Source organism: Pseudomonas jinjuensis (assembly GCF_900103845.1).
GTDB lineage: Bacteria > Pseudomonadota > Gammaproteobacteria > Pseudomonadales > Pseudomonadaceae > Pseudomonas > Pseudomonas jinjuensis.
The window spans coordinates 114588-210669 of record NZ_FNIJ01000011.1 but is presented as its reverse complement, the minus strand read 5'-3'; the positions used below and the strand labels follow the sequence as shown (position 1 = coordinate 210669).

At 64.0% G+C, this 96082-nt stretch carries 91 protein-coding genes, 3 tRNA genes and 2 pseudogenes (1 of these 96 running past the window's edge); 38 read left to right on the top strand and 58 right to left on the bottom strand.

The features are described from left to right. The 20 genes from BLR75_RS17170 to BLR75_RS17085 form a co-directional block, all read right to left on the bottom strand. A partial coding sequence (locus BLR75_RS17170; protein WP_175469375.1) for a transposase domain-containing protein occupies window positions 1–246 on the bottom strand: 246 nt, incomplete at its 3' end. Between the two features lie 747 nt (window positions 247–993). Continuing rightward, complete coding sequence (locus BLR75_RS17165; protein ID WP_084311264.1) at window positions 994–1323, bottom strand: hypothetical protein; 330 nt, start codon at window positions 1321–1323, stop codon at window positions 994–996. Continuing rightward, window positions 1323–3743: a hypothetical protein gene (locus BLR75_RS17160; RefSeq protein WP_084311263.1), complete on the bottom strand. Its 2421-nt coding sequence runs from the start codon at window positions 3741–3743 to the stop codon at window positions 1323–1325. Before BLR75_RS17160 ends, BLR75_RS17165 begins: the two co-directional genes overlap by 1 nt. Window positions 3744–3870: 127 nt before the next feature. Next, window positions 3871–4038, bottom strand: a complete 168-nt coding sequence (locus BLR75_RS26765; protein ID WP_169720234.1) for a hypothetical protein — start codon at window positions 4036–4038, stop codon at window positions 3871–3873. After that, on the bottom strand, window positions 4035–4253 hold the full coding sequence (locus tag BLR75_RS17155) for a hypothetical protein (RefSeq protein ID WP_084311262.1): 219 nt from the start codon (window positions 4251–4253) through the stop codon (window positions 4035–4037). The genes BLR75_RS26765 and BLR75_RS17155 overlap by 4 nt, the downstream gene beginning before the upstream one ends. After that, window positions 4253–5263, bottom strand: coding sequence for a phage major capsid protein (locus tag BLR75_RS17150; RefSeq protein ID WP_169720233.1), 1011 nt, complete (start codon window positions 5261–5263; stop codon window positions 4253–4255). The genes BLR75_RS17155 and BLR75_RS17150 overlap by 1 nt, the downstream gene beginning before the upstream one ends. A gap of 91 nt (window positions 5264–5354) precedes the next feature. After that, complete coding sequence (locus BLR75_RS17145; protein WP_084311260.1) at window positions 5355–5621, bottom strand: hypothetical protein; 267 nt, start codon at window positions 5619–5621, stop codon at window positions 5355–5357. Next, window positions 5614–5910: a hypothetical protein gene (locus BLR75_RS17140; RefSeq protein ID WP_084311259.1), complete on the bottom strand. Its 297-nt coding sequence runs from the start codon at window positions 5908–5910 to the stop codon at window positions 5614–5616. The genes BLR75_RS17145 and BLR75_RS17140 overlap by 8 nt, the downstream gene beginning before the upstream one ends. Then, on the bottom strand, window positions 5910–7220 hold the full coding sequence (locus BLR75_RS17135) for an AAA family ATPase (protein WP_084311258.1): 1311 nt from the start codon (window positions 7218–7220) through the stop codon (window positions 5910–5912). Before BLR75_RS17135 ends, BLR75_RS17140 begins: the two co-directional genes overlap by 1 nt. Then, window positions 7210–8151 (bottom strand): toprim domain-containing protein, encoded by a 942-nt coding sequence (locus BLR75_RS17130; protein ID WP_084311257.1) that lies wholly within the window; start codon window positions 8149–8151, stop codon window positions 7210–7212. Before BLR75_RS17130 ends, BLR75_RS17135 begins: the two co-directional genes overlap by 11 nt. A 3-nt stretch (window positions 8152–8154) precedes the next feature. Continuing rightward, window positions 8155–8541, bottom strand: coding sequence for a hypothetical protein (locus BLR75_RS17125; RefSeq protein ID WP_139207040.1), 387 nt, complete (start codon window positions 8539–8541; stop codon window positions 8155–8157). Beyond that, window positions 8538–8864 carry a hypothetical protein gene (locus BLR75_RS17120; RefSeq protein WP_084311255.1) on the bottom strand — a complete coding sequence of 109 codons (327 nt, stop codon included), beginning with the start codon at window positions 8862–8864 and terminating at the stop codon, window positions 8538–8540. Before BLR75_RS17120 ends, BLR75_RS17125 begins: the two co-directional genes overlap by 4 nt. Beyond that, window positions 8861–9154, bottom strand: coding sequence for a hypothetical protein (locus tag BLR75_RS17115; RefSeq protein WP_139207039.1), 294 nt, complete (start codon window positions 9152–9154; stop codon window positions 8861–8863). Before BLR75_RS17115 ends, BLR75_RS17120 begins: the two co-directional genes overlap by 4 nt. A gap of 82 nt (window positions 9155–9236) precedes the next feature. Next, the gene (locus tag BLR75_RS17110) at window positions 9237–9473 is read right to left on the bottom strand and encodes a hypothetical protein (RefSeq protein WP_084311253.1); all 237 of its coding nucleotides are present in this window, start codon (window positions 9471–9473) and stop codon (window positions 9237–9239) included. After that, window positions 9466–9624 (bottom strand): hypothetical protein, encoded by a 159-nt coding sequence (locus tag BLR75_RS26760; protein ID WP_169720232.1) that lies wholly within the window; start codon window positions 9622–9624, stop codon window positions 9466–9468. Before BLR75_RS26760 ends, BLR75_RS17110 begins: the two co-directional genes overlap by 8 nt. 278 nt (window positions 9625–9902) lie before the next feature. Continuing rightward, window positions 9903–10160, bottom strand: coding sequence for a hypothetical protein (locus tag BLR75_RS17105; protein ID WP_084311252.1), 258 nt, complete (start codon window positions 10158–10160; stop codon window positions 9903–9905). Further along, on the bottom strand, window positions 10157–10831 hold the full coding sequence (locus BLR75_RS17100) for a KilA-N domain-containing protein (protein ID WP_084311251.1): 675 nt from the start codon (window positions 10829–10831) through the stop codon (window positions 10157–10159). Before BLR75_RS17100 ends, BLR75_RS17105 begins: the two co-directional genes overlap by 4 nt. Continuing rightward, window positions 10828–11094 carry a helix-turn-helix transcriptional regulator gene (locus BLR75_RS17095; RefSeq protein ID WP_084311250.1) on the bottom strand — a complete coding sequence of 89 codons (267 nt, stop codon included), beginning with the start codon at window positions 11092–11094 and terminating at the stop codon, window positions 10828–10830. Before BLR75_RS17095 ends, BLR75_RS17100 begins: the two co-directional genes overlap by 4 nt. A gap of 163 nt (window positions 11095–11257) precedes the next feature. Continuing rightward, complete coding sequence (locus BLR75_RS17090; RefSeq protein ID WP_139207038.1) at window positions 11258–12217, bottom strand: hypothetical protein; 960 nt, start codon at window positions 12215–12217, stop codon at window positions 11258–11260. A 159-nt stretch (window positions 12218–12376) separates the two neighbouring features. Next, a complete protein-coding gene (locus BLR75_RS17085) occupies window positions 12377–13699 on the bottom strand; it encodes a tyrosine-type recombinase/integrase (protein ID WP_084311248.1) in 1323 nt (440 codons plus the stop codon). Window positions 13700–14092: 393 nt separating this feature from the next. Between BLR75_RS17085 and BLR75_RS17080 the strand changes: the two genes are divergently transcribed. The 4 genes from BLR75_RS17080 (at window position 14093) to BLR75_RS17065 (ending at window position 16410) form a co-directional block, all read left to right on the top strand. Then, window positions 14093–15295 (top strand): tyrosine-type recombinase/integrase, encoded by a 1203-nt coding sequence (locus tag BLR75_RS17080; RefSeq protein ID WP_084311247.1) that lies wholly within the window; start codon window positions 14093–14095, stop codon window positions 15293–15295. A gap of 132 nt (window positions 15296–15427) precedes the next feature. Then, entirely contained in the window at window positions 15428–15811 is a 384-nt protein-coding gene (locus BLR75_RS17075) for a type II toxin-antitoxin system RelE/ParE family toxin (protein ID WP_084311246.1), read from the top strand. Further along, window positions 15795–16097 (top strand): helix-turn-helix domain-containing protein, encoded by a 303-nt coding sequence (locus BLR75_RS17070; protein WP_084311245.1) that lies wholly within the window; start codon window positions 15795–15797, stop codon window positions 16095–16097. Before BLR75_RS17075 ends, BLR75_RS17070 begins: the two co-directional genes overlap by 17 nt. 22 nt (window positions 16098–16119) lie before the next feature. Continuing rightward, the gene (locus tag BLR75_RS17065) at window positions 16120–16410 is read left to right on the top strand and encodes a hypothetical protein (RefSeq protein WP_084311244.1); all 291 of its coding nucleotides are present in this window, start codon (window positions 16120–16122) and stop codon (window positions 16408–16410) included. A gap of 212 nt (window positions 16411–16622) precedes the next feature. On the opposite strand, the gene BLR75_RS17060 is transcribed toward BLR75_RS17065, so the two are convergent. The 11 genes from BLR75_RS17060 to BLR75_RS17010 all read right to left on the bottom strand — a co-directional run bounded on the left by BLR75_RS17060 (window position 16623) and on the right by BLR75_RS17010 (window position 30441). Beyond that, window positions 16623–18071 carry a DUF1254 domain-containing protein gene (locus tag BLR75_RS17060; protein WP_217633616.1) on the bottom strand — a complete coding sequence of 483 codons (1449 nt, stop codon included), beginning with the start codon at window positions 18069–18071 and terminating at the stop codon, window positions 16623–16625. Between the two features lie 46 nt (window positions 18072–18117). Next, window positions 18118–20457, bottom strand: coding sequence for an arylsulfatase (locus BLR75_RS17055; RefSeq protein ID WP_084311243.1), 2340 nt, complete (start codon window positions 20455–20457; stop codon window positions 18118–18120). A gap of 88 nt (window positions 20458–20545) precedes the next feature. Next, window positions 20546–22108, bottom strand: a complete 1563-nt coding sequence (locus BLR75_RS17050) for an arylsulfatase (protein ID WP_084311242.1) — start codon at window positions 22106–22108, stop codon at window positions 20546–20548. A gap of 301 nt (window positions 22109–22409) precedes the next feature. Next, window positions 22410–23978 (bottom strand): long-chain-fatty-acid--CoA ligase, encoded by a 1569-nt coding sequence (locus BLR75_RS17045; RefSeq protein ID WP_084311241.1) that lies wholly within the window; start codon window positions 23976–23978, stop codon window positions 22410–22412. Between the two features lie 86 nt (window positions 23979–24064). Beyond that, on the bottom strand, window positions 24065–24757 hold the full coding sequence (locus BLR75_RS17040) for a DUF2889 domain-containing protein (protein WP_245726162.1): 693 nt from the start codon (window positions 24755–24757) through the stop codon (window positions 24065–24067). 15 nt (window positions 24758–24772) lie between these two features. Then, window positions 24773–25924, bottom strand: a complete 1152-nt coding sequence (locus tag BLR75_RS17035) for an acyl-CoA dehydrogenase family protein (RefSeq protein ID WP_084311239.1) — start codon at window positions 25922–25924, stop codon at window positions 24773–24775. Window positions 25925–25941: 17 nt separating this feature from the next. Beyond that, a complete protein-coding gene (locus tag BLR75_RS17030; protein ID WP_084311238.1) occupies window positions 25942–26772 on the bottom strand; it encodes an SDR family NAD(P)-dependent oxidoreductase in 831 nt (276 codons plus the stop codon). 122 nt (window positions 26773–26894) lie between these two features. Further along, window positions 26895–27314, bottom strand: a complete 420-nt coding sequence (locus BLR75_RS17025; RefSeq protein ID WP_084311237.1) for a MaoC family dehydratase — start codon at window positions 27312–27314, stop codon at window positions 26895–26897. A 10-nt stretch (window positions 27315–27324) separates the two neighbouring features. Continuing rightward, window positions 27325–27765, bottom strand: a complete 441-nt coding sequence (locus tag BLR75_RS17020) for a MaoC family dehydratase N-terminal domain-containing protein (protein WP_084311236.1) — start codon at window positions 27763–27765, stop codon at window positions 27325–27327. 64 nt (window positions 27766–27829) lie between these two features. Further along, entirely contained in the window at window positions 27830–29017 is a 1188-nt protein-coding gene (locus BLR75_RS17015; RefSeq protein WP_084311235.1) for a lipid-transfer protein, read from the bottom strand. Window positions 29018–29298: 281 nt separating this feature from the next. Further along, entirely contained in the window at window positions 29299–30441 is a 1143-nt protein-coding gene (locus BLR75_RS17010; protein ID WP_084311234.1) for an acyl-CoA dehydrogenase family protein, read from the bottom strand. 247 nt (window positions 30442–30688) lie between these two features. Between BLR75_RS17010 and BLR75_RS17005 the strand changes: the two genes are divergently transcribed. From BLR75_RS17005 to BLR75_RS16995, 3 genes are all read left to right on the top strand, one after another. Next, window positions 30689–32800: a 3-hydroxyacyl-CoA dehydrogenase NAD-binding domain-containing protein gene (locus tag BLR75_RS17005; protein WP_084311233.1), complete on the top strand. Its 2112-nt coding sequence runs from the start codon at window positions 30689–30691 to the stop codon at window positions 32798–32800. A 65-nt stretch (window positions 32801–32865) separates the two neighbouring features. Then, window positions 32866–34050: an acetyl-CoA C-acyltransferase gene (locus BLR75_RS17000; RefSeq protein WP_084311232.1), complete on the top strand. Its 1185-nt coding sequence runs from the start codon at window positions 32866–32868 to the stop codon at window positions 34048–34050. Beyond that, window positions 34050–34823 (top strand): SDR family NAD(P)-dependent oxidoreductase, encoded by a 774-nt coding sequence (locus BLR75_RS16995; RefSeq protein WP_084311231.1) that lies wholly within the window; start codon window positions 34050–34052, stop codon window positions 34821–34823. Before BLR75_RS17000 ends, BLR75_RS16995 begins: the two co-directional genes overlap by 1 nt. Before the next feature lie 50 nt (window positions 34824–34873). On the opposite strand, the gene BLR75_RS16990 is transcribed toward BLR75_RS16995, so the two are convergent. Next, window positions 34874–37564, bottom strand: a complete 2691-nt coding sequence (locus BLR75_RS16990; protein ID WP_084311229.1) for a winged helix-turn-helix domain-containing protein — start codon at window positions 37562–37564, stop codon at window positions 34874–34876. A 225-nt stretch (window positions 37565–37789) separates the two neighbouring features. Continuing rightward, entirely contained in the window at window positions 37790–38917 is a 1128-nt protein-coding gene (locus BLR75_RS16985) for a CaiB/BaiF CoA transferase family protein (protein ID WP_084311272.1), read from the bottom strand. A gap of 148 nt (window positions 38918–39065) precedes the next feature. On the opposite strand from BLR75_RS16985, the gene BLR75_RS16980 reads away from it, so the two are divergent. Beyond that, on the top strand, window positions 39066–41822 hold the full coding sequence (locus BLR75_RS16980) for a winged helix-turn-helix domain-containing protein (RefSeq protein WP_084311227.1): 2757 nt from the start codon (window positions 39066–39068) through the stop codon (window positions 41820–41822). Here the strand turns inward: BLR75_RS16980 and BLR75_RS16975 are convergent. Further along, window positions 41819–44056 carry a LuxR C-terminal-related transcriptional regulator gene (locus tag BLR75_RS16975; protein ID WP_084311225.1) on the bottom strand — a complete coding sequence of 746 codons (2238 nt, stop codon included), beginning with the start codon at window positions 44054–44056 and terminating at the stop codon, window positions 41819–41821. The genes BLR75_RS16980 and BLR75_RS16975 overlap by 4 nt on opposite strands. A gap of 633 nt (window positions 44057–44689) precedes the next feature. On the opposite strand from BLR75_RS16975, the gene BLR75_RS16970 reads away from it, so the two are divergent. Next, window positions 44690–46501, top strand: coding sequence for a DUF1302 domain-containing protein (locus BLR75_RS16970; protein WP_245726161.1), 1812 nt, complete (start codon window positions 44690–44692; stop codon window positions 46499–46501). A 26-nt stretch (window positions 46502–46527) separates the two neighbouring features. Further along, window positions 46528–47898, top strand: a complete 1371-nt coding sequence (locus BLR75_RS16965; protein ID WP_084311221.1) for a DUF1329 domain-containing protein — start codon at window positions 46528–46530, stop codon at window positions 47896–47898. Window positions 47899–48043: 145 nt separating this feature from the next. Here the strand turns inward: BLR75_RS16965 and BLR75_RS16960 are convergent. The 5 genes and pseudogenes from BLR75_RS16960 to BLR75_RS16940 all read right to left on the bottom strand — a co-directional run. Continuing rightward, window positions 48044–48274, bottom strand: a pseudogene (locus BLR75_RS16960) (helix-turn-helix domain-containing protein); the annotation flags it as partial. 252 nt (window positions 48275–48526) lie between these two features. Next, a complete protein-coding gene (locus BLR75_RS16955; RefSeq protein WP_084311217.1) occupies window positions 48527–49612 on the bottom strand; it encodes an alpha/beta fold hydrolase in 1086 nt (361 codons plus the stop codon). Continuing rightward, complete coding sequence (locus BLR75_RS16950; protein ID WP_084311215.1) at window positions 49596–50033, bottom strand: hypothetical protein; 438 nt, start codon at window positions 50031–50033, stop codon at window positions 49596–49598. Before BLR75_RS16950 ends, BLR75_RS16955 begins: the two co-directional genes overlap by 17 nt. A 14-nt stretch (window positions 50034–50047) precedes the next feature. Next, window positions 50048–51367, bottom strand: coding sequence for an alpha/beta hydrolase (locus BLR75_RS16945; protein ID WP_084311213.1), 1320 nt, complete (start codon window positions 51365–51367; stop codon window positions 50048–50050). A 204-nt stretch (window positions 51368–51571) separates the two neighbouring features. Beyond that, window positions 51572–51949, bottom strand: a complete 378-nt coding sequence (locus tag BLR75_RS16940) for a winged helix-turn-helix transcriptional regulator (protein ID WP_084311211.1) — start codon at window positions 51947–51949, stop codon at window positions 51572–51574. Between the two features lie 149 nt (window positions 51950–52098). Between BLR75_RS16940 and BLR75_RS16935 the strand changes: the two genes are divergently transcribed. The 5 genes from BLR75_RS16935 to BLR75_RS16915 all read left to right on the top strand — a co-directional run bounded on the left by BLR75_RS16935 (window position 52099) and on the right by BLR75_RS16915 (window position 57147). Then, entirely contained in the window at window positions 52099–53133 is a 1035-nt protein-coding gene (locus BLR75_RS16935) for a quinone oxidoreductase family protein (protein WP_084311209.1), read from the top strand. 16 nt (window positions 53134–53149) lie between these two features. Then, entirely contained in the window at window positions 53150–53626 is a 477-nt protein-coding gene (locus BLR75_RS16930) for a RidA family protein (RefSeq protein WP_084311207.1), read from the top strand. Window positions 53627–53757: 131 nt separating this feature from the next. After that, a complete protein-coding gene (locus BLR75_RS16925) occupies window positions 53758–54750 on the top strand; it encodes an AraC-like ligand-binding domain-containing protein (RefSeq protein WP_084311205.1) in 993 nt (330 codons plus the stop codon). Window positions 54751–54902: 152 nt separating this feature from the next. Then, window positions 54903–56153, top strand: coding sequence for an acyl-CoA dehydrogenase family protein (locus BLR75_RS16920; protein ID WP_084311203.1), 1251 nt, complete (start codon window positions 54903–54905; stop codon window positions 56151–56153). Window positions 56154–56220: 67 nt separating this feature from the next. After that, entirely contained in the window at window positions 56221–57147 is a 927-nt protein-coding gene (locus BLR75_RS16915; RefSeq protein ID WP_084311201.1) for a transporter, read from the top strand. 17 nt (window positions 57148–57164) lie between these two features. Here BLR75_RS16915 and BLR75_RS16910 read toward each other — a convergent pair whose 3' ends face one another. Both BLR75_RS16910 and BLR75_RS16905 read right to left on the bottom strand, forming a co-directional pair. Continuing rightward, window positions 57165–57899 carry a FadR/GntR family transcriptional regulator gene (locus tag BLR75_RS16910; RefSeq protein ID WP_084311199.1) on the bottom strand — a complete coding sequence of 245 codons (735 nt, stop codon included), beginning with the start codon at window positions 57897–57899 and terminating at the stop codon, window positions 57165–57167. Between the two features lie 55 nt (window positions 57900–57954). Further along, the gene (locus tag BLR75_RS16905; RefSeq protein WP_084311197.1) at window positions 57955–58698 is read right to left on the bottom strand and encodes an SDR family NAD(P)-dependent oxidoreductase; all 744 of its coding nucleotides are present in this window, start codon (window positions 58696–58698) and stop codon (window positions 57955–57957) included. Between the two features lie 187 nt (window positions 58699–58885). Here BLR75_RS16905 and BLR75_RS16900 point away from each other — a divergent pair, with 187 nt between their 5' ends. From BLR75_RS16900 to BLR75_RS16830, 15 genes are all read left to right on the top strand, one after another. Next, window positions 58886–59677 carry a shikimate dehydrogenase family protein gene (locus tag BLR75_RS16900; RefSeq protein WP_084311195.1) on the top strand — a complete coding sequence of 264 codons (792 nt, stop codon included), beginning with the start codon at window positions 58886–58888 and terminating at the stop codon, window positions 59675–59677. Between the two features lie 78 nt (window positions 59678–59755). Next, entirely contained in the window at window positions 59756–60565 is an 810-nt protein-coding gene (locus tag BLR75_RS16895) for an SDR family NAD(P)-dependent oxidoreductase (protein ID WP_084311193.1), read from the top strand. A 17-nt stretch (window positions 60566–60582) separates the two neighbouring features. Next, window positions 60583–62772: an alpha-ketoacid dehydrogenase subunit alpha/beta gene (locus tag BLR75_RS16890; RefSeq protein ID WP_084311191.1), complete on the top strand. Its 2190-nt coding sequence runs from the start codon at window positions 60583–60585 to the stop codon at window positions 62770–62772. Window positions 62773–62801: 29 nt separating this feature from the next. Next, window positions 62802–63275 carry a VOC family protein gene (locus BLR75_RS16885; protein WP_245726160.1) on the top strand — a complete coding sequence of 158 codons (474 nt, stop codon included), beginning with the start codon at window positions 62802–62804 and terminating at the stop codon, window positions 63273–63275. Window position 63276: 1 nt separating this feature from the next. Next, window positions 63277–64497: a pyruvate dehydrogenase complex dihydrolipoamide acetyltransferase gene (locus tag BLR75_RS16880; protein ID WP_084311187.1), complete on the top strand. Its 1221-nt coding sequence runs from the start codon at window positions 63277–63279 to the stop codon at window positions 64495–64497. Window positions 64498–64504: 7 nt separating this feature from the next. Then, on the top strand, window positions 64505–65896 hold the full coding sequence (lpdA, locus tag BLR75_RS16875) for a dihydrolipoyl dehydrogenase (RefSeq protein WP_084311185.1): 1392 nt from the start codon (window positions 64505–64507) through the stop codon (window positions 65894–65896). A gap of 16 nt (window positions 65897–65912) precedes the next feature. Next, a complete protein-coding gene (locus BLR75_RS16870) occupies window positions 65913–66383 on the top strand; it encodes an acyl-CoA thioesterase (protein WP_084311183.1) in 471 nt (156 codons plus the stop codon). Between the two features lie 301 nt (window positions 66384–66684). Then, window positions 66685–67191, top strand: a complete 507-nt coding sequence (gene radC / locus BLR75_RS16865; RefSeq protein WP_084311181.1) for a RadC family protein — start codon at window positions 66685–66687, stop codon at window positions 67189–67191. Window positions 67192–67687: 496 nt separating this feature from the next. Next, entirely contained in the window at window positions 67688–67963 is a 276-nt protein-coding gene (locus tag BLR75_RS16860; RefSeq protein ID WP_084311179.1) for a hypothetical protein, read from the top strand. Further along, window positions 67956–68243 (top strand): LasR-specific antiactivator QslA, encoded by a 288-nt coding sequence (locus tag BLR75_RS16855; protein ID WP_084311177.1) that lies wholly within the window; start codon window positions 67956–67958, stop codon window positions 68241–68243. Before BLR75_RS16860 ends, BLR75_RS16855 begins: the two co-directional genes overlap by 8 nt. 510 nt (window positions 68244–68753) lie before the next feature. Beyond that, window positions 68754–69041 carry a helix-turn-helix transcriptional regulator gene (locus tag BLR75_RS16850; RefSeq protein ID WP_084311175.1) on the top strand — a complete coding sequence of 96 codons (288 nt, stop codon included), beginning with the start codon at window positions 68754–68756 and terminating at the stop codon, window positions 69039–69041. Between the two features lie 11 nt (window positions 69042–69052). Continuing rightward, window positions 69053–69892 carry a replication initiator protein A gene (locus tag BLR75_RS16845; RefSeq protein WP_084311173.1) on the top strand — a complete coding sequence of 280 codons (840 nt, stop codon included), beginning with the start codon at window positions 69053–69055 and terminating at the stop codon, window positions 69890–69892. Window positions 69893–70100: 208 nt separating this feature from the next. Beyond that, window positions 70101–70739 carry a ParA family partition ATPase gene (gene parA, locus BLR75_RS16840; RefSeq protein WP_084311171.1) on the top strand — a complete coding sequence of 213 codons (639 nt, stop codon included), beginning with the start codon at window positions 70101–70103 and terminating at the stop codon, window positions 70737–70739. After that, the gene (locus BLR75_RS16835) at window positions 70736–70978 is read left to right on the top strand and encodes a chromosome partitioning protein ParB (protein WP_084311169.1); all 243 of its coding nucleotides are present in this window, start codon (window positions 70736–70738) and stop codon (window positions 70976–70978) included. Before parA ends, BLR75_RS16835 begins: the two co-directional genes overlap by 4 nt. Then, window positions 70975–71562, top strand: coding sequence for a S26 family signal peptidase (locus BLR75_RS16830; protein WP_084311167.1), 588 nt, complete (start codon window positions 70975–70977; stop codon window positions 71560–71562). Before BLR75_RS16835 ends, BLR75_RS16830 begins: the two co-directional genes overlap by 4 nt. Before the next feature lie 215 nt (window positions 71563–71777). Here BLR75_RS16830 and BLR75_RS16825 read toward each other — a convergent pair whose 3' ends face one another. From BLR75_RS16825 to BLR75_RS16770, 11 genes and pseudogenes are all read right to left on the bottom strand, one after another. Continuing rightward, window positions 71778–72335, bottom strand: coding sequence for an AAA family ATPase (locus BLR75_RS16825; protein WP_084311165.1), 558 nt, complete (start codon window positions 72333–72335; stop codon window positions 71778–71780). 234 nt (window positions 72336–72569) lie between these two features. Next, on the bottom strand, window positions 72570–74057 hold the full coding sequence (locus BLR75_RS16815) for an efflux transporter outer membrane subunit (RefSeq protein WP_084311161.1): 1488 nt from the start codon (window positions 74055–74057) through the stop codon (window positions 72570–72572). Further along, a complete protein-coding gene (locus tag BLR75_RS16810; protein WP_084311159.1) occupies window positions 74054–77230 on the bottom strand; it encodes an efflux RND transporter permease subunit in 3177 nt (1058 codons plus the stop codon). Before BLR75_RS16810 ends, BLR75_RS16815 begins: the two co-directional genes overlap by 4 nt. Continuing rightward, complete coding sequence (locus BLR75_RS16805) at window positions 77227–78384, bottom strand: efflux RND transporter periplasmic adaptor subunit (protein WP_084311157.1); 1158 nt, start codon at window positions 78382–78384, stop codon at window positions 77227–77229. Before BLR75_RS16805 ends, BLR75_RS16810 begins: the two co-directional genes overlap by 4 nt. A gap of 316 nt (window positions 78385–78700) precedes the next feature. Then, a pseudogene (locus BLR75_RS16800) lies at window positions 78701–79246 on the bottom strand (transposase); the annotation flags it as partial. Window positions 79247–80068: 822 nt separating this feature from the next. After that, a tRNA-Cys gene (locus BLR75_RS16795) sits at window positions 80069–80142 on the bottom strand. A gap of 39 nt (window positions 80143–80181) precedes the next feature. Further along, window positions 80182–80257, bottom strand: a tRNA-Gly gene (locus tag BLR75_RS16790). Between the two features lie 65 nt (window positions 80258–80322). Continuing rightward, window positions 80323–80883: a CDP-diacylglycerol--glycerol-3-phosphate 3-phosphatidyltransferase gene (gene pgsA, locus BLR75_RS16785; protein ID WP_084311155.1), complete on the bottom strand. Its 561-nt coding sequence runs from the start codon at window positions 80881–80883 to the stop codon at window positions 80323–80325. A gap of 33 nt (window positions 80884–80916) precedes the next feature. After that, window positions 80917–82743, bottom strand: coding sequence for an excinuclease ABC subunit UvrC (gene uvrC, locus BLR75_RS16780; RefSeq protein ID WP_084311153.1), 1827 nt, complete (start codon window positions 82741–82743; stop codon window positions 80917–80919). 1 nt (window position 82744) lies between these two features. Continuing rightward, window positions 82745–83389 (bottom strand): response regulator transcription factor GacA, encoded by a 645-nt coding sequence (gene gacA, locus BLR75_RS16775; protein ID WP_084311151.1) that lies wholly within the window; start codon window positions 83387–83389, stop codon window positions 82745–82747. Between the two features lie 193 nt (window positions 83390–83582). Continuing rightward, a tRNA-Ser gene (locus BLR75_RS16770) sits at window positions 83583–83670 on the bottom strand. 121 nt (window positions 83671–83791) lie between these two features. Between BLR75_RS16770 and BLR75_RS16765 the strand changes: the two genes are divergently transcribed. The 7 genes from BLR75_RS16765 (at window position 83792) to BLR75_RS16735 (ending at window position 88023) form a co-directional block, all read left to right on the top strand. After that, window positions 83792–84457, top strand: a complete 666-nt coding sequence (locus BLR75_RS16765; RefSeq protein WP_084311149.1) for a Bax inhibitor-1/YccA family protein — start codon at window positions 83792–83794, stop codon at window positions 84455–84457. A 100-nt stretch (window positions 84458–84557) separates the two neighbouring features. Continuing rightward, a complete protein-coding gene (tusD, locus tag BLR75_RS16760) occupies window positions 84558–84950 on the top strand; it encodes a sulfurtransferase complex subunit TusD (protein ID WP_084311147.1) in 393 nt (130 codons plus the stop codon). After that, window positions 84950–85309, top strand: a complete 360-nt coding sequence (gene tusC, locus BLR75_RS16755; protein WP_084311145.1) for a sulfurtransferase complex subunit TusC — start codon at window positions 84950–84952, stop codon at window positions 85307–85309. The genes tusD and tusC overlap by 1 nt, the downstream gene beginning before the upstream one ends. Beyond that, window positions 85306–85611, top strand: coding sequence for a sulfurtransferase complex subunit TusB (tusB, locus tag BLR75_RS16750; protein WP_090416109.1), 306 nt, complete (start codon window positions 85306–85308; stop codon window positions 85609–85611). The genes tusC and tusB overlap by 4 nt, the downstream gene beginning before the upstream one ends. Continuing rightward, on the top strand, window positions 85608–85943 hold the full coding sequence (locus BLR75_RS16745; RefSeq protein ID WP_084311141.1) for a TusE/DsrC/DsvC family sulfur relay protein: 336 nt from the start codon (window positions 85608–85610) through the stop codon (window positions 85941–85943). Before tusB ends, BLR75_RS16745 begins: the two co-directional genes overlap by 4 nt. Beyond that, on the top strand, window positions 85940–86938 hold the full coding sequence (locus BLR75_RS16740; RefSeq protein ID WP_084311139.1) for a glycosyl transferase family protein: 999 nt from the start codon (window positions 85940–85942) through the stop codon (window positions 86936–86938). The genes BLR75_RS16745 and BLR75_RS16740 overlap by 4 nt, the downstream gene beginning before the upstream one ends. A gap of 86 nt (window positions 86939–87024) precedes the next feature. Continuing rightward, window positions 87025–88023 (top strand): glutathione S-transferase family protein, encoded by a 999-nt coding sequence (locus BLR75_RS16735; protein WP_084311137.1) that lies wholly within the window; start codon window positions 87025–87027, stop codon window positions 88021–88023. Window positions 88024–88149: 126 nt separating this feature from the next. Here the strand turns inward: BLR75_RS16735 and BLR75_RS16730 are convergent, their stop codons facing one another. From BLR75_RS16730 to ftsK, 6 genes are all read right to left on the bottom strand, one after another. Further along, window positions 88150–88497: a lysozyme inhibitor LprI family protein gene (locus tag BLR75_RS16730; RefSeq protein WP_090416108.1), complete on the bottom strand. Its 348-nt coding sequence runs from the start codon at window positions 88495–88497 to the stop codon at window positions 88150–88152. Further along, window positions 88494–89879, bottom strand: a complete 1386-nt coding sequence (gene cysG, locus BLR75_RS16725; protein WP_084311135.1) for a siroheme synthase CysG — start codon at window positions 89877–89879, stop codon at window positions 88494–88496. The genes BLR75_RS16730 and cysG overlap by 4 nt, the downstream gene beginning before the upstream one ends. A 1-nt stretch (window position 89880) precedes the next feature. After that, a complete protein-coding gene (gene serS / locus BLR75_RS16720; RefSeq protein WP_084311133.1) occupies window positions 89881–91161 on the bottom strand; it encodes a serine--tRNA ligase in 1281 nt (426 codons plus the stop codon). 183 nt (window positions 91162–91344) lie between these two features. Then, window positions 91345–92670 (bottom strand): replication-associated recombination protein A, encoded by a 1326-nt coding sequence (locus BLR75_RS16715; RefSeq protein WP_084311131.1) that lies wholly within the window; start codon window positions 92668–92670, stop codon window positions 91345–91347. Between the two features lie 23 nt (window positions 92671–92693). After that, the gene (gene lolA / locus BLR75_RS16710; RefSeq protein ID WP_084311129.1) at window positions 92694–93320 is read right to left on the bottom strand and encodes an outer membrane lipoprotein periplasmic chaperone LolA; all 627 of its coding nucleotides are present in this window, start codon (window positions 93318–93320) and stop codon (window positions 92694–92696) included. An 18-nt stretch (window positions 93321–93338) separates the two neighbouring features. Continuing rightward, window positions 93339–95771 (bottom strand): DNA translocase FtsK, encoded by a 2433-nt coding sequence (gene ftsK, locus BLR75_RS16705; RefSeq protein ID WP_090416107.1) that lies wholly within the window; start codon window positions 95769–95771, stop codon window positions 93339–93341. Between the two features lie 191 nt (window positions 95772–95962). Between ftsK and trxB the strand changes: the two genes are divergently transcribed. Further along, window positions 95963–96082, top strand: partial view of a thioredoxin-disulfide reductase gene (trxB, locus tag BLR75_RS16700; RefSeq protein WP_084311125.1) — the start only. 828 nt of this gene lie beyond the right edge of the window; only the first 120 of its 948 coding nucleotides appear in the window; it begins with the start codon at window positions 95963–95965; the stop codon falls past the right edge of the window.

Genomic DNA, 96082 nt, shown 5'->3' with positions numbered 1-96082 from the left:
CAGGCCCTGGGCGCAGATATTCAGGCGCCTGGCCACTTCATGGACGGGCTCATCGCGGAATAGCGCCATGCCCAGTACCAGCCAGAGCACCTGATCGGCAGGCAGGCGCCGCCGCCGGATGGTGGCCTGCGAGGAAAGGTGCAGCGCGGATTCCACCCACTCGACCGGAATGTTCTGGGTGAAGGTGCTCAGATCGGAGAAGTTGAACAGGTCGCCCAAGTCGAGCAGATGCTGTTGGAAAGACATAAAAAATCCGATGCCAGAAGTCTGGCATCGGATTTTCAGGGAAGGCCCCGCTGAGGCTCAAATGCTTAAGTGAACAGCATTACGCCTTGAGCGGGCTTTTTTCCGCCTCAGAACGGTGCCGGCAGCTCTGCCCGCTCCACCACCAAGTCGTCGATCGATTCGACCTCTATTTCTTTCTCCGATCTGGGGAGGAACCCAAGAAAACCCCGCCTGTTATGGCTAGGTTCCACCATGGTGAAAAGGTGATCAGCCTCACTTATTAAATCTCTCTGATCTGAGGCAAATACCTTGAATCAGGGCTATTTACCGGGCCAGGCGTTGCTGTCATAGCAACACCTGTCCAACGCGAGTAACGCAGGCACCGTTAGCTCACCGTTTGGCTTCGTTATTACATCCTGTTGATCGGCTGTCGCCAGCAGGGCGGTAAAGGTTTTACCGGTAAACAAGAAAGTTAACGACCCAGTCGAGGTCAAAACTGGCTGTATGCCTAGTGGTGCTTGGGCTACGGGTTGGTTGTTAATGCCATCTGGTTGTTAACAGGGGTGTTAACAGCGGCTCAAAAGGGGAATTTTTTCTGCGCGTGCGAGGGCGCGCGGTCTAGAAGCTCGGAGGTTTCCGAACTTTCACCTACCCCCCTTTCTTGGCAGTTTTCACCAAAATTCTACGGATTAATGAAAGGAGACTTCCGGGCGCGGTCATCTGGCGCAAGGATGAAGAGTATTGACCCCCGCCCCAGCAGCTTGGCCATCAGCGGTATTTCTCCACCAGCAAATCCAGGATGATGTCTTTGGCGATGCCGATGCGGGTATCGCAGTACTCATCGAAATCTTCTCGCAGCCGATAGACCGCTTCAGTTAGGGCTTGGTGCTGGACATCCGAGAACCCTTCTTCGCACCACAGGTTGAAGGTGATGATCGAGTCTGGCGCCAGCTCTCGGTGATAGCCGCGAAACTCCGCCATGACCTTTTCAGTGGCAGCCGGGCTCGCTCCTTTGGCTGCGATCTCTTTGCGTAAGCCACCCATCTGGCGGCGCCAGGCCAGCTCTTCGCTAGGCGGCAGCTGAAGCAGCTTCCCCATCAGGTGTACCTCTGCGAGCTGTCAACGATGCGTGCGATCTGGCGGCCAATCTGCGCTCCGCTGGACCTCTGTTCCCTGGTTGGGCTTCCATCAGGAAAGGCGACGGTGACGTTGATGTTGCTGCTGCTCCGGTTATCGTTGCTCGTCGAAGATATCCCGGACTGGACCCGATCAAGCGTTCTGTCGAGCTTCGCGCTGGTTTCTGCGGTAGTGACACGTTCACCCTTCTGCAAGAGCCAGGTGCCTGTCTGCGGGACGGAATCAATGCCGTCGTGCGCCATGCCAGCAAGCGAGATGGCTCCAATCGCCGCAGCCATCGGCTCAGCAACCGCCAGGGCGGCCGTCATCGCCGCTGGTGCGGCTGGCGGCCCGACGATAGGGATGGCAGCAGTGGACGCAAATGCTGCAAGGCCCGCTTGTAACGCTGTCGCCTGGGCATTTGCCGAGAGGGTAGCGGCGGCGCTCGCCTGGGTGGTCTTGCCCGTCATTAGTTGCACGGCCTGAAGAGCAATCCACTGCGCAACCATCTGCCCTACAGCATTCACGACAGACCGGGCCATGCCCTCCGCCATTCCGCCGACCGCATCTTCGAGGCTTTCCGCGTCGAATACCATTGACTCGAAAGCATCACCGAATTGACCGGTAAAGTCCTCTATTACGGTTCCTGCGAGCTCATTGAAAGACGTTAGGTTTTCCTGTGCGGCGGCAAGCCACTTTTCCCAATAGCCGGCATTAGCTTCGAGCAGCTCGTCATCCGTTTTCTGCTGAAGGCGGAGAAGGGCATCTGCCCGCTGCTCTTCCGTTACATTGGTGGCGTCCAGAATCAGCTTGCGCTGTCGATCATAGGAATCCTTTACGGCCTCTTCCCTGGTTCGCAAGCCTTCGATAACAGACGCGGCGCTTTCGTTGATTCGATCCTGTTTGGACTTCGCATCCTCAGCGGCCTTCGCGTTCTTCTCGTAGGCTGTAACTGTTTCCAGAAGCGCGGCGGCGTGTTCCAGTTGCGCCTGGGTCGCCCCCTCAGTGGAGAGCTTGTACAACTGCTCTTGATCAGCCGACATCCCCAAGGTCTTCACCTGGTATTCCAGGTTAGTGATCACTTCAGCGATGGCTTCTGCTCGACGCTTGGCAGCGGCTATGGCTTCGTCAGCCGCCTGCTTGGCTTTGCGCTCGGCTTCCTTCGCCAGCCTCTCCGCTTCTTTCTTCGCTTCGGCCGCCGCTTCATCGAGCTTGCGCTGTTTCTCTCGGCGGCGACGAGCTTCTTCCTCGTTAGCGGCCTCCTGCTCTGCGGCCTTTTTATCGGCTGCGGCCTGGGCTTCTGCCGCCTTCTGAGCAGCAGCAGCGGCGACCGCCTGCTGCTCCTGAAGCTCGATAGCCAGCTTGCGCTTTGCATTCAACTCGTCGATTTCCGCCAAGATCGACGGAGGCACCGCCTGTCCGCCCTTCTCGAAGAGAGCGGCGTGGCTCTTCAGCTTGTCGAGACGATCCTCGATGCGAATGATGTCGTCCAGCGCCGGGCCGGTGACGGAAGCGGCAATGCTATCCCCCATCCAGCCCATGAAATCGACGGTGCCTTTAACCGCCTCGATCGTTCCGGACGTGATGGTGACGATAGCTTTGGCAAGCTTGCTTGCTGCTTCGGCAGTGCTCGGATCTTTCAGCAGGGCAGTGAGCTGCGTCAGTTCGGGTAGCAGTTCCGCCGCCACCTTCTGCCCGACCCCACCAGCAATCTTGCCGAAGGTGTCGAGATCTCGGTTGAATTGCTGAGCGGCCTTGATGGTTTTGTCATCGAGAACGATGCCCAGCGTGTCGGCCTGGGCGGCCATATCAGCCATTCCCTTCCCACCATCGCGCAGCAGAGGGATCAGCGCCGTAGTGTCGCTGGCCATGGCTTCCATGTAGAAGGTCATTTCTTGCTGGGACAGCCCGGCCTTCTCAAGGCTCTGGACGTATAACCCAAGCGCTTGCGGGCCCGAGAGGTTGCGAAACTCGTCAGCGGCGACTCCCACATAGGGCGCGATGTTCTTGAAGAAATCGAGCATGGGGCCGCCGCCAGTCTCCAGGAACTCGCCAACACGATCGTTTACGTCCTTGTAGATGTCAGCCAGTTTGTCCTGCTCGATGCCGACCGTCTGGGCCGCGTAAGCCGCCTTCTGAAACTCCGTGGTGCTGGCATTCGATACCTGGGCCAGCTTGGCGATCTCATTCGCGGTTTCGACCGTCGACTTGATCCAGACGGCGCCGGCACCGAAGGCAAGGACGGATGCGGCACCAATAGCCTTGCCTGCCGCTGCGGCGCTCTTTTCAACCTGCTTCCGCCACTTCTCGGCGCTGCGATCGGCTTTATCCATGCCGGCCGTGAAACCGCCCACCTTCGCAATCAGATCCAGCGTAAGAGTGCCGAGCGATCGTGTTGCCATGTTTCACCTCTTTCATATCGAGTAGGTTGCCTGCCGCCGGGCCGGCGATATCGCGCTTGATTCGCTAGGAGGGCTGCCCGCGCAGGCTGTCGCAGTTGTTGTGGACACTCACGACTTGTCCTGTGAATCAGTGGTGCTGCTGATTGAGAGCATCCAGATTGATCACCATGAGGAAGGGGTCCGGATCTCCATCCAGCACCAGCACAACTAGACGGTCCGTCTCTTCCTTCACGACCTGGACCTCCCCACACATGGCCCGAACCTCTGCGAGGCGCTGAGCAAGTGCGGGGGTCATCGCTTTTCTTCCACGCTCGCCAAAAGGTCGGTCAGCAACTTGATGTCACCTTCGAGACCTTCGATGCGGTCGAGGGCCTTGATCAGTTGCGCGGCGAGAATTCCGCTGGCAGCCATCGCATATGCGTCTGACTTGACCCCTTGGTCTACAAACTCCTTCGCCTGGTCGATGATCCGCTTAACCAGCGCTTCGGCTTTATCGGCTGCGGCGCTCATCACGCACCCCACTGAACGCCGGACAGCCAGGCGATAGAGCCAGCGCGGGCCACTTCCCAGTTCAGGAAGCGCTCAGCCAAGGCGGCGGTCAGGTTGTTCTGCCAGAGGGAAAGGTACTGCTCTCCGGATATCCCGATGGTAGAAAGATTGGAATGTTTGATCTGCACACCCTCATCGGTGAGCAGGATTCCGGCTGGGTCGATCAGTGCGACGACAGCTCCGTTGGAGTCGACCGGTACCGAGTCGCTCGTGACCACCGGCACGCCGAAGAAATCACCACCGCGCACCGTCAAGCCGGTTTCGCCGAGCGCCGCCTGCATAAGGGACAGGGACAAGGCGGTCTCCGGGTGTATTGCCATCACAGCAGTTTCAAGCGATCCATCAAAGGCTGCGAAGAGAGCCTTGATATCTGCCCGCACCGCATCGGCATCAGTGCCAGAGGACGGCACAGGCGTCACGCCATTAGTCACAGATGCCGGGGACTGATTGGGAATGCCGCCGTTGCTGGGATCGAGGAAAGAAATCCCCTCTAGAGCGGCGATGGGGTTCACCAGGTCATTGGTCACTGCGGATTCGAAGGCAGCGCCCTGTCCGTCCAAGAGTTCCTTGGTCATCACCAGCAGGCCAGTAATTTTCTTGGAGTCGAGTTTCTTCTGCTCAAATGCGGCGTGCGAGGCAACCTTCTGCGCGCCCTCAGCAGTCCAGTAAGCGACCGGACTTTCGGTCTGAGCCAACACTCGCGTGTTTGCCGGCACGGAGCGGAAGGGCGAAATCGCATTGATCTTTCCGATTAGGGATCGAACCTGAACCTGTTCGATGAAGGCCCTGCCTGCAGAACGAAAGTCAGGATCCGCATTAAGGTCCCAGGTGCCAACGGCGCCCTTCTCCAGAAAGCGCAGCACGGGGTTGGAATGACCGTATTGTGATTTGGCATCTGAAAGGGCATTCGCAGGCCTGCCGTCGGCGGCAAGTATCGATTTCACGTAGTGGACAAGAGCAAGTTCGCGCATTGGGACTCTCCAGGAAAGGACGCTGGAGATATGGTCACAACTTGGCGACCGGTAAACCATGCCGCCAGGTGATGCCCCATGTTGCCTGGTACTACTCAGTGCCGATCTCTATCCAGACGGCAATGTCGCGCAACCGATAGCTGACCTGGCACCCAGCCATCGGAATACGGTAATGCCGTGGCGCACTGCCATCTTGCGTTCGCATATTTTTCAAATGGCCGGCCGAGATATTGAGCAGAGCTGCTGCACCAGCTTCGTTCACTCGAAGATCGCCAGTAAGGACGATGCCCTGCTCCCGACAAGCCGCCAGCAGCATCCTCGCAGTCGCCTCGACTCGCTGCTCGAATGACTCAGCCATGATCGACCTCCACATCAGGCCAGCGCCAGCGAGCGGATTCCAGGGCTTCGGTGCGGGTCATGGGTTCACCGATCATCGTGCAGAGCGGTTTCCCGCCGCGGGTGATCCGCCAGTGGCAGCGGCGTTCCTGACCGTCGTTTGCCGCGAGTTCGGCGAGGAGTTCCAGGCGATGCGTCTTGACGTACTTGCGCACGTCCTCGGTGAGCTTCGAGGCCGGAGACACGCGAACGCGCATACCCACCTTGCGGGCGGCAAAGCCTCGCTCGGTCAGATAGTCGAGGGCGGCCATCAGAGATCCTCCCCGTCGTCGTCGGGTTCGCGCTGGTCTCCGAAGGCCGCCGCTTTTTCCTGAAGGCCGTCACTGTTTTCTGTGGCGTTCTTCGTGCTTTCTTGGCGGTCTTCGATGTCTGCCTGATCGTCGTCACCAGGGAAGCCATTCGCCCATTCGTGCCCTTTTTCCTCATTCGTGCCCACGCTGGAGAGTGGGCACGAATGGGATTCCGAGGGCACGAATGGAGAATTGGGCACGAATGACGGGAGTGACCAGTAGGACTTGATGTCCTTGCCGAAGCCTTCGCGGGTGGTCACGACAGACAGCTTTTCACGGGCAGTGCGAATCTGCTTTTGCGTGAAGCCGTTGTCGGTCATGAGGCGCTTGGCGTCCTTCCCGGACAGTGGGCCGGAATTCAGAATGCGGCGCAGTGCGTCGGCGGGATCGTCGTCATCCGTCTGGTCGTCCCCCTCGATCCGTTCCACTTCTGCGAGAATTTCCCGGGCACTGCCCTCGATGGTGTCGCCCCACAGCACGCGGGTTGTTTCCAGCCCATCGCCAACGGTGCAGGTCTCGATGGTGTAGGAGCACCCGCCATGGTCGGTACCGATGTTCGACTTGGCGCGGGCCAGGACACGGACGTCGGAGTCCTCCTGCTTGGCGGCCACTAGCACGGCGCGGGCAAGGGCGCCGAAAGCCTGGCTGCCGATGACCCTATCCGCCGGCGAGGCGCCGCCGCTGCCCTTGCTGAAGTGGCTGATGCCCAGCACGGCGCACCATTGCTGTTCCGCGAAGTCCACCACGGCCTGGAGCGCCCGGCGGACATCGTTGGCCCTGTGCATGTCGCCCTTCACCACGTTGACCACCGGATCGAGGAGCAGCAGAGAGGCCCCGCCGATTGCCTCCACAGCGTCGCACAGCAGATCGAAGTCGGTTGCCGGGTCGAATGGCTCACGCTCGCCCAGGGCATTGATGCGCCCTTGGATGATATGGACGCGATTCAGGTTTGCACCGGCAGCCATCAGGCGCGGGATCAGCGTATCTGCCGGGTCATCTTCGGAGGACCAGATGAGGGCGTTGCCCGGCTCGTGGCAGTGCTCCCCGTCCGGCCAGCGTCCGCCATTGGTGATCGTGCCAATCAGGCCCATGGCGAGAGTGGTCTTGCCGCTTCCGCCTGCCCCAGCCAGGAGGGTCAATTTGCCCCGGGCAACCCAACCAGGCCACAACCAGCGGATCGGCATCGGAATGATGGAAGAGGCAGGGGCCAATTCAGCGCGCCAGCTTGGAGACACCGGCTGCTTCATGATTGCGACAGGCTCAGCGCTCATTGGCAGCCCTCCAGTTGGCCAGGTCGTTGAAGTCCGAGAGGTTGAGCGGCGCGCCGGGCGGCCAGTCGGGGAAGGCCACCAGGCCGTTGACCGCGATCGCTGCCCCCATCGCAGCGCTGCGCCCAGGATTGCCCTTGCCCTCGGCTAGGGTCTGGCGGTCGTCATCACCGGCAATCACCAGCTCGATCAGCTCGCCGTACTTGGCGCGCAGGGCCTTGGCCACAGGTTCGAGGTTGCCGGAGTTCATCGCCGCAGCGACCGGGCATCCACTGTGTTGGTGGATCGTGGCGGCAGTGGCCCAGCCTTCGCAGACGTACAGCCTGCAGCCGGGCTCGATGCGGCCCAGGGGCGAATAGGCGCCCTTGACCTGACCACCGGAGAGGAAGCGCTTGCTGCCATCCGGGCCGATGCGCTGCAGGTTCACCAACTGACCGCCGTGGTACAGCGGCACCAACAGCAGGTCGCCGTGCTGGCGCAGGGCGTAGGAGCGAACTTGCTTGGCCAGCAGGTAGGGATGCTCAGGATCGGCACGCCGAGCATCGCGCCAGCGGCGATTGGCGTACTCGGCAGCATTCGCCTGCAACCGCTCGCGCTCGGACTCCCGTTGCAGCCTGGCCTGCTCGATGCGCTGGCGCACCTGCTCGGCCTCGACCGGATTCGCCGGATCCCGGCTGCTCCAAGTGTGCGAGCTGCCAGCCTTCCAGCTGCCGAAGCAACCGGAAGCGATGCCATCGGCGAACAACACATACCAGCCGTTGTAGGTGCCGGTGCGGTCACCCGGGACGTGGAATCGGTGGATTGCTCCGTCCGCTACAGGCAGCCAATCGAGTTGTCCGAAGATGGCCTGAAGTTCTTCACGAAAGACGAGTTCGACTTTTTCCAGGCAAGCCGAACCCGTCCCCGCCAAACGGCGGGGAGGGAAGTTCGTCATGGATTAGTCCTCTACGGCGTCAGGGTCGAAGGGCAACTCGCCCGACCGCAAGGCCCGCATGCCAAGTACGGCCAATGCAGCAACGGCTGCAGCAAATCCACTCTCTGCCCCAGCACCGCAAACTCTCCAAGTGGGGGCGGTCATGGCGAAACGGATCGAGTGGTAAGCCGCACGTTCATCAACCGAGCAAAGTTCCCCTACCTCTTCGACCATTCCTTCGCCGAGGCGAAACTCGATGTTCCATTGATCACGCTGGGTGGGAACACGCACCGGCGCCCAATTGATCATGTGGCCACGATCATCTGCAGTCCTGCCGGTGAAACTCAGGTCATCGCGGCAAGCGATGGCATGTCGAGCACTGCTGGCGCCGACTTTTACATGGGCATTCATGCTTCACCCCCAGGTTCTGCAACCACCTTGCTCAAACCACCAATCTTGACCTCCTCTTCGTCCAGTGCGCTTTGCACCCGTTCAGCTTCGCAGTCGAGGTAGTTCGAGCAGTCATCAGCCAAGTACTGCCCTAAGCTCGCAAGATCGCGTGCCCGACTCACTCGCGCTTCCAGAATGGCAGGGCCACGCTGAAGCGTGTCGTCAATCGCAGCCATTAAGGCTGCCAGCCAGCGAGTGTGTTGCTGTCCATACCGCATGAAGTCGATGGAGTGATCGGCGATTGAGGCCAGTTCGTTACGGGTGAAGTTTGCCTTGGCGTTCATTTTTCACCTCCAACCTGCTCCATTTTCATAAGGCCGCTGGCCGCTGCGTCAACTAACGCCTTGGCCGACTCCAAATGGTGTTGGAGCAGATAGACCATCGATGTGCTCAGGCCTTGTTCAGAATGCTCGTTCAATACATCAAGCGCCTCGCAGAGCAAGCAGCTTGAGTACTCATGAGCGCTATCCATCGGGACTCCGCCAGGTACAGAGAAGGCGTGATTGCCATCAGAGTCAGATACCGCAAAGGTAGTGGCCGAGGTCGCAAACAGAGGTTTCACGCAAGCGTTCATTGTTCACCTCCTACATCCACATTTTCGAGCGCACGGGAGCGCTCCATATGAGCGTCGTTGCGAGTAAGGGGAGTCGCAAGGTTCATTGCTGACCCTCCTTCTCGGCGTGATCCACGACGGCACCCATGGCTTTGTGCAGGTGGGTGATCAGTTCGATCATGGCGGCCGCCGACAGGGTGACGCTGGCCGGGCCGAAGGTCATGGTTACTTCGCTGCGCCCGTCGGCCATAACGCTGGCGCGGCAGCCGTCCAGCTCTCCGCTGGCGGCATACAGCACGCCGGGCAGGTTGTTGTTGCTCTTGGCCAGTTGATTACGCATGGCGCACCTCCTGTGCTTCGAGAGCACGGGCGCGGGCCATGGCTTCGTTGTAACGGCGGAGGCGAACGGAGAGGGAGGAGTTGCTGCGAAGGGCAGAGAGGGCGCGGGCCTTCCAGGCGGAGGCGTGCGCAGACGGATTGCGGGTGTTCATGGGCGAGACTCCTTGATTGAGGAGCTGCCACCGCTCGCGGCCAAGCGAGTTAGGGAGGCAGCTGTACGCGGGTTGGCCGACCGGCATCAAGGAAACCGGCACACCCGAAGGTGTCCCACGCACAGCCGCCATAACACGAAACTGCAGGCACAAAAAAAGCGCCTGCTTTCGGATGGAGGGCGCTTGTGCGCCTTGATAGTTCGACCGGCCAAGGTCGGCCGCAGGATTTACTGCGACGCCCTGACGATACCCGTAGACAGATTGAGACGCAAGGGCCTTCATTGCAGCACCCTCCCGGCAGCACCTTCCGCCTGATCGGCGCACTGCCAGGCGAACGCCATCATCCGCTCCAGTTCGGTGAACGACTGTCCGCAGGCGTACGCAGACGTCACCATGGACATGAAAACGGCCGCCACTACCGCGCCAGGCGGATAGCCGTTTCGGGTCATGTAGTCGGTCAGCAGCGGAATCAGCTCGTCATTGATGAAGGGGTGGTGTACTTCCGGGAACCAGGGATCGATGGGGTGGTTGCTCATGCCGCATACCCCCCGATTTGCTTGGCGAGCAACTGCTGCACGTAGCGCAAGAGATTGCCCTTGCGGTCGGCGTAGGCCATGCCCTGGCCGATCAGCACCGAATCGCGCAGCTCGACCAGCGTGACGATCTCCAGTTCGTGGGCATTGAGCTGGTCACGGTCACGCCCGGAGAAGGTTCCGGTAATGACTTCGTTGATGAGTCGGGCTTCGTTGATAAAGTGGTGCCGTTGCGGCGCCTTGCCCTGGGCCTCGCAGTTCAGCGCCAGCGCATCGCACAGGCCGCGATAGCCGATGGATGCCTCGCGCCGGGCGTTCGCCCAGAGCTTGCCGTCGCCGCGCAGCAGGTCGTCGATATTCAGGTCGCACCAGACGGCAAAGCGAACGTCCAACCATTGGGCGAAGCGCACCGCCAGCTTCGGGTGAAGCCAAGTACCGGGAGATTTCCCGCCACGGCTCGCCCGCACCAGACCAAAGTGGTTTTGGCTCACTTTGCCCTCCAGGCCAAGGGCGCCAGCCATGACCTCGACATAGGCGGCAGTCTCATCGAGGCGCAACCAGTCCACCGGGCGCTTGCCAAAGCGCGCAGCCGCCTCGGTTGCGTTGATCCAGCCATCCGAGGTGAAAGTCACAGCCCGGCCCTGGAAGTCGAAAGGAATGATTCGAGCACTCATGCTGCGACACCCCGCAGGGCAATGCGCTTGCGTACCCACTCCTGTACCTCGGCCAGCACCCACCCAACCGGAGCACCACGCGACCTGCTATCGCTCAGCGGAACCGGTTTCGGGAAGGTGGGGTCGTCCTTCAGGCGCTTGTAGATGGTCGGACGCTTGTAGCCGGTCAGGGCCTCGAGCTCCGGCATGCGGATGATGACGGTGGTGGGGTCGAACTGCGGAATGGAGGCGCTGGCGGCCTGGAGGGGGCGGATATTGTCCATGACTGTTTCCCGTTACTGGTGGAGACGGGTACAGACTGGCGGAAGAAGTTATCCACCGAATAGGCGGCCTATTGCAATAAATACACGGCCTATTCCGGCTTCTGGGGTACGGCGATGTGGCTGAAAGGCCCGAAAACACAGGGTCCGAAAATAGGCTGCCTATTTATTTCGACCCAATGGCTCCAGAGCCCCTTTTTCTCCAGCTGAGAACGGCCCTGATCCGCTTCAGTTGATCTGGAAGGAGGTCCGGGCAGTGCTGATCCGCCCAGGTGTTAACCAGTTTGTGGACTCCTCGTTTACTTGAGCTGGTCGGGTCATGGCTTCCGTTGTTAGTGAGGTCGCACCAGCACTTGAAAGCAATCGCCAACTCCGATGGGTAAACGCTGCTGTGCGGGTCCAAGCAGGCGGCAAACACCGCCAGCCTCTCCCTGTAGCCATCTCTTTCGATTTCAGCGTCCTGACGACGACGGTCGCTTGTGCGCACTTCGAGATCAAGAGCGCGATTCTCGACCTCAAGAGCTCGAACCTTCGCAGTGGCCTCGGACAACTGTGCCTCCAGGAGGTGCAACCTTTCCTCGGCCCGAATTCGCGCTTCGACGTCCTTACTCGCCGCCAGTTGGGCCTTTCGCTGGTCATTTTGATGCGCGAGCATCAGATGGAGGTTCTGGATGCCATCGCTACTCATTGGCGCAGGCTGCTCAGCCCAATGACCACGTATTGCATTGGCAGACTGCGCCACGCTAGCAATCTGATTGGCTGCAGGTGACTGAGCCGTAATGGCTAGCCCGAGCTTCTCTTTGGCAGCAGTAGCCTGCCTGTCAAACCAGTCCCTATTGACCAGCACGCGGCAAGACTCGACCGTACGATCTGGCGTTTCAAACAGGACTGGGACATACCGTCCAGTGGCAGCATTCAGGTACTGAGCAAGATCCCCATAAGTGATCGGGTACTCTGGATTGAGCGGGTCCTGATCGGCGTAGCGAACCGTTACCGGGTTGAACTCAGACTCAGGGATCAGAATTGAAGACAGCTGATCAGCTACTGCCGCGAGGAGGCGAACGTCCTTCTGCTTCAGCGCAGTGCAGGCCATTTCTAAAGTCATGAGTTTGTCGTGAGAACGCATGCTGCCCCCAGCAATCCTTGTCCTTACCGGATCGGCCCGCCTGCGCTAGGGGAACGCTTCCCTGCGAGATTGACCATCTAGCCCCTGCCCGGACACTGGCTATCCGAACAGTGATAGCAGATAGTCTATATCTGTTTACGCAAGAGCTCCAAGTACAGCTCAGACCTGCCTGCCGAACTGGCCCGGCACGACGTTGCTAGCACCCTCCCAGCGGTGCGCGAAGTCGTAGGGGGTCACGTGCCGCTCGCGGTTGGCATCGAGGTAATCCGCCCACCACTGGACCATCAGCCGGCGCTCTTCCAGGTGCTCGGCCTTGTGGATGTAGGCGGCCCGCACCGTGTTGCGCTCCTGGTGGCTCATCTGCCGCTCCACCGCTTCCCGGCTCCACAGCCCGGACTCCACCAGGGCAGAGCACGCCATCGCCCGGAAGCCATGCCCGCAGACTTCGATCTTGGTGTCGTAGCCCATGCGCCGCAGAGCGGCGTTGACGGTGTTCTCGCTCATCGGCTTGTGGTGATAGTGATCGCCGGGGAATACCAGTTCGTAGCGGCCCGAGAGCATGTGCACCTGCCCCAGCAACCCAAGGGCCTGACGACTGAGAGGCACCAAGTGCGGAGTACGCATCTTGGCGCCTCGCTCGGAGTGCTTCACGCCCTCGATGGCATCGCGCTCGCCCGGGATCGTCCAGAGGCTGCGATCCATATCGATCTCGCCCCAACGGGCGAAGCGCAGCTCACTGGAACGAATGAACACCAACAGGGTGAGGGAGACTGCCAGGCGCGTCAGGGCACGCCCCTTGTACTCATCGAGGCGCTGCAGCAGATCCGGCAAGCGCTCCAAGACAAGCGCCGGCCGGTGCTGGGCCTTGCGGGTGGCGGTAGCGCCAACCAGGTCGCTGGCCGGATTGGTCTCGATCTGCCCATGCTGCACGGCATAGCGCATCACGCCGCTGATGTACTGGCGCAGCCGACTGGCCAACTCCAGGGTGTCACGTTGCTCGGCGGCCTTGAGCGGGGCCAGCAGATCACGAACCTTCAGATCAGTCACCGGACGATGGCCGAGGGGTGGGAACAGGTACAGCTCCATGCGGCGCAGTATCTTGGCGGCGTGATCCGGCGTCCACTTGCGGGCGCCGGCCGCATGCCAGTCCAGGGCGATGCTCTTGAAGCTGTTACCAGCTGCAGCCTCGGCGTCCGCCCTCTCCTGCCGTTCATGCTCAATGGGATCGATGCCTTCTGCCAGCAACTCCAGCGCGGCAGCGCGTCGTCCTCGGGCGGCCTTGAGGCCAAGGGCGGGATAGTTGCCGAAGGTGGCCAGACCGGCACGGCCATCAGGGCGGGTGAACTTGAAGCGCCAGGTCTTGGCGCCGCTGGTCTTCACCGCCAGGTACAGGCCCTGGCCGTCGAACAGCTTGTACTCCTTGTCCCGAGGCTTGGCGGCCTCGCACTTGGGGTCTGTCAGCGGGGTAACTGGACGCGCCATAGGAATACGATCTCCTTACCGAACCGGCGTATCCCTATTCTTATTCCTAAAATAGGAATATGTACAGAGATAAGGAGAGACAAGCAAAAACAACAAGGCCGGCTGAAAGTGCCGGCCTAGAGGGTTTCCGTAGACTTTTAGAGACATCCGGAAACAGTCAAATGGTGCCCGAAGCCGGACTCGAACCGGCACGCCCTTGCGAGCGAGAGATTTTAAGCCACAGCATCGGTTTTGCACCGATTGCCCCCTCGGCTTGGATACAGCTTGCTGCAGCAGGTTTTCCGTAAGTTCAACGCCTTGGATCATAGGCCGGTGCGCGATGCAAACCGCCCCGGTTCTCTTTCGCTTGGCTCCTAGCCGGCTCCTGGAATCGGGGAACTCCAGGAGCACCAAATGGCAAAGATCAAGCTGACCAAAAGCGTTGTTGACGCGGCTCAGGCACAGACCTGTGACGTCGAACTCCGGGATACCATAGTTCCGGGCTTCCTGTGCAAGGTTACCCCAACTGGCCGCAAGGTATTCATGCTTCAGTACCGCACGAACTCCGGTGTGCGTCGCAAGCCGGCGCTCGGCCAGTTCGGCGAACTGACCGTCGAACAGGCACGGTCGCTGGCGCAGGATTGGCTCGCCGAAGTCCGGCGCGGCGGCGATCCCGGGCACGACAAGGCCGAGGCTCGCAAGGCGCCGACAGTCAAGGAGCTGTGTGGCCGGTTCATGAAAGACTACTCCAAGCTGCACAACAAGCCGAGCACACAGGACGGCTATCAGTACCAGATCGACAGCTTCATTATCCCGGCCTTTGGCAGCAAAAAAGTCCACGAGGTCACCCGCCACGATATCACCGCGCTGATGAAGCGCATGGAGAAATCCCCCGTTCAGGCCAACCGTGTGCTATCGCTTGCTCGCAAGATGTTCAACTTGGCCGAACTCTGGGGCTACAGGCCTGATGGTTCCAATCCTTGCCGCCACGTCCCCAAATACCCGGAGAAAGGCTCGACCCGCCTCATCACCGACGAGCAGATGGTCAGTCTGTTCGCCTACCTGGACAAGGCTGAGGTCGAGGGGCTGGAGCACCCAATCTACTTACTGGCCGTCCGGTTGCAATTCGAGTTCGCGGCCCGTATGTCAGAGATCTTGCTGTTGCAGTGGGATTGGCTCGACTTGCCCAACGGCCGGGTCGTCTGGCCGGACAGCAAGACGGGCGATATGTCCAAGCCGCTGAGCAAGGAAGCCCGCCGGTTGCTGACGAACGCGCCTCGGTACGGCAAATCGCCCTACGTCTGTCCGGCCATCCTCGATCACGACAAGCCACTCAGCTCCCACTCCTACTACCAGGCATGGCGACGCATCCTCGATCGCGCCGGCGTGCCCAAAGTCGGCACCCACGGCATCCGCCACCGCTCGGCGACCGACATCGCCAACTCCGGCATCCCGGTCAAGGTCGGCATGGCACTGACGGCACACAAGACCGTGGCGATGTTCATGCGCTACGTCCACACCGAGGATGACCCGGTGCGCAAGGCGGCCGAGCTTGTAGCGACCCGACGCAAGTCTGTTGTCGGTGCGCACCGGCAGCAAGAACCAGTGGACTTATGACCAGCGGACAGAAGCCTGCCATGCGGGCCCTGATTGTCGTGCTGCCGTCACGGCAATCAACCCCCTTCCCGGAGGGGACAGCACTGAGTGTTAGTAAAGTATGCCCGTTTCGGGTATAGTTTGGAGGTAGAGATGATGTGCATTTTCAAGCGGAAGGATTTCGCGCGGTGGCAGGAGGTTGAGAAGCTGCCCGATGCTGCCTTGTGCAAGGCAGTCAAGGAGATGGAAAGCGGCCTGATCGACGCCGACTTGGGCGGCCACCTCTACAAGAAACGAGTGGCGCGCGCAGGCGGCGGCAAGAGTGGCGGCTACCGTACGCTACTGTCGGCCCGAATCGGTAGCCGCTATGTGTTCCTGCATGGGTTTCCAAAAAGCGACAAGGCGAACATTACGCAGGACGAGAAGAAAGCGCTGCAATTCGCCGGCAAGGTGTTCCTGGAGCTGTCCGCGGAAGCCTTGCTGAAAGCATTGCAGTCAGGCGTGTTATTGGAGGTGCATTGTGAGCAAGATCATTGAATCCCTGCGTGGCGACTTGGCTGCGCTCCACGAAGCAGGAGCGATCAGCAAGGTGACGATGCGCGAGTTCGACGCTATCTGCCCGCCGCCGGTGCGGGAGTTCAGTGCCGCCGACATCAAGCGTCTGCGCGAAGGGCTGAAGTTCAGTCAGCCAGTGTTCGCGCTCCACCTGCACACATCGGCTTCAACTGTACGTAAGTGGGAGCAAGGCGAAACCCACCCCACGGGGCCGGCGCTCAAACTGCTCAACGTCATCGCCGACAAGGGCTTGCAGGCCATCATCTGATACCTGCCGATGAAGACAGGCATTGGCAACGCGGATTGCCCCTTTCAGCTCACTGCACCTTGACGCTACCTCTACCTGCCGTGTTCTGGCCTACACCAAACGTGGCTTTAGCTTTAGCGGCACGCAAATCGAGCGGCTGCTACAAGAAATCGAGGTTGCCGACATGCCGCCGGGCATGACCAAGTGGAAGCGGCTGTTCAATGCTCCGGCTGGTGGGCAAAACCAACATCAGGTTGGCAACCATCTCATCATGTTCATCAACCACGCGATGAACCCAGTGAACTATGCCCGCGCCCCTGCGACGTTCGCTTGACGGCACGACGAACTCAACGCTGTCCTCAAACCGGAGCCATTTGCTGGCCCCGGTTTCATACGAGATATCCGCGCAGGTCCATCGTCACCCGATCCAGCCTGCCGTCGAAGGTAAGCGGCGGCATGTAGCCGTTCGACACCACGGACGCGGAATCAAGGCACGGTGCGCTCTACCCTCGGAGACCAGCCCAGACCAGGCACCTCACCGGCTATTCACTGCCGTACCACCGCCGGCGGCGTCCAGGAGCCATCGACGATTTCCCCGCGCGGCGAATAGAGGCGCATGAGCAGGTTGAACGGTGCCTTGTCGACCGGCAGCCAGTTGGCTTCCTTGTCCGCTCCGGGCGACTCTGCCTGGATATACAGGTCGAGCGAGCCGTCGGCGTTGCTGGCGAGCTTGTCGCGGTCGCCGATCGCCTGGCGTTTCAGCGGGTTCGGGATGAAGTAGCCGTCGGTGTCGTAGGCCGTCACCGACCAGAAGGCATCCACCGGCGGCAGCTTGCCTTTTTCGAAGTGCAACACGTAGCGGTTGTTGCCATCGAGTTGCTGGCCTTCGCTGTCCTTCGCCAGCGAGGGATAGATCGCGTCCTGCGGCAGGTTCATGCCCAAACCGAAGTTGGCGACGGCGGCGCGGTAGTTGTAGTCCACCCCGTATGCGCCTGCACGTGTCGTGTAGATCCATCCCTGACCACCAATGCCGGCGGCCTTCCTGCCCTCGGTCGCCACCTGCGCCATGCCGTCGGCGAAACCGCGTTCGAATGCCTGCCGGACGCTCGCTGGCGCCGCTGCGAGGTTGAAGCTCTGCCCTACCGTGAATCCCGCCCGCTCGAGGCGATGGATCATCGGGTAGTCGTTAGGGTTCGGCGGATTGTCCTTCAGCAACTCGGCGAAACGGCCGAAGAAGGTGGCCGCGTCCATCTTTTTCACCTGCGCCGGCGGCGGCGTCTTCATGTCGATGGTCGGGTCGACCTGGCCCTTGGGCGCTACGTACGTGCCGTTACCCCAGGCGGAGAGCGGCACCAGTTTGAAGGTGTCCTGGATCGCGTGGGCTTTCGCGTAGTCGGCTACGCCGTTGGTCTGGGTCCGACCGATGATCCACGCATAGCGGGTCGGGCTTTTGATCACCTCCAGACCTGCCGGTACGATGCCGTGCCACTGCGGCCCGACCACGAGAAAATCGCGCGCCGTATTCCGGCCGGTAGTACGAGTGCCGGGCACGGCAAACACATCAGTCCACAGGCTGAGAATCGGCAGATGGAAGTAGCGGTCGGTGGCCGGTACCGAGAGCACCACCGGCTCGGCCTTCAGGTCGAGCACGGCAGCCGAGTAGAGGGTGTCGACGTTCGGGCGAATGACGGTCTTGCGGCTGGGGTCCGGGAACCCGCGAGCGTGATAGAACCGGTTGGCCGGGCCACGGACCGACTCGTTCGGCTCGGCGAAGTTGCTCAACTGCTGCAAGGTGAGGTGCGTCAGTACCAGGGGGTAGGCATAGACGTAGGCGTCCTTGGCAATGGCCTGGATCTCCTCCTCGGAAATCGCCTGGGCCTGTGCCGCAGGGCTCATCGTCGCGGGCTTGCCCTGGTCCTGGGCGACAGCCACAGGGAGGGTGGCGATCGCGAGGATTGCCACGGCATGGAAGGTTGCGAGCCATTTTCTCAGCATGTGTATTTGTCCTTTCTCTTATTGATATCGAGGAGCGTCCGAGAACTCAGCGAAGGTCCACCGTCACCCGGTCCAGCTTGCCTTCGAAGGTGAACGGCGGTGTGTAGTCGGCCGATACCGCGGAGCCGGAATCCAGGCCAACGTCCTGTCCCTCGTAGAGCGAGTAGATGAATGGCACGGTGCGCTCCACCTTCCCTTCTGCGATGACCTTACCGTTGGCCGACAGGCGCAGGGTGCCGCCCTTGCCGCGTTCCTTGGCGTTGCCGGCGTAGTCGAAGTCCATCTTCAGCGTGGTCTTGCCGGCCGGCAGCGCCAACTCGCTGTCCACACGGTAGCTGGCCATGCCAAGGTAGTTGTGCACGGCGATCAGGTGTCCATCCTTGAGGTAGAAGCCCCAGCCGCCAGTGAAACCGCCCTGGGTAAAGAGCATGCCGTTGGCCCTCTCCGGCAACTCGACCTCCGCCGTCACCGAGAACGAACGGTTGTGCAGCCCCGGCGAATTACCCTCGGGCAATGCCGCCAGTGCGCCGTTGTAGACGAACTGCTTGCGCCCGGCCGCCAGGCTCGGGCGGCCCATCAGCTCGGCGTTGAAGCGTTTCACGCCGTCCCAGTTCAGCGGCAGGATGTTGGCCTTCTGCGCCTGGGCCCACCACAGCTGATCCATCTGCCTGACCTTCTCCGGATACTGCGCGGCAAGGTCATGGGCCTGGCTGAAATCGTCGTCGATCTTGTACAGCTCCCAGGTGGTCTTATCCACGTCGAACTCGTCGCGATCCGGATTCCACGGCGTGGAACCAATCGAGGAAGCGAACCAGCCGTCCTGGTAGATGCCGCGATTGCGGAACAGCTCGAACACCTGACCCCGACGGCGGTCCCTGGCCTTCGCGTCATTGAAGGTGTAGAGCATGCTGATGCCATCCATGGGCTTCTGCGTCACGCCATTGAGCACGCTCGGTGCTTCGATGCCGGCGGCCTCAAGGATGGTCGGCGTGATGTCGGTGACATAGGCGAACTGGCTGCGCAGGCCGCCCTTGTCCTTGATCTTCGCCGGCCAGGAAATCACCAGCGGGTTGCGCGTACCACCGAAGTGCGAGGCGACCTGCTTGGTCCACTGGAACGGGGTGTTCATGGCATGCGCCCAGGCTGAGGGGAAGTGGTTGAAATGCTTCGGCCCGCCCAGCTCGTCGATGACCTTGAGATTGCTCTGCCAGGTTTCCTGCACACCGTTGAAGATCGAGAACTCGTTGGTGCGGCCATCCATCCCTCCTTCGGCAGAGGCACCATTGTCGCCGACCATATAGATGATCAGGGTGTTGTCACCGTCCGGCAGCTTGCGCACGGCGTCGATGATCCGTCCCATCTCGTAGTCGGTATGCGCACTGAAGGCGGCGAACAGCTCCATCATCCGCGAATACAGGCGCTTCTGATCCGGCTGCAGCGAGTCCCAGGCGGCCAGATCGGCCGGGCGCGGCGTCAGTTGGGCGTTCGCCGGGACCACGCCGAGCTTCTTCTGGCGCTCCAGGGTCAGCTCTCGGTACTTGTCCCAGCCCATGTCGAACTGGCCCTTGTACTTGTCGCGCCAGTCGGCCGGCGGCTGGTGCGGCGAGTGGGCGGCGCCGGGGGCGACATAGAGGAAGAACGGCCGCTGCGGGTCGATGGCCTTGGCCTTGTTGACCCAGGTGATGGCGTGATCGGCCAGGTCGGTGGTCAGGTGGTAGTTCGGGTCCTTCGAGCGCGGCACCAGGCTGTGCCCTTCATAGAGGATCGGCTCGAACTGGCTGGTATCCCCGCCGTTGAAACCGTAGAAGTAGTCGAAGCCGAGGCCCGTCGGCCAACGGTCGAACGGTCCCACTTCGCTGGTTTCCCAGGGCGGCGTGTTGTGGTTCTTGCCGATCTGCGCGGTGGCGTAGCCGTTCTGCCGGAGGACCTCGGCGACGGTGCCGGTGCTCTTCGGCAGGATACCGGTATAACCGTCATAACCGATGCCAAGCTCGGAGATCACCCCGAAGTTGGCCTGGTGCTCGTTGCGCCCGGTGAGCAGCGCGGCGCGGGTCGGAGAGCACAGCGCGGTGGTGTGGAAACGGTTGAAGCGCACGCCATCGGCGGCGAGCTTGTCCAGGCTCGGCGAAGGCACAGCGCCGCCGAATGCGTCGAACTGGCCGAAACCGACATCGTCGAGCAGGATCACCAGCACGTTCGGTGCGCCTTTCGGCGGCCGTTCCAGCGGCGGGAATTGCGGCGGATCACTGTCGAGCTTGGTGCGCCCGACATATCCCGGATAGTGGTAGTCCGGCTTCGGCAGGATCGTCTCGGCATGCGCCTGGATCGCCAGGGCACAAAGCCCCAGCAGCAAGCCCAGGGCGCGCACTTTCTTCTGAATGAACATGCTTGCTCCTAACTGAATGGGCCCCAAAGTTGCTGGCCCTGTTGCAGGCGTTCCAAGGGTTCTGCGAGGCGCGCAGCCCCCTGAGGGATCACTGCTCGGCAGATGATTTCTGCAAACCCATCAGGGCTTTCCGGATCGCCAGGCTCTGGTAATTGATGTTGGCCGGGTTGAGGTTCTCGCCTTCCTGGAAGGGGTACTGCCCCAGTGTCGCCATGAACTTCTTGATTTCGGCCTGTACCGGCACGAACAGCCACATCTGGTCGGCGGCCCAGCGCGCGGACAACCCTGAATCCTTACGCGCGGTTTCAAGGGGATCGGCCTTCAGGTTGGTAAGGCTCGGCCAGTTGGGGACCGTGCGCGACGCCCGGGAGACGGAACCTTCGAAGCTGGCGAAGGCGATTTTCCAGTCGTTCCAGCGCAGCGCATTCAGCTCGCCACCCTGCCCGAAATAGAAGTACTCCTCACGCGGGCTGTCCTTCGCTTCACCCTTGAAGAACGGCAGGAAGTCGTAGCCGTCCAGGTGCACCCGGTACTGCTTGCTGTTCAGCTCGCTGCCCTTGGCCAACTGAGCCACTAGGTTGGGGTTTCCAGCGGCCGCGGCCAGGGTCGGCATCCAGTCGTTGAGGGCGATCATGTTGTTGTAGTGACTGCCCGGCTTGAGCACGCCCGGCCACTTCACCAGCATCGGTACCCGGTGCCCGCCCTCATTGGAAGTGCCCTTCTCGCCATTGAACGGTGAAGTGCCGCCGTCCGGCCAACTGGCCTTCTGCGCACCGTTGTCGGTGGTGTAGACGATGATGGTGTTGTCGGCGATGCCGAGGTCGTCGAGCTTCTTCAGCAACTGGCCGACCTGGCCGTCGTGCTCGACCATGCCATCCGGATACAGGCCGATCCCGGTCTTGCCGTCCGACTCTTTCTTCAGGTGGGTCCAGACGTGCATGCGCGTGCTGTTGAACCACACGAAGAAGGGTTTGTCGGCCTTGTGCGCCTTGTCGATGAAGTTCTCGGTAGCTTCGACGAACTCCTGGTCGATGGTCTCCATGCGCTTGCGGGTCAGCGGGCCGGTGTCCTCGATGCGGCCGTCGGCATAGGAATGGATCACGCCGCGCGGGCCGTATTTCTTCCGGAACTCCGGATCTTTCGGGTAGTAGTAGGTTTCCGGCTCTTCCTCGGCGTTCACGTGATAGAGGTTGCCGAAGAACTCGTCGAAGCCATGGTTGGTCGGCAGGTGCCTGTCGCGGTCACCGAGGTGGTTCTTGCCGAACTGGCCGGTGGTGTAGCCCTGCTGCTTCATCACATCGCCCAGGGTCGGCGCCCAGTCCGGAATACCGTGCTCGGAACCGGGCATGCCAATGGTCAGCAGGCCGGTGCGGAACGGATGTTCGCCGAGAATGAAGGCAGAGCGGCCAGCGGTGCAGGACTGCTCGCCATAGGCGTGGGTGAACAACGCGCCTTCATGGGCGATGCGGTCGATGTTCGGCGTCTCGTAACCCATCATCCCCTGGTTGTAGGCGCTGATGTTGTAGTAGCCGATGTCGTCGCCGAAGATCACCAGGACGTTCGGTTTGTCCGCCGCATCGACGCTCAGCGCAGCTCCAAGCAATGATGCTGCCAGGCCGAGTCTGGGCAGACATTTGTTCAATCTCTTCATTTCGCAAGTTCTCTGTTCTTGTTTTGCGGACCGGTCGGCCCATGAACGGATGCTATTCCTCTCGGCTTGTGCAGGAACCCGCCCATTCCGGCCAGACCACCCCACTCCTTCCCCACTCCATGGGCACCGCCCAACCACCAGGACGCCATGCTCATGGCGGGGCAACGAAAGTGGGTATCTTCAGGCAGGAAAACTTCCGGCAACCGCCCCGCAGGGCGGCTGGTTGGAAGGTCGGGATGCAGTCGCCGGTCCTTTCGCGCGCCCGTCCTCCTCGGCCAGGCACGCGAAGATCCGGCTCCGCTCAGGCGATGTTGCGCGAGTGGTTTTCCCAGTAGGGCTTGCGCAGGTCGTTCTTGAGGATCTTGCCCACGCTCGACAGCGGCATGGCCTCACGGAATTCCACGCTGCGCGGGCACTTGTAGCCGGCGATGCGTTCGCGGCAATGGGCGACGATTTCCTCTTCGCTCGCCGAATGCTCGGGCTTGAGCACGATCACCGCGTGCACCGACTCGCCCCACTTGTCCGAGGGGATGCCGATGGCCGCGCACTGCGCCACGGCGGGATGGCTGGAAATGGCATTCTCGACCTCGGCGGAATACACGTTCTCGCCGCCGCTGACGATCATGTCCTTGAGGCGGTCGACGATGTAGACGAAGCCTTCCTCGTCCATGTAGCCGCCGTCACCGGTATGCATCCAGCCGTCCTTCAGCACCTCGGCGGTGGCTTCCGGCTTGTTCAGGTAGCCGAGCATGACGTTGGGACCGCGCACGGCGATCTCCCCTACCGAGCCGCGCGGCAGCTCGCGGGACTCGCTGTCAACGATGCGTATTTCCACGCAATTGATCGCCCGACCGGCCGAATACATCTTGCCGCTGGCCTGGTGTTCCGCGCAGTGGTACTCGGGGTCGAGCAGGGTTCCACCGGTGGTCAGCTCGGTCATGCCATAACCCTGGAAGAACCGTGCAGCCGGGAATGCCGCCCAGGCACGATCGAGCAGCGCCGGGGAAATCGGCGAAGCGCCATAGATGATGTTGCAGATCGACTCCAGCTCCACCCCGGCCCATTCCGGACTGGCGTCACGGGCATCGAGCAGCATCTGGATCATGGTCGGTGCCAGCATCAGGTCGCACACGCCTTCGCGGGTGATGGCCTGCAGGGCCGCCTCGCCGGTGAATGCCGGGAGGATCACATGGACCCCACCCGACACCAGCAAGCTGTACATGGCGGAGAAATCGGCCAGGTGGAACATCGGCATGGCATGCAGGAATGCCGTGCCGCACTTGAAGAAGCCCCTGTTCTGGGAAGCCAGCGAGGCGAAGGCCAGGTTGTTCTGGCTGATCATCACGCCCTTGGGGAAACCGGTGGTGCCGCCGGTGTAGAAAACGCCCAGCAGCGCGTCGCCGCTGCGGCGCACATCCTCCACCGGCTCGGCGGCAGCGATCAGTTCCTCGTAGGACAGCATGCCCTCGGGGGTCTGCTCGTCGCCGGCGTAGATCACGTGGCGGATGGTCTTCGCCTGCTGGGCGATGACCCCGCCCATGTCCTTGAACGTATCGTCGACGACCAGCATGCTCGACTGCGAGTCATCCAGGGAGTAGACGATCTCGGCGACGCTCCAGCGCGTATTGACTGGGTTCAGCACACCATCGCCCCACGGCACGCCCAGGCTGTACTCGATGTAGCGTTGGGAGTTGCGCGAGAGCATGGCGATGCAGTCGCCGCTGGCCATGCCCAGCCCCTTCAACGCGCCGGCCAGCCGGGCGACGCGCTGGCCGAGCTCGGCGAACGTCACGCTGCGCCCCTGGCTGCGAATGGCAGTGGCATTGGGGCGCTGCTGCATGTGGCGGTGTAAACCCTGGGTGATGTACATCTGAACCTCCACTCTTGTTGTCATTGGCGGATGCGCTCTGTGTTCGCCGCATGCAACGCCTGATCACTCATGCCCTCTGCGGGCCTTCAATCGACGGCTGCAGCCAATGCCGGCGATTCGGCCGATCGGCTGCGGGCCAGTAGTCTTCTCTCGGCTTCGCCACCGCGACGGTAGGCATGGCAGGTGCCGATCACCCATTTGTTGCCGGCGAACTCGCTGGCCCGGTCGACCGCCGCCCGCTCCCTCGGGGTGCCGTAGGCGAGCATGGAAACTGTCTGGTAAACGGTAGTCGCCATCGGACCGAGCAGCTCGGTCAGGTGGGTACAGCCCTGCTCTCCTCCCACGCGTTCGAGCAGCCGCTTCTTGAAGCCTGGACCGATACGCAGCCCCTTCAGGGCCGCGTAGGCGCCGTTTATCTGGCGGCAGAACGGCGTCGGGCCAGCCTCGGTGACTGCCTTCAGGTCATGGATCACCAGGTCCCGGTCGACCGTCATGATCATCAGCATCTGGTGCACCGGCTGGTTGGCGGAAATGCTGCTGAACAGCAGGGTGGTGTCGTACGACTTAGTGTCGCGCAGCCGTCCTTCGAACTCGAACAGGCCATCCTCGCGCAGGTAACCCTCACAGCTGACCTGCCGGGTGTGCAGCAGGCGCCGCCGCTGGTTTTCCGATGCGTGTTCCGCCATCGCAGTCTTCTCTTGTAGCTGGCAGGCTGACGACAGCCCGCTGGTTGAAAGGCCTTCCCTGGCGGTGTGGGCGGCGCTCTCGTGGCTGAACACCGCCCTGATCCACTGTTACAACGACCGACCGACCAACTCGCGCTGGATCTCGTTGGCGCCGCCGTAGATACGCGCGACGCGGGCGTCGGCGTACATCCGGGCGATGGGGTACTCGTTCATGTAGCCGAAACCGCCGAAGAACTGCAGGCAACGGTCCATGACCTCACCCTGGCGCTCGGTCAGCCAGAACTTGCCCATGGACGCCAGCGTGGTATCCAGGCTGCCATCCACCCAGCGCTGGATGATCAGGTCGACGAAGGTGCGCGAGGCGACCACCGTGGCCTTCACATCGGCGAGGGTGAAACGGGTGTTCTGGAAGTCCAGGATCGCCTTGCCGAAGGCTTTGCGTTCCTTGGTGTACTCCACGGTCAGCGCCAGGGCTCGCTCCATCTGCGCGACGGCCTGGATGGAGATTTCCGCGCGCTCGTAGGGCAACTGCTGCATCAGCTGGTAGAAGCCCTGCCCCTCGGCGCCGCCGAGCAGGCAGTCGGCCGGTACTTCGCACTCGTCGAAGAACATCTCCGAGGTGTCCTGGCCCGGCATGCCGATCTTGTCCAGGCACTTGCCACGGATGAAACCGGGGGTCCTAGTATCGACGATGAACAGCGAGATACCCTGCGAACCCTTGGCTTCCATGTCGGTCTTGGCGACCACGACCACCATGTCGCTCAGCTGGCCGTTGCTGATGAAGGTCTTGGAGCCGCTGATGACGTACTTGTCGCCCTTCTTCACCGCGCGGGTACGCACGCCCTGCAGGTCGGAGCCGGTGCCCGGCTCGGTCATGGCGATGGAGCAGATGCACTCGCCCGAGGCGATCTTCGGCAGCCACTGGCGCTTCTGCTCCTCGGTACCGCTGGCGAGGATGTAGTGGCCGACGATGTGGCTGATGCTCAGCGCAATGCTGGCCGCGCCACCGTAGGCCAGCTCCTGCAGCATCACGGCGTAATGCGCCGGGGTGCCGTCGGCGCCGCCGTACTCGGACGGAACGTCGGGCAGGATCATGCCCATCTCGCCACAGGCCAGCCAGGTTTCGCGGTCGCCCTGGTGCTGTGCGCGCCATTTGTCCTCGTTCGGCGCCATCCGCTCACGGACGAAGCGGCGGATGCTGTCGCCGAAAGCCGACAGGTCGTCGGTCATCCAGGCGGAACGGTAGTTATCCAGTTGCATGACGAATTCCTCTCAGGTCACACGGTGCCCAGGCCGCCACCGCAGACCAGGACCTGGCCGGAGACGAAATCGGACTCGGGGATGCAGAACAGGTAGACGGCGCCGGCGGCTTCCTCCGGGCTGCCCGGGCGACCCAGCGGGCACATCATCTTGCTCGCCTCGATGGCGGACTGCTGGATGCCGACCTTGATCTCGCGGCCCTCGATGTTCACGGTCTTGCTGTTCTCGCCGGCCAGCGCCTGGGTCATGCGGGTCTCGATATGGCCGAAAGCGACGGCGTTGACGTTGACCTTGTGACGGCCCCACTCCTTCGAGAGGGTCTTGGTCATACCGAGGATGCCCGACTTGGCGGTGGAGTAGTTGGTCTGCCCGGCGTTGCCGGCGGCGGCGACGGAGGAGATGTTGACGACCTTGCGGTGCACGACCTTGCCGGCAGCGGCTTCCGCCTTGGCGGCGGCGCTGATAACCGGGTAGGCGGCACGCAGGATGCGGAACGGAGCGGTCAGGTGGCAATCGATGATCGCGTACCACTGCTCATCCGACATCTTCTGGATCACGTTGTCCCAGGTGTAGCCGGCGTTGTTGACGATGATGTCGATGCCACCGAAGTTCTGCACGGCGGTCTGCACGAAACGGTCGGCGAAGTCGACGGCGGTCACGCTGCCCACGCAGGCAACGGCTTCACCGCCGGCAGCGCGGATTTCCGCGACCACTTCCTCGGCGGGCGCCTGGTCCAGATCGTTGACCACCACGCGGGCGCCGTCGGCGGCCAGCTTCAGGGCCACGCTGCGGCCGATACCACGACCGGAACCGGTCACCAGGGCAACTTTACCTTCGAGCTTTTTCATTGTTCCTTACCTGTGTTTTCTTGTTCGGTTGTCTGCTTCAGCCGTAGGGCGGGTGCAACCCGCCGGGCCGGAGTGGCCACCTGGCGGGTTGCACCCGCCCTACGACTTGTTCGTATGGGATATCAGGCCAGCGCCACCACGGCTTCGCCGACGATCTTGGGTTCGCCGTACTGGTTGGCGCACTGGATTTCCAGGCGCACGCGCTTCTCGCCGTCCGCTTCGAATTTCTCGGCGACACGCCCGCTCAGGTGCGGGATATGGCCGATCTGGGTGATGCCGGTGAAGCGCACCGCGATCTTGCGGATCTGCGGCTGCGGCACCCAGCTGGTGAGCAGGCGACCAAGGTAGGCGGCGGAGAGCATGCCGTGGGCGAATACGTCCGGGACGCGCGCCTTGCGGGCGAAATCGATGTCGATGTGAATCTGGTTGTGGTCGCCGGAAGCGCCGGCATAGAGCGCGAGCATGGTGCGGTCGACCGGACGCAGCTTCATCAGCGGCAGCTCGTCGCCAACCTGCACATCGCTGTATTGCGGAATATTCATGGCCATTTCCTCAGCGCTGGACGAGGGACGAGCGGAGATCGGCAATGTGCTCGCCGTCCTGATTGGTGATGCGGGTTTCCTGGACCACGAACTGCAGCGCCCCACCCTTCTTCTCGTACACGTCGGCGATGCGGGTATCGAAGGTCAGCACGTCGCCGGCGAAGGCCATGCGGTGATAGGTGAACTCCTGCTCGGCATGCAGGATGCGGCCGAGGTCGAAGCCCATGACGTCCTCGACGATGGCCTGTGGATTGCGGCCTTCGCTTTCCAGGCACAGCAGGAAGGTCGGCGGTACCGGCAGGGATTTGTAACCGGCAGCCCTGGCGGCGGCCTCGTCGCTGTAGATCGGGTTGGTTTCACCGATGGCCTTGGCGAAGAAACGCAGGCGGCCCTTCTCCACTTCGCTGGTGGTGGTGCCGGTGGATCGGCCGATCAGGCTCTTGTCTGCCATTTCGGTTGGCTCCTGTTGTTGTCTTGAAGTGGCGCGCCCTACCGGGCGCGCGTGTCGTGCCTGATCAGCCGCGACCGTAGAGGGTCACGACACCGGCGCCGCCGAGGCCGAGGTTGTGCTGCAGGGCGAGCTTCACGCCTTCGACCTGACGGGCCTCGGCGGTGCCGCGCAGCTGGTGGCTCAGCTCATAGCACTGCGCCAGGCCGGTGGCGCCCAGCGGGTGGCCCTTGGAGAGCAGGCCGCCGGACGGATTGACCACCACCTGGCCGCCGTAGGTGTTGTCGCCATCCAGGACGAACTTCTCGCCCTCGCCCACCGCGCAGAAGCCCAGGCCTTCGTAGGTCAGCAGCTCGTTGTGGGCGAAGCAGTCGTGCAGCTCGCAGACGCGGATGTCTTCCGGACCGACGCCGGCTTTCTCGTAGACCTGCTGGGCAGCCGCATGGGTCATGCCGGTGCCGACCACGCTGATCATCGACGGCGGCTCATAGGCATCGGGGGTGTCGGTAGCCATCGCCTGGGCGAGGATGGCCACGTCGGTGCGCAGGCCATGCTTCCTGGCGAAACGCTCGGATACGAGGATCGCCGCAGCGCCGCCGCAGGTCGGCGGACAGGCCATCAGGCGGGTCATCACGCCTTCCCAGACCACCTGGTCGGCCATCACGTCCTCGGTGGTGACCACCTTGCGGAACACCGCCAGCGGGTTGTTGGCCGCATGGCGGCTGGCCTTGGCGCGGATGGCGGCGAAGGTTTCCATCTTGGTGCCGTACTTCTGCATGTGTTCGCGACCGGCGCCGCCAAAGAGCATCAGCGCACCCGGCATGCCGGCGCCTTCCGGGAAGACTTCGGAGGCGGCGCGATAGGATTTGCCCATGGTCGGTTCGCGATCGGTCCAGAAGCTCTTCAACGCACCCGGCTGCATCTCTTCGAAACCGAAGGCCAGGGCGCAATCCACCGCCCCGCTTTCCACCGCCTGCCGGGCGAGGAACAGCGCGGTCGAGCCGCTGGCGCAGTTGTTGTTGACGTTGATCACCGGGATACCGGTCATGCCGACTTCATACAGGGCAGACTGGCCGCAGGTGGAGTCGCCGTAGACATAGCCGGCATAGGCCTGCTGGATCAGTCTGAAATCCAGGCCGGCGTCCTTCAGTGCCAGGCGCACGGCCTCGGCGCCCATCTCGATGTAGGACTTGCTCGCGCCGGGCTTGGCGAACGGGACCATGCCAACGCCAACGACATAGGTTTTCTGCGACATCTTCTTCTCCACGCTCAGTTGACAGTGTCCCGGCTGGCAGTCGAGCCGGGTTTATTGATGGATCAATGGTTGCGCAAGCGGGGGGTGGTGTATCCCGCCCATGGGGAGTGGCATGGAGTGGGTTCGAGCACATGTCTCGTAGGTTGGTGCTGAGCTTGCGAAGCCCAACATTGCCGTCGTTGGGCTTCACTGCGTTCAGCACCAACCTACAAGAGCTGTTGCCCCCGCCAGAAATAAAAAAACCGCCGTGCACGAAGCACGGCGGCGCTCGAAAAAGTCGATCAGAGAGTGCGGGCGATCAGCTCGCGCATGATGTCGTTGGCACCGCCATAGATGCGGGTGACACGGCAGTCGATGTAGTGGCGGGCAACCGGGTATTCGAGCATGTAGCCGTTGCCGCCGTGCAGCTGCAGGCAGGCATCGACCACCTTGGAGTACAGGTCCGAACACCACATCTTGGCCGCGGCAGCTGCTTCGGTGGTCAGCTTGTGCTCCAGGCAGAGTTCCATGCAGCGGTCGACATAGGTCTGGCCGATGACGATCTCCGCCTTCAGGTCGGCGAGCTTGAAGCGCGAATTCTGGAAATCGATGATCGGCTTGCCGAACACCGTGCGGCCGCGGGTGTAGTCGATGGTGCTGTCGAGCACCGCCTGCGCTCCCGAGATGCAGGAGATGGCGATGGACAGGCGCTCCCAGGCCAGCTCCTTCATCAGCTGGTAGAAGCCCCGGCCCGGCACGCCACCGAGAACGCTGCTCTTCGGCACACGCACGTTCTCGAAGAACAGCATGGTGGTGTCCTGGGCATGCAGACCGACCTTGCGCAGCGGTTTGGACTTGCTCAAACCGGGGCGATCCGCCTCGACCAGGATCAGCGAGATGTCCTGGGAGCCCTTGCCGCTGTTGCCGGTCTTGGCTACTACCACGATGACGTCGCAGTTGGTGCCGTTGGAGATGAAGGTCTTGGCGCCATTGATGACGTACTCGTCACCCTCGAGGACCGCGCGGGTCTTCACCGCCTGCAGGTCGGAGCCTGTGTTCGGCTCGGTCATGGCTACGGCGGAGATAATCTCGCCAGTCGCCATCTTCGGCAGCCACTCCAGCTTCTGCTCTTCAGTGCCGAAGTTGTTCAGGTAGCCGGCGCAGATGTCGTGAATCCCGAAACCGTTCAGGCCTGTGGTATTGGCCAGTCCGATCTCTTCGGCAACGATCATCGAGAAGCGCCAGTCCAGGCCCAGGCCGCCATAGGCTTCCGGGGTAGTGGGATTGAGCATTCCCAGTTCGCCGGCCTTTCTCCAGATTTCGCGCGGCACGCGGCGGTCCTCTTCCCACTGTTCATGGTGCGGCATGCACTCATCGGTAAGGAATCGGCGGACGGTACTGCGGAACTCTTCATGTTCGTGGCTGAACAGCGTGCGTGGAATCATGTCGGCATTGCCCTCTGTATATCGACTGGATCGTGCCCGCTCGGATGGCGGCGACTCACCCAGGCAGGTTAGGGACATGGCCTTGCACGCAGACCACTCCGTTGGAGTTGGCCGGGGGTGAAAAAAGACTGGGGTGGACCTGCTCCTGCAGGGAGTGGTGTACCGCCCCACTCCGAAGGAAGGGATCGGTAACGCGCGGGTTTCGCTTAACTAGCGAACGCCCGATCCACCGACCCCGGACATTCCAATGAGCAGCCTGATCCGCTATCGCATCGAAAACGACCTGGCCCTGATCGGCCTGGCACGCGCGCCCGTCAACGCCCTTGGCCAGCCGCTGCGCGCCGCCCTGCTGGAGGCCATCGAATGTGCCGCTGCCGATCCTTCGGTGCGCGCCATCGTCCTGCATGGCGACGGACTGCCGTTCAGCGCCGGCGCCGACATCGGCGAATTCGGTAGCCTGGCCAGTCTCGCCGCACCCTTCCTGCCCGATGTGCTATTGCGCATGACGCGCCTGGACAAGCCGCTGCTGGCGGCGATCGGCGGTGTCGCCATGGGTGGCGGACTGGAGCTGGCGCTGGCCTGCGGCTATCGCATCGGCGAGCCCACGGCACGCCTTTCCCTGCCGGAAATCAATCTCGGCCTGCTGCCCGGCGCCGGTGGCACCCAGCGCCTGCCACGGCTGATCGGCGTCGAGCCGGCGCTGGAAATGATGATCTCCGGCCAGCCCGTCGATGGTCGTCGCGCCCTGGAGCTGGGCCTGCTGGACCGCGTCAGCCACGATGGAGAGAACCTGCTGGATGCGGCCTGCGCCTTTGCCCGCGAACTGCTCGCCCATGGCGCCCCTGCGCGCCGGCCGGAGCCCTGGACGAACCCGGCAGACAGCATGGCCGACGACTTCATCGAGCGCTATCTGGCCGACAACGAGCCGCGCTGGAAGAACCGCCAGGCGCCCTATCGGGTACTGGCCGCGATAGAGGCCGCCTGCACGCTGCCGCTGGACGAAGGCCTGGCCTGCGAGAGCGAGCTGTTCAGGCAGGCCGAGAGCTCCGCGCAGTCGGTTGCCCAGCGCCATGTGTTCTTCGCCGAACGCGAAGCGGGAAGGATTCCGGGAGTGGATGCCACTACCCCGCTCCGCCCGATCCGCAAGGTCGCGGTGATCGGCGCCGGCACCATGGGCGGCGGCATCGCCATGAACTTCGCCAACGTCGGCATTCCGGTGAAGCTGCTGGAGCAGAAGGCCGAGGCGCTGGATCGCGGCCTGGCGCAGATCCGCAAGAACTACGAGATCAGCGTCAAGCGCGGCAAGCTGACCGAAGCGCAGCTGGAGCAGCGCATGGAACTGCTGCAGGGCACCCTCGACTACGCCGACCTGGCCGACGCCGACCTGGTGATCGAGGCCGTGTTCGAGAACCTGGCGATCAAGCAGCAGGTGTTCCGCACCCTCGACGAGGTGTGCAAGCCCGGCGCGATCCTCGCCAGCAACACCTCGACCCTCGATGTCGACGCCATCGCCGCCGTCACCCGCCGCCCGCAGGACGTCATCGGCCTGCACTTCTTCAGCCCGGCCAACGTCATGCGCCTGCTGGAAGTCGTGCGCGCCCGGGAAACCGCCCCCGACGTGCTGGCCACCACCCTGAAGATCGGCAAGCGTATCGGCAAGATGCCGGTGGTGTCGGGCGTGTGCTTCGGCTTCATCGGCAACCGAATGCTCGAACCCTACTCCCGCGAGGCCCATCGCCTGGTGCTGGAAGGCGCCACCCCGGCGCAGATCGACAAGCTGCTCACCGACCTCGGCCTGGCCATGGGCGTGATGGCCATGCACGACCTGGCCGGCATCGACGTCGGTTACCTGGTGCGCGAGTCGCGCCGCGAGGTCATTGCCCATGACCCGAGCTACTGCAAGCTGGCCGACGAACTCTACGCACTCGGTCGCTACGGGCAGAAGACCAATCGCGGCAGCTATATCTACGAAGGCCGCGAACGCAAGGAAGACTACGAAGTGGTCGCCCTTGCCGAGCGTATCTCCGGCGACCTGGGCATTCCGCGCCGCCCCGTTTCCACGCAGGAGATCCACGACCGCTGCCTGTTCATGCTGATCAACGAGGGCATCCAGCTGCTCGACGAGGGCATCGCCCTGCGCGCCAGCGACATCGACCTGGTGTGGATCAACGGCTACGGCTTCCCCGCCCATGTCGGCGGCCCCATGCATTACGCCGAACAGCTCGGCCTGGACACCGTTCTGGCTGGCATCCGCCAGTACCGCAAGCAGCTCGGCGAGTACGGCGAGATGTGGTTCCAGCCGGCGCCGTTGCTGGAACGCCTGGTTGCCGCTGGCAAGCCCCATATCGAGAAGATCTGAGTCAACCGCGCCCTTCTCTCCTCTCTCTCTGGGAGAGAGGACTAAAACGCCCACAGGACATCCCCATGAAAGAAGCCGTCATTCTCTCCACCGCCCGCACGCCGATTGCCAAGGCATACCGTGGCGCCTTCAACAACACCCGTTCGCCAAGCATGAGTTCCTTCGCCATCCGTGCCGCCGTAGAGCGTGCCGGTGTCGATGCCGGCGAGATCGAAGATCTGGTCATGGGCTCCTCACTGCCCTCCGGCACTGCCGGCTGGAACCTCGGCCGCATGGCCGCGCTGGCCTCCGGCCTGCCGCTCAGCGTCAGCGGCCAGACCATCGACCGCCAGTGCGCCTCCGGCCTGATGGCCATCGCCACCGCTGCCAAGCAGATTATGGTCGACGGCATGCAGGTGACCATCGGCGCCGGCCAGGAGCAGATCAGCCTGGTCCAGCAGTGCAGCGTCGAATGGGCCATGAGCGAGCGCGACGAGCAGGTGACGCGCCACGCCGAGCACGCCTACATGCCGATGCTGCAGACCGCCGAACTGGTAGCCAAACGCTACGGCATCAGCCGCGAAGCGCAGGACGCCTACAGCCTGCAATCGCAGCAGCGTACCGCCGCGGCCCAGCGGGCCGGGCTGTTCGCCAACGAGATCGTCCCGGTCACCGTCACCAAGCAGACCGTGGACAAGGCTACCGGTACGGTGAACCTCGAAGAGGTCACCCTTGGCCAGGACGAAGGCAACCGTCCGCAAACCCGTCTGGAAGACCTGACCGGCCTGAAAAGCGTTTTAGAAGGCGGCTGCATCACTGCTGGCAACGCCAGCCAGCTGTCCGACGGCGCCAGTGCCTGCGTGCTGATGGACGCCCGCCTGGCGGAGCAGCGCAACCTGGAGCCGCTGGGTCTCTATCGCGGCATCGCGGTAGCCGGCCTGGCGCCAGAAGAAATGGGCATCGGCCCCGTCCTGGCCGTGCCCAGGTTGCTCAAGCAGCACGGTCTGACCGTCGACGACATCGGCCTCTGGGAGCTCAACGAGGCCTTCGCCTGCCAGGTGCTCTACTGCCGCGACCGGCTTGGCATCGACAACGACAAGCTCAACGTCAATGGCGGCGCCATCGCGATCGGTCATCCCTACGGCATGAGCGGCGCGCGCATGGTCGGCCACGCCCTGCTGGAAGGTAAACGACGCGGCGTGAAATACGTCGTGATCACTATGTGCATCGGTGGTGGCATGGGCGCCGCCGGCCTGTTCGAGGTGCTTTGATGGAACGGAACATTTTCTCCCTGGTCGGCAAGACCGTGCTGATCACTGGTGCGTCCAGCGGTATCGGCGCTCACTTCGCCCACACCGTAACCGCCGCCGGTGCTCGCGTGGTGATCGGCGCGCGGCGGGTCGATCGCCTGCAGGTACTGGCGGCGGAACTGCGCGACAAGGGCGCCAAAGTGCTGGACGTGGCAATGGACGTGACCAGCCGAGACAGCGTCGAGGCGGCTTTCGATGCTGCCGAGGCGGCGTTCGGCGTGGTCGACGTGGTGGTCAACAACGCCGGTATAGGCAACGGCCGGCGCGCGCTGGATATCAGCGAGGAAGACTGGCGCGCCATGCTCTCGACCAATCTCGACGGCGTCTGGCGCGTGGCCCAGTGCGCGGCGCGGCGCATGGTCAAGGCCGGGCGCCCGGGCAGCATCATCAATATCGCCTCGATCCTCGGCCTGCGCGTCGGCATGCAGCTCAGCCACTACTGCACGGCCAAGGCCGGTGTAGTCCAGCTGAGCAAATCCCTGGCGCTGGAACTGGCACGCAGCAACATCCGCGTGAATGCCATCGCTCCCGGCTACTACAAGACCGAGATCAACGACACCCACTTCGAAACCGAGGAAGGCATGGCCTACATCCGCCACATGGTGCCGATGCGCCGCCTGGGCCAGCTGGAGGAACTGAACGGCCCCCTGCTGCTGCTCGCCAGCGAAGCCGGCTCGTTCATGACCGGTTCGGTGCTGGCAGTGGACGGCGGCCATCTGGTCAACTCACTGTAGCCGGCGGTATGGTCCGCCCTCCTCACCCCGGGCCGGGCGGACCATCGGCCTCAGGAGCCGCGCGGAACGCGCTTGCGGGCGATGATGATCGCCTCGTAGCGGCTGGATACCCCGAGCTTGGAGAAGATGTTGCGCAAGTTCCACTTGACCGTCTGCAGGCTCAGGTTCAACGCCAGGGCGATGCGCTTGTTGGACATCGACTGTTCGAGCAGTTCGAGGATTTCCAGCTCGCGCCTGGTCAGCAGCGGCTCCTTGGTCTCGGCCCCGCCGACCTGCGGCTCGACCTCGTCCTGCTCCGTCTGCACAGGCTGCCGCCGGGTGAGTTCCTGCAGGTACGCCGCCAGCTCCTTGTCGGCCGGGATTTCCAGGCGAGTCAGCAGTCTGCGCAGCGGTTCGCCTTCATCCAGCAGCGTGCGCAGCATGCCCATGCGGTAAGCGCCGGCCAGTACGCTCTGCGCGCGCTCCAGCGACTCCTCCTCGCGGCCGAGCATGTCGAGGACGAGGGTGCGGAGGATTTCCGCCTTCAGCCGCCAGCCGCTGCGGGCATACTCGCGCGCGGGCCCCTCGATTTCCGAAAGCGCCCGCAACGCCAGTTCGGGCTGCTGCCGCGCCAGGGCCAGCCGGGCTTTCGACAGCGCGGTGAGGACGGCCACTTCCGCCTGTGCCGGCGTCGGTTCGAGCGTCTCGCGCGGCAGGTCTTCCAGCGCCGCCTGGATGACTTCCGCCTGCCGCCAGTCGCCGCTGCGCAACAGGATGCGCAGCCGCTCGGCGAGCATGGCGGCGACGCCACGGTGCAATCCCAGGTCGCGGAACTGTTCCTCCTGCCGGGACAGATACTCCAGTGCGCTGCGCGAAGACTCCTGCAGCAGCTGCAGGCGCGCATGGCTCAGGGCCGAGCTGATGCGGTACTCCGGCACCGCGAAACGCAGGATGTCCTGGCGATTGGCGAGGACCTCGCGCGCCTCGTCGATGCGGTCGAGCTCGTAGTACGCCTCCCCGAGGATCGCCGCGCAGTTGCAGGCGCTGACCGAACGCCGGCCATGCACCTGCTCGGCCTGGGCGAGCACCGTGGAACAGCTGCGCTCGGCCTCCAGCACGTTGCCCTCGAACAGCGCCATCTGTGCCATCGAGGCCGCGCCGATCAGCGCCATTTCATAACTGCTCGAACGCAGGCAACGACCGGCCGGCGAGTTGAAGTAGCGGCGTGCCTCGGCGTACCGCCCGAGACTGCTCAGCGCGCTGACGGTCAGGCAGGCGCATACCTGGGCGAGGAACGGATTCTCCAGGGTCGTGCCCATCAGCGGCTCCAGCAGCGCATGGGCCTCGGCCATGTCGTCGTGCTGGATTGCCAGGGTCGCCCGCAACAGCGCCACCTGGTCCTGCCATTGCGGCGTCAGTTGCGCGTCAACCAGCGCGGCCAGCCAGCTCTCGGCCCTGGCGGTGCGAGAGGTCAGCAGGCAGCTCCAGATGCCCATGATAAGCAGGTCAGGATGCTGGGTGAGCAGCAACAGCGGAACATTGTCGAGCCAGCGGATGAACTGGCCGAGATGGCTGACGCTCTTGTACGACGGCTGCGAGCGGTGCAGCAGCTCGACCAGCAGGTCGAAGTCTTCGGCGAGCAATGCATGGCGCATGGTTTCGGCGACCAGTCCGGCCCGTTCGAACCACTCCGTTGCCCGCCGGTGCAGCAGTCGCACGTCGGTGCCCGAGGCAACCAGGCGCTTGGCGAGGAATTCGTTGAACATCGGATGCAGGCGCAGCCACTGGTAGTCCCCCGGCGCATCGACCGACTGCAGGAACAGGTTGCGCGACTCGATCGCCTCGATCATCGCCTCGGCCTCGGACACGCCGGTGACATGGGCGGCCAGTGGCGCATTGAAGCGCCGCAGGATGGAGATCTTCTGCAGGAAATCCAGCAGGCCGGCCGGCAGGTCGGCGATCACGTCTTCCGCCAGATACTCCTCCAGGCCCTGGCTGCTCGCCTGCGGGTTGATCGACCCACCCCGGCGCCGCGGGTTGGCCTTGCGCGAAATCGACAGCAGTTGCAGACCGATGGGCCAACCGTCGGCCTGGTCGTGCAAGGCATGGGCCGTATCGACGTCGATCGCGCTGTCCAGATGGGTCTTGAGGAAGTCGTGCGACTCGTGGAAATCGAAGGCCAGTTCCGCGCCCTCCACCTCGCACAGCTCGCCCATCGCCCGCAGGCGGCCAAGCAGCAACCCCGGCATCTGCCGCGAAGCGAGGGCGATGTGCAGGTTGTGCGGCGCGCCTTCGATCAGCCCTTGCAGCAGTTGGGTGATGCGTGGGTCGCGCGCCTGCTGGAGGTCATCGAGCATCAGGTAGAACTCGCCGCTGGTCCTGGCCAGGGTATTGATCAGCAGCGACGACATCATGTGCATCACATCGCTGCCTGCCTCCTCATTGAGCGGCAGGAGATTCTCCTCCAGCGACACCCCGACCTGCTGCAGCGCACCGATCAGGCTCAGGCAGAACGTCTCCAGCTGACTGTCGTCCTGGGACAGCGACATCCAGGCCACGGTCGCCCCGTCGGTGATCAGCGCCTGGCGCCACTGGGCGAGCAGGATGGTCTTGCCGAAGCCGGCGCCAGCGGTGACCAGGAACAGGCGGTTCTGGTGCTCGGCCTGCAGCCGCGCCAGAAGATTCCTGCGCGGGACCGACTGGCTGCCAATGCGCGGCGGGGAGAACTTGGTGCTGACGAGCAGTGGGGAGGTCGGATTCATCTGAACTGGGAACTCCGGGATTGCGGGAACTGGCTGGCGGGGTGGGAACGATGTTTTCACTTGAACGGTGGGTCACCCCTCACTCCAGCCCTGGCTGCGCGCCCCGCTCCAAGGGAGAGGGGACTATTCGGCGTCAGGCGAAACATCGCACTAATCGACACTCCGTCCGGCCCCCTCTCCCTGAGGGAGAGGGTTGGGGTAAGGGGAAACGTTTTGGCCAATGGCTCAGCCAATCGCCCCCACCCCACGCAACACCTCGATTGCCTCCTGGTCGAGCCCGAGCTGTTCGAGGATTTCCAGCGTGTGCTCGCCATTCTTCACCACCTTGCCGACCACGCCCGGCGTGCGGCTCAGGCGCGGTGCGGGCGCCGGATGCACGATGCCGTCGCTTTCGACGAATACGCCACGTGCCTGGTTGTGCGGATAGTTCGGCGCCTCGCTCAGGTCCAGCACCGGGGCGAAGCACACGTCGGTGCCTTCCAGCAGCTCGCACCATTCGTCGCGGGTGCGGGTGAGGAACATGGCTTCCAGTTTGGCACGCAGCTGCGGCCACTCCTTGCGCTCCCACTGGTGCAGGAAGGCCGGATCGTCGATGCCGCAGAGTTCGAGGAACAGCTGGTAGAACTGCGGCTCGATGGCTCCCAACGAAATATAGCCGCCGTCCGCGCAGGCATAGCAGCCGTAGAACGGCGCGCCGCCGTCGAAGATGTTCTCCCCGCGGCCTCGCCATTCGCCTTTCTGCCGGAGCTCGTAGTACATGGTGCCGAGCAGCGCCGCACCGTCGCAGATGGCCGCATCCACTACCTGCCCCTTGCCCGAGCGCTGCGCCTCGAACAGTGCGCTAACCACGCCGAAGGCCAGCATCATCGCTCCGCCGCCCATATCGCCGACCAGGTGCAGCGGCGGCGTCGGCGCACGGTCGGCATGTCCCATGGCATGCAGGGCACCGGTGATGGCGATGTAGTTGAGGTCATGCCCGGCGACCGGCGCCAGCGGGCCGTTCTGGCCCCAGCCGGTCATGCGTCCGTAGACCAGTTTCGGATTGCGTTGCAGGCAAACCACCGGGCCCACGCCCAGCCGCTCCATCACCCCGGGGCGGAAGCCCTCGATCAGCACGTCGGCCTCGTCGATCAGACGCAGCAGCACATCCACCGCCCCCGGTTTGCGCGGGTCGATGCCAATACTGCGGCGGCCACGACTGATCACGCTGTCGTCGCCATTGAGGAAGCCGGACACTAGGCGGTCGACGCGGATCACTTCCGCGCCCATGTCCGCAAGCAGCATGGTGGCGAAGGGCGCCGGCCCTATCGCATTCATTTCCACTACTTTCACACCTGCCAGGGGTCCGGCCATGTTCATTCTCTCTGCGTGATTGAAAAATACCTGCGGGGCCGAGCGCCCCGGCGGTCCTGCGCCCAAGGCTATCCGGGCCGCCGGACATGGCAATCACTCGAATGGCTGAGTACCCTTGGAAGACCCTATCCATCTGCTGGAGAGATCGATGCCTGACCGTCCCGACCTGCTGGCACGCCTGGCCCTGGTACCCGGAGCCGACCAGAAAGGCGGCCTGCAACCACTGCCCAGGCACCTGATCCCGGTTCCGGGATTGCCGGCGAATGAGCAGGCGGTACGGATCAACGCGGGCAAGTTTCGCCCACCGCTCGCCTCCCCCTTCCATCTCCAGCGCAAGCGAATCCTCGCCCGGCTGGGCGAGGTGGCTGGCGCCGGGCTGGTCCTGATCCGCGCCGCCGCTGGCTTCGGCAAGAGCACCCTGCTCTCGCAGTTGCGCGAACTCTGGGCGGCCAATGGCAGGCCGGCTCTGTGGATCAACCTAGATGCGGCGGACAATGACCCACAGCGCCTAGCCGCACACCTGGATGCCGGTCTGCGCGAACTCGACCTGGCGCGCGGGGTTCGCGTCGAACGCGCGACTGGCGCGACCCGGCCGGCGGCCCTGCTCGACGAGATCGCCGAGCGCCAGCAGCCCTTCGTCATCCTCCTCGACGAATTCGAGGTGCTGAACAGCGCCGAGGTGCTGGATTTCGTCCGCCAATTGCTGGACGCCCTGCCCCCGTGCGGGCTCCTGGCCATCGCCACGCGCAATACGCCGGACCTGGGGCTGGGCCGGCTCAGGGCGCATGGCCGGCTGCTGGAAATCAACGCTGACGCCTTGCGTTTCAGCATGGAAGAAACCCATGCATTCGTTCACGACAAGCACAACCTGTCGCTTCCCGACAGCGAAATCGAGACGCTGCAGAACCGCACCGAAGGCTGGATCACCGCCCTGCACCTAGCCACCCTGTCGCTTCAGGGGCGCCGCGAGCAGAGCGAGTTCGTCGCGGCCTTCTCCGGTACCCACCTGGAGCTGGCCGAATACCTCACCGAAGACGTCCTCTCCCGGCAGAGCGACGAATGCCGCCAGTTCCTGCTGCAGACCTGCATCCTCAACCGCTTCTGCGCGCCGCTGTGCGACGCACTGACCGGCCGCAGCGACAGCCAGTCGATGATCGGGCAGCTGCTGCGCGCGAACCTGTTCCTCTTCCCGCTGGACAGCGAGAACCGCTGGTTCCGCTATCACCCGCTGTTCGCCAGCTTCCTGCGCAGCGCGCTGGAGCGGCAATTGCCCGGACAGGCGCCGGCCCTGCACCGCGCCGCCGCTAGCTGGCATTTCGCCGCCGACCTGCCCTTGCAGGCCATCGAACATCTGCGACTGGCCGGCGATGAGGAAGAAGTCGCCCGCCAGCTCGACGCGCACCTGGACCAGTTGATCGACATCGGCAGCCTGCGCGCGCTGCTGCGTTGCATCGACCCGATCGCCGCGCCGGTCATCGACCGCTATCCGCGCCTGGTGCTGGTGCACGCCTGGACCCTGCTGCTGGCCCGCCGCTATGCGCAGGCCATGCAGGTCGTCGAGCGCAACTCGTCCAGCCGGGAGACGGAAACCATCCGCTGTCTCCTGCTGGGCCTGACCGATCGGCTGGAGGCCGCCTGCGGTGCCGCCCAGACGCAGTTCGAGCGCCTGCCGCCAGAGGAAACCTTCCAGCTAGGCCTGGTGGGCAACGTCCTCGCCTACTGCCTAATCGCCACGGCGCGCTACGATGAGGCGCGACAGGTGCTGGCACGCATGACCCAGGCCAGCGTACAGCCGCGCGCACTCATCGTCGACGCAGTCGCCGAGTGCCAGCACGGCATCATCGAACTGGTCCAGGGCCGCCTGAGCGAGGCGCGTACGCGCATGCAGGCCGTCGCCGAACGGCGCCGCCAGGGCTCGGAGGACAGGTGGCCGGCAGGCCGGGTGCCGCTAGACATATTCAATGCCCTGACCCTCTACGAAGCCGATCGGCTCGACGAGGCTCGCCATGCGCTGGAGGACGTCCCGCTGGCGGCGATGGATGGCGGCGGCCCTGACGCATCGATCATCAGTCGCGTGCTGCAGGCGCGGATGGCTCATCTGCGTGGCGACCGCACGCTCTGGCTGCATCATCTCGCCTGTCTCGAACAGCTCGGCCGGCAGACCGATTCCTCTCGTCTGCTCTGCGCGGCGTGGCTCGAACGTGCGCGCATCACCACTCTGGAGAACCGCCTGGACGTCGCCAGCCAGGCCCTGCATTCCGCCGAACTCAACAGCGACTGGGAACGCTCCGGGGTACTGCTGTATGGCTGCGATGTGGACACTCCTTTCATCGCCCGGCAGCGCCTGCTCATCGCCCGTGGCGAACATGTGCAGGCCGTGAAGGCCCTGCAGGAGGCCATCGAGGATGCCCTGCGCTTCCAGCACCATCGCCGTGCCCTCAAGCTGCGTCTCCTGCATGCCATGGCGCTGGCCGGCAATGGGCAGCGGGATGAGGCGCTTGCCGCGCTCACCCCGGCGCTGCAACTGGCGAGCCGCGAGGGCTTCCTGCGCACATTCCTCGACGAAGGGTCGCGCCTGGCGAAGCTGCTTGCCGACTGGGCGGTGTCCTTCCAGCCGGGCTGCAGCAGCCTTGGCATCGCGCCGGCGTTCCTCGCTGATCTTCTTGGCCGCGCGGGCGTGGCGAAAGGCACCGGCAGCAGCGATGCGGACGCGCTGCTGAGCAACCGCGAACTCGAAGTGCTGCGCCTGTCGGCCGCCGGCAACCGCAACCTGGCCATCGCGGCGAAGATGAACCTGTCGCTGCACACGGTGAAAAGCCACCTGCGCAACATCAATCACAAGCTCGGCGCGGAAGGTCGCACGGCGGCCATCGCCATCGCCCGGACGCGCGGCCTGATCGACTAGGCCAGCATGCCTAGCACCCGGGCCCGCATCACTGCCTGGGTACGCCGCTTCACGCCCAACTTGTGGTTGATGCGGATGGTGTGCGCCTTGACCGTGTTCAGCGAGATGTACAGCCGTTCGCTGATCTCCATGTTGGACAGACCCTCGGCCAGCAGCTCCAGCACGGAGAATTCGCGAGTGGTCAGCACGTCCTGCTTGCCGGGATGCAGGCGCGTCACGCTGCCCGGGCTTGCGACAGGAGGCGTCGCCCACTTCGCCAGCAGGCTGAAAGGCACCGGCTGCCGGATTTCCCGGGGCTCCGGGCAACTCCAGCCCAGTTCCTGCTCGACTTGGCGCAGTGCGACCCCGGCCTCCGCGAGAAGACCGGCGAAACGCAGGCGCTCGCAGCTCTGCGATAAGGCACGCAGTTCCTTTTCCGCCTCGCTCAGATCGCCAGTACCGCGCAGGGCCAGCGCCTGAAGCAATTGGATGCGTTGCGGCAGGGATGGCGCATGCAGCGGCGGTAGCTCCGCCCGCGCCTGCTGCTCCAGCGTGCGCAGTTGAGGCAGCATCTGCTCCCATGCTTCCTGGCGGGCCAGCACGCGCAGGTTCTGCTGGGCGATGGTGCTTGCGTAGCAGTCGGCATGGACCCGTGCGCACTGCATGCGGCGCTCGATCTCGCGCAGATGCTGGCCCGCCTGCTGGTAATCGCCGCGACACGCCGCCACTTCGGACAGGCCGATCCGCGCATGCAGGATGAATGGGTCGGCGCATTCGCGCGCATGATCCTCGCCCCGGCGCAGGGCGATCTCGCTGGCATCCAGGTCACCGCCGAGGAGTGCCAGCTCGCCACGGAGCAGATGCAGGCGGCCAAGCAACAGGCTGTGTTCGCCTCCCTCCTCCGCGACCAGTTGGAAACATTCGTCCAGCAGAGCGTGCGCCTCGTCCAGCTCGCCGTTGAGGATCATCAGGCGGATGCGGTCGGTGTCGATCAGCACCTCGCTGGCCAGGCAACCCTGACGCCGCGCCAGTTCGAGGGCGGTATGCAGGAGGTTGTGCGCCTTGTCGCCTTCACCGGCGGCCATCGCTACCCGGGCCAGGGTCGAATAGCACAGGTACGCCGATTGCCAGTCGCGTACGTCCAGGTGTTCCAGCGCCGAGTGGCAATGTTCTCGGGCCCCTTCAGCGTTGCCTTCCAGCCCCTGCAGGGTGCCGTACAGCGCCTGCCAGTTGGCCAGGGTTCGCCGGTTGCGCGTGGCGGTGGGTTGCGGCAGGAGGTTGCCGATCCGCGCGATGCACTGCCGCGCCTCGTCCAGCCGCCAACTGCTCAGCAGCGCCTGGGCATTCAGGTAGATCAGGAATGGTGTGCCTTCCAGCAGGCTGATCGGCAGCCGCGTACGCCAATCGAGCCAGGTGGCCAGATGCTGGTCGGTGAACAGCCAGTCCGGGTGCATGCGATCCATGTAGTTGGCGGCGGTGTCCGCCTGGTCGGCGCAGAGCGCCATTTCCACGGCCTCGTCGGCGAACCCGGCGTCCCACAGGAAGCGGCAACTGTGCACGCGCAGGCGGCCCAGCTCAGCGGCATTCAGCTCCGGCTGCAGGGCGGCTGCCACTGCCGGCAGCAGGCGCCACCAGGTTCCCTGGTTGTCCATGGGCCGCAGTAGCGCCTGTGGCAGCAGGCGATCGCGGAACACGTTCCCACCATCCAGTTCCGGCCAGAGTTGCGCGCACAGCTCGGCAGACACCCGAGGCAGATGCGCCAGGCGAATCAGGATCGTGCGTTCATCCTCGCCCAGGCGCGACAGCAGTTCGCTGCCGAGATAGTCGCGCAGGCTCAGGGCTCCGGGGCGCCCGCCACCCTGATCGTCCAGCAGCAACCGGCTGCCCGCGCACCAGCCAAGGGTGCGCTGCCATATTCCATCGCGGAATGCTTCCGTGGTCGCCGCACCGAGCAGGTTGGCCAGTCCGTCGAATTCGTCGTGGGTAAATGCCAGGTCATCCGCGCCCAGCTCCAGCAGCTCTCCCTCCAGCTGCAGGCTCGACAGCCTCCAGGCGGGACGCCGCCGGCAGCTGACCCAGAGCTGTACACGCGCGGGCGAGCGGGTCAGCAGATGATCGATCCAGGCGTCGAGCTCGACATCGGCCTCCTCCGGGTAGTCGTCGAGCACCAGGCAGATGGTTTCCCGGCTGGCTTCCAGCGCATCCAGCGTGGCCACGGCGAGGCCATGCGTGGTGCCGCAGCCGGGCAGTTGCATGCGGAGCTTTCCGGCAAGGCGTTCGCAGAAACGGGCCAGTGACGTGGGTTGGCCGTTCAGGCTCAGCCAGCAGCGGCGCCTGCCGGGCGATTGCCGGCCCATGCAGTCGCTGAGTAACGCCGTCTTGCCGTAACCGCCCGGTGCGCAGAGCAGGTGCAGGCGCTTCGGTACGCCCAGCAACCTGTCCAGCAGGCGTGTGCGGGAAAGGAATGCACTGGGCAGTCTGGCTTGCCCGGCGGCCGGAGGCAGTGTGTCGTACCGATCCTTACCAGTCTTGGCGGACCAATCGACTGGGATGTCCTGAAGGTGACTGAACGGAGCCATGGGCACTTACCGCATGCAATTATTCACGCCTGCGATGCTCGCCCCGCCCAGGCCGGCGCTCAATCAGCCATAGGAGGTAATTGGACCGGGAGCGGGTGTTCCGCCAGCGCTTGTTACCTTCGGATACAGCTATCCCGCTTCACCGATCAGTAGCAGCGGAAATTCGCTGCCGACGCGCCGACCTAAACCCTTCGGGTAATGCCGTGAAATTGCCAGAACAGGCAATTCAGGCCAGCCGGCGCTGTGCATAGCATGAAGTCTCCAACCGTTTCATCCTCTGGAGTACGCATGCTGCCAACAACAATAAAAATGCGCCGAGCATTCCGCCCCCACGCCCTGGCCACAGCGGTGGCACTGGCGTGGACTGCGCAGGCCAGCGCCATTGATTTCAATATCGGGGAGATCGAGGGCAAGTTCGACTCATCGCTGTCGATCGGCGCGAGCTGGTCGACCACCGGCGCCGACCCTGATTTCATTTCCAACGCCAACTCGCTGGGCAAGACCGGCAGGGCCGCGAGCCGTACCCTCGACGATGGCCGGCTGAACTTCAAGAGCGGCGAGAACTTCTCGACCATCTTCAAGGGCCTGCACGACCTGGAGCTGAAATACGGCGACGGTGGCGCCTTCATTCGTGGCAAGTACTGGTACGACTTCGAACAGAAGGACGGCAGCCAGCACTTCTACGACATCGACGACAGCGGTCGCGACGACCTGGCCAAGTCCTCCGGCGCCGAGTTCCTCGATGCCTTCGTCTACTACAACTACAACCTTGGCGAGTTGCCGGGCAACGTGCGCCTGGGCAAGCAGGTAGTCAGCTGGGGCGAGAGCACCTTCATCCAGAACGGCATCAACGTGATCAACCCGATCGACGTGGCCGCCCTGCGCCGTCCGGGTTCGGAGATCAAGGAAGGCCTGGTGCCGGTAAACATGTTCTACCTGTCCCAGGGCCTGAGCGAGAACCTCACCGCCGAGGGCTTCTACCAGATCGAGTGGGAGAAGTCGGTAATCGACAACTGCGGCACTTTCTTCGGCAACGACGGCGTCCCGCCGGGCTGCAACGACCGCCTGGTGACCGCCGGCCTCGACCTGGCGCCCGGTGTGGCACAAAACACCGGTGGCCTGGCTGCCATCGCCGCGGGCACGGACAACGCCTACATCCCACGCCTGAAGGACGACGATGCGCGCGACGGCGGCCAGTACGGCATCGCCCTGCGCTGGTTCGTGCCGGAGCTGAACGACACCGAGTTCGGCGCCTATGCGATGAACTACCACAGCCGCAACCCGTTCCTCAGCCAGATTCACTCCACCACGTCTCTGGCTGGCGCCACGCCGCTGGCGCGGCAGGTCGCGCAGGTCAATGCGATCCGCAACACCCGCTATTTCGTCGACTTCCCCGAGGATATCCGCCTCTACGGCCTGAGCTTCCAGACCAACGTCAGCGGCACCGCGCTGGGCGGCGAACTGAGCTTCCGGCCGAACCAGCCGCTGCAGCTGAGCACGCCGGACCTGACCAGTGCGGCGCTCGGCGTGCCGACTTCGCCGCTGTACACCAGCGGATTCGCACAGAACGTGCTGGGCGCGGAAATTCCCGGCTACAAGCGCTTCCCGGTACTGCAGGCGCAGATGACCGCCACCCAGTTCTTCGATCAGGTCTGGGGCGCCAGCCGCCTGACCCTGGTCGGCGAGGTCGGCTACAACCGCATCAACGGACTGGGCGACAGCGACGGCACCGACGTGCGCTTCGGTCGCAGCCCGACCTTCGGCGCCGGCGTGACTCCGGGCGTCGCCTGTGCCGATCCGGCAACCAGCCCGGTAGTCGTCGAGTGCAACAGCCACGGCTTCTACACCACCAATTCCTGGGGCTATCGCGCCCGCGCCCGGCTGGATTACCCGAACGTGTTCGCCGGCATCAACCTGGCGCCGAACCTGGCCTGGTCGCATGACGTGGAGGGACGTGGACCGAACTTCGAGGAAGGCGCCAAGGCAGTCAGCGTCGGCGTGGATGCCGATTACCTGAACATCTACACCGCCAGCCTCAGTTACACCGATTTCTTTGGGGGCGACTTCAACACCAACACCGACCGGGACTTCGTCTCGCTCAGCGTTGGTGTGAACTTCTGATACACGCCTGATAGAGGGCAGGAAACATGAAATCGAGCACTTTGTTGAAAACCGGCGCCCTGGCGCTTTCCCTGATGGCCTCCAGCGTGATGGCAGCTGTCTCCCCCGATGAAGCCGCCAAGCTGGGCACCAGCCTGACCCCACTGGGCGCCGAGAAGGCCGGCAACGCCGACGGCAGCATTCCCGCCTGGACCGGCGGCCTCAAGCCGGGCGCAGCTCCGGTGGATGGCAACGGCTTCCTCGGCAATCCGTTCGAGAGCGACAAACCGCTGTTCGTCATCACCAAGGACAACGTCGCGCAGTACAAGGACAAGCTCACGGCCGGCCAACTGGCGATGTTCCAACGCTATGGGGACACCTACAAGATCCCGGTCTACCCGACCCGCCGCAGCGCCGCGGCGCCGCAATCGATCTATGACGCCGCGAAGAAGAGTGCCGTGACCACCGAGACGGTCAACAATGGCAACGGCCTGAAGAACTTCGAGCAGTCGCACTACTACCCTTTCCCGATTCCGAAGAATGGCGTGGAAGTGGTGTGGAACCATGAGGCCCGTTATCGCGGCCCCAACATGAAGAACGTCACCGCCCAGGCTTCCCCGCAGGCCAGCGGCGCCTTCAGCATCGTCGAACTGGAGCAGAAGATCGGCTATCCGCAGGCCATGCCGGATGTCGGCCCGGAGAAAGGCGCCAACGTCCTCTTCTACTTCACCCAGGCGATCACCGCGCCGTCGCGTCTGGCCGGTAACGTTACCCTGGTTCACGAGACCATCGACCAGGTCAAGGAACCGCGCATGGCCTGGGCCTACAACGCCGGCCAGCGCCGCGTGCGCCGCGCCCCGCAGGTTTCCTACGACGGCCCGGGCACCGCTGCCGACGGCATGCGTACCGCCGACAACTCGGACATGTACAACGGCGCGCCGGATCGCTATGACTGGAAACTGGTCGGCAAGAAGGAGATGTACATCCCGTACAACAACTACAAGCTGTGGTCGCCCAAGCTGAAGTACGCGGAGATCCTCAAGCCGGGCCATATCAACCAGGACCTGACCCGCTATGAGTTGCACCGCGTGTGGGAAGTGGTGGGTACCGTGAAGCAGGGCGAACGGCACATCTATGCCAAACGCCACATGTACTTCGACGAGGACACCTGGCAACTGGTGGAAGTCGACCACTACGACGGCCGCGGCCAGCTGTGGCGCGTCGGCGAGGGCTTCCAGGTGCTGGATTACCAGCAGGGCGCCGGTATCTATGCCGTGCAGGCGCTGTACGACCTGATCGCCGGCCGCTACGCCGTGCTGGGGATGATCAACGAGTCCAAGCAGGCCTACCAGTACGGGCAGAAGTTCACCATGAACGACTTCACCCCGGCCGCACTGCGTAACGCCGGCATTCGCTGAAACAAGACAGCTGTAACCATCCGACCGACGCCCTGCTTGCAGGGCGTCGGTTTTTTGTTTCTGGTGTTACCACGCTGTAGGGCGGGTGAAACCCGCCATGACGCCTCTGAATTGGCGGGTTGCACCCGCCCTACTTTCCTTTGCGAGGCTCCAGATCGCATAGTGTCAGTCCCTGCTGGCCCATATGGAATTTGATGGCTTCGCTGGGATCGGACGGCGGGATCGGATAGTGCTCGTCCTCGTACTTCTCGATCAGTACCGCCAGCGCTTCCAGTTCGTCGCCCTCTGGCGTACCGGTTTCGGCACCCCACCGTTCCTCCATGCGTACAAAGGCCTCTGCCAAGTTTTCCTTGGAGCGAATTGGCTTGATGTTCATCACACTGTCTCCGCGTTGATCTGGTCGTACTGGCTGTAATCCGCAATGGAACCGATGGTGGGTATCGCTGCGCTCAACACCACCCTACACCATCAGGCCACCCTCTTACGCCGTTATCCCGGTAGGAGTGGGCCATGCCCACGATGCTCTTTCGTGCTTTCGCGGCCATGGGCCGCTCCTACGCAAATAATTCATCGCCCACAAAAGAAAACGCCCCGAACTTGTCGGGGCGTTTCTTGAATCGAGTCTGGGTCAGACCGAGCGCCTGCCCAGCCACTGGTCGAGCTTGGGCCACAGCCGCCGGATGGCGGCCGGGCCGGCCATCAGGCTGACGTGGCCGCCTGGCAGGATCAGCTCTTCCTTGTCCTGCGAACTCACGCCTGCCACCAGCGGCCGCGCGCACTCCGGGGTCACCAGGGTGTCGTGCTCGGCGATCACGTGCAGCAGCGGAATCCGGATGTTCTTCAGTTCCACGCGCTTTCCGTCAAGGCACAGGGTGCCCTCGTACAGGCCGTTCTTGCGCAGCAACTCCTCGACGATCTGCCGGTAGTAGTCACCCGCCAGCGGCAGCGTATCGTCGCCCCAGCTCAGCATCATGCGAAAATTCCGCACGTAGTCTTCGTTCCACATGTTGTCCCAGAGACGAATCTGGGTGGCGATGGGGCCGGCGGGCCGATGGAGTTCGACCAGCCGCTTGAACACCGTCGGAGGAAGAAGGCCCTGCGAATTGATCACCCGGTCCGGGCTGAACTGCTCGTCCTCGACGACCTTGCGGAAGATCATCCGGGTCCAGTCGGTCGGCGTGGTGAACAGCACCAGGTTCTTCACCGGGCCATCGGGATGCAGCGCGGCGTATATGGTCGACAGCAGTCCGCCCATGCAGTAGCCGACCAGCGTGACGTCCTCGATCCCGGAGCTTTCCTGTACGCGACGGATGCAGTCCGGAATGAAGTCCAGCACGTAGTTTTCCAGCTTCAGGTGGCGTTCGAGCGTCGTCGGCGCGTTCCAGTCCATCACATAGACGTCGTAACCATGATCGAGCAGGAAGCCGATCAGGCTCTGCCCTTTCGCCAGGTCGAAGATCGAGGCCTTGTTGGTCGTCGGCATGACGAACAGCAGTGGCACCCGGTACACCTCTTCGGTCGTGGCCTGGTAATGGTACAGGGCCAGGGTACCGCGCCGGTGCAGCAGGGTCCTTGGCGTCGTGCCGACCTGCGGAGCCGGCGTTCTGAGATATTCGAGGCCGTTGATGCTGCGCTTGCACAGTTGATCGACTTCGTTGCGCAACCGCTCGACGAGGGACACAGCGGAAACCTTGCCGTTACGAAGCGACGCCATTGCCCACCTCCCCGCTGCCGGCTTGCCTTGCGGCGGTGGCCGGCTTGCCTGCACCCTTGTTGACCTTTTTCCTGGTCGGCTGCGAACTTGCGCTCTCTTGCGGACGGCGAGTCCGTGACGGTCGTGGCGCACTCGCTGCATCGGCCGACGGCGCGGTCAACTGGTCGATCCTGTCCTCGACGCGTCCCAGGAGCGCAGCCAGGTTGTCGATTTCGGAGCGGCTGGGCAGTCCCAGGCATTTCTGGATGCCGTCCAGTGTCCTCTCCGATACGTACTTGGCGCCACAGGCCACTTTGGAAACCCGATTGAGCACCCGAGCGAACTCCCTGGTCTCGAATTTGCTGGCGGCCAGCGAGTTGACTCCGCTTTCGAACTTGTCCAGGGCTTCTCGGCAGAGGCGCAAGGGGTCGAGGATTTTCATGCGTAGCTCCTTGCTCAGCGTTCCGCTGAGCAATCTTTCATTGTCGGATAGGTTTGGTGTGCATCCAGCCGGTCGAGACGGGCAATGATCCTGCCCCTGACCAATGCAACGGGGATGGACCACGGCTTGAGCAGGAACTGGCAAACCGTGGCCGCCTTCGGCGACAGCAGACTCAGCAGGGTATTACCCCAGAGCTCGGTCGCCACCCAGGCGGTCAGGGTGGAAGTCGCCACTTCATTTGCGGCAGCCAACAGCGACGACTGCACTTGTGGCACTTCGTCGGCGATTTCGATGGTCCGGTTGTGTATGGGCTCGAGTCGGAACACCCGCGCCAGCGCATCGGCGACGCGCTGCAATGCATCTCGTCCGGAGCCGAACACCTCGTCCAGGTTCAGGAAGCCGTGGATCTGCCCGGCGTAGTGCAGGACTTCCACCGGCACTCCGGCGGCACGCAGGCGTGCGGCATAGTCGAGGCCGTCGTCGCGGATCGGGTCGAAGCCGGCGCTGATCACCACTGCAGCTGGCAGTCCATGGAGATCGGCGCTGCGGCGCGGCGAGAGCCATGGGTCTTCGGCATCCAGAGTGCCCAGGGAGCCGGCTACGATCTGCTTCATCTGCTCCAGCAGGCGAGCGGTGATCAGGTAGCCTTCGGCGTTCTCCGCCAGCGAGGGAAACTCGTGCACTAGGTCGGTTGCCGGATAGGCCAGGACCTGCATACATAGTTGCGGGCCGCCGCGGCGGAAATTCTCCTGAGCCACCACTGCGGCGATGTTGCCGCCGGCGGAATCGCCACCGATCGCCAGCCGGCTGGTATCGATACCCAACTCGGCGCCATTGCGCGCCAGCCACTCCAGCGTGGCCAGGCAGTCCTCGCGGCCGGCACTCAGATCATGTTCCGGTGCCAGGCGATAGCGCACCGCGACGGTGATGCAGCCGGCGGCAAGGGCGATGCTGCGACAGATCGAGTCGCCGGTATCGAGGCCTCCGATGATGAACCCGCCCCCGTGGTACCAGAGGAAAGCCGGCAATGCCTGCTCCGAACTGGCGGGGGTGAATATCCGCAGGGTAATGGGACCTGCAGGGCCGTCGATCTCCCGCTCGATCACCGATTCCAGCTGAGGCCGGCGACCCAGCGCAAGAGCCGCCAGGCGCCAGACCTGGCGAAGTCGAGGCAGCCGGGAAAGCGAGTGGTTATCGGTGCTCCGTGCTCGCGTCAGCAGGTTGAGCGAGCGCAGGAATGCGCGCACCTCCCGGTCGGGCTCACGAGCGCGCAACACCAACGGCATGCCGGTATTTGCCGTGGAGTTGGTTTGCCGGTCTTCAGCGGTATTCATTCGGTGGTCCTTGCACGAGTGGAGAAAACCATTCGCAAAGGTTACCGATCGCCATTCGCCCGCGCGCCCACCCGTGGGGATTGGGGGGATGGGGTGGCGCGCAATGATTGCGGGTTGGCTCCCAGCCTGCGGCCTGCGGGCTTGCCACCTAGTCAGCCATGAATGCAGGGGCTCGGGTCGGTTTCAATTTCCGCAGATGGACCGTCAGCCCTCGGCTTCCTGGATATTGCGCTCCAGTTGATCCAGCGCCGCCGAGTTCCTGGCCGCCCAGTCGTAAAGCGCATGGAGCGGCTCGACGAAGGTTTCGCCGAACTCGGTCAGCGAATACTCCACCTTCGGCGGCACCACGTTGAACACCTCGCGCCTGACCAGTCCTGCGTTCTCCACCTCGCGCAGGGTCTGGGTCAGCATCTTTTTCGAGATGCCCGGCAACGTCCGCTCCAGCTGGCCGGTGCGCAGCGGGCCGCGGCTGAGCGCATAGAGCACCATCGATGTCCACTTGCCGTTGAGTACGTAATGGATGCGCCGCTGAGGGCAGTTCTCTCGCAGCACGAAGGGGGTCTGCTCGTCTTGATTCGCCATATTGGTTACCAAAAGGTTACTACGTAACAAAAAAGTGCCTACTTTCCAAAATTACCCTACAGCAAATACGATGCTATCACCAACTGGGGCGCCACCTTTTGGAACGCAGGTTACTTCTGCATCCCATCCAGTCGATTAGAGGACTCAACATGAAAGCTGCAGTGATTCGTGCCTTTGGTGGCCCCGAACAGATCCGCGTCGAAGACATCCCGACCCCGACTCCCGGTCCCGGCCAGGTACTGGTCAAGGTCCTGGCGGCCGGTATCAACCGCCTCGACCACTATGTCCGCCTGGGGCAGATCAATCCCCACCTGGCGTTCCCGCACATCCTCGGTTCGGATGCCGTGGGCGAAGTTGCCGAACTGGGCGTCGGCGTCACCCGCTTCCAGGTGGGCGAACGCGTGATCGCCATGCCGGGCTACCCGATCGATCCTGCCGAGGCACACATCCGCCCGGTCACCACCGCTGCGAGCTATGCGATTCCCGGCACTCATATCCAGGGCACCTATGCCCAGTATGCGGTCGTGCCCGAGGCCTTCCTGCTGCGCGACACCACCGGTTTGCCGGTGGAGCAGATCGCCGCCATGCCGGTAGCATTGCTCATCGCGATCCGCTCTGTGCAGATCGTCGGCGAGGTGAAAGCCGGTGACCGGGTTCTGGTCCATGCGGGTGCCTCTAGCACCGGGATCATGAGCATCCAGGTCGCCCGCGCGCTCGGCGCCCATGTCGCCGTGACCGTGCAGAACGAGGCATCGGCGCAACTGGCGCAGAGCCTGGGCGCCGAACGGGTGATCGACTCGGGCAAGGCGGACTTCGTCGCGGAGATCGGCAAATGGACGGCTGGCCGTGGCGTCGATGTGGCAATCGACAACCTGGGCGGCAATATCCTCGCCCGCACCATCGACGCAGTGAGGCCGCAGGGCATCGTCGTCGCCATGGGCTTCATGGCCGGCCCCGAGGTGACCTTCGATATCCGCAACTTCTTCTTCGCCCAGAAGCAGCTGCGTGGGACCCTGGTCGGCGATATCGAAGACTTCGCCGCATGGCTCGACCCGATCCGCGAGAGCAAGATCAAGCCGGTGATCGACTGCGTGCTGCCGCTGTCCGAGGCCGCCCGGGCTCACGAGCGGATCGGCAGCAACCAGGCGCGCGGCAGCATCGTCCTGCTGCCGTGGGCAGAGTGAAGCGCAGGAGGTAGTCATGAGCGATCTGGCCTTACAACGCCTGCACGCACTCGGCTGGCAACTGCCCTCGCCTCCCGCTCCGCTGGGAGCCTACCGGGCGGTGGTGGAGGCGAGTTCGATGCTGCATATCTCCATGCAGGGGCCGATGCTCGAAGGACGGCCCCTCCTGACAGGGTTGCTCGGCCGGGAGGTCTCGATCGAAGAAGGTCGCGAGGCGGCCCGGGTCAGTGCGCTCAACGCGCTGGCCCAGGCCCACCACTACCTCGGCAGTTTCGAATGGGTCAGGCAGATCGTGCGCCTCGACGCCTACGTCGCCTGCGAGGAATCCTTCACCAGCCATCCGCAGGTGATAGACAGCGCCTCGGAGCTGTTGGCCGAGGTCTTTGCCGAGCGGGCCGGACATGTGCGAACGGTCTGCGGGGTGCGCAACCTGCCGGGAAACCTCCCGGTCGCCCTGGCCCTGAGCATGGAGCTCGTGCAACCACTCGACTGATCGACGCAAGACGAGCGGGCAGCGAGTGCGAGGATGGCACTCATGGCAAGGCTTCTGGCAAGCAGGACAAAGCCTGGCCTTGGGCAGATATGCGGATAATCCAGGGCTGAGGTCCAGCCAGGGGTGCACAGATGAACTCTTCCCAGTTGTTCACGGCAAATTCCGCAGAGGTGGCCAAAGGGGCGCTCAATGAAGCCTTCTTCGACGACGTCGATGCCTGGGAAGCAGCGGTCGAGCGTAGCTGCGCACCACTGCGCATCAGCCTGGAAGCCAGCCGCCCGCTCAGTGCAAGACTGATCGAGCAGCAACTCGGCGTGCTCCATCTCAGCCGGGTGACTTCGGTGGAATGCCGCTGCGAGCACGACCGCCAGCACATCGTGCAGAGTCCTGACGACGCCTTCCTCTACAGCCTCCAGTTGCAGGGCGAAGGCCTGCTGGCCCAGGGTGAGCGCAGCGTGTCGCTCCGGCCCGGTGATGGCGTGCTCTACGATTGCAGCCGCCCCTTCCAGTGGGCATTCAGCGGCCATCTGCAACAACTGGTCGTCCGCCTGCCGCGCGACCTGCTTCGCGGCAGGCTGAAGGACCCGGACAAATGCACGGCGTTGCGGGTATCGGGTGGGCAAGGCATCGGCCGCCTGCTGGCGACGCAGCTCCACTCACTGCTGTATGAGCGTGATGCGATCGATCCCGAAACCGCACGCTATGTCTCCGGAAGCACGCTCGACCTGCTGTCGGGAGCGCTCAGCGAACTGAGTCGCCAACTGCCCGGCCCGGCCAGCAACCTCCGGGCCTACCACCTCAATCGCGCCTATGCCTGCATTGCCGAGCGCATTCGCCAACCGGAACTGTCGCCCGAGTCCATTGCGAAAAGCCTGGGCATTTCGCTGCGCTACCTGCACCAACTGTTTCATGGTACGGGTACCACGGTGGCGCGCTACATCCAGGACATGCGGCTGGACGGCTGCGCCCGCGAACTGGCCGCCCTGCCCGCCCGCAGCCACTCCATCACAGACCTCGCCTTTGCCTGGGGCTTCGAGAGTTCCGCGCATTTCAGCCGGGTCTTCCGCAATCGCTTCCAGCTCAGCGCCCGTGAATACCGGGCGCAGCATGCCAGAGGCCGTTGACGCGCAACCGGAGTGCGCTGGCAGTCAAGAAAACGCTGCATCCACAGCGAAGAACCCACCCGAGGCCTTCCATAGCATCCGAGTCGACAGCTGCGCCGTGACCGACTGTCACGCGCGTGGCTTTCATTCACTCGCTACTGGAGAGCCATCTCATGGCCATCGATTTCACGCTGACACCCTCGCAGGTCGAGCTGCAGAAACGCGCCCGCCAGTTCGCCAGACGAACCCTCAGCCAGGTCACGGAAACCATCCGCCACCTGCCGACCCCGGAAAGCCGCTTCCAGGCGACCCGCCCCTTCTATGAAGAGCTGATCCGCGAAGGCTTCCTGCAGCAGCTGATTCCCCAGCCGTTTGGCGGTGGCGGGAGCGGGATGGTCGACATGGCCGTCGTCGCGGAGGAGTTCTACGCGGAAGACGTCAATGTTTCCCTCACGATGTTCGCCAACCTCCTGGGCCTGATGCCCCTGTTCCTGGCCGGAACGCCCGAACAGCAACGACGCTTCATCGCCCCCTTCCTCGAATGCACGGGTGCGCCCCTGGCCGCCCTTGCTTCCAGCGAACCCGGTGGAAGCGCCAACTATCGCTCAGCCGCTGCAGGCGGCGGGGTTCGGACCCAAGCCGTGCTGGATGGCGATGACTGGGTGATCAATGGCTCCAAGCAGTGGGTGTCCAGCGCCTCGGGCTGGGACGGCAAGGGTGCGGATCTGCTCAGCGTGGTGTGCCGGACCGATCCGGATGCCGCGCCCGAACAGGGCGTCTCCGTCATCCTGGTGCCCGGCCCCGTGCAAGGTTTCGCGGTCAACCGCTTCCATGACTCGCTGGGGCACCGCGGCCACCTGACCTCCAACTTCAGCCTCCACGACGTGCGGGTTCCGCGGGAGAACGTGGTTGGCGAGGAAGGACGCGGCCTGGACTTGGTGGATGCCAGCTTTTCCGCCACCGCCGCGCTGGTTGGCGTCATGTCGCTGGGTGTCATGCGCGCCGCGTTCGACACCGCCCTCCACTTCGCCAGGACGGAACGCCGGGGCGGAGAGGTCACGATTATCCACCACCAGGCGGTCGGCTACGCCCTCGCCGATGCCAAGGCCGCCATCGAGGCGGTGCGAAGCCTTAGCTACCGGGCCTGCTTCGCGCTGGACCAGCAGGCGCCGGAAGCGCTGGAGTTGTCGCTGCAGGCAAAGGTATTCGGCTCGGAAACCGCCGTGCAGGTCATCACCGACCTGATGCGCGTCGTCGGCATCGACAGCTACGACCATCTGTCTTCGCCGCTGCCCGGCATGCTGCAGGACGCCCTGGCATTCCCCCTCTTCGATGGCGGAAACATGGGTGTGCGCCGTCGCCAACTGCATGAACTGATGCAGCACGAAGGCTATGACTCGACCGCCACGGTATTTCACCGCTAGTTCGGCGGCACGCGGGTTTGCCGGAACCGGCAGCGAATAGCCAGTGCACAGACAAAGAGTCGCGACAATGAATAACAAGAGCGCAAACAACCGAATCGAATCCCTTGCGAGATTCCGCCCTTCAGACGATTTCTTCCGGCGACTGATCCCGGGCCTGTTCTGCCTGGGCAGCATGGCCGCCAATGCCGGAGTCATCGCCACCGACCCCGGGGACTACGTCGCCTTTCCGGCGGGCACCAACCTGGCCTTGCTGTATTACAACCACGCGGAACGCAACGACATCTACCTGGACGGCCACAAGCAGGATGCCTCCGGGTTCGGCCTGGACAGCGACATCGCCGCGCTGCGCGCGGTTCACTACGTCCAGTGGGGCCCGGTGCTCGCCGCGCCACAGGTCATCGTCCCCTTCGGCAGCCTGAGGATGAGCGGCGCCCGGAATGACAGTGCCGAAGGCGTCGGCGATCCCATGTTCGGCAGCGCCTTCTGGCTACTGAACGACCCGGAGCATCAGCGCTACCTGTCCTTCGGAACCTGGATTGCCGCGCCGCTGGGCAACTACGACGAAGACGACGCAGCGATGAACATCGGCGAAAACCGCTGGAAAGGCATCGTGCATGCCTCCTATACCCAGTCCCTGGTCGGCAACCTCGCTGCGGAGATTACCGCCGAGTGGGACTTCTTCGGCGACAACGACGACTTCGCCGGGATGACGCGAAAGCAGTCCCGCATCTTCGAGACGCAAACCCACCTTCGCTACAACTTCTCGCCGGGCAACTTCGCCGCCGTCAGTTACTACCACACCACGGGCGGCGAGAACGAACTGGACGGCGTCGACCTGGACGATGGGCTGAACAGCAAAAGAGTCATGTTCTCGGTGGCGCACATGCTCACGCCGAGCGTGCAGTTGCTTGGACAGGTGGGCCAGGACATCGAGGTACGCAACGGTCCGGAAGAGCAGTTTCGCGTCGGCTTTCGCCTGCTGAAGATCTTCTGACGCCGTTCAGCGGCTAGCTAGCCCTGGAGGTACATGTTCAGCCGCTTGGCCGCGTTGCGCAGATGGGTTTCCGCCGCCTCGCTCGCCGCCTTCGCATCACCGGCTTCGATGGCCTCGAAGACGGCCTTGTGCTCGTCCTGCACGTCCTGGATCAGCTCGGCGTAGTTCTGCGCGGTGTTCGTGCGCGCCTGGCGGATCAGCCGGCGGGCGTGCTGTTCCAGGTAGTCGTTGAGCGATACGAAATGAGGATTGCGGGTAGCCTCGACGATGGCCTGGTGGAAGGCGAAATCCTCTTCCTCGCCGAGCTCGTCGTTGAGTATCGCGTACTCCATGCCAACCAGCGCGCGCTTGATGCGCTTGAGGTCTTCCGGGGTACGGCGCAGCGCTGCATAGCGCGCGGCGGCCGATTCGAAGGTCACCAGCAGTTCGAGGATGTGCGTCAGGCTTTCGCTGTCGTCCAGCGATGCCGGCTGCAGGCGAAAGACCTGACGCGCTCCACGTTCGTTGACGAACACTCCCCTTCCCTGCTCCGCCCGAACCAGTCCCTCGGACTTGAGCTGCGACAGCGCCTCGCGCACGGCCGAGCGGCCGACCGAGAAGCGCTCCTGCAGGGCGCTTTCGCTGGGCAGCTTGTCGCCCGGCTTGAGCTCCTCGCTCTCGATCTGCCGGTGCAGCCATTCGACGATCGCCTCCGTCACCAACTGGCGCGATTGTTCGGTTGCGGGTTTCGGCGTTTTCTGTGCAGCGGTCATCTGGGCAAGCCTTGGGAATGGGGTATCCGGTGAAGAAACATCGTGGCCGATATTCCTACACCATGTACAGGCCGCCGTTGACGTGCACGGTTTCGCCGGTCACGAAACCGGCCAGCGGCGAGCAGAGGAACACGATGCAGCCAGCCACCTCCTCCGCCGTGCCGAAGCGACGCATCGGCGTGTTGTCCATCAGCAGCTTGCCCTTGCTCTGCAGCAGATCGGTGGTCATCGGTGTTTCGATGATGCCGGGCGCAACCAGGTTGACCCGGGTCCTGGGCGCCAGCTCGAGGGCCAGGCTCTTGCTGAAGCTGCTCACCGCACCCTTCGACGCCGAGTAATGCGCATGCGAGGGACTACCGCGATGGCCGGCCACGGAGGACAGGTTGACGATGGAGCTGTCGTCGCTCAGGTACGGCATCACCGCGCGGCAGATGTAGAAGGTGCCATCGAGGTTGACGCGCATGACCTTCTGCCAGTCGGCATCCTGCATGTCACGTACCCATTCGCGCGGGTAGATGCCGGCGGCGTGGATCAGGTGATCGATACGGCCGTGGTGCGTGGCCACCGCTTCGCTGGTACGGATGCAGGATTCTTCATCGCCGATATCCAGCACATGGCAGCTGATGCCACCGCCCACACCATCGGCGACCAGCTCGGCCTGCAGCATTTCCAGCGCGGCCTCGTTGATGTCGGCCAAGGCCAGATTGGCGCCTGCGCGCCCCAGCATCCGCGCACAGGCACGGCCGATGCCGCTGGCAGCGCCAGTGATCAGGACGGTTTTGCCATCGAAAGCAATCATTGTTTTCCCTCTGGTGATGGCGGTACGCGGTATTCGTTACGCCAACTTGTCTGACATGAATTGAAAGGATGTTGACAACATCTGTTGCCGCCCATAATGTGCGACAACATGTCAGACAAGTAAACAATATTCGTCCTACATGCTGACGAAATACATCCGCCACGGCCCGACCGGAAACGAGGGAAGCATGATCAACGGAAAAACCCGTGTCGTCGGAATCGTCGCCGACCCCATCGAGCACGTGCGCACGCCGGAACGCTTCAATGCGTACATGCGGGAGCTGGACTGCAATGCCGTCCTCGTGCCCTTCCATGTCCGCCCGGAAAACTTCGCGGCCTTCGTTGCCAGCCTGCCGGCCATGTGCAATCTCGCGGGTCTGGTAGTGACCATTCCCTACAAGGAATCCGTGCTGCCGCTGTGCACCGAACTTACCGACGCGGCTCGGCAGATCGGTGCGGTCAACGTCCTGCGCATCGACCATGAGAGCGACGCGCTGATCGGCACCAACCTCGACGGCGAAGGCTTCGCCTGCGGGCTGCTCGGCCAGGACCACAGCATTCGCGGCCAGCACATCTACATCGCCGGCGCCGGCGGCGCGGCCAAGGCCATCGCCCATGCACTGGCCAACAGCGGCGCGGCGTCCATTGGCATCTACAACCGCACCGAGAGCCGCTCGCGGCAACTGGTGCAGGAATTGCGCGCCCATCACCCGCGACTGCAGGTCGAGATCGCCGGACCGGTACCGGAGCACTGCACGCTGGCGGTGAACGCCACTGCGCTGGGACTGAAACCTGGCGATGGCCTGCCCTTCGAACTGGATCGGCTGCCAGTCGGCGCGCTGGTCGCCGAGGTAGTGATGAACCCGGACATGACCCCGCTGCTGCAAGCCGCCGCCGAACGTGGCCACTCCGTGCATCTGGGCCGCCACATGGTCGATGCGCAGATCGGAGCCATGGCGCGCTTCTTCGGCCTGGCCTGAGCAGGAACGACGCGGCCTCGCCCTGCGCGGCGCCGCGATACCCCGAGAACAATGACAATTGAAGGGCTGGATAGCGGTATGACTCGACAAATCACCGAACAAGCGACGACGCAGCGGTACGCGGAACTGGCCGGCAAGACCGTCTTCGTCACCGGCGCAGCCAGCGGCATCGGCCTCGCCATGGCCAGGGCGTTCGCCGCCAACGGCGCAAATCTGGCGCTGTTCGACATCAATGCTGCCGCCCTGGAACAGGTTCGCACCGAGCTGGGCGAAGCGCACCCCGGCATCCAGCTGGAAGCCATCGCCGGCTCGATCACCGATCCGCAGGTGGTGGAAGACGCGGTGCAGCAAACCGTGGAGCGCTTCGGGCGGATCGACGTGCTGCTCAACAATGCCGGCATCGCCATGAACCGCCCGACCCTCGAACTGAGCGCGGATGACTGGCGCCGGGCGATCGATATCAACCTCAACGGCGTCTTCTACTGCGCGCAATCGGCCGGCCGCCGCATGGTCGCCCAGGGAGGCGGGGTGATCCTCAATACCGCCTCGATGTACGGCCTGAGCGCCGCCCCCGAACGCGCGGCCTACTGCGGCAGCAAGGCCGCCGTGGTGATGCTGACCAAGGTGCTGGCCATCGAATGGGCCAGGTCCAACGTGCGGGTCAACGCCATCGCTCCCGGCTATGTGCAGACCGCCCTGGTCGACCAGTTGGTGCGCGACGGACGCATGGACCTCGACGCCCTGACCGCCCGCACCCCGGCCGGGCGCCTTGCCCAACCGGAAGAGATCGCTGGCGTCGCCCTGTTCCTCGCGGCCGACGCTGCCGCCTTCATCAATGGCCAGACCCTTGTCGCCGATGGCGGCTGGACGGCTTACGGCTACATCTGACCCGAGAGACGAACACCATGGCAGAACATATTTCGCTGTCCCCCGCGGCAGCGTGGGTGGAGCTGCGCGCCACCGAACAGGACTGGAAGGACGCCGACCCGACCGTGCTTGGCACGCTGCTGGCGCACATGCACCTGATCCGCGCCTTCGAGGAATGCGTGCTGGAACTGGCCTCCGAGGGCCTGGTCCATGGACCGGCGCATTCCAGCATCGGCCAGGAAGGCGGCGCCGCCGGCTCTATCGTGCCGCTGGTCGCCGCCGACCAGATCAACGGCTCCCATCGCGGGCACCATCAGTTTCTGGCCAAGGCGCTCGGTTACCTGAATCCCGCCGGCATCGATCCCCTGGCGCCGCTGAGCAGCGAGGTCGAGAACCTGCTGCAACGCACGCTGGCCGAGATCCTCGGTCTGGCCGACGGTTTCTGCCGTGGACGTGGCGGCTCCATGCACCTGCGCTGGCAGGAGGCCGGCGTGCTCGGCACCAACGCCATCGTCGGTGGCGGCGTGCCGCTGGCTGCCGGCGCCGCCTGGGCCCACCGGCATGCCGGCACCGATGCCGTGGCGGTCACCTACTTCGGCGACGGCGCAGTGAACATCGGTTCGGTGCTGGAGACCATGAACCTGGCGGCCGCCTGGCAGCTGCCGCTGTGCTTCTTTATCGAGAACAACCGCTACGCGGTATCGACCACCGTCGAGGAAGCCACCGCCGAACCGCGCCTCTCCGCCCGCGGCGCAGCCTTCAACATTCCCAGCTGGCGCGTCGACGGCATGGACCCGCTGGCGGTCTACCTGGCGATGCAGCAAGCGCTGGCGCACATGCGCGCCGGCAAGGGGCCGACCATCATCGAGGCCGACGTCTACCGCTTCTTCCACCAGAACGGCGCCTTCCCCGGCAGCGCGTTCGGCTATCGCAGCAAGGAAGAGGAACAAGCCTGGCGCGAGCGCGACCCCCTCGATCACCTCGGCCGGCGCATGCAGGAGCGCGGCCTGATCGACGACGAGCAGATCGCTGCTCTGCGCGGACGCGCCCAGGCGGCCATGCAGCGCGCCGCAGCAGCACTGACCGAAGCCGACGTCGGCGCCCGCGCGGGCAAGCGGCGGATTCGCCTCGACCTCTGGCCAAGCCCGGACTTCTGCAACGTCGGCGTGCGTGGCGATCTGTCCGAGTTGCAGGGCGCGCGTACCGCAGAGGAAGCCGGCTTCCAGGGCAAGCTGGAGAAGCGCAAGTTCATCGACGCGGTGGCCGACGTGATGACCCGGCGCATGGAAACCGACCCGGGCGTGGTGGTCATGGGCGAGGACGTGCATCGCCTGAAAGGCGGCACCAACGGCGCCACCCGTGGCCTGAAGGAGCGTTTCCCGGATCGCGTGCTCGGCACGCCGATCAGCGAAAACGCCTTCGCCGGCCTCGGCGGAGGGCTGGCAATGGACGGCCGTTACCGTCCGGTGGTGGAGTTCATGTATCCCGACTTCATGTGGGTGGCGGCGGACCAGGTGTTCAACCAGATCGGCAAGGCCCGGCACATGTTCGGCGGCGACATCGAGGTGCCTTTCGTCCTGCGCACCAAGGTCGCCATGGGCAGCGGCTACGGCTCGCAGCACTCCATGGACCCGGCGGGCATCTTCGCTACCAGTCCCGGCTGGCGCATCGTCGCGCCTTCTACGCCGTTCGACTACATCGGCCTGATGAACGCCGCGCTGGCCCTCAAGGACCCGGTGCTGGTGATCGAGCATGTCGACCTGTATGCCTCGTCGGGCATGGCCCCGGTCGAGGATCTCGACTACCAGATCCCGTTCGGCAAGGCCGCCATCCGCCGCAGCGGCAAGGAAGTGACGGTACTGACCTACCTGACGATGGTCGCCCATGCCCTCGAAGCCGCCGAACACAGCGGCATCGATGCCGAGGTGGTGGACCTGCGCTGGCTCGACCGCGCCAGTCTCGACTGGGAAACCATCGAGGCGAGCATCCGCAAGACCAACAACGTGCTGATCGTCGAGCAGGGTTCGGTCGGCACCTCCTACGGCGGCTGGCTGGCCGACGAAATCCAGCGCCGCTGCTTCGACTGGCTCGACCAGCCGGTGCAGCGCGTAACGGGCAGCGAGGCTTCGCCGAGCATTTCCAGGGTGCTGGAGCGTGCCGCCTGCGCGCGCACTGAAGAGGTGGTCGTGGGCCTGCATCGCATCATGCGCGACAAGAGCGCCGCCTGAGCGGAGGGAACAGCGAAATGACCATTCACATGACCGCCCCCCTCGAAGTGGGCATCGCCTGCCGCGATCTGCTCGCGCAACGCGCTTTCTATGAAGGCGTGCTGGGCCTGCAGTTCGTCAGCGAATTCCTCGTCCCGGCCGACAAGGCCAGCGCTGCCGCACTGTGCCCCGAGCACTACATCGTCGTGCGTCTGCAGACCAACCGTGGCGAGCGCATCAAGTTGCTGGCGCGGGCCACGCCGACCGCAGCCGAGGCGCCCGGCGAGTGGATTCTCGACCGGCCGAACGCCACCTATCTGACCTTCATCCTCGACGACATCGACGCCGCCATCGCCGATCTGCAGCGCGCCGGAGTCGAGTTCATGACCGGCCCGCAGCGTGTGGAAGTGCGGCCCGGCGTTTACCTGGCGTTCTGCCGCGACCCCGAGGGCAATGTCCTCGAACTGGTGCAGTACGAAAACATCGGCGACTACCGTCCCGACCTGATCAACGGAGCGAGCTGACATGGCAAAACTCATCCGCATGCCGGAAATCGCCGCCAACGGCACCTCCGCCGTGCTCAACGAATGGCTCAAGCAGGAGGGCGACGCCATTGCCGTCGGCGATGTCCTCGCCACCATCGAAACCGACAAGGCCCTGGTGGACTTCACCGCCGACGAGGCTGGCGTGCTCGGCAAGATCCTCAGCCCGGCCGGCGAGGATGTCGCCGTAGGCGCGCCCATCGCCGTGCTCAGTGCACCGGGCGAGAATGGTGTGGACATTCAGGCGTTGCTGGGCGCGGCTCCCGAGCCTCAGGCCGCAGCGCAAGTGCCTGCAATCACCCCTGCCACCGGGATCACTGCCGTAGCGCCCGATGTCGAGCGCATCAAGGCCAGCCCGCTGGCCCGGCGTCTGGCCAGGGAACAGGGAGTGGATCTTGCCACCCTGCAGGGCAGCGGCCCGCACGGGCGGATCGTCAAGCGCGACGTGGAAGGTGCCCGTCCGGCGCCCACCACTCCTGCCGCAGTGGTTGAACCTGTCGTTCCCGCTACCAACATCGCTGCGGTCGACTACGACGAAATCCCGCACTCGAACATGCGCCGCACCATCGCCCGCCGCCTGACCGAGAGCAAGGCCAGCGTGCCGCACTTCTACCTCAAGGTGGAATGCCGGATGGACCGGCTGAACGACCTCCGCGCCCAGGTCAATGCCAGTGCGCCGCGCAAGATCTCGGTCAACGACTTCATCGTCAAGGCGGTCGCCGCGGCGCTGCTGGAGTTGCCGGCGATGAACGTCAGCTGGACCGATACCGCGCTGCGCCGCTACAGGCATGCGGATATCGCAGTAGCGGTCGCCACCGACAACGGACTGATCACCCCGGTGGTGCGCGATGCCGGCAGCAAGTCGCTGTCGCGTATCGGCAGCGAGGTCGCCGAACTGGCCGAGCGTGCCCGCAGCGGACGCCTGGCTCCGGCGGAATACCAGGGCGGCAGCTTCACCATCAGCAACCTCGGCATGTACGGTATCGAGGAGTTCTCCGCGATCATCAATCCGCCCCATGCGGCGATCCTGGCCGTGGGCGCCACCTCGCTACGCCCGCTGGTCGAGGATGGCGCGCTGGTGGTGGCACCGGCGATGACCGTGACACTGTCAGCCGACCACCGCGCCATCGACGGTGCCCTGGCCGCGCAGTGGCTGGCGGTGTTCAAGCGCATCATCGAAAACCCGTTGGCGATACTGGTCTGAGACGGCGATGAGTACACAGGAATTCGATCTGATTGTCGTCGGCGGTGGGCCGGGTGGCTATGTCGCGGCGATCCGCGCCGCACAGCTGGGCATGCGTACGGCGCTGGTGGAAAAGGCCCAGCTTGGCGGCATCTGCCTGAACTGGGGCTGCATTCCCACCAAGGCACTGTTGCGCTCGGCCGATGTCTTGCGACTGGTGCGCGATGCGGGACGCTTCGGCGTCACCGTTGGCACGCCGCAGGTTGACCTGCCGGCCATGGTCGCCCGTTCGCGTGCGGTGGCCGGCCAGTTACAGCGTGGCGTCGAGCACCTGATGAAGAAGAACAGCGTCAGCGTGATCAACGGCCACGCCCGTTTGGCGGGATCGCACAGGTTGCAGGTGACCCGCGACAGCGACTCACTGATGCTGGCGGCTCCGCACATCATCCTCGCCACCGGCGCGCGAGCACGACAATTGCCGGGACTCGAAGCGGATGGTTCCAGCGTCTGGTCGTACCGTGAAGCCTTGCAACCCTCTGCCCTGCCCCGGCACCTGCTGGTCATTGGTGCCGGCGCCATCGGCATCGAGTTCGCCAGTTTCTACCGTGCGCTGGGCAGCGAAGTCAGCGTGGTGGAAATGGCCGAGCGCATCCTGCCGGTGGAGGACGCGGAGATTTCCACCCATGTCGCCGACTCGCTGCGCAAGGACGGCATCGTCCTGCACACCGGTAGCCGGCTGAAGTCGCATCGCCGTGTGGCCGGTGGCTGGCAGGTTGAACTGGAGGGTTCCAGCAATGCGACCGTGGAAGTCGACGTGATCCTCAGCGCCGCCGGTATCATCGGCAATGTCGAGGACCTTGGGCTGGAAAGCACTGCAGTCAAGGTGGAGAAGACCCATATCGTCACCGACCGTTACTGCGCCACCGGCGAGCCGGGCGTATACGCCATCGGCGATGTCGCCGGCCCGCCCTGGCTGGCGCACAAGGCCAGCCACGAGGCGCTGATCTGCGTGGAGAAAATCGCCGGCCTCGATCCGCATCCACTGGACGCCAGCCGCGTTCCAGCCTGCACTTACAGCCATCCGCAAGTCGCCAGCGTCGGTCTGACCGAGGCCCAGGCGCGCGAAAGCGGGCGCGACGTGCGCGTCGGCAAGTTCCCCTTCGCCGCCAACGGCAAGGCCATCGCCCTGGGCGCAACCGGGGGCTTCACCAAGGTGGTGTTCGATGCCAGCAGCGGCGAGCTGCTCGGCGCGCACATGGTCGGCGAGGAAGTCACCGAAATGATCCAGGGCTACGCCATCGGCCGGGAGCTGGAAACCACCGAAGCGGAACTGATGGCCACCATCTTCCCCCACCCGACCCAGTCGGAAGCCATGCACGAAGCCGTGCTGGCCGCCTACGGCCGGGCGCTGCATATCTGAGTTCGAGGAATAGGCGATGAACGATCTGAACAATGAGTCCCGCGAACGCTACGGCGTCGAGCCGGGCTGGGCATTCGGCAAGTGCTTCGATGTGCGCTGGGCCGAGGTCGATGCTTTCGGCCACGTGAACAACCTGGCCTATCTGGGCTGGTGCGAGGAAACCCGCAACGCCTACATCGAGTCGCTGGGCGTACCCTCCTTCACCCGCGACGCCCCGGGCCCGGTGATCAAGGAGCTCGGCTTCACCTACGACCGCTCGCTGGAACACGGCGAGAAAATCCTCGTCACCGGCCGCGTCGCCTGGATACGCAACACCAGCTTCCGCATGGAGTTCGCGGTCTGGAACGGCACACGAGTCGGCCACGGCCACGCCATCTGTATCTGGATGCTCAATGCGACGGGCGAAAAGGTGACCGTGTCGGACGAACTGCGCCGGCTGATCGTCGAGCGCGATGGTGCGGAGTTGCTGTCATCGCAGGCGCAATGACCTAGAGAGAAATTTTCTTCCGGTGGGCCAGGTGGGTAGCCTGTGCCCCGCCATACAGTAAGTTGATTGTTTAGCCTTTGCGCCTGCGGCGTTGCGCGCTTCGCTTGCCAATCCGTGCCACATGGGAGTTGGGTGGCGGTCTTGCTGTTTCCCCTCACCCTATCACGGCGTTCTCGCCGTCAAGGGCTGCGCGTGCGCATTGCACGCTTGCGGCGGGGCCGGCTGGCGCCCCCTGACTGCTGCGCTGCGCCGTGCTGGTTCCGGTTCCGGGCAATTCCGCCCGAGCAACCGGAGAACGGCCATGTCGCAACTTTCTCTCGCTTTCGATTCCTGCCTGCTCGTTCGAGACGATCAGGGGCGCTACCTGCCGGCCAGCGCAGAGCAGATCCTCGCTGCAGCGCGTCAGGTAATTGATTGCAAGGTGCAACGAGGGGTGACATTCACCAACCCTGACCTAGTCAAGGAATACCTCGGCGCCAAGCTGGCCGGTTTCGAACACGAGGTGTTCGCTGTGCTGTTTCTCGACAATCAGCATCGGCTGATCGAATACGTCGAGATGTTCCGCGGCACCATCGACAGTGCGTCGGTCTATCCGCGCGAAGTGGTCAAGGAAGCACTACGCCTCAATGCGGCGGCACTGATCCTGGCGCATAACCATCCGAGCGGAAGTCCCGAGCCAAGTGAGGCAGACAAGGGGCTGACCCGGCGTCTCAAGGAGGCTCTGGGGCTGGTAGACGTGCGCACTCTGGACCATGTCATCGTGGCCGGGACGAAAACTGTATCGTTTGCCGAGCACGGTCTGATCTGACCAAGGGGGCTACGCCCCCTTTTGCTTCGCCCTGCTGATAGTCCTGAATGCACAAGGTTGGATAGTCCCTTGAAAGGTCGAAGGGATCAGGAAGCGCAGATAGGAGCGATATGCCCAAGTACGCCCCAGTGGGTTGCCTTCGGAATACCTGCGGGCTAGAGTGCGCCCGTCGTGGTAAATCCCACGACCGGGTGTGGTAGCCCGATTCACACGAAGGCGCGGTAGCGCCATGGACGAGAGCAGGCACTTTTGAGTACTTGCGGCATTCTCGTGCACTCATGGCGGGCCGTGTGAGGCAGGCTTCGGCCTGGCCGACCTTCCTTCGTGGGTCGGTCTACCACCCTTGCACGGTCCGCCTCCATTCGTGTGGTAGCGAATGGAACGCGGCTCCTTAACCCCACGAAGGAGCGTAAGGAAATGCGCTATCCCCTTTTTACCCAAGGGCTCCGCCTCGGGTTCCGCGCCATGCACTCCACTTACCTACTGGAGGTGCCCCATGGCTGAATTTCAAGATTGTGTCGTTCCGTTCCCTAAACGCCCCAGCCCACTCAACGAGTTCGAGCCCGTTTCCGACTCGCTGCAAGCGGAGGCTGAGCTGCGCGCCGTCATGCTTGGTGAGCTGCTGCGCGAGTTCGCTGGCCCCGAGGGATTCCATCCTGAACACTTGCGTTTGAAGGTGTCGGTTTTTGCTGCGCAGGAACTGCTGGATGAGATGGTCCTTCTTTACCGCCGTGCGCTCTCGGAAGCACAGGGAGGGTCCTGCGATGGATAGGTATATCATTACTCACCTGCCGCCGCGCGATGGTCATCCAGGGGCGGACATCACCTGGAGCGGCGAATGCCGAAAGGCCTTTGACCGCGGCGTGAGCCTTGCCCAGACCTGGCTGGACAACGCCCGAACCACATGGCTGTGGGCGGTAATGATCGCCGAGCGCGATCAGCTACCCACTGCCCTTGAACGCCAGGCCTTCGAAGTCGGGTTCCTTGGTCGCATCCATCAGCGACTTTACGTGCCGACCGAGAAGATCCGGGAAAGACAGATGGCGTACTGAGAGCAAGTACGAGAGTCCCTTCACTCCAGTCCAGGCTGGCAACGAACCCCGCTCCTTCGGCGGGGTTCGCCTATCTGTTGTTGCAGCAGAGTCATGCCTTGCCGCCATGATCTCTCGCCGGAAAAGGCGTCTCATCTCTGGATCTATTGCATTCTGACTTTTGCGGTCAGGCATGTTTACGCCTTTGCAGGAATCCGGGCTCACGAATAGCCACTTTTACACCATCGTGCATTTGCGGATTTACGGAAATCCGGGATTACGGGTTCAAGGGATGCCGGCTTCACGCTATTGCGTAGACCCGGTTTTCCGTGGCCCGACGGGTTGGCGGCATCGCCGGCAGCATCGGCTGGTTCCGTCGATGCCCTGCCTGTGAGTCAGGGCTCAGAGTCGAGACCGCCACCGCAAGAATCCCCTTTCGTTCCACGCCCGGGCTCGCCATGACCGAGCCCGGCATGATCCTGTTCACTGGCGGCGGCACGGTGTTCCTCACCACACACAGGAGGACACACCATGTCGAGATCCTTGCTACCCCGAGTGTCTGCAACCACCACGACACAGGCCAACACACCCAACCGGTACCTGACCAACGACGAGGCCGCGGAATTCCTGCGCCTGTCGCCACGCACGCTGGAGAAGCAGCGAGGCATTGGGGGCGGACCTCGCTTTCGTAAGTTCGGCCGGAGAGTGATGTATGCGCTGGCCGATCTCGAGGCCTGGGCCAATGCGCGGAGCTTCGAGACAACCTCCGACCCGGACTATTTCGATCGCAGCCCAGGAGGCAGTCTTCATGACCAGTGAAGTCCTCTCCCATGTGTGCCAGCAAGGAGCCGCCGACGCCAGCGCTGCAATTAGATCTGTTTCGCGCACTGCCGGGAGACATGGCGCCACGCGACGCCCAGGACCTGATGGCCTACCCCTTCTTCTCGCTCGCCAAGTCGCGGCGCACGGTGCCCATCGATTTCAACTCGGGCGGAGTCAGGGTGCGAGTCGAGGGCACGCTGGAACACGGCATCGCCACCATCTGGGATGCCGATATCCTGATCTGGGCCGCCAGCCAGATAGTCGAGGCACAGGATGCCGGTATTCCCACTTCCCGCTGGATGCGGGCCACACCCTACGAGATCCTGCGCTTCATCGGCCGGGGCACCTCCCTGCGCGATTACCAGCGCCTGAAGGCCGCCCTGGATCGCCTGCAGTCCACCAGCGTGGCCACCTCGATTCGCGAGACCACCGGGCGACGCCTGCATCGCTTCTCCTGGATCAACGAATGGAAGGAGCTGGCGGGGCCGGATGGGCGGCCGCTGGGCATCGAAATGGTGCTCCCGGACTGGTTCTACGAGGGCGTGCTCAACCAGGCGCTGGTGCTGACCATCGATCCGGCCTACTTCCTTCTCACCGGTGGAATCGAGCGCTGGCTATACCGTCTTGTGCGCAAGCATGGCGGGCGGCAGGAGGACGGCTGGCAGTTCGATTTTCGCCACCTTTACCGCAAGTCCGGCAGTACGGCGCGCTACTCGGACTTCGCCCTGGACTTGCGCGCCCTGGTGGCGCGGCAATCGCTGCCGGGATATGTGCTGGACATCGTGCACCTGCCACCGTCGACGGAACTGCTGGCGTTTCGTCCCGTGCCGCCAACGGCACGGGGATAAGTCGCGGACAAGCTGTGAATCCTATCGTGCTATCAGGCGCAAACGGACTCGTGCTATCAGGCGCACGACTATCGTGCCATCAGGCGCACCGAATCCCTTGTACGCCAGGAATGACGGTACTTTCAGCGTTCCTTAACTCTACTAACCCAAGAGATCTAACTTGTTATGGGGCGCCGCGATCGTTCATGGGCAGCGCGGAGGCACAGCCATGATCGTCGCGCTGCTCAACCAGAAAGGCGGTGTTGGCAAGACCACGCTCGCCACCCACCTCGCCGGTGAACTCGCGCTGCGCGGTGCGTCGGTAGTGCTGCTGGACGCCGATCCGCAGGGTTCCGCGCTGGACTGGACGCAACGACGCAGCCAGCAGGGATTGCCCAGGCTGTTCGGCGCCGTCGGCCTGGCGCGCGAGACTCTGCACCAGGAAGCGCCGGAGCTCGCCCGGAAGGCCGACCACATCATCATCGATGGACCGCCGCGTATTGCCGCCTTGGCACGTTCGGCGCTGCTGGCGGCCGATCGGGTGCTGGTCCCTGTGCAGCCCAGTCCCTACGACCTGTGGGCCAGCGCGGAGATGGTCAACCTGATTCGCGAGGCGCAGGTGTTTCGTCCCACGATGCGCGCGGCCTTCGTGATCAACCGGCGCGTCAGCACCACGGTGATCGGCCGCGAGGCGCGTGGCGCCCTGGCCGAGCAACCGTTGCCGGCGCTACAGGCGGAGGTGCGCCAGCGCATCCTGTTCGCCGAAAGCGTGGCGGCGGGAAGGCTGGCACGCGAGCTGGCACCGCACAGCGCGGCGGCATGCGAGATCGGCCGACTGGTGGACGAGCTGCTGGGGTGGTCGTCATGAGCGGCAAGCGAATCGGCATCGGCGCGCGACCAACGGCTACTCCGCAAGCGGAAGCCTGGGTGCGCCAGGGTGATTCGAGCGAGGTAAACAAACGCGACCTGTACACCGCCCGGCTGACACTGGACATCACACCTGCCCTGCGTGCCCGCATCAAGGTTTCGGCCTTCAACAACGGCGTCACCGTGACCGAGATGCTGCGCGATCTGCTGGAGCGCGAGTTTCCGGAGGTGTCGTCATGAAGTCGCACATCACTCGCGTCGGGCTGGCGACTGCCGGACAACACGTCGTCTCGCAGGACAGTGAGCAGAAACCTGGGCAGCGCAGCGGGCGGATCTTGATCGCAACGATGGTTGCCTTGGGGCTGCTCTTGTGGACCAGCCTGGAGCTCTCATCCGTAAAGCTGGTCTACAACCCGACGGACAGCGTCGCACCAGGCTGGTATCTCATCCAGCCGCTCGCCGAGCTTGCGCCGGGCCACATTGTCCTGGTCAGGCTGCCTGCAGAGGCTGCGACGCTGGCTGCGCAGCGCGGCTACCTACCGATGCATATCCCCTTGCTCAAACCCATCGCAGCCCTGGCACCGCAACGGGTTTGCCGAAGTGGCGACTGGGTGCTGGTCGACGACAGCCCCATGGCCAGGGTGCTGACGCATGACCGGTTGGGACGCGTACTACGCGGCTGGCAGGATTGCCGGCGACTGGTCGACGACGAGTTGTTCCTGCTGAGCACCGAAAACCCGGAGTCCTTCGACAGCCGCTACTTCGGCCCTGTGCATGCCACTGCGGTGCTTGGCACGGCGCACCCGATGATGCTGAAGCCATGAGCAGTTGCTGGTGATCACCATCAGCCCTGATTTTCCAGGCGCTCTTAAAGCGCTGCTCCTGGCCGCTAGCTGCCGCTTTGCACCCACAGCTAGCGGCCAAGAGAGCGCACGCCCGATGCTGTCTGCGAAAACAGGAGCGATTCAACTGTTGTATCGTTCCGCGCTGAGAAAACCTTGAGACAAAAATATTCAACGACGTTCGGCATTGAACAAAACTAACGAGATCGCCAGTAGTCAAGAGTCCCCAAGACAAAGTCTGCACGCTCTGTCACATCGACCTTCGACAGGATAGAAATTTCATACCCCAATGCGGAGTAGGTTTCGAGAAGTCGAAAGTATTCCGACGTGGCGCTGTCAATGCCGTGGCGCCGCTCCGGATCTTGAACATAGATTTCGGGCCACGGTGGCGTCAGGAAAACGTGCTGGTGATAACGGTGGGTATGTCCGAGGGTCGCGACTACCGGCTCACCGGTAAGGTGCTGAAGGCCGACTGCAGCGTCGACAATCCCCCGGTCGAAGAAGACCCAATTATCCGATCTGCGGACGGCATCTCTATCTGCAAGAGCCATTGCAATGGCTTGACGTAAGAACGCAGGCAGATCTATCCAGGGAAGGGCAGTACCACGGTTCTCCACCTCTGCACGTACGATCCGTCTGCCAGGCTCCTCTACAACGACATATCCCCGTTGAGCAAGCTCGGCGAGAAGCGTTGACTTGCCGCCGCCCGAGCATCCGGAGATCACGACGAACCGATTTACAGGGCTTAGGGACATAAGCAAGAGTTCCTGAATGAACGCACGTCGCCTAATTCCAACCAGGCAGTCCGTGAACACTCGGCACGCGATGGTCCGCGGGTTGTCGACGATCCGGGCGGCGCCAGCCCTCCAGACAGGGAACCCGGATCATGCCCTCGACCGGCAGGAGCCGGTCGAGGACGTCGATTTGGACCCCCGGACTGCACGGCAATAGATGTTGCTTCGAATTTCCCTAAATGGCTCAAGGGATGTTCAAGAGCGGTCGCCAACCTGTTGCGCGAGCGGCAGATGGTCATTGCCGTCGGCCACGTGGCAACGTTGGTCCAGCCCGGCACAGGTCTCCCAGCCACCACCGAGTGCCTTGTATATGCTGACGATGGCAAGGCGCTGGGTGGTGCGGGCGATAGTCAGCGCCCGTCGGCTGAGATAGTCCGAGCGCTCGGCCTCAAGCACATCCAGATACTGGCCGTCGCCCTGGATGAAACGCTCCCTGGCAAGGTGCGCTGCCTCGCGATTGGCCGCCGACTCGAGCAGACGCAGACGAAGCGCGTCACCTGCCGCGCCATAGCGCTTGAAGGCGTCATCGGTTTCCTGCAAGGCACGCAATACCGTCTGATCGTACAGGATCAAAGCCTCTTGGGCGCGGGCCTCGCTAGCCGCGATTTGCGCACGCACGCGGCCTCGATCGAGCACCGCCCAGCGAATCACCGGGCTCAGGAAGTTGAATGTCGCGCCACCATCGTCCAATGCATCGAGGTCGCCCGCGACCAGGCCGATCGAACCTTGCACCTGGATCTGCGGATACAGCCCGGCCGTCTCGACCCCGATTCGCGCCGTGGCCGCTGCAAGGTTGCGTTCGGCCGCCGCAATGTCGGCGCGGCGAGAGAGCAGTCCCGCAGGATCACCCACCCCGATCGTGCGTACCTTCAGCGTTTCGTGGCTCGAGCCGGCTGCCGGGGGCCTGAATGTCTGCGGTGTATCGGCCAGGAGGATGGCCAGCGCATTGGTGGAAGCCGCGCGGCGCTGCTCGAGTTCCGGCACGGCCGCCTCGACATTGCGCAACAACGCCTCGGCACGCAGCCGGTCGAACTCATGGGCAGAGCCGGCGCTGACCAGGCGCTCGACCATCTCGAGGCTGTCACGCTGGTTCTGGCGGATATCGTTGACGACGGCAAGTTCGGCCTCGATGCCCTGCAATTCGAACCAGGTCGCGACCACGGTTGCGGCGACGCTCTCCTGCACGCTGCGCAGCAGGGCCTCGCGGGACCCCGCTTGTGCCTCGGCAGCCTCCACCGACCGTCGCACCCGGCCGAACAGGTCGATCTCCCAGGATGCATCGAGCGCGCCTCGATAGGTCTCGATCTCGCGCTGCTGCCCGGCCGGCGTCTCGACTTCGCCGCGTCGCTGGGTCTGGTAGCCATACGCGGGCCCGCCACGCGGCAGGAACTCCTGCCTGCTCCCGCGCAGCAAGGCCTTCGCCTCTTCCAGGCGAACGGCGGCGAGAGCGATGTCGTGGTTCGCGGCAAGCGCCCGCTGGATCAGGCTCACCAGCGCCGGCTCGTCGAGACCGCGCCACCATTCGACCTGCACTTCCCCGGAGTCAAGCCCTGGGGCGGTCTCACCGAAGCTGGCAGGTATGTGTACGTCCGGCGGCGAGTAATCGGGTCCCACCGCAGCGCAGCCGGTCAGCAGGATGAACGCACTCAGCGGAGATAGCAGGTGTCGATAGCATCGGCTCATGATGCACTCCCTTCCAGATGCTGTTGGGTACTCGTGGGGCTCCGCTCCAAACGCACCGCCAACGCCCGGATCAACACATAGAACACCGGCGTCAGGAACAGGCCGAACAGCGTCACGCCGAGCATCCCGGCGAACACCGCCACCCCCATGGCCTGGCGCATCTCAGCCCCGGCACCGCTGGCCATGACTAACGGAACGACACCCGCGATGAAAGCCAGCGAGGTCATCAGGATCGGCCGCAAGCGCAAGCGGCAAGCCTCGACCACTGCTTCCAGCGGACTAGCTCCATCGGCCTCCAGCGTGCGAGCGAACTCGACGATGAGGATCGCGTTCTTGGCGGCTAGGCCGACCAGCACGACGAGCCCGATCTGGACGAAGACGTTATTGTCACCATCCACCAGCCAGACCCCGACGATGGCGCTGAGCAGACACATCGGCACGATCAGCAGGACCGCCAGCGGCAACAGCCAGCTGTTGTACTGCGCAGCGAGAATCAGATACGCCAACAGCACACAGAGAGGAAAAATGAACAGCGCGCTGTTGCCCGCCAGCTTTTGCTGGTAGGTCAGATCGGTCCATTCGAAGGTCATGCCCTCCGGCAGCACCTCCCTGGCCAAACGCTCCATGAGCGCGACCGCCTGCCCCGAACTGACGCCGGCAAGCGCACCGCCGCTGATGTCGGCCGACGGGTAGCCGTTATAGTGGATCACGCGGTCCGGTCCGGAGGTTGGCGTGACGGTGACAAACGAGGACAGCGGCAACATCGCCCCGGCCGCGTTGCGCACCTGCAAACGGCCAATGGCTTCAGCCTGCATGCGGTGCGGTGCATCTGCCTGGGCCGTGACCTTGTACGTGCGACCGAAGCGGTTGAAGTCATTGATGTACAGCGAGCCGAGGTAGACCTGCAGCGTCTCGAACACATCGGCCAGGTCCACTCCCTGGCTCTTGACCTTGGTACGGTCGATCTCCACGTCGAGTTGCGGGGCGTTGATATCGAAGCTGGTCATCAACCCACCGAGCTGCCCGGACTCGGTCGCCTTCATCATCAGGATCTGTGTCTGCTGGGCCAGGGCTTGCAACCCCGCCCCACCACGATCCTCGACCTGCATCTTGAAGCCACCGATAGTACCCAGGCCCGGCACGGGCGGCGGCGGGAACACGCCGAGAAAACCGTCGGGGATGCTGGCGAACTTGGCTTGCAGGCGCCCGGCGATGGCCTCCGCGCTGAGGTCCTCGGTGGTACGCGCCTCGAACGGGTCGAGCATGAAGAACAGGACGGCGGCGTTCGGCACATTGACGAAGCCGTTGACCGAAAGCCCCGAGAACGCCACGACGCTTTCCACACCAGACTCGGCGAGTCCGATCTCGGACATTTGCCTGGCAACGGCCTCGGTGCGGTCCAGCGCCGCCCCATTCGGCAACTGCACGATGCCGACCAGGTAATACTTGTCCTGCATCGGCACGAAGCCCGGCGGCACCGCCTGGAAGCCGATGTAGGTCAGGCCGAGCAGCCCTCCGTAGACCGCCAGCGCCAGGCCACTGACCCGAACCACTTTGCGCACCACGTTGCCATAGGCATTCGGCGCATGTCGCAACGGCCGGCCAAGGGTCTGGAGCAGCCGCTGGATACGCCCTACCCGGCCACGCGGGGTCAACCGGTGGCCAGCCTCGCGCGGACGCAACAGCAGGCCGGCCAGCGCCGGGCTGAGGGTCAGCGAGTTGAGCGCAGACAGAATGGTCGAGATGGCGATGGTCAGGGCGAACTGCCGGTAGAACTCACCTTGCAGGCCACTGAGGAAGGCTGTGGGGATGAACACGGCAGCCAAGACCGAAGTAATGGCGATGATCGGCCCAGTGACTTCATCCATGGCGCGTCGCGCGGCCTGCAGAGGTGGCTTGCCGTTTTCGATGTGGCGCTCGACGTTCTCCACCACGACGATCGCATCATCAACGACGATGCCGATCGACAGCACCAGCCCGAACAACGACAGGGTATTGAGCGAAAAGCCCATCAGGTACATGACTGCGAATGTGCCGACCAGCGACACCGGCACGGCCATCAGGGGAATCAGCGAGGCCCGCCAGCTGCGCAGGAACAGCACCACCACCACCACGACCAGAAGGATCGCCTCCAGCAAGGTGGTGGCCACGGTCTGCAACGAAGCCCGGACGAACACCGTCGGATCGTAGGCCATGCGCGCGGTCAGGCCCACCGGGAAGTTGTCCTGGAGTCGCGCAATGGTCGTGCGCACAGCCTTGGCGGTATCGAGCGCATTGGCTCCCGGGCTCTGGATGATCTGCAAGGCGACCGCCGGCTGGCCATCGAGCAGGCTGCGCAGCGCATAGGCATCGCCTCCCATCTCGATGCGTGCGACATCGCGCAGGCGCGTCACCTGACCGTTGGCACCGGTGCGGATGATGATATCGCCGAACTGCTCTTCGTCGGTCAGTCGACCGAGCGTGTTCACAGTGACCTGGAAGGCTGCGGTGGAGTCCGGTGCCTGGCCGACCGAGCCGGCCGCCACCTGGACGTTCTGTTCGCGCACCGCGGCGATCACCTCGCCCGCCGTCAGCCCGCGTGCGGCAATCAGGTCAGGGTCGAGCCACAGTCTCATGCTGTACTCGCCGGCGCCCCACACCACGACATCGCTGACACCCGGAAGACGCAACAGCTCGTCACGCACCTGCAGATAGGCGTAATTCGAGATGTAGAGCGGATCGTAGCGTTTTTCAGGCGACAGCAGATGCACCACCATCAGTATGTCCGGCGAGGTCTTCTGGGTGACCACGCCCTGGCGCTGCACCTCTTGGGGCAAGCGCGAAAGGACCCGCGAGACCCGGTTCTGCACCTGGATCTGCGCCATGTCGGGATCGATATCCTGATCGAAGGTGATGGTCAGGATCATGCGGCCATCCGTCGCCGACTGCGAGGACATGTACAGCATCCCCTCCACCCCGGTGATTGCCTGCTCCAGCGGCGTCGCCACCGTTTGCGCGATCACCTCGGGATTGGCGCCGGGATAGGAAGCGGTCACCTGTACGGTCGGCGGTGTCACCGCCGGGTATTCGCTCAGCGGCAACTGGAAGAACGAGACGATCCCACCAATCATCATCAGCACCGAGAGAACGATGGCATAGATCGGCCGATCGATGAAAAACCGTGGGAATGTCATTGCACGGCCCCCACGGTCTGCGACAGATCAAGGGGCGTGCCATCGATTTCCGCCAGGCGCGGCGTGATCTGCATGTCCGGACGCACCAGGCCTTTGACGACGATGCGCTCGCCTGGCTGCAAACCCTGGCGAATGACTCGCAGGCCATCGACCATCGGCCCGAGCTCCACTGGCCGGTATTGGGTCCTGTCGCCCTCGCCGATGACCAGGACGTAACGCCTACCCTGGTCGGTGCCGATCGAATGGTCGGCGACCAGGACCTGGTCGCGGGGCGCGCCGGTTTCCAGCCTGACCTTGGCGAACAGCCCAGGCGTCAGTTGCCCATCCGGATTGTCGACCACCGCGCGAACCCTGACCGTTCCGGTCCCACGATCTGCGGCATTGGCGAGAAAGTCGAGGCGGCTGCGCCGCGTATAGGACGTGTCGGTGAGCAGGGCCACATCAACGTTGGGAGCCTGTTCACCGCCCCTGCCACGGAGCGGAGCCAGCGCCTGCAGGTAGGTACGCTCGTCGACATCGAAGTACACATACAGTGGATCGACCGAAACGATGGTCGTCAGCGCAGTCACGCCATTGGTGACGTAGTTGCCCTCGGTGACCAGGATATGCCCCACGCGCCCACTGATCGGCGCGGTGACCCGCGTGAAGCCCAGGTCCAGTTGCGCCGCATCCAGGGCGGCCTTGGCCGCGTCGACCTGGGCCTTGCTGGCATTGCGCGAGGCAATGGCGTTATCGAGTCGTTCCCGGGCGACGACCTTCCTGGCGAACAGCTGCTCGGCCCGCTCATGCTCCGTCCGGGCCAGCAGCGCCGCCGCCTCGGCCTCGCGCAGGCGCGCTTTGGCGGCGTCCTGAGCGGCCTGGAACACGCGCGGATCGATGAGGAATAGCTGCTTGCCTTTTTCAACCAACTGGCCTTCCGGCACCGTGACGTCCTGGATATAACCGGCGACACGCGGACGCAGCTCGACCTGCTTGACCGCCGTCAACGACCCCGTGAATTCAACGAATGGAGTAACCGGACGAACGACGACCTCAGCAACGGGAACGCTGGGCGGGTCGGCCGGCGTCGCGGAGGACGCCGTGTCCTTGCAGCCAGCGATAGCTATGGCGATGCCTGTCACCGCTATGATCAGGGTTAAGTGTTTGACTTTCATCGGTATGCCTTCCTGGTCTGGGTCCACTTGGCCTGGCTGAGACGAAACAGCTTCCATGGCCTGTTATCCCGCTTGACACGTTGGGAAGGTCAACCTTTTTTTGCCTCAGTAAATGGCTTTCATTGTCCATGAGTCGACAAAGCAGCCGCGCGAGTGTCCGCGTTGTATCGATTCTGTTGAAATAGGCAGTTCTACGGCAGCCAACCGACCAGGTGTGCCAGCTTGCTAAATGGCTGCAGCAACTCGAAGTTGCCTTTGGGCTTTTCATTAAGCTTCCAGGCCTAGGTTTGAGGGTTCTGATTGCCGCAGGCGTATCTATCCCATGCGCGGTATCGATCAGATAATTGGTGGAGTAGGCAAAATAGGCCGGGCCAGCAGATCGGTAAGGGACAGCTTCTTGGGAAGAGCCTCGGCCAGCGTTTCCTCATCGAGGGTATCAAGGTACTCGCGCACGGCGCGCGTGCTAAGCGCCGGATCGCGCCAGTCGACCTCTCCACGCGGAACAGGCCGCCGTCACGGAAGCGGCCGTGGCGATGCTTCGAGAAGGTCGAGTGATTGAGCACTTCATCCTCCAGGCCCAGCCGACAGATCCGACGGTAGGCCAGGTTCAGGTACACCTCTTCGCACAACCGTCGCTCGGAACAGATACCGTAGCAGTAGCCGACAACCAGCATGCGCAGCGTCAACTCTGGGTCAATCGACAGGCGTCCGATGGTGCTGTAGAAATCGGCTAGGTGGCACGCAGATCGCTGAGATCCAGGCACTAGTCGATGTGGCACAAGAGGTGTTAGAGCGGGACGTGGTCTTCCAAATTGAACAGATAGCAAAGGCACTGCTGTCCACCTGGCAACCATCCCATAATGCTGCCCGCCCCATACTCCGCTAGCGACATGATCTTGGCGGTGGCGGATAATTTTTCAACAGAATCGGTCGGCTGCTGCCGGTTACGACTTCTTCAAGCAAAATGCGGCAGAAACAAAAAGCCGCCCCTGCATAAACAGGGGCGGCTCTGGATTGGTACCCGAGGCCGGGGTCGAACCGGCACGCCTTGCGGCGGGGGATTTTCTTACCACTTCGACTTTCGCCGCCAGCACTCTCGCTGTTCGTGGTCTGGAGCACGCCTTCACCATAGCCTTGTAGCCGTAGGTGCCCGCCGTCTGCTCTCTACACCTTCCCAACCACTAGGGTCGGGCTTGGCTCGGCGTTGGCTCGGATGCAGTGGCATCCAGGGCTTTCACCGAGTTTGACGGGCTTCACCTCTGGGGTTTCCCCCGGAGGGCTCAAATATTCAAGTCCCCTGTGTCTACCAATTTCACCACTCGGGCAAGTCTTTCAATACTGGAGCCTAACCGTTTCCGCCTGGCTCCTACTTGGCCCCTAGCCCTCTAAGTCAGGCGCCGGCCCAAGCCTACGAATTCTGCAACCTATTGTCTTCTCTAGCTTTTCCTTCCTAAAGATGGAATTGCCAAGACTTGACAAATCAGATTTTAAGTCTCCTGCGTCTACCGATTTCGCCATTCGGGCAGTAGCGCGGTGAAGCGTGAAGAAAGGACCTACGTATTGTTCGGTCCCATGCGGAAAGGGCTGGAATATATACACGCCCTCCCCTGCACGCAAGTTCGCCAAACCAGCCGAACCTTAAAGAAAAAGCCCTGTAAATCTTCGATCTACAGGGCTTTTCTATTGGAGGCTGAGGTCGGAATCGAACCGGCGTTCACGGATTTGCAATCCGGTGCATAACCACTCTGCTACTCAGCCTTTGAAGCTTGAAGATTCGCTTCGCAAATCTTCCTGATTTGGAGCGGGAAACGAGACTCGAACTCGCGACCCCGACCTTGGCAAGGTCGTGCTCTACCAACTGAGCTATTCCCGCGTCGTGTTGACGGGCGCCATTCTATCGATTGGAGAATCCCTGTCAACTCTTTGATTCAAAAAAAGTTATTTCTCTTTCGGGTCGGTGCTGAGATGCGGCCAGGCAGCCAGCAGGTAGTGAACCATCGACCACAGGGTAAGGGCCGCGGCGATGATCAGCAGGGCGTAGCCGAGCACGACCCAGAAGGTCACCAGCGGCGGATTGGCCAGCAGGATGACCAGGGCGACCATCTGCGCCGCCGTCTTCCACTTGCCGAGGTTGGACACCGCGACATGCGCGCGCGCACCCAGTTCGGCCATCCATTCGCGCAGGGCGGAAACCACGATCTCGCGGCCGATGATGATCATCGCCGGCAGGGTCAGCCACAGGTTGCTGTGCTCTTCCACCAGCAGGACCAGGGCCACCGCGACCGTCAGCTTGTCCGCTACGGGATCGAGGAAGGCGCCGAAGGGCGTGCTCTGCCCCAGCTTGCGCGCGAGGTATCCGTCAAGCCAGTCGGTGGCGCTGGCCAGGGCAAAGACCGCGCTGGCGGCCAGGTGGCTGCCGGAGAAAGGGAGATAGAAGAGGAGAATGAAGATCGGGATGAGCAGAACGCGGAGCAGAGTGAGCAGGTTCGGGATATTCATCGGAAATGAGGTCTGCAAGTTGAACGGGCAATTCTACTCGCTGTGCAGAGCCGCATAAATCTGCTCCGCCAGCTTTTTACTGATGCCAGGGGCCTTGGCGATTTCCTCGGCGCTGGCGCGGCCGAGTTCCTGCAGGCCGCCGAAATGCTTGAGCAGGTCGCGCCGACGCTTCGGCCCTACTCCGGGCACGTCTTCCAGCGTAGAGGTGCGCCGCGCCTTGCCGCGCCGCGCGCGGTGGCCGGTGATGGCGAAGCGGTGCGCCTCGTCGCGGATCTGCTGGATCAGGTGCAGCGCCGGAGAATCGGCCGGCAGGGTGAATTCGTGCTCGGCGTCGTTCAGGTACAGCGTTTCCAGGCCGGGCTTGCGGGTCACGCCCTTGGCCACGCCGAGCAGGATCAGGCCGGCCACCGCCAGTTCCTGCAGCACTTCCTGGGCCATCGCCAACTGGCCCTTGCCGCCGTCGACCAGGAGGATGTCCGGCATCTTGCCCTCACCCTCCTTCAGCCGGCTGAAGCGCCGGGTCAGCGCCTGGTGCATCGCAGCATAGTCGTCGCCCGCGGTGATGCCTTCGATGTTGTAGCGGCGATAGTCCGACTTCAGCGCGCCTTCCGGGCCGAACACCACGCAGGAGGCCACCGTGGCCTCGCCGCTGGAGTGGCTGATGTCGAAGCATTCCAGGCGCTGCGGCGGCTCGGCGAGGTCCAGCGCCTCGGCCAGCGCCTCGAAGCGCGCGGCGACGTGCTGGCGATTGGCGAGGCGCGCCGCCAGGGCCTGCTCGGCGTTGGTCACCGCCAGTTGCTGCCAGCGTGCCCGCGTGCCGCGTACCCGGTGGCTGATTTCCAGTTCGCGGCCGCGTGCTGCGGCGACGGCCGACACCAGCACGGGAAAATCCTCGTGCACGGCATTCACGATCAGCTCGGCGGGCAGGTCGCGCTCGTGATGGCTCAGGTAGTACTGGCTGAGGAAGGCCAGCAGGACGTCGCCCACCTCTTCCTCGATGGCGACCTGGGGAAAGAAGTTCTTGCTGCCCAGCACGCGTCCGCCGCGCACGCTGATCAGGTGCACGCACGCGCCGCCCGGATTGACGATGGCGGCGATCACGTCGACGTCGCCGCTGCCGCCCTCCATGCTCTGCTGGTCCTGCACGCGGCGCAGGATGCCGATCTGGTCGCGCAGCGCCGCCGCCTTCTCGAAGTCCAGGCGCATGGCGGCCTGCTCCATGCCGGCGGTCAGCTCCTCGGCCAGCGCATTGCTGCGGCCCTCGAGGAACATCACCGAGTGACGCACATCCTCGGCGTACTCCTCCGGACTGACCAGTCCGACGCAGGGTCCCTTGCAGCGCTTGATCTGGTACTGCAGGCACGGCCGCGTGCGGTTGCGGAAATAGCTGTCCTCGCATTGACGGACGAGGAACGCCTTCTGCAGCAGGTTGAGGCTTTCGCGAATCGCGCCGGCGCTGGGATACGGGCCGAAATAGCGCCCCTTCTGCTTCTTCGCACCGCGATGGATCGACAGCCGCGGGTACTCGTCCTCGCTGGAGAGGTACACGTAGGGGTACGACTTGTCGTCGCGCAGAAGGATGTTGTAAGGCGGCCGCCATTCCTTGATCAGCGTCTGCTCGAGCAGCAGCGCCTCGGTCTCGTTGGCGGTGATGGTCGTCTCGACCTGGACGATGCGCGCCACCAGGGCAGCGGTCTTCGGCGCCAGGCCGGTCTTGCGGAAGTAGCTGGCGAGGCGCTTCCTGAGATTCTTCGCCTTGCCGACGTAGAGCAGCTTGGCGTCCGCATCGAACATGCGGTACACGCCGGGCCTGCCGCTGCAGGTGGCGAGGAAGGCCGCCGAGTCGAAACCCGCGCTCATGTCAGTGGCTGGCGTCGACCATGCCGTGGCGCACGGCGAGAAGCGCCAGCTCCACGTCGCTGGTGATCGAGAGTTTCTCGAAAATCCGGTAGCGGTAGGTGTTCACGGTTTTCGGCGACAGGCAGAGCTTGTCGGAAATGCTCTGCACCTTGTGGCAGTTGGCGATCATCAGGGCGATCTGGATTTCCCGCTCGGACAGCGTGTCGAACGGCGAACCGTTCTTCTCCGGCTCGAAGGACTTCAGCGCGAGGCTCTGGGCGATCTGCGGACTGATGTAGCGCTGCCCGGCGAAGACCTGGCGAATCGCCTGGACCATCTCCCCCAACCCGGCGCCCTTGGTCAGGTATCCGGCGGCACCGGCCTGCATCAGGCGGGTCGGGAAGGGATCTTCCTCGCAGACGGTGACCACCACGACGCGCACGTCCGGCTGGCTGCGCAGCAACTTGCGGGTCGCCTCGAGGCCGCCGATGCCCGGCATCTTCAGATCCATCAGCACGACATCGGGGTGCAGCTCACGGGCCAGCTTCAACGCGGCCTCGCCCGATTCGGCCTGGCCAACGACCTGCAGGCCCTCTATGTCGGCAAGCATGCGGGTAATACCGGTGCGAACCAGATCGTGATCATCGACCACCAGCACCTTGATCACTCAGCACCTCGTTGCGCAAAAAGGGGAAACAGAAACGTGGAATCCCGGAACCTTATCAGAAAGATGCATCCGGAACCTAGCTTGAAACGTCCAAGTCAAAGTTCAAGCGTCAAAAAAATTACGCAGCAATGACATCACCGCACATGGCGCAGAAAGCAAAAAGCCCGCCAGATAGGCGGGCTCTTCGAAATGATGGCGGAAGCGCAGAGATTCGAACTCTGGGGGCTGTTACACCCGGCGGTTTTCAAGACCGCTGCCTTAAACCACTCGGCCACACTTCCATCGCGGGGCGCAATAGTACCGGATCGCAACACACTGTCAAACTCTGCTGGTTGGCCGTCATATACGCTTTGCTATGATGCGCCTAACCATGTTCATGGTTCATATACAGGAGTGCTAACCATGCAAGAACGCCAATACCTCAATGCCACAGCCGTGGAGCAGAAGGAGGTCAGCGGGGTCCTGCGCAATACCTATGGACTGCTCGCCCTCACTCTCGCCTTCAGCGGCCTGGTGGCCTACGTTTCGCAACAGATGCGTGTGCCCTACCCCAGCATCTTCGTCGTGTTGATCGGCTTCTATGGTCTGTTCTTCCTGACGGTCAAACTGCGCAATAGCGCCTGGGGTCTGCTCAGCACCTTCGCCCTGACCGGCTTCATGGGTTACACCCTCGGTCCGATCCTGAACCTGTACCTGGGCATGGCCAACGGCGCCAGCGTGATCTCCTCGGCGTTCTTCATGACCGCCCTGGTGTTCTTCGGCCTGTCCGCCTACGTGCTGACCACCCGCAAGGACATGAGCTTCCTGTCCGGGTTCATCACCGCCGGCTTCTTCGTCCTGCTGGGCGCGGTGCTGGTCTCGCTGTTCTTCCAGATCAGCGGCCTGCAACTGGCGATCAGCGCCGGCTTCGTGCTGTTCTCCTCGGCGATGATCCTGTTCCAGACCAGCGCGATCATCCACGGCGGCGAGCGCAACTACATCATGGCGACCATCAGCCTGTACGTGTCGATCTACAACCTGTTCATCAGCCTGCTGCAGATCTTCGGCATCATGGGCAGCGACGACTGACAGCTTCCAGGCACTCCAGAAAAGCCCGTTTCGACGGGCTTTTTCTTTTTCCGTCCGGCGAAAGTATCATCCTGCGAAAATCCTCCAGCACGGCCCGCCCATGAAATTCGCCATCGCCCTGTTCGCGCCGCCCCACTCGCCCGCCGCCCGCCGCGCCCTGCGCTTCGCCGAAGCGGCGCTGGCCGGCGGCCATGAGATCGTCCGCCTGTTCTTCTACCAGGAAGGCGTGCACAGCGCGTCGAGCAACGCAGTGGCTGGCCAGGACGAACTGGACGTCGCCGCCGCCTGGACCCGCTTCGTAGCCGACAACCGGCTCGACGGCGTGGTCTGCATCGCCGCCGCCCTGCGCCGTGGCGTGCTCAACCAGGAAGAGGCCAACCGCTACTCTCGTCCCGCGGCCAACCTGCAGGCGCCCTGGGAGCTGTCCGGGCTCGGTCAGCTGCATGAAGCGACGCAACAGGCGGACCGGCTGGTCTGCTTCGGAGGCCACTGATGAGCAAATCGCTGCTGATCGTCAGCCGCCAGGCGCCCTGGTCCGGCCCCGGCGCCCGCGAAGCCCTGGATATCGCCCTCGCCGGCGGCGCCTACGACCTGCCCATCGGCCTGCTGTTCCTCGATGACGGCGTGTTCCAGCTCGTCCCGGACCAGCGCCCCGCCAGCATCGAGCAGAAGGACCTGCAGGCCAACCTGCAGGCCCTGCCTCTGTTCGGCATCGACGAGCTCTTCACCGCCGCCCGCAGCCTTGGCGAACGCGGGCTGGACGCGGACGGCCTGATACTGCCGGTGCAGGTCCTCGACGACGCGGCCCTGCGCGACCTGATTCAACGCTACGACCAGGTAATCACCCTCTGATGGCCACTCTCCACCTGCTCTCGCACTCCCCGTTCAACGACGGCCGCCTCGCCAGCTGCCTGCACCTGCTCGGCCCGGACGACGGCGTGCTGCTCAGCGGCGAAGCGGTGCACGCCCTGCGCGCCGGCACCGCGCCGTGCCAGGCGCTGGAACTGATGCCCGCCGGCAACCCGCTGTTCGCCCTGCTCGAAGACCTGCAGGCGCGCGGCCTGGACGACGTGCCGGCACGGGTCGTCGCGCTGGACTACCCCGGGTTCGTCGAACTCTGCACCCGTTTCGACAAGGTCAACGCCTGGCTATGAGCACCCTTCTGGTCAACGGACAACCCATCGCCCTCGACAAGGACGGCTACCTGCAATACCTGCAGGACTGGTCCGACGCGGTCGCCGAGGCGCTCGCCCACAACGAGGGGCTCAATCTCACGCCGGCGCACTGGGAAATCCTTCTGCTGCTGCGCGAGTTCTACGGCGAGTTCCAGCTGTCGCCGGCCAACCGCCCGCTGATCAGGTACGTCGCCCAGCGCCTCGGCCCGGACAAGGGCAACAGCCTGCACCTCAACCTCCTGTTCAAGGGCACCCCGGCCAAGCTTGCCGCCAAGCTCGCCGGCCTGCCCAAGCCGACCAACTGCCTATGACCCCCGCCCCGCTCGTACTCCAAACGCCCGCCGAACACCTCTTCGCCCAGTTCGTCCGCATCCTCGGCAAGGGCAAGCGCGGCGCGCGCAGCATGACCCGCGACGAGGCCCGCGAAGCGCTGGGCATGATCCTCGACGGCGCGGTCGAGGAAACCCAGCTCGGCGCCTTCCTCATGCTCCTGCGCCACAAGGAGGAGAACGCCGAGGAGCTGGCCGGTTTCGCCGACGCGGTACGCAGTCGCCTGGATGCCCCGGCGATCGCCGTCGATCTCGACTGGCCGACCTACGCCGGCAAGAAGCGCCACCTGCCCTGGTACCTGCTGGCGGCGAAATGCCTGGCCGGCAGCGGAGCGCGCATCCTCATGCATGGCGGCGGCGCGCATACCGCCGGGCGTCTGTACAGCGAGCAACTGCTGGACACCCTGGACATCCCGCTGTGCCGCGACTGGAACAGCGTCGCCACGGCGCTGGACGACCACGGCCTGGCCTTCGCCCCGCTGATGGACTGGATGCCGCGCCTGCAACGCATGATCGACCTGCGCAACACCCTCGGCCTGCGTTCGCCGATGCACTCCGCCGTGCGCCTGCTCAACCCGCTGGGCGCCACCTGCATCCTGCAGAGCATCTTCCACCCCGGCTACCAGGAAATGCACCGCGAAGGCAGCCGCCTGCTCGGCGACCGCGCCATCGTGATCAAGGGCGAAGGCGGCGAAATCGAGGTGAATCCGGACAGCCCTGCACATCTCTACGGCTGCGCAGACGGCGCGAGCTGGGACGAGGAATGGCCGGCGCTCTCCGCCCAGCGCCACGTCAAGCCGGAACGGCTGGACCCGGCCGATCTGCTCGCCACCTGGCGCGGCGAGCGGGACGATGCCTATGGCGAACTCGCCGTGCTCTCCACCATCGCCCTGGGCCTGCGCGGCCTGGGCATGCCGCGCGAGGACGCCTTCGCCGAGGCGCACCGTCGCTGGGATTCGCGGGATCGATCGATCTGATCGATCCTTCAGGTCATGTTTTTGCGCCGATCCATCGTCGCCATGCCGTTAGACTGGTCCCAAGACTCACTCACGGAGCCAGGAATATGGGACAGCTGATCGATGGACGCTGGCATGACCAGTGGTACGACACCGGCGAGGACGGCCGCTTCCGCCGCGAGAACGCCCAACGACGCAACTGGATCACCGCCGACGGCAGCCCGGGCCCCAGCGGCGAAGGCGGCTTCCGCGCGGAAGCCGGGCGTTATCACCTCTACGTTTCCCTGGCCTGCCCCTGGGCCAACCGCACGCTGATCTTTCGCCAGCTCAAGGGGCTGGAGAAGCTGATCGACGTTTCCGTGGTCAGTTGGCTGATGGAGGAAAATGGCTGGACCTTCGACCCCGCCACCGGTTCCACCGGCGACACCCTCGATGGCCTGCAGTTCCTGCACCAGCGCTACACCGCCGAAGACCCGCACTACAGCGGCCGGGTGACCGTGCCGGTGCTGTGGGACAAGCAGCTCAAGCGCATCGTCAGCAACGAATCGGCGGAAATCATCCGCATGTTCAACTCGGCGTTCGACGAGCTCACCGGCAACCACCTGGATTTCTATCCCCCCGCCCTGCGCGAGGAGATCGACGCCCTCAACGAGCGCATCTACCCGGCGGTGAACAACGGCGTCTACCGCGCCGGCTTCGCCACCAGCCAGGAAGCCTACGAGGAAGCCTTCACCACGCTGTTCGAGGAACTGGACTGCCTGGAAGAGCGACTCTCCACTCGCCGCTACCTGACCGGCGAGTACGTGACCGAGGCCGACTGGCGCCTGTTCACCACGCTGATCCGCTTCGATGCGGTCTATCACGGCCACTTCAAGTGCAACCTGCGGCGCCTGGCCGACTATCCGAACCTCTCGGGCTGGCTGCGCGAGCTGTACCAGTGGCCGGGCGTGGCGGGCACGGTGAATTTCCAGCACATCAAGAACCACTACTACGGCAGCCACCGCACCATCAACCCGACCGGCATAGTGCCGCTCGGGCCGCAGCAGGACTTCAGCGCGCCGCATGGGCGGAATCATCTGCCGGGCAAGGGCGCGTACCGCGGCTGACGTAGGAGCGAGCTTGCTCGCGAAATCTCCGCGCACCAACGCCAAAGCTTGGATTGAGGAGGTTCGCGAGCAAGCTCGCTCCTACAGGGAATGAGGCATCCGTTCCGGGCAGACGGCCCTGATCGATCAGAGCGGCTTGTCGATGCCGTCGTAGAGCTTCTGCAAGGCACCCAGCCGCTGCCGGTAGCGCTTCTCCAGGCAGGCCCTGTCGGCGCCGCAGGCGCGTCGCTGCTTCAACCACGCCTGCTGGGCATCCTGCATGTCGCCGCGAACGCCCATGGCGAACAGACCGGAGAGCAGGCGGTAGGTGGTCGCCATCTCGACATCCTGCTCGGATAGATGGCGGTCGGCGCAGATGGCCTTTTCGTCCGCCCGCAGCGCCTTGCTGCAGTCGAAGCTGGCAGCGGATGCCGAGGCCAGCGGAGCGGCCAGGGCGATCGCGGCCAGGATGCGCCATTTCCCTGCCCGCTTCATTGCTGCCCCTCGAACCAGGCCAGCTTGTCGCGCAGCTGGACCACCTCGCCGACGATCACCAGGGTCGGCGCGTGGACTTCGTGCTCGGCCACCAGTTTCGGCAGATCGGCCAGGGTGCCGGTGAACACCCGCTGGTGCGTGGTGGTGCCCTGCTGTACCAGCGCCGCGGGCGTATCCGCCGCGCGGCCATGGCGGATCAGTTCGTTGCAGATCACCGGCAGGCCGACCAGCCCCATGTAGAACACCAGGGTCTGCCCCGGCGCCACCAGATCGGCCCAGGGCAGGTCGCTGGTGCCGTCCTTCAGGTGGCCGGTGACGAAGCGCACCGACTGCGCATAGTCGCGGTGGGTCAGCGGAATCCCGGCATAGGCCGCGCAGCCGCTGGCCGCGGTGATGCCCGGCACCACCTGGAACGGGATGCCATTGGCCGCCAGTTCGTCGATTTCCTCGCCACCACGGCCGAAGATGAACGGATCGCCGCCCTTCAGGCGCAGCACGCGCTTGCCCTGCTTGGCCAGGTCCACCAGCAGGCGGTTGATCTCGTCCTGCGGCACTGCGTGGTCGGAGCGGCGCTTGCCGACGTACAGACGGTCGGCATCGCGGCGGCAGAGGTCGAGGATCGCCGGCGCCACCAGGCGGTCGTAGAGCACCACGTCGGCCTGCTGCATCAGGCGCAGGGCGCGGAAGGTCAGCAGGTCCGGATCGCCCGGCCCGGCGCCGACCAGGTATACCTCGCCACGGGCAGCGGTCTGGCCGCCGTCCAGCTTGTCCTGCAGCAGGCGCTCGGCCTCTGCCGCACGACCGGCAAGCATGCGCTCGGCCACTGGTCCCTGGAAGACCTCCTCCCAGAAGATTCGCCGCTGCTGCAACTCCGGCAGACGCTGCTTCACCGCATCGCGGAAGCGGCTCGCCAGACCCGCAAGCTGGCCATAGGTGGAGGGAATCCAGGTTTCCAGCTTCGCCCGCAGCAAGCGCGCCAGCACCGGCGCATCGCCGCCGCTGGAGACCGCCACCACCAGCGGAGAACGGTCGACGATGGCCGGGAAGATCACGCTGCACAACGCCGGCGAATCGACCACGTTGACCGGCACGCCGCGCCCATGGGCGTCGGCGGAAACCCGGGCGTTGAGCGGTTCGTCGTCGGTGGCTGCGATGACCAGCACGCAGCCATCGAGATCGCCTTCGGCATAGCCGCGCAGGAAGGATTCGCCCTGCCCCTGTTCCACCAGTTGGCTCAGCTCCGGATGGATGTCCGGCGCGACCACACGCAGTTGCGCGCCCGCCTCGGCGAGCAGGCGCGCCTTGCGCAGCGCGACGTCGCCGCCGCCGACCAGCAGCGCGCGGCGGCCGCGCAGGTTATGGAACAGTGGCAGGAAGTCCATCTCAGCCGATCACCTCGATGCCGCCCATGTAGGGCTTGAGCACGTCCGGCACGCGGATCGAGCCGTCGGCCTGCTGGTAGTTCTCCAGCACCGCTACCAGGGTGCGGCCCACTGCCAGGCCGGAGCCGTTGAGGGTGTGCACCAGTTCCGGCTTGCCGGTTTCCGGGTTGCGCACCCGTGCCTGCATGCGGCGGGCCTGGAAGTCGCCGCAGTTGGAGCAGGAGGAAATCTCGCGGTACTTGTCCTGGCTCGGCACCCAGACCTCGATGTCGTAGGTCTTGGTCGCGCCGAAGCCCATGTCGCCGGTGCACAGGACGATGGTGCGGTACGGCAGCTCGAGCAGCTGCAGGACCCGTTCGGCGTTGCCGGTCAGGCTTTCCAGCGCCTCGAAGGACTTCGACGGCTCGACGATCTGCACCATCTCAACCTTGTCGAACTGATGCTGGCGGATCATCCCGCGGGTGTCGCGGCCGGAAGCGCCCGCCTCGCTGCGGAAGCACGGCGTGTGGGCGACGAACTTCAGCGGCAGCTGCTTGGCGTCGAGAATCTGCCCGGCGACGATGTTGGTCAGCGAGACCTCGGCTGTCGGGATCAGGTACAGGTCCGGATCGTTCTCGCGGCCGATCTTGAACAGGTCTTCCTCGAACTTCGGCAGCTGGCCGGTGCCCTGCAGCGCCGGAGCCTGGACCAGGTAGGGGGTGTAGGCCTCCTCGTAGCCATGCTCGCGGGTGTGCAGGTCGATCATGAACTGCGCCAGGGCGCGGTGCAGGCGGGCGATCGGACCGCGCATCAGGGCGAAGCGGGCGCCGGACAGCCGCGCGGCGGTCTCGAAGTCCAGCCAGCCGTGCTGTTCGCCGAGGGCGACGTGGTCCTTGATCTCGAAATCGAAGGCCTTCGGCGTGCCCCAGCGCCGAACCTCGACGTTGTGATCCTCATCCGCGCCCACCGGCACAGACTCGTCCGGCAGGTTGGGGATGTTCAGCAGCATGCCGTCCAGTTCCGCCTGGATCGCTTCCAGCTCGCGCTTGCCGGCTTCCAGTTCGTCGCCCATGCGGTTCACGTCGGCCATCAGCGGAGCGATGTCCTCGCCGCGCTGCTTGGCCTGGCCGATGGCCTTGGAGCGGGCGTTGCGCTCGGCCTGGAGCTGTTCGGTACGGGTCTGCACGGACTTGCGCTGGTTCTCCAGCGCCTCGAAGCGCGCCACGTCCAGGGTGAAGCCACGGGTGGCCAGGCGTGCCGCCACTTCCTGCGGCTGGGTACGTACCAGTTTGGAATCGAGCATGGTCTGTTCTCGTGTCTGAATAGGAGCGGCGTCTCATGCCGCACAGGGCCGGTTCAGGATCGCGCAGGCCAGGGCCAGGCAAGCGGAAACAGGCGAAAAAGCGGAGTTTACCTTCGGCGAACGCGCATTCCGAGTCCGTTTCGACACAGCATGGCCGACCTGCGGCGAATCATGGGCCGGCGATCAGGATTTTCTGCGCTTTCGCGGGCTCGCCCGGTCGAGCGCCGCCAGATGCCTGAGCTTCTCGCCGATCTTCAGCTCCAGCCCTCGCGGCACGGGCTGGTAGTACTGGCGCGGCTGCAGCGCCTCGGGAAAATAGTCTTCCCCGGCGGCATAGGCATCCGGCTCGTCATGGGCGTAGCGATATTCCTCGCCGTAGCCGAGGTTCTTCATCAGCTTGGTCGGCGCGTTGCGCAGGTGCAGCGGGACTTCCAGCGAACCGTGTTCCGCCGCATCGCGCATCGCCGCCTTGAAGCCCATGTAGACGGCATTGCTCTTCGGCGCGCAGGCCAGGTAGACGATGGCCTGGGCCACCGCCAGCTCGCCCTCGGGGCTGCCGAGGCGCTCCTGCACGTCCCAGGCCGACAGGCACAGGCTCAGGGCGCGCGGATCGGCGTTGCCGATGTCCTCGCTGGCCATGCGCACCACGCGGCGGGCGAGATACAGCGGGTCGCAGCCGCCGTCGAGCATGCGTGCAAACCAGTAGAGCGCGGCATCCGGATTGGAGCCGCGCACCGATTTGTGCAGGGCGCTGATCTGGTCGTAGAAGGCTTCGCCGCCCTTGTCGAAGCGCCGACGGCTGTCGCCGAGCAGGTTCTGCAGCAGTTCCGGGGCGATTTCCCCGCCGTCGTCCACCAGGTCGGCGGCGTTTTCCAGCAGGTTGAGCAGGCGCCGGCCATCGCCATCGGCGGCGGCCAGGAGAATTTTGAAGCTGTCGTCCGGCAGGCTCAACTGGCGCTTGCCGAGCCCCTTGTCCTCGGTCAGGGCGCGTTGCACCAGCTTGCGCAGCGCCACCTCATCCAGACTTTTCAGCACGTAGACGCGGGCCCGCGAGAGCAGCGCGTTGTTCAGTTCGAAGGACGGGTTCTCGGTGGTGGCGCCGATGAAGATCAGCGTGCCGTCTTCCACGTAGGGCAGGAAGGCGTCCTGCTGGCTCTTGTTGAAGCGGTGCACCTCGTCGACGAAGAGGATGGTGCGGCGGCCGTACTGGCCGGCGTGCTGCTTCGCCACATCCACGGCCTGGCGGATTTCCTTGACGCCGGAAAGCACCGCGGAAATCGTCTCGAAATGGGCGTCGGAAACCTTCGCCAGCAGGCGCGCCAGGGTGGTCTTGCCGACGCCCGGCGGGCCCCAGAAGATCATCGAGTGCAGCGCGCCCTGCTCCAGCGCCTCGCGCAGCGGCTTGCCGCGGGCGAGCAGGTGCTCCTGGCCGACGTATTCGTCGAGGTTGGCCGGACGCAGGCGCGCGGCCAGGGGCTGGGCTACGGGTTCGGAGCTGAACAGGTCCACACTGCTACCTATACGTCAGGCCGTCATTCCTGGATGACGTCGACGCCCTTCGGCACTTCGAAGACGAACTGCCCGGCGTCGATCGACTGGTTCATCTTCACGTCGAAGAACAGGATGTTGGTGCGCTGGCCGACGCTGTCGATCAGCTGCATGTCGTTGACCACGCCGTTGCGGAAGGAAATCCGCAGGTTGTCGAACAGGGTGTCCTTGTCCTTCGGCTTGAGAATGAAGTCCACCACGTTGCCGGCTTCCTTGCGGGTGATGTCGAAGCTCTCGTGGATCTTCGAGGTATCGCCGGACAGCAGCAGCGCCGGAGTCTGGGTCAGGCGCTGGTCGAGCTTCTGGATGGTCACCTGCTCCAGGTCCGGGTCGAACAGCCAGACCTTCTCGCCGTTGGAGATCAGCAGTTGCTCCTGCGGCGCATCGGTGTGCCAGCGGAACAGGCCGGGGCGCTTCAGGCTCAGTTGGCCGGCGGTTTCCTGCAGGCGGGTGCCACTGCCGTCCAGGGTCAGCTGGGAGAAGCGCGCGGTCATGGTCTGGGCCTTGCCCAGCAGCTCGCTCAGGCGCTGGGCGGCGACGGAGTCGTCGGCGCGCGCCTGCACGCCGGTCAACGCCAGCGCGGCGATCAAAAGCATGCGGATCAGTCGCATGGATGTCCTCGAATGGATTCAGTCGCGGATAGGGGCCGGCGCGATGACTTCGCGCGTGCCGTTGGTATTCATCGGGGTGACCACGCCGGCCATTTCCATGGCCTCGATCATCCGGGCGGCGCGGTTGTAGCCGATCTTCAGCTTGCGCTGCACCGACGAGATGGAAGCACGCCGGCTCTCGGTGACGAAGCGCACGGCCTCATCGTACAGCGGATCTTCCTCGCTGCCTTCGCCGCCTTCGCCACCGCCATCGAAGCTGCCGCCACCACCGCCGCCTTCGTCGGCGCCGGCGAGGATGTCTTCGATGTAGTCCGGCGCGCCACGCATCTTCCACGCCTCGACCACGCGGTGCACCTCGTCATCGGAGACGAAGGCACCGTGCACGCGGAACGGCAGGCCGGTGCCCGGCGGCAGGTAGAGCATGTCGCCGTGGCCGAGCAGCTGTTCGGCGCCACCCTGGTCGAGGATGGTGCGCGAGTCGATCTTGCTGGACACCTGGAAGGCGATGCGGGTCGGGATGTTCGCCTTGATCAGGCCGGTGATCACGTCCACCGACGGCCGCTGGGTCGCCAGGATCAGGTGGATGCCCGCCGCCCGCGCCTTCTGCGCGATACGCGCGATCAGCTCTTCGACCTTCTTGCCGACGATCATCATCATGTCGGCGAATTCGTCGACCACCACCACGATGGTCGGCAGGGTCTTCAGCAGCGGCGCCTCGTCTTCCATGCTCTCGCGGCGGTACAGCGGATCGGTCAGCGGCGCGCCGGCTTCCTCGGCGTCCTTCACCTTGCGGTTGAAGCCGGCCAGGTTGCGCACGCCCATGGCGGCCATCAGCTTGTAGCGCCGCTCCATCTCGGCGACGCTCCAGCGCAGCGCGTTGGCCGCCTCCTTCATGTCGGTGACGACCGGGCAGAGCAGGTGCGGGATGCCTTCGTAGATCGACAGTTCGAGCATCTTCGGGTCGATCATGATCAGCCGCGCCTCTTCCGGCGTCGACTTGAACAGGATCGACAGGAGCATGGCGTTCACCCCCACCGACTTGCCGGAGCCGGTGGTACCGGCCACCAGCAGGTGCGGCATCTTCGCCAGGTCGGTGATGATCGGCCGGCCGCCGATGTCGTGGCCAAGGGCCAGCGGCACGGTGGACTTGTGCTCGTCGTACTCCGGCGACATCAGCACTTCGGAGAAGCGCACCATCTGCCGGTCTTCGTTGGGAATCTCGATGCCCACGGTGGTCTTGCCGGGGATCACTTCCACCACCCGTACGCTGATCACCGCCAGCGAGCGCGCCAGGTCCTTGGCCAGGTTGGAAATGCGGCTGACCTTCACGCCGGCCGCCGGCTGGATTTCGAAGCGGGTGATCACCGGGCCCGGATGGACGGATTCCACCTGGACCTCGACGCCGAACTCCTTGAGCTTGATCTCCAGCAGGCGCGACATGGCCTCCAGCGATTCGGGCGAGTAGCTCTTCTTCTTCTCACCGGCCGGGTCGAGCAGGGACAGCGGCGGCAGAGTGCCTTCCACGGCGCTGTCGACGAACAGCGGGGCCTGCTTCTCCTTCTGCACGCGCCTGCTCGCCTCCACCGGCTTGGGCGGCGGGGGCGGATCGATCTTCGGCGCCGGGCGGCTCTCGCGCTCCTGCACGCTCTTGACCAGGGATTCCTCGCGCTCGATCAGGCGCTCCTTGACCTTCGCCTGCTCCCGCACATCGGGAACCACCGGCGCGACCACCTCGGCGACCCGAACGTCCATCTCGCGCAGTTGCGCGGTCAGCTGCTTGCGCTCGCTGCGCGCGCTCCACCAGCGATTGGCGGCGTTCTGGATCAGTTCGAAGAGGTCGAGGGTGATCTTCCCGGTCAGGTCCATGACCTTGAACCAGGACATGTCGGCGAACACGGTGAGACCGAAGAGGAATAGCGACAGGAACAGCAGCGTGCTGCCCTGCACGTTCAGGGCGTTGACCCCGGCCTGGCCGAGGCTCTCGCCCACGGCGCCGCCCGCCGAAGCCGGCATGTGCGCGCCGCTGGTGTGGAAATGGATATAGGCCAGCGCGGAGCCGGACAGGATCAGGAACACCAGGCCGATCAGGCGCCAGGAGAACAGCCAGCCGCTCCACTCCCAGGGCATGTGGCGCTTGCGGAACACCTGCCAGGTCTTGACGGCCAGCAGCAGCGGGAAGACGTAGGCGAAATAACCGAGGGCCATGAACAGGATGTCGGCGAACATCGCCCCCAGGCGACCGGCGGCGTTCTGCACCTGCACCACGTGGCTGGAGTGGCTCCAGCCCGGGTCGGACGGGTCGTAGGTGAGCAGCGCCATCCACAGATAGAGGCACAGTGCGCCCAGCGCGATCAGGGCCCCTTCCTTCAGGCGATAATGCAACTGCTGCCGCCATGCGGCTGCGTGGCTTGCTGTGGTCGTGTCCTTCAAAACGCGTCTTTTCCTGCGCACGGGGCGCGTCCGAGAGTCTGTGAGCGCCCTATTGTACGGCTTTGACCAGCCGATACCAGCGAAGCCCGGGAGGATGTCCAGCGCTTTGCCGGGCTTTCAGGGTTCGGTGTAGCATAGCCCGAAGCAGCTTTCCGACTGCTCCATTGGAGCATGCATTCTCTTATGTGACAAAGGCTTATGGAGTCTTTTTTATGAATGAAGTCAAGCATTCGCGGCTGATCGTCCTGGGTTCCGGCCCGGCGGGCTACACCGCAGCCGTCTATGCCGCGCGCGCCAACCTCAAGCCTGTCGTCATCACAGGCATCCAGCCC

Coding starts and splice junctions, on each gene's coding strand:
- BLR75_RS17165 (WP_084311264.1), bottom strand. CDS start 1,323: ATGGGGAAGCTGCTTCAGCTGCCGCCTAGCGAAGAGCTGGCCTGGCGC.
- BLR75_RS17160 (WP_084311263.1), bottom strand. CDS start 3,743: ATGGCAACACGATCGCTCGGCACTCTTACGCTGGATCTGATTGCGAAG.
- BLR75_RS26765 (WP_169720234.1), bottom strand. CDS start 4,038: ATGACCCCCGCACTTGCTCAGCGCCTCGCAGAGGTTCGGGCCATGTGT.
- BLR75_RS17155 (WP_084311262.1), bottom strand. CDS start 4,253: ATGAGCGCCGCAGCCGATAAAGCCGAAGCGCTGGTTAAGCGGATCATC.
- BLR75_RS17150 (WP_169720233.1), bottom strand. CDS start 5,263: ATGCGCGAACTTGCTCTTGTCCACTACGTGAAATCGATACTTGCCGCC.
- BLR75_RS17145 (WP_084311260.1), bottom strand. CDS start 5,621: ATGGCTGAGTCATTCGAGCAGCGAGTCGAGGCGACTGCGAGGATGCTG.
- BLR75_RS17140 (WP_084311259.1), bottom strand. CDS start 5,910: ATGGCCGCCCTCGACTATCTGACCGAGCGAGGCTTTGCCGCCCGCAAG.
- BLR75_RS17135 (WP_084311258.1), bottom strand. CDS start 7,220: ATGAGCGCTGAGCCTGTCGCAATCATGAAGCAGCCGGTGTCTCCAAGC.
- BLR75_RS17130 (WP_084311257.1), bottom strand. CDS start 8,151: ATGACGAACTTCCCTCCCCGCCGTTTGGCGGGGACGGGTTCGGCTTGC.
- BLR75_RS17125 (WP_139207040.1), bottom strand. CDS start 8,541: ATGAATGCCCATGTAAAAGTCGGCGCCAGCAGTGCTCGACATGCCATC.
- BLR75_RS17120 (WP_084311255.1), bottom strand. CDS start 8,864: ATGAACGCCAAGGCAAACTTCACCCGTAACGAACTGGCCTCAATCGCC.
- BLR75_RS17115 (WP_139207039.1), bottom strand. CDS start 9,154: ATGAACGCTTGCGTGAAACCTCTGTTTGCGACCTCGGCCACTACCTTT.
- BLR75_RS17110 (WP_084311253.1), bottom strand. CDS start 9,473: ATGCGTAATCAACTGGCCAAGAGCAACAACAACCTGCCCGGCGTGCTG.
- BLR75_RS26760 (WP_169720232.1), bottom strand. CDS start 9,624: ATGAACACCCGCAATCCGTCTGCGCACGCCTCCGCCTGGAAGGCCCGC.
- BLR75_RS17105 (WP_084311252.1), bottom strand. CDS start 10,160: ATGAGCAACCACCCCATCGATCCCTGGTTCCCGGAAGTACACCACCCC.
- BLR75_RS17100 (WP_084311251.1), bottom strand. CDS start 10,831: ATGAGTGCTCGAATCATTCCTTTCGACTTCCAGGGCCGGGCTGTGACT.
- BLR75_RS17095 (WP_084311250.1), bottom strand. CDS start 11,094: ATGGACAATATCCGCCCCCTCCAGGCCGCCAGCGCCTCCATTCCGCAG.
- BLR75_RS17090 (WP_139207038.1), bottom strand. CDS start 12,217: ATGCGTTCTCACGACAAACTCATGACTTTAGAAATGGCCTGCACTGCG.
- BLR75_RS17085 (WP_084311248.1), bottom strand. CDS start 13,699: ATGGCGCGTCCAGTTACCCCGCTGACAGACCCCAAGTGCGAGGCCGCC.
- BLR75_RS17080 (WP_084311247.1), top strand. CDS start 14,093: ATGGCAAAGATCAAGCTGACCAAAAGCGTTGTTGACGCGGCTCAGGCA.
- BLR75_RS17075 (WP_084311246.1), top strand. CDS start 15,428: ATGATGTGCATTTTCAAGCGGAAGGATTTCGCGCGGTGGCAGGAGGTT.
- BLR75_RS17060 (WP_217633616.1), bottom strand. CDS start 18,071: ATGCTGAGAAAATGGCTCGCAACCTTCCATGCCGTGGCAATCCTCGCG.
- BLR75_RS17055 (WP_084311243.1), bottom strand. CDS start 20,457: ATGTTCATTCAGAAGAAAGTGCGCGCCCTGGGCTTGCTGCTGGGGCTT.
- BLR75_RS17050 (WP_084311242.1), bottom strand. CDS start 22,108: ATGAAGAGATTGAACAAATGTCTGCCCAGACTCGGCCTGGCAGCATCA.
- BLR75_RS17045 (WP_084311241.1), bottom strand. CDS start 23,978: ATGTACATCACCCAGGGTTTACACCGCCACATGCAGCAGCGCCCCAAT.
- BLR75_RS17035 (WP_084311239.1), bottom strand. CDS start 25,924: ATGCAACTGGATAACTACCGTTCCGCCTGGATGACCGACGACCTGTCG.
- BLR75_RS17030 (WP_084311238.1), bottom strand. CDS start 26,772: ATGAAAAAGCTCGAAGGTAAAGTTGCCCTGGTGACCGGTTCCGGTCGT.
- BLR75_RS17025 (WP_084311237.1), bottom strand. CDS start 27,314: ATGAATATTCCGCAATACAGCGATGTGCAGGTTGGCGACGAGCTGCCG.
- BLR75_RS17020 (WP_084311236.1), bottom strand. CDS start 27,765: ATGGCAGACAAGAGCCTGATCGGCCGATCCACCGGCACCACCACCAGC.
- BLR75_RS17015 (WP_084311235.1), bottom strand. CDS start 29,017: ATGTCGCAGAAAACCTATGTCGTTGGCGTTGGCATGGTCCCGTTCGCC.
- BLR75_RS17010 (WP_084311234.1), bottom strand. CDS start 30,441: ATGATTCCACGCACGCTGTTCAGCCACGAACATGAAGAGTTCCGCAGT.
- BLR75_RS17005 (WP_084311233.1), top strand. CDS start 30,689: ATGAGCAGCCTGATCCGCTATCGCATCGAAAACGACCTGGCCCTGATC.
- BLR75_RS17000 (WP_084311232.1), top strand. CDS start 32,866: ATGAAAGAAGCCGTCATTCTCTCCACCGCCCGCACGCCGATTGCCAAG.
- BLR75_RS16995 (WP_084311231.1), top strand. CDS start 34,050: ATGGAACGGAACATTTTCTCCCTGGTCGGCAAGACCGTGCTGATCACT.
- BLR75_RS16990 (WP_084311229.1), bottom strand. CDS start 37,564: ATGAATCCGACCTCCCCACTGCTCGTCAGCACCAAGTTCTCCCCGCCG.
- BLR75_RS16985 (WP_084311272.1), bottom strand. CDS start 38,917: ATGGCCGGACCCCTGGCAGGTGTGAAAGTAGTGGAAATGAATGCGATA.
- BLR75_RS16980 (WP_084311227.1), top strand. CDS start 39,066: ATGCCTGACCGTCCCGACCTGCTGGCACGCCTGGCCCTGGTACCCGGA.
- BLR75_RS16975 (WP_084311225.1), bottom strand. CDS start 44,056: ATGCAACTGCCCGGCTGCGGCACCACGCATGGCCTCGCCGTGGCCACG.
- BLR75_RS16970 (WP_245726161.1), top strand. CDS start 44,690: ATGCGCCGAGCATTCCGCCCCCACGCCCTGGCCACAGCGGTGGCACTG.
- BLR75_RS16965 (WP_084311221.1), top strand. CDS start 46,528: ATGAAATCGAGCACTTTGTTGAAAACCGGCGCCCTGGCGCTTTCCCTG.
- BLR75_RS16955 (WP_084311217.1), bottom strand. CDS start 49,612: ATGGCGTCGCTTCGTAACGGCAAGGTTTCCGCTGTGTCCCTCGTCGAG.
- BLR75_RS16950 (WP_084311215.1), bottom strand. CDS start 50,033: ATGAAAATCCTCGACCCCTTGCGCCTCTGCCGAGAAGCCCTGGACAAG.
- BLR75_RS16945 (WP_084311213.1), bottom strand. CDS start 51,367: ATGAATACCGCTGAAGACCGGCAAACCAACTCCACGGCAAATACCGGC.
- BLR75_RS16940 (WP_084311211.1), bottom strand. CDS start 51,949: ATGGCGAATCAAGACGAGCAGACCCCCTTCGTGCTGCGAGAGAACTGC.
- BLR75_RS16935 (WP_084311209.1), top strand. CDS start 52,099: ATGAAAGCTGCAGTGATTCGTGCCTTTGGTGGCCCCGAACAGATCCGC.
- BLR75_RS16930 (WP_084311207.1), top strand. CDS start 53,150: ATGAGCGATCTGGCCTTACAACGCCTGCACGCACTCGGCTGGCAACTG.
- BLR75_RS16925 (WP_084311205.1), top strand. CDS start 53,758: ATGAACTCTTCCCAGTTGTTCACGGCAAATTCCGCAGAGGTGGCCAAA.
- BLR75_RS16920 (WP_084311203.1), top strand. CDS start 54,903: ATGGCCATCGATTTCACGCTGACACCCTCGCAGGTCGAGCTGCAGAAA.
- BLR75_RS16915 (WP_084311201.1), top strand. CDS start 56,221: ATGAATAACAAGAGCGCAAACAACCGAATCGAATCCCTTGCGAGATTC.
- BLR75_RS16910 (WP_084311199.1), bottom strand. CDS start 57,899: ATGACCGCTGCACAGAAAACGCCGAAACCCGCAACCGAACAATCGCGC.
- BLR75_RS16905 (WP_084311197.1), bottom strand. CDS start 58,698: ATGATTGCTTTCGATGGCAAAACCGTCCTGATCACTGGCGCTGCCAGC.
- BLR75_RS16900 (WP_084311195.1), top strand. CDS start 58,886: ATGATCAACGGAAAAACCCGTGTCGTCGGAATCGTCGCCGACCCCATC.
- BLR75_RS16895 (WP_084311193.1), top strand. CDS start 59,756: ATGACTCGACAAATCACCGAACAAGCGACGACGCAGCGGTACGCGGAA.
- BLR75_RS16890 (WP_084311191.1), top strand. CDS start 60,583: ATGGCAGAACATATTTCGCTGTCCCCCGCGGCAGCGTGGGTGGAGCTG.
- BLR75_RS16885 (WP_245726160.1), top strand. CDS start 62,802: ATGACCGCCCCCCTCGAAGTGGGCATCGCCTGCCGCGATCTGCTCGCG.
- BLR75_RS16880 (WP_084311187.1), top strand. CDS start 63,277: ATGGCAAAACTCATCCGCATGCCGGAAATCGCCGCCAACGGCACCTCC.
- lpdA (WP_084311185.1), top strand. CDS start 64,505: ATGAGTACACAGGAATTCGATCTGATTGTCGTCGGCGGTGGGCCGGGT.
- BLR75_RS16870 (WP_084311183.1), top strand. CDS start 65,913: ATGAACGATCTGAACAATGAGTCCCGCGAACGCTACGGCGTCGAGCCG.
- radC (WP_084311181.1), top strand. CDS start 66,685: ATGTCGCAACTTTCTCTCGCTTTCGATTCCTGCCTGCTCGTTCGAGAC.
- BLR75_RS16860 (WP_084311179.1), top strand. CDS start 67,688: ATGGCTGAATTTCAAGATTGTGTCGTTCCGTTCCCTAAACGCCCCAGC.
- BLR75_RS16855 (WP_084311177.1), top strand. CDS start 67,956: ATGGATAGGTATATCATTACTCACCTGCCGCCGCGCGATGGTCATCCA.
- BLR75_RS16850 (WP_084311175.1), top strand. CDS start 68,754: ATGTCGAGATCCTTGCTACCCCGAGTGTCTGCAACCACCACGACACAG.
- BLR75_RS16845 (WP_084311173.1), top strand. CDS start 69,053: ATGTGTGCCAGCAAGGAGCCGCCGACGCCAGCGCTGCAATTAGATCTG.
- parA (WP_084311171.1), top strand. CDS start 70,101: ATGATCGTCGCGCTGCTCAACCAGAAAGGCGGTGTTGGCAAGACCACG.
- BLR75_RS16835 (WP_084311169.1), top strand. CDS start 70,736: ATGAGCGGCAAGCGAATCGGCATCGGCGCGCGACCAACGGCTACTCCG.
- BLR75_RS16830 (WP_084311167.1), top strand. CDS start 70,975: ATGAAGTCGCACATCACTCGCGTCGGGCTGGCGACTGCCGGACAACAC.
- BLR75_RS16825 (WP_084311165.1), bottom strand. CDS start 72,335: ATGTCCCTAAGCCCTGTAAATCGGTTCGTCGTGATCTCCGGATGCTCG.
- BLR75_RS16815 (WP_084311161.1), bottom strand. CDS start 74,057: ATGAGCCGATGCTATCGACACCTGCTATCTCCGCTGAGTGCGTTCATC.
- BLR75_RS16810 (WP_084311159.1), bottom strand. CDS start 77,230: ATGACATTCCCACGGTTTTTCATCGATCGGCCGATCTATGCCATCGTT.
- BLR75_RS16805 (WP_084311157.1), bottom strand. CDS start 78,384: ATGAAAGTCAAACACTTAACCCTGATCATAGCGGTGACAGGCATCGCC.
- pgsA (WP_084311155.1), bottom strand. CDS start 80,883: ATGAATATCCCGAACCTGCTCACTCTGCTCCGCGTTCTGCTCATCCCG.
- uvrC (WP_084311153.1), bottom strand. CDS start 82,743: ATGAGCGCGGGTTTCGACTCGGCGGCCTTCCTCGCCACCTGCAGCGGC.
- BLR75_RS16765 (WP_084311149.1), top strand. CDS start 83,792: ATGCAAGAACGCCAATACCTCAATGCCACAGCCGTGGAGCAGAAGGAG.
- tusD (WP_084311147.1), top strand. CDS start 84,558: ATGAAATTCGCCATCGCCCTGTTCGCGCCGCCCCACTCGCCCGCCGCC.
- tusC (WP_084311145.1), top strand. CDS start 84,950: ATGAGCAAATCGCTGCTGATCGTCAGCCGCCAGGCGCCCTGGTCCGGC.
- BLR75_RS16745 (WP_084311141.1), top strand. CDS start 85,608: ATGAGCACCCTTCTGGTCAACGGACAACCCATCGCCCTCGACAAGGAC.
- BLR75_RS16740 (WP_084311139.1), top strand. CDS start 85,940: ATGACCCCCGCCCCGCTCGTACTCCAAACGCCCGCCGAACACCTCTTC.
- BLR75_RS16735 (WP_084311137.1), top strand. CDS start 87,025: ATGGGACAGCTGATCGATGGACGCTGGCATGACCAGTGGTACGACACC.
- BLR75_RS16730 (WP_090416108.1), bottom strand. CDS start 88,497: ATGAAGCGGGCAGGGAAATGGCGCATCCTGGCCGCGATCGCCCTGGCC.
- cysG (WP_084311135.1), bottom strand. CDS start 89,879: ATGGACTTCCTGCCACTGTTCCATAACCTGCGCGGCCGCCGCGCGCTG.
- serS (WP_084311133.1), bottom strand. CDS start 91,161: ATGCTCGATTCCAAACTGGTACGTACCCAGCCGCAGGAAGTGGCGGCA.
- lolA (WP_084311129.1), bottom strand. CDS start 93,320: ATGCGACTGATCCGCATGCTTTTGATCGCCGCGCTGGCGTTGACCGGC.